The sequence below is a fragment of the Bradyrhizobium sp. AZCC 2176 genome (genome assembly GCF_036924645.1).
Taxonomy (GTDB): domain Bacteria; phylum Pseudomonadota; class Alphaproteobacteria; order Rhizobiales; family Xanthobacteraceae; genus Bradyrhizobium.
The window spans coordinates 6,949,834-7,063,293 of sequence record NZ_JAZHRX010000001.1; the positions used below are offsets into that span (position 1 = coordinate 6,949,834).

At 63.0% G+C, this 113,460-nt stretch carries 110 protein-coding genes, 2 tRNA genes and 3 pseudogenes (2 of these 115 cut by a window edge); 56 read left to right on the top strand and 59 right to left on the bottom strand.

Annotated features, from left to right (window positions below):
* On the bottom strand, nt 1-352 hold the start of the coding sequence (locus V1288_RS33070) for a dienelactone hydrolase family protein (protein ID WP_334360980.1). It extends 368 nt beyond the left edge of the window; 352 of the gene's 720 nt are visible here — the first part of the coding sequence; the start codon lies at nt 350-352; its stop codon lies off the left edge, out of view.
* A 253-nt stretch (nt 353-605) separates the two neighbouring features.
* Between V1288_RS33070 and V1288_RS33075 the strand changes: the two genes are divergently transcribed.
* Nucleotides 606-680: transfer RNA gene (locus V1288_RS33075), tRNA-Thr, on the top strand.
* Between the two features lie 827 nt (nt 681-1,507).
* On the opposite strand, the gene V1288_RS33080 is transcribed toward V1288_RS33075, so the two are convergent.
* Nucleotides 1,508-2,194 carry an addiction module antidote protein gene (locus V1288_RS33080; RefSeq protein ID WP_334360981.1) on the bottom strand — a complete coding sequence of 229 codons (687 nt, stop codon included), beginning with the start codon at nt 2,192-2,194 and terminating at the stop codon, nt 1,508-1,510.
* 543 nt (nt 2,195-2,737) lie between these two features.
* The gene (locus V1288_RS33085) at nt 2,738-4,294 is read right to left on the bottom strand and encodes a porin (protein WP_334360982.1); all 1,557 of its coding nucleotides are present in this window, start codon (nt 4,292-4,294) and stop codon (nt 2,738-2,740) included.
* Between the two features lie 372 nt (nt 4,295-4,666).
* Between V1288_RS33085 and V1288_RS33090 the strand changes: the two genes are divergently transcribed.
* Nucleotides 4,667-5,218 (top strand): MarR family winged helix-turn-helix transcriptional regulator, encoded by a 552-nt coding sequence (locus V1288_RS33090; RefSeq protein WP_334360983.1) that lies wholly within the window; start codon nt 4,667-4,669, stop codon nt 5,216-5,218.
* 119 nt (nt 5,219-5,337) lie between these two features.
* On the opposite strand, the gene V1288_RS33095 is transcribed toward V1288_RS33090, so the two are convergent.
* Entirely contained in the window at nt 5,338-6,438 is a 1,101-nt protein-coding gene (locus tag V1288_RS33095) for an alpha/beta hydrolase family protein (protein ID WP_334360984.1), read from the bottom strand.
* 469 nt (nt 6,439-6,907) lie between these two features.
* Here V1288_RS33095 and V1288_RS33100 point away from each other — a divergent pair, with 469 nt between their 5' ends.
* The 3 genes from V1288_RS33100 to V1288_RS33115 all read left to right on the top strand — a co-directional run bounded on the left by V1288_RS33100 (nt 6,908) and on the right by V1288_RS33115 (nt 8,439).
* Nucleotides 6,908-7,132, top strand: a complete 225-nt coding sequence (locus tag V1288_RS33100) for a hypothetical protein (protein WP_334360985.1) — start codon at nt 6,908-6,910, stop codon at nt 7,130-7,132.
* A gap of 190 nt (nt 7,133-7,322) precedes the next feature.
* Nucleotides 7,323-7,814, top strand: a complete 492-nt coding sequence (locus tag V1288_RS33105) for a hypothetical protein (RefSeq protein WP_334360986.1) — start codon at nt 7,323-7,325, stop codon at nt 7,812-7,814.
* Between the two features lie 370 nt (nt 7,815-8,184).
* Complete coding sequence (locus V1288_RS33115; RefSeq protein WP_334360987.1) at nt 8,185-8,439, top strand: hypothetical protein; 255 nt, start codon at nt 8,185-8,187, stop codon at nt 8,437-8,439.
* 87 nt (nt 8,440-8,526) lie between these two features.
* Here the strand turns inward: V1288_RS33115 and V1288_RS33120 are convergent, their stop codons facing one another.
* From V1288_RS33120 to V1288_RS33140, 5 genes are all read right to left on the bottom strand, one after another.
* On the bottom strand, nt 8,527-8,766 hold the full coding sequence (locus tag V1288_RS33120; RefSeq protein WP_334360988.1) for a hypothetical protein: 240 nt from the start codon (nt 8,764-8,766) through the stop codon (nt 8,527-8,529).
* A 177-nt stretch (nt 8,767-8,943) separates the two neighbouring features.
* Complete coding sequence (locus V1288_RS33125; RefSeq protein ID WP_334360989.1) at nt 8,944-9,657, bottom strand: outer membrane protein; 714 nt, start codon at nt 9,655-9,657, stop codon at nt 8,944-8,946.
* Nucleotides 9,658-9,967: 310 nt separating this feature from the next.
* A complete protein-coding gene (locus tag V1288_RS33130) occupies nt 9,968-11,023 on the bottom strand; it encodes an alpha/beta fold hydrolase (RefSeq protein ID WP_334360990.1) in 1,056 nt (351 codons plus the stop codon).
* 170 nt (nt 11,024-11,193) lie between these two features.
* Nucleotides 11,194-11,586: a hypothetical protein gene (locus V1288_RS33135; RefSeq protein WP_442894001.1), complete on the bottom strand. Its 393-nt coding sequence runs from the start codon at nt 11,584-11,586 to the stop codon at nt 11,194-11,196.
* Between the two features lie 234 nt (nt 11,587-11,820).
* On the bottom strand, nt 11,821-12,108 hold the full coding sequence (locus tag V1288_RS33140) for a His-rich protein BRANT (RefSeq protein WP_334360992.1): 288 nt from the start codon (nt 12,106-12,108) through the stop codon (nt 11,821-11,823).
* Nucleotides 12,109-12,388: 280 nt separating this feature from the next.
* Between V1288_RS33140 and V1288_RS33145 the strand changes: the two genes are divergently transcribed.
* On the top strand, nt 12,389-12,922 hold the full coding sequence (locus V1288_RS33145) for a tetratricopeptide repeat protein (protein ID WP_334360993.1): 534 nt from the start codon (nt 12,389-12,391) through the stop codon (nt 12,920-12,922).
* A gap of 184 nt (nt 12,923-13,106) precedes the next feature.
* Here V1288_RS33145 and V1288_RS33150 read toward each other — a convergent pair whose 3' ends face one another.
* Nucleotides 13,107-14,699: a S10 family peptidase gene (locus tag V1288_RS33150; RefSeq protein WP_334360994.1), complete on the bottom strand. Its 1,593-nt coding sequence runs from the start codon at nt 14,697-14,699 to the stop codon at nt 13,107-13,109.
* Between the two features lie 293 nt (nt 14,700-14,992).
* Here V1288_RS33150 and V1288_RS33155 point away from each other — a divergent pair, with 293 nt between their 5' ends.
* The 5 genes and pseudogenes from V1288_RS33155 (at nt 14,993) to V1288_RS33175 (ending at nt 20,088) form a co-directional block, all read left to right on the top strand.
* Nucleotides 14,993-15,664: a hypothetical protein gene (locus tag V1288_RS33155; RefSeq protein WP_334360995.1), complete on the top strand. Its 672-nt coding sequence runs from the start codon at nt 14,993-14,995 to the stop codon at nt 15,662-15,664.
* A gap of 25 nt (nt 15,665-15,689) precedes the next feature.
* Nucleotides 15,690-17,844, top strand: a pseudogene (locus V1288_RS33160) (CHASE2 domain-containing protein).
* 140 nt (nt 17,845-17,984) lie between these two features.
* Nucleotides 17,985-18,764, top strand: a complete 780-nt coding sequence (locus V1288_RS33165) for an NAD kinase (RefSeq protein ID WP_334360996.1) — start codon at nt 17,985-17,987, stop codon at nt 18,762-18,764.
* Nucleotides 18,765-18,909: 145 nt separating this feature from the next.
* Nucleotides 18,910-19,455: a response regulator gene (locus V1288_RS33170; protein ID WP_334360997.1), complete on the top strand. Its 546-nt coding sequence runs from the start codon at nt 18,910-18,912 to the stop codon at nt 19,453-19,455.
* Nucleotides 19,456-19,509: 54 nt separating this feature from the next.
* The gene (locus V1288_RS33175) at nt 19,510-20,088 is read left to right on the top strand and encodes an Hpt domain-containing protein (protein ID WP_334360998.1); all 579 of its coding nucleotides are present in this window, start codon (nt 19,510-19,512) and stop codon (nt 20,086-20,088) included.
* Nucleotides 20,089-20,307: 219 nt separating this feature from the next.
* Here the strand turns inward: V1288_RS33175 and V1288_RS33180 are convergent, their stop codons facing one another.
* The 4 genes from V1288_RS33180 to folE form a co-directional block, all read right to left on the bottom strand.
* The gene (locus V1288_RS33180) at nt 20,308-21,483 is read right to left on the bottom strand and encodes a DUF2336 domain-containing protein (RefSeq protein WP_334360999.1); all 1,176 of its coding nucleotides are present in this window, start codon (nt 21,481-21,483) and stop codon (nt 20,308-20,310) included.
* A gap of 264 nt (nt 21,484-21,747) precedes the next feature.
* Nucleotides 21,748-22,734 carry a transglycosylase SLT domain-containing protein gene (locus V1288_RS33185; protein ID WP_334361000.1) on the bottom strand — a complete coding sequence of 329 codons (987 nt, stop codon included), beginning with the start codon at nt 22,732-22,734 and terminating at the stop codon, nt 21,748-21,750.
* A 205-nt stretch (nt 22,735-22,939) separates the two neighbouring features.
* Nucleotides 22,940-23,368, bottom strand: coding sequence for a phosphoribosyl-AMP cyclohydrolase (hisI, locus tag V1288_RS33190; protein WP_334361001.1), 429 nt, complete (start codon nt 23,366-23,368; stop codon nt 22,940-22,942).
* Nucleotides 23,369-23,396: 28 nt separating this feature from the next.
* Nucleotides 23,397-24,164 (bottom strand): GTP cyclohydrolase I FolE, encoded by a 768-nt coding sequence (folE, locus tag V1288_RS33195; protein WP_334361002.1) that lies wholly within the window; start codon nt 24,162-24,164, stop codon nt 23,397-23,399.
* Between the two features lie 232 nt (nt 24,165-24,396).
* Here folE and V1288_RS33200 point away from each other — a divergent pair, with 232 nt between their 5' ends.
* The gene (locus V1288_RS33200; RefSeq protein WP_334361003.1) at nt 24,397-24,846 is read left to right on the top strand and encodes an iron-sulfur cluster assembly scaffold protein; all 450 of its coding nucleotides are present in this window, start codon (nt 24,397-24,399) and stop codon (nt 24,844-24,846) included.
* A gap of 61 nt (nt 24,847-24,907) precedes the next feature.
* Here the strand turns inward: V1288_RS33200 and V1288_RS33205 are convergent, their stop codons facing one another.
* Nucleotides 24,908-25,837 carry a hypothetical protein gene (locus tag V1288_RS33205; RefSeq protein ID WP_334361004.1) on the bottom strand — a complete coding sequence of 310 codons (930 nt, stop codon included), beginning with the start codon at nt 25,835-25,837 and terminating at the stop codon, nt 24,908-24,910.
* A gap of 236 nt (nt 25,838-26,073) precedes the next feature.
* On the opposite strand from V1288_RS33205, the gene yidD reads away from it, so the two are divergent.
* Nucleotides 26,074-26,427, top strand: coding sequence for a membrane protein insertion efficiency factor YidD (gene yidD, locus V1288_RS33210; protein WP_334361005.1), 354 nt, complete (start codon nt 26,074-26,076; stop codon nt 26,425-26,427).
* A gap of 34 nt (nt 26,428-26,461) precedes the next feature.
* On the opposite strand, the gene V1288_RS33215 is transcribed toward yidD, so the two are convergent.
* Both V1288_RS33215 and V1288_RS33220 read right to left on the bottom strand, forming a co-directional pair.
* Nucleotides 26,462-27,682 carry a hypothetical protein gene (locus V1288_RS33215; protein ID WP_334361006.1) on the bottom strand — a complete coding sequence of 407 codons (1,221 nt, stop codon included), beginning with the start codon at nt 27,680-27,682 and terminating at the stop codon, nt 26,462-26,464.
* A gap of 2 nt (nt 27,683-27,684) precedes the next feature.
* Nucleotides 27,685-29,058 (bottom strand): APC family permease, encoded by a 1,374-nt coding sequence (locus tag V1288_RS33220; RefSeq protein ID WP_334361007.1) that lies wholly within the window; start codon nt 29,056-29,058, stop codon nt 27,685-27,687.
* A 294-nt stretch (nt 29,059-29,352) separates the two neighbouring features.
* On the opposite strand from V1288_RS33220, the gene V1288_RS33225 reads away from it, so the two are divergent.
* On the top strand, nt 29,353-30,675 hold the full coding sequence (locus V1288_RS33225) for an alpha/beta hydrolase (RefSeq protein WP_442893890.1): 1,323 nt from the start codon (nt 29,353-29,355) through the stop codon (nt 30,673-30,675).
* A gap of 59 nt (nt 30,676-30,734) precedes the next feature.
* Here V1288_RS33225 and V1288_RS33230 read toward each other — a convergent pair whose 3' ends face one another.
* Nucleotides 30,735-31,910 (bottom strand): MFS transporter, encoded by a 1,176-nt coding sequence (locus V1288_RS33230; RefSeq protein ID WP_442893891.1) that lies wholly within the window; start codon nt 31,908-31,910, stop codon nt 30,735-30,737.
* 298 nt (nt 31,911-32,208) lie between these two features.
* Between V1288_RS33230 and thrS the strand changes: the two are divergent.
* A pseudogene (thrS, locus tag V1288_RS33235) lies at nt 32,209-34,261 on the top strand (threonine--tRNA ligase).
* A gap of 82 nt (nt 34,262-34,343) precedes the next feature.
* On the top strand, nt 34,344-34,907 hold the full coding sequence (locus V1288_RS33240) for a nitroreductase family protein (protein ID WP_334361009.1): 564 nt from the start codon (nt 34,344-34,346) through the stop codon (nt 34,905-34,907).
* Nucleotides 34,908-35,139: 232 nt separating this feature from the next.
* Here V1288_RS33240 and V1288_RS33245 read toward each other — a convergent pair whose 3' ends face one another.
* The gene (locus V1288_RS33245; RefSeq protein ID WP_334361467.1) at nt 35,140-36,201 is read right to left on the bottom strand and encodes a hypothetical protein; all 1,062 of its coding nucleotides are present in this window, start codon (nt 36,199-36,201) and stop codon (nt 35,140-35,142) included.
* Between the two features lie 234 nt (nt 36,202-36,435).
* On the opposite strand from V1288_RS33245, the gene V1288_RS33250 reads away from it, so the two are divergent.
* A complete protein-coding gene (locus V1288_RS33250; protein WP_334361010.1) occupies nt 36,436-37,518 on the top strand; it encodes a patatin-like phospholipase family protein in 1,083 nt (360 codons plus the stop codon).
* A gap of 60 nt (nt 37,519-37,578) precedes the next feature.
* Here V1288_RS33250 and V1288_RS33255 read toward each other — a convergent pair whose 3' ends face one another.
* The 7 genes from V1288_RS33255 to V1288_RS33285 all read right to left on the bottom strand — a co-directional run bounded on the left by V1288_RS33255 (nt 37,579) and on the right by V1288_RS33285 (nt 45,514).
* Nucleotides 37,579-38,007 carry a CBS domain-containing protein gene (locus V1288_RS33255; RefSeq protein WP_334361011.1) on the bottom strand — a complete coding sequence of 143 codons (429 nt, stop codon included), beginning with the start codon at nt 38,005-38,007 and terminating at the stop codon, nt 37,579-37,581.
* A 189-nt stretch (nt 38,008-38,196) separates the two neighbouring features.
* Nucleotides 38,197-38,994, bottom strand: a complete 798-nt coding sequence (locus V1288_RS33260) for a rhomboid family intramembrane serine protease (protein WP_334361012.1) — start codon at nt 38,992-38,994, stop codon at nt 38,197-38,199.
* Between the two features lie 492 nt (nt 38,995-39,486).
* On the bottom strand, nt 39,487-41,397 hold the full coding sequence (locus V1288_RS33265) for an HlyD family type I secretion periplasmic adaptor subunit (protein ID WP_334361013.1): 1,911 nt from the start codon (nt 41,395-41,397) through the stop codon (nt 39,487-39,489).
* A gap of 2 nt (nt 41,398-41,399) precedes the next feature.
* A complete protein-coding gene (locus tag V1288_RS33270; RefSeq protein ID WP_442894002.1) occupies nt 41,400-43,112 on the bottom strand; it encodes a type I secretion system permease/ATPase in 1,713 nt (570 codons plus the stop codon).
* A gap of 473 nt (nt 43,113-43,585) precedes the next feature.
* Nucleotides 43,586-44,812: an endo alpha-1,4 polygalactosaminidase gene (locus V1288_RS33275; protein WP_334361015.1), complete on the bottom strand. Its 1,227-nt coding sequence runs from the start codon at nt 44,810-44,812 to the stop codon at nt 43,586-43,588.
* A 74-nt stretch (nt 44,813-44,886) separates the two neighbouring features.
* A complete protein-coding gene (locus V1288_RS33280) occupies nt 44,887-45,177 on the bottom strand; it encodes a hypothetical protein (RefSeq protein WP_334361016.1) in 291 nt (96 codons plus the stop codon).
* Nucleotides 45,178-45,289: 112 nt separating this feature from the next.
* Nucleotides 45,290-45,514, bottom strand: coding sequence for a hypothetical protein (locus V1288_RS33285; RefSeq protein WP_334361017.1), 225 nt, complete (start codon nt 45,512-45,514; stop codon nt 45,290-45,292).
* Between the two features lie 333 nt (nt 45,515-45,847).
* On the opposite strand from V1288_RS33285, the gene V1288_RS33290 reads away from it, so the two are divergent.
* The 5 genes from V1288_RS33290 (at nt 45,848) to V1288_RS33310 (ending at nt 49,465) form a co-directional block, all read left to right on the top strand.
* The gene (locus V1288_RS33290) at nt 45,848-46,402 is read left to right on the top strand and encodes a PAS domain-containing protein (protein ID WP_334361018.1); all 555 of its coding nucleotides are present in this window, start codon (nt 45,848-45,850) and stop codon (nt 46,400-46,402) included.
* A gap of 227 nt (nt 46,403-46,629) precedes the next feature.
* Nucleotides 46,630-47,406 carry a transporter substrate-binding domain-containing protein gene (locus tag V1288_RS33295; protein WP_334361019.1) on the top strand — a complete coding sequence of 259 codons (777 nt, stop codon included), beginning with the start codon at nt 46,630-46,632 and terminating at the stop codon, nt 47,404-47,406.
* Nucleotides 47,407-47,433: 27 nt separating this feature from the next.
* On the top strand, nt 47,434-48,096 hold the full coding sequence (locus tag V1288_RS33300; protein WP_334361020.1) for an amino acid ABC transporter permease: 663 nt from the start codon (nt 47,434-47,436) through the stop codon (nt 48,094-48,096).
* A gap of 3 nt (nt 48,097-48,099) precedes the next feature.
* A complete protein-coding gene (locus V1288_RS33305; RefSeq protein WP_334361021.1) occupies nt 48,100-48,750 on the top strand; it encodes an amino acid ABC transporter permease in 651 nt (216 codons plus the stop codon).
* Nucleotides 48,737-49,465: an amino acid ABC transporter ATP-binding protein gene (locus tag V1288_RS33310; protein WP_334361022.1), complete on the top strand. Its 729-nt coding sequence runs from the start codon at nt 48,737-48,739 to the stop codon at nt 49,463-49,465. The genes V1288_RS33305 and V1288_RS33310 overlap by 14 nt, the downstream gene beginning before the upstream one ends.
* A 2-nt stretch (nt 49,466-49,467) precedes the next feature.
* On the opposite strand, the gene V1288_RS33315 is transcribed toward V1288_RS33310, so the two are convergent.
* The 3 genes from V1288_RS33315 to V1288_RS33325 form a co-directional block, all read right to left on the bottom strand.
* Nucleotides 49,468-50,028: a hypothetical protein gene (locus tag V1288_RS33315; protein WP_334361023.1), complete on the bottom strand. Its 561-nt coding sequence runs from the start codon at nt 50,026-50,028 to the stop codon at nt 49,468-49,470.
* Between the two features lie 67 nt (nt 50,029-50,095).
* Nucleotides 50,096-51,832, bottom strand: coding sequence for a ubiquinone-dependent pyruvate dehydrogenase (poxB, locus tag V1288_RS33320; RefSeq protein ID WP_334361024.1), 1,737 nt, complete (start codon nt 51,830-51,832; stop codon nt 50,096-50,098).
* A 16-nt stretch (nt 51,833-51,848) separates the two neighbouring features.
* Nucleotides 51,849-52,622, bottom strand: coding sequence for an enoyl-CoA hydratase-related protein (locus tag V1288_RS33325; RefSeq protein WP_334361025.1), 774 nt, complete (start codon nt 52,620-52,622; stop codon nt 51,849-51,851).
* 126 nt (nt 52,623-52,748) lie between these two features.
* On the opposite strand from V1288_RS33325, the gene V1288_RS33330 reads away from it, so the two are divergent.
* From V1288_RS33330 to V1288_RS33345, 4 genes are all read left to right on the top strand, one after another.
* Complete coding sequence (locus V1288_RS33330; protein WP_334361026.1) at nt 52,749-52,958, top strand: hypothetical protein; 210 nt, start codon at nt 52,749-52,751, stop codon at nt 52,956-52,958.
* A gap of 36 nt (nt 52,959-52,994) precedes the next feature.
* A complete protein-coding gene (locus V1288_RS33335; protein WP_334361027.1) occupies nt 52,995-53,177 on the top strand; it encodes a hypothetical protein in 183 nt (60 codons plus the stop codon).
* A 142-nt stretch (nt 53,178-53,319) separates the two neighbouring features.
* Nucleotides 53,320-53,937, top strand: a complete 618-nt coding sequence (locus V1288_RS33340; protein ID WP_334361028.1) for a PilZ domain-containing protein — start codon at nt 53,320-53,322, stop codon at nt 53,935-53,937.
* 329 nt (nt 53,938-54,266) lie between these two features.
* Nucleotides 54,267-54,896, top strand: coding sequence for a transglutaminase-like cysteine peptidase (locus V1288_RS33345; protein WP_334361029.1), 630 nt, complete (start codon nt 54,267-54,269; stop codon nt 54,894-54,896).
* A 131-nt stretch (nt 54,897-55,027) separates the two neighbouring features.
* Here the strand turns inward: V1288_RS33345 and V1288_RS33350 are convergent.
* Nucleotides 55,028-55,346: pseudogene (locus V1288_RS33350) on the bottom strand (hypothetical protein).
* A gap of 253 nt (nt 55,347-55,599) precedes the next feature.
* Between V1288_RS33350 and V1288_RS33355 the strand changes: the two are divergent.
* The 3 genes from V1288_RS33355 (at nt 55,600) to V1288_RS33365 (ending at nt 58,522) form a co-directional block, all read left to right on the top strand.
* Nucleotides 55,600-56,487 carry an alpha/beta hydrolase gene (locus V1288_RS33355; RefSeq protein WP_334361030.1) on the top strand — a complete coding sequence of 296 codons (888 nt, stop codon included), beginning with the start codon at nt 55,600-55,602 and terminating at the stop codon, nt 56,485-56,487.
* Nucleotides 56,488-56,653: 166 nt separating this feature from the next.
* Nucleotides 56,654-57,160 (top strand): hypothetical protein, encoded by a 507-nt coding sequence (locus tag V1288_RS33360; protein WP_334361031.1) that lies wholly within the window; start codon nt 56,654-56,656, stop codon nt 57,158-57,160.
* A gap of 474 nt (nt 57,161-57,634) precedes the next feature.
* A complete protein-coding gene (locus V1288_RS33365; RefSeq protein ID WP_442893892.1) occupies nt 57,635-58,522 on the top strand; it encodes a dienelactone hydrolase family protein in 888 nt (295 codons plus the stop codon).
* A gap of 663 nt (nt 58,523-59,185) precedes the next feature.
* Here the strand turns inward: V1288_RS33365 and V1288_RS33370 are convergent.
* Nucleotides 59,186-59,623: a hypothetical protein gene (locus V1288_RS33370; RefSeq protein ID WP_334361032.1), complete on the bottom strand. Its 438-nt coding sequence runs from the start codon at nt 59,621-59,623 to the stop codon at nt 59,186-59,188.
* Between the two features lie 111 nt (nt 59,624-59,734).
* On the opposite strand from V1288_RS33370, the gene V1288_RS33375 reads away from it, so the two are divergent.
* Nucleotides 59,735-59,962 carry a hypothetical protein gene (locus tag V1288_RS33375; protein ID WP_334361033.1) on the top strand — a complete coding sequence of 76 codons (228 nt, stop codon included), beginning with the start codon at nt 59,735-59,737 and terminating at the stop codon, nt 59,960-59,962.
* Nucleotides 59,959-60,126 (top strand): hypothetical protein, encoded by a 168-nt coding sequence (locus V1288_RS33380; protein ID WP_334361034.1) that lies wholly within the window; start codon nt 59,959-59,961, stop codon nt 60,124-60,126. Before V1288_RS33375 ends, V1288_RS33380 begins: the two co-directional genes overlap by 4 nt.
* 15 nt (nt 60,127-60,141) lie before the next feature.
* On the opposite strand, the gene V1288_RS33385 is transcribed toward V1288_RS33380, so the two are convergent.
* Nucleotides 60,142-60,672: a gamma carbonic anhydrase family protein gene (locus V1288_RS33385; RefSeq protein WP_334361035.1), complete on the bottom strand. Its 531-nt coding sequence runs from the start codon at nt 60,670-60,672 to the stop codon at nt 60,142-60,144.
* Between the two features lie 72 nt (nt 60,673-60,744).
* The gene (locus V1288_RS33390; RefSeq protein ID WP_334361036.1) at nt 60,745-61,074 is read right to left on the bottom strand and encodes a DUF6949 family protein; all 330 of its coding nucleotides are present in this window, start codon (nt 61,072-61,074) and stop codon (nt 60,745-60,747) included.
* Between the two features lie 218 nt (nt 61,075-61,292).
* On the opposite strand from V1288_RS33390, the gene V1288_RS33395 reads away from it, so the two are divergent.
* The gene (locus V1288_RS33395) at nt 61,293-62,006 is read left to right on the top strand and encodes a hypothetical protein (RefSeq protein ID WP_334361037.1); all 714 of its coding nucleotides are present in this window, start codon (nt 61,293-61,295) and stop codon (nt 62,004-62,006) included.
* A gap of 141 nt (nt 62,007-62,147) precedes the next feature.
* Here the strand turns inward: V1288_RS33395 and V1288_RS33400 are convergent, their stop codons facing one another.
* Together V1288_RS33400 and cysE are read right to left on the bottom strand one after the other, a co-directional pair.
* Nucleotides 62,148-62,366: a DUF3126 family protein gene (locus tag V1288_RS33400; protein ID WP_025590201.1), complete on the bottom strand. Its 219-nt coding sequence runs from the start codon at nt 62,364-62,366 to the stop codon at nt 62,148-62,150.
* Between the two features lie 107 nt (nt 62,367-62,473).
* A complete protein-coding gene (gene cysE, locus V1288_RS33405) occupies nt 62,474-63,301 on the bottom strand; it encodes a serine O-acetyltransferase (protein WP_334361038.1) in 828 nt (275 codons plus the stop codon).
* A 205-nt stretch (nt 63,302-63,506) separates the two neighbouring features.
* On the opposite strand from cysE, the gene V1288_RS33410 reads away from it, so the two are divergent.
* The gene (locus tag V1288_RS33410) at nt 63,507-64,895 is read left to right on the top strand and encodes a hypothetical protein (protein ID WP_334361039.1); all 1,389 of its coding nucleotides are present in this window, start codon (nt 63,507-63,509) and stop codon (nt 64,893-64,895) included.
* Here the strand turns inward: V1288_RS33410 and V1288_RS33415 are convergent.
* Entirely contained in the window at nt 64,881-65,633 is a 753-nt protein-coding gene (locus V1288_RS33415; protein ID WP_334361040.1) for an alpha/beta fold hydrolase, read from the bottom strand. The two genes, V1288_RS33410 and V1288_RS33415, sit on opposite strands and share 15 nt — an antisense overlap.
* Before the next feature lie 56 nt (nt 65,634-65,689).
* Nucleotides 65,690-66,847: a hypothetical protein gene (locus tag V1288_RS33420; RefSeq protein WP_334361041.1), complete on the bottom strand. Its 1,158-nt coding sequence runs from the start codon at nt 66,845-66,847 to the stop codon at nt 65,690-65,692.
* Between the two features lie 249 nt (nt 66,848-67,096).
* On the opposite strand from V1288_RS33420, the gene V1288_RS33425 reads away from it, so the two are divergent.
* Both V1288_RS33425 and V1288_RS33430 read left to right on the top strand, forming a co-directional pair.
* Nucleotides 67,097-67,342 carry a zinc-finger domain-containing protein gene (locus tag V1288_RS33425; RefSeq protein ID WP_334361042.1) on the top strand — a complete coding sequence of 82 codons (246 nt, stop codon included), beginning with the start codon at nt 67,097-67,099 and terminating at the stop codon, nt 67,340-67,342.
* A 7-nt stretch (nt 67,343-67,349) separates the two neighbouring features.
* The gene (locus tag V1288_RS33430) at nt 67,350-68,552 is read left to right on the top strand and encodes an FAD-dependent monooxygenase (RefSeq protein ID WP_334361043.1); all 1,203 of its coding nucleotides are present in this window, start codon (nt 67,350-67,352) and stop codon (nt 68,550-68,552) included.
* 16 nt (nt 68,553-68,568) lie between these two features.
* Here V1288_RS33430 and V1288_RS33435 read toward each other — a convergent pair whose 3' ends face one another.
* Nucleotides 68,569-68,988 (bottom strand): twin-arginine translocation pathway signal, encoded by a 420-nt coding sequence (locus V1288_RS33435; protein ID WP_334361044.1) that lies wholly within the window; start codon nt 68,986-68,988, stop codon nt 68,569-68,571.
* A 174-nt stretch (nt 68,989-69,162) separates the two neighbouring features.
* Between V1288_RS33435 and V1288_RS33440 the strand changes: the two genes are divergently transcribed.
* Nucleotides 69,163-69,249, top strand: a tRNA-Leu gene (locus V1288_RS33440).
* Between the two features lie 201 nt (nt 69,250-69,450).
* Entirely contained in the window at nt 69,451-70,044 is a 594-nt protein-coding gene (locus V1288_RS33445; RefSeq protein ID WP_334361045.1) for a TMEM175 family protein, read from the top strand.
* A gap of 10 nt (nt 70,045-70,054) precedes the next feature.
* Here the strand turns inward: V1288_RS33445 and V1288_RS33450 are convergent, their stop codons facing one another.
* Complete coding sequence (locus tag V1288_RS33450) at nt 70,055-70,771, bottom strand: lysophospholipid acyltransferase family protein (protein ID WP_334361046.1); 717 nt, start codon at nt 70,769-70,771, stop codon at nt 70,055-70,057.
* Between the two features lie 162 nt (nt 70,772-70,933).
* On the opposite strand from V1288_RS33450, the gene V1288_RS33455 reads away from it, so the two are divergent.
* Entirely contained in the window at nt 70,934-71,791 is an 858-nt protein-coding gene (locus V1288_RS33455) for an alpha/beta fold hydrolase (RefSeq protein WP_334361047.1), read from the top strand.
* A gap of 316 nt (nt 71,792-72,107) precedes the next feature.
* Here V1288_RS33455 and V1288_RS33460 read toward each other — a convergent pair whose 3' ends face one another.
* Genes V1288_RS33460 through V1288_RS33475 form a run of 4 tightly spaced genes read right to left on the bottom strand, consistent with a single transcriptional unit; the run spans nt 72,108 to nt 77,227 of the window.
* Complete coding sequence (locus V1288_RS33460; RefSeq protein ID WP_334361048.1) at nt 72,108-73,724, bottom strand: ABC transporter ATP-binding protein; 1,617 nt, start codon at nt 73,722-73,724, stop codon at nt 72,108-72,110.
* A gap of 1 nt (nt 73,725) precedes the next feature.
* Nucleotides 73,726-74,649 (bottom strand): ABC transporter permease, encoded by a 924-nt coding sequence (locus V1288_RS33465; RefSeq protein ID WP_334361049.1) that lies wholly within the window; start codon nt 74,647-74,649, stop codon nt 73,726-73,728.
* Nucleotides 74,649-75,590, bottom strand: a complete 942-nt coding sequence (locus tag V1288_RS33470; protein WP_334361050.1) for an ABC transporter permease — start codon at nt 75,588-75,590, stop codon at nt 74,649-74,651. Before V1288_RS33470 ends, V1288_RS33465 begins: the two co-directional genes overlap by 1 nt.
* 53 nt (nt 75,591-75,643) lie before the next feature.
* Complete coding sequence (locus V1288_RS33475) at nt 75,644-77,227, bottom strand: ABC transporter substrate-binding protein (RefSeq protein ID WP_334361051.1); 1,584 nt, start codon at nt 77,225-77,227, stop codon at nt 75,644-75,646.
* Nucleotides 77,228-77,631: 404 nt separating this feature from the next.
* Between V1288_RS33475 and V1288_RS33480 the strand changes: the two genes are divergently transcribed.
* The 5 genes from V1288_RS33480 (at nt 77,632) to V1288_RS33500 (ending at nt 84,172) form a co-directional block, all read left to right on the top strand.
* Complete coding sequence (locus V1288_RS33480; protein WP_334361052.1) at nt 77,632-78,762, top strand: M20/M25/M40 family metallo-hydrolase; 1,131 nt, start codon at nt 77,632-77,634, stop codon at nt 78,760-78,762.
* Nucleotides 78,763-78,945: 183 nt separating this feature from the next.
* The gene (locus V1288_RS33485) at nt 78,946-80,475 is read left to right on the top strand and encodes a M81 family metallopeptidase (RefSeq protein WP_334361053.1); all 1,530 of its coding nucleotides are present in this window, start codon (nt 78,946-78,948) and stop codon (nt 80,473-80,475) included.
* A gap of 9 nt (nt 80,476-80,484) precedes the next feature.
* Nucleotides 80,485-81,657, top strand: a complete 1,173-nt coding sequence (locus V1288_RS33490; RefSeq protein WP_334361054.1) for a M20 aminoacylase family protein — start codon at nt 80,485-80,487, stop codon at nt 81,655-81,657.
* A complete protein-coding gene (locus V1288_RS33495) occupies nt 81,650-83,071 on the top strand; it encodes an amidase (protein WP_334361055.1) in 1,422 nt (473 codons plus the stop codon). Before V1288_RS33490 ends, V1288_RS33495 begins: the two co-directional genes overlap by 8 nt.
* Before the next feature lie 210 nt (nt 83,072-83,281).
* Nucleotides 83,282-84,172 carry a crotonase/enoyl-CoA hydratase family protein gene (locus V1288_RS33500; protein ID WP_334361056.1) on the top strand — a complete coding sequence of 297 codons (891 nt, stop codon included), beginning with the start codon at nt 83,282-83,284 and terminating at the stop codon, nt 84,170-84,172.
* A gap of 142 nt (nt 84,173-84,314) precedes the next feature.
* On the opposite strand, the gene V1288_RS33505 is transcribed toward V1288_RS33500, so the two are convergent.
* Nucleotides 84,315-85,289 carry an NADPH:quinone oxidoreductase family protein gene (locus V1288_RS33505; RefSeq protein WP_334361057.1) on the bottom strand — a complete coding sequence of 325 codons (975 nt, stop codon included), beginning with the start codon at nt 85,287-85,289 and terminating at the stop codon, nt 84,315-84,317.
* Complete coding sequence (locus tag V1288_RS33510; protein WP_334361058.1) at nt 85,289-85,897, bottom strand: 2-hydroxychromene-2-carboxylate isomerase; 609 nt, start codon at nt 85,895-85,897, stop codon at nt 85,289-85,291. Before V1288_RS33510 ends, V1288_RS33505 begins: the two co-directional genes overlap by 1 nt.
* Nucleotides 85,898-86,181: 284 nt before the next feature.
* Between V1288_RS33510 and V1288_RS33515 the strand changes: the two genes are divergently transcribed.
* Nucleotides 86,182-87,204, top strand: a complete 1,023-nt coding sequence (locus V1288_RS33515; protein WP_334361059.1) for a methionine synthase — start codon at nt 86,182-86,184, stop codon at nt 87,202-87,204.
* 127 nt (nt 87,205-87,331) lie between these two features.
* Here V1288_RS33515 and V1288_RS33520 read toward each other — a convergent pair whose 3' ends face one another.
* The 3 genes from V1288_RS33520 to V1288_RS33530 all read right to left on the bottom strand — a co-directional run bounded on the left by V1288_RS33520 (nt 87,332) and on the right by V1288_RS33530 (nt 89,384).
* Nucleotides 87,332-87,958 carry a hypothetical protein gene (locus V1288_RS33520; RefSeq protein WP_334361060.1) on the bottom strand — a complete coding sequence of 209 codons (627 nt, stop codon included), beginning with the start codon at nt 87,956-87,958 and terminating at the stop codon, nt 87,332-87,334.
* A 111-nt stretch (nt 87,959-88,069) separates the two neighbouring features.
* Nucleotides 88,070-88,579: a xanthine phosphoribosyltransferase gene (gene gpt, locus V1288_RS33525; protein WP_334361061.1), complete on the bottom strand. Its 510-nt coding sequence runs from the start codon at nt 88,577-88,579 to the stop codon at nt 88,070-88,072.
* A 73-nt stretch (nt 88,580-88,652) separates the two neighbouring features.
* Nucleotides 88,653-89,384 (bottom strand): competence/damage-inducible protein A, encoded by a 732-nt coding sequence (locus V1288_RS33530; protein WP_334361062.1) that lies wholly within the window; start codon nt 89,382-89,384, stop codon nt 88,653-88,655.
* Between the two features lie 220 nt (nt 89,385-89,604).
* On the opposite strand from V1288_RS33530, the gene V1288_RS33535 reads away from it, so the two are divergent.
* From V1288_RS33535 to V1288_RS33545, 3 genes are all read left to right on the top strand, one after another.
* Nucleotides 89,605-91,023, top strand: coding sequence for a circularly permuted type 2 ATP-grasp protein (locus V1288_RS33535; protein WP_334361063.1), 1,419 nt, complete (start codon nt 89,605-89,607; stop codon nt 91,021-91,023).
* Nucleotides 91,024-91,039: 16 nt separating this feature from the next.
* A complete protein-coding gene (locus V1288_RS33540; RefSeq protein WP_334361064.1) occupies nt 91,040-91,984 on the top strand; it encodes an alpha-E domain-containing protein in 945 nt (314 codons plus the stop codon).
* Between the two features lie 109 nt (nt 91,985-92,093).
* Nucleotides 92,094-92,936 carry a transglutaminase family protein gene (locus V1288_RS33545; protein WP_334361065.1) on the top strand — a complete coding sequence of 281 codons (843 nt, stop codon included), beginning with the start codon at nt 92,094-92,096 and terminating at the stop codon, nt 92,934-92,936.
* Between the two features lie 137 nt (nt 92,937-93,073).
* Here the strand turns inward: V1288_RS33545 and V1288_RS33550 are convergent, their stop codons facing one another.
* Together V1288_RS33550 and V1288_RS33555 are read right to left on the bottom strand one after the other, a co-directional pair.
* Complete coding sequence (locus V1288_RS33550; protein ID WP_334361066.1) at nt 93,074-94,687, bottom strand: ABC transporter substrate-binding protein; 1,614 nt, start codon at nt 94,685-94,687, stop codon at nt 93,074-93,076.
* Between the two features lie 64 nt (nt 94,688-94,751).
* Nucleotides 94,752-95,135 carry a tetratricopeptide repeat protein gene (locus V1288_RS33555; protein ID WP_334361067.1) on the bottom strand — a complete coding sequence of 128 codons (384 nt, stop codon included), beginning with the start codon at nt 95,133-95,135 and terminating at the stop codon, nt 94,752-94,754.
* Nucleotides 95,136-95,271: 136 nt separating this feature from the next.
* On the opposite strand from V1288_RS33555, the gene V1288_RS33560 reads away from it, so the two are divergent.
* Nucleotides 95,272-96,030 carry a proteasome-type protease gene (locus V1288_RS33560; RefSeq protein WP_334361068.1) on the top strand — a complete coding sequence of 253 codons (759 nt, stop codon included), beginning with the start codon at nt 95,272-95,274 and terminating at the stop codon, nt 96,028-96,030.
* 14 nt (nt 96,031-96,044) lie between these two features.
* Nucleotides 96,045-96,809, top strand: coding sequence for an SDR family oxidoreductase (locus V1288_RS33565; protein ID WP_334361069.1), 765 nt, complete (start codon nt 96,045-96,047; stop codon nt 96,807-96,809).
* A 173-nt stretch (nt 96,810-96,982) separates the two neighbouring features.
* Here V1288_RS33565 and V1288_RS33570 read toward each other — a convergent pair whose 3' ends face one another.
* Complete coding sequence (locus tag V1288_RS33570) at nt 96,983-98,209, bottom strand: MFS transporter (protein WP_334361070.1); 1,227 nt, start codon at nt 98,207-98,209, stop codon at nt 96,983-96,985.
* Between the two features lie 111 nt (nt 98,210-98,320).
* Here V1288_RS33570 and V1288_RS33575 point away from each other — a divergent pair, with 111 nt between their 5' ends.
* A complete protein-coding gene (locus tag V1288_RS33575; RefSeq protein WP_334361071.1) occupies nt 98,321-99,574 on the top strand; it encodes a NupC/NupG family nucleoside CNT transporter in 1,254 nt (417 codons plus the stop codon).
* 110 nt (nt 99,575-99,684) lie between these two features.
* Here the strand turns inward: V1288_RS33575 and V1288_RS33580 are convergent, their stop codons facing one another.
* Complete coding sequence (locus tag V1288_RS33580; protein ID WP_334361072.1) at nt 99,685-100,248, bottom strand: cupin domain-containing protein; 564 nt, start codon at nt 100,246-100,248, stop codon at nt 99,685-99,687.
* A 157-nt stretch (nt 100,249-100,405) separates the two neighbouring features.
* Nucleotides 100,406-100,693, bottom strand: coding sequence for an usg protein (locus V1288_RS33585; RefSeq protein ID WP_334361073.1), 288 nt, complete (start codon nt 100,691-100,693; stop codon nt 100,406-100,408).
* Nucleotides 100,694-101,073: 380 nt separating this feature from the next.
* Here V1288_RS33585 and V1288_RS33590 point away from each other — a divergent pair, with 380 nt between their 5' ends.
* The 4 genes from V1288_RS33590 (at nt 101,074) to V1288_RS33605 (ending at nt 104,052) form a co-directional block, all read left to right on the top strand.
* On the top strand, nt 101,074-101,388 hold the full coding sequence (locus V1288_RS33590; protein WP_334361074.1) for a co-chaperone GroES: 315 nt from the start codon (nt 101,074-101,076) through the stop codon (nt 101,386-101,388).
* Between the two features lie 91 nt (nt 101,389-101,479).
* Complete coding sequence (groL, locus tag V1288_RS33595) at nt 101,480-103,123, top strand: chaperonin GroEL (RefSeq protein WP_334361075.1); 1,644 nt, start codon at nt 101,480-101,482, stop codon at nt 103,121-103,123.
* A 27-nt stretch (nt 103,124-103,150) separates the two neighbouring features.
* Nucleotides 103,151-103,276, top strand: a complete 126-nt coding sequence (locus V1288_RS33600) for a hypothetical protein (RefSeq protein WP_334361076.1) — start codon at nt 103,151-103,153, stop codon at nt 103,274-103,276.
* A 563-nt stretch (nt 103,277-103,839) separates the two neighbouring features.
* Nucleotides 103,840-104,052 (top strand): hypothetical protein, encoded by a 213-nt coding sequence (locus tag V1288_RS33605; protein WP_334361077.1) that lies wholly within the window; start codon nt 103,840-103,842, stop codon nt 104,050-104,052.
* 334 nt (nt 104,053-104,386) lie between these two features.
* Here V1288_RS33605 and V1288_RS33610 read toward each other — a convergent pair whose 3' ends face one another.
* The 6 genes from V1288_RS33610 to V1288_RS33635 all read right to left on the bottom strand — a co-directional run bounded on the left by V1288_RS33610 (nt 104,387) and on the right by V1288_RS33635 (nt 111,094).
* A complete protein-coding gene (locus V1288_RS33610; RefSeq protein ID WP_334361078.1) occupies nt 104,387-105,166 on the bottom strand; it encodes a Crp/Fnr family transcriptional regulator in 780 nt (259 codons plus the stop codon).
* 383 nt (nt 105,167-105,549) lie between these two features.
* Nucleotides 105,550-105,798 carry a hypothetical protein gene (locus tag V1288_RS33615; protein WP_334361079.1) on the bottom strand — a complete coding sequence of 83 codons (249 nt, stop codon included), beginning with the start codon at nt 105,796-105,798 and terminating at the stop codon, nt 105,550-105,552.
* An 8-nt stretch (nt 105,799-105,806) separates the two neighbouring features.
* Nucleotides 105,807-107,303, bottom strand: a complete 1,497-nt coding sequence (locus tag V1288_RS33620) for an AMP nucleosidase (protein WP_442893893.1) — start codon at nt 107,301-107,303, stop codon at nt 105,807-105,809.
* A gap of 172 nt (nt 107,304-107,475) precedes the next feature.
* Entirely contained in the window at nt 107,476-108,648 is a 1,173-nt protein-coding gene (locus V1288_RS33625) for a DUF2778 domain-containing protein (RefSeq protein WP_334361080.1), read from the bottom strand.
* A 262-nt stretch (nt 108,649-108,910) separates the two neighbouring features.
* Entirely contained in the window at nt 108,911-110,251 is a 1,341-nt protein-coding gene (locus tag V1288_RS33630) for an RtcB family protein (RefSeq protein WP_334361081.1), read from the bottom strand.
* 147 nt (nt 110,252-110,398) lie between these two features.
* Nucleotides 110,399-111,094: a DUF899 family protein gene (locus V1288_RS33635; protein ID WP_334361082.1), complete on the bottom strand. Its 696-nt coding sequence runs from the start codon at nt 111,092-111,094 to the stop codon at nt 110,399-110,401.
* Between the two features lie 388 nt (nt 111,095-111,482).
* Here V1288_RS33635 and V1288_RS33640 point away from each other — a divergent pair, with 388 nt between their 5' ends.
* Both V1288_RS33640 and V1288_RS33645 read left to right on the top strand, forming a co-directional pair.
* Nucleotides 111,483-112,001 carry a FecR domain-containing protein gene (locus tag V1288_RS33640; protein ID WP_334361083.1) on the top strand — a complete coding sequence of 173 codons (519 nt, stop codon included), beginning with the start codon at nt 111,483-111,485 and terminating at the stop codon, nt 111,999-112,001.
* Nucleotides 112,002-112,012: 11 nt separating this feature from the next.
* A protein-coding gene (locus V1288_RS33645; RefSeq protein WP_334361084.1) for a CHASE2 domain-containing protein crosses the window boundary here: on the top strand, nt 112,013-113,460 show its 5' portion. Its footprint extends 448 nt past the window's final position; only the first 1,448 of its 1,896 coding nucleotides appear in the window; it begins with the start codon at nt 112,013-112,015; its stop codon lies beyond the right edge, outside the window.

Genomic DNA, 113,460 nt, shown 5'->3' on the forward strand with positions numbered 1-113,460 from the left:
ACCCGATCGCCGCCAGCCTGCCAGCGTCGACCTGCGGCAGCGCGGCGAGCGTTTCGAGCGCGGCGCGGCCCCGGGCGCGCAGCTTGTCCGGCTGGGTGCGAAGCCCGGCGACCAGCGTCGCGACTTCCTGCACGCTGGTCGCCTGCCGGCGGTCACCGAACATGTCGGCGGCGAACGCGACATAGCCGAGACCGGCGAGCCGGCGCGCGCGCTCCATCGCGAATTCGCCAAGCCCGAGCCCTTCGTGAAATATGGCGACGCCCGGCCGCGGCCCGTCAGCGTTCTCGTCAAGCGCCAGATAACCGCGCAAACTGGTTTCACCGCAGCGGTAATCGACGTCGCGCACCTGCATGAAATTCCGTGACCCTTCAAATGATAGGCACCCGGAACTTCACACCGGTTGGAGGCTTGCACAACCCTCGAATCGGAACATCCGATAACGCCCTTCGATTGGGCTCTGACCTGACTTCGGAGCAAATGTCCGGCTTTTTCATGCCGGGGCGGGTATCGGGGTTCTGGCCCTTTGCGGCCAAGTCTGGTATTCGAGCCGCCGAAGATCGGGACCAATGCGGGATATTTTCACCACTCACCGATCATTCGAATTCGCCGGTTTAGCTCAGCGGTAGAGCAGCGGTTTTGTAAACCGAAGGTCGGGAGTTCAATCCTCTCAACCGGCACCAGCCTTTTGGAAAATCAATGACTTGCGGGGTCCCTGAAGCCTTCTGACGCCCTTTCCCCCGCGTAGTCTTGAACTTTTTTCACTACCTCCGGCTGATCCTGCAGGTTGACGTGGTCATCGAAGTCGGCATTCCAATCCATCAGGCCAAACCGGTGTGACTTGCTGCACAGACCATCGTGCGCCTTCGATCTACTTCAGATGCCGCAGTGGTTCGTAGCGAACCACCAGAAAAAGGGACGCACATCATGCGCTATTGTGTCGTGGTCGCTCTCGCAGCGATCACTCTCACCAACGTCCTCACTTCGTCAGAAGCCGCAACCCAAATGCGCCACCATCGCCATTCCTCGGGTAACGTTCAGGTCAATGCAGTTAACCGTCCTGGCAAAGCAACCACTGACAAAAAAACAAAACTTCGTGACGCCTTGGGACGACCAAATTGGTCGAACGCTAAGAGATAGCGGCCGTAGACCAAGACATGGCGCCGACCGGGTCGCAACCGTTAGGGCGGTTTGCGGCCTTCGTCGTTTCGGAGTGCATGAGGTTACGCCGGCTCCGTCTGCGACGTGGACTGACGAAGGCCTTCGGCGGATACGCCGACGCGCGACATGAGGCTGCAAGCCCTCGCACGCATGTATGGGGATCGGATTTATCTGATCAAGTGGCAGTATCTTGCTGCTCGGTTTTGTAAACCGAAGGTCGGGAGTTCAATCCGGCACCATCTCAAAAGGGCGTCAATCGGATCAAAACCGTTCGCGTAACCGCCGTTCCTCCCGGAATTTCAGCCGGTCGAGAGCGGGCAATCGCCCGCGGAACCCAGCCGAGACCTATTCAGGCCTCCATCATCGCTGGGAATTCCACGGGACGTTGTTGGGGAAGCACCATCTCTGCCGATTCCGCCAGGCCCGGGCTCGAATAGCGATCGAGCGACGCTTTCGGTTTGCAGATCCGCTTTACCCGTAGCTGCAATCCGAACGCCCCGAGAATCGTCAGGACAGTCGTAAATTCGGGCGAACGATCGCCCATGAACGAGCGGTAGAGACGCGTGCGGCCAATCTGGATCCGTCGCGCGAACTCAGCAACATTCTCCTGGGCTCGGATGATCTCACCAAAGGCCGAGCAAATGGCACGGAGATCGGCCGTTTCAAGGGCAGGATTCAACAGCCCGGCGACTCCCGCCGGAGTGCTGTAACGCAAATGACCATGCACCGGATGTTGAGAACGGCATCTTTCCAGCGCGGATCTTGGCGATTGCTCTGCAACCAGCCTCATGCGGAGTGCCGCTATCACCTTTGTCACCGTAGAAAGCCGCGGCCCCCTCTCCGATGCAAAGGCCCCGTATAGATGCGCTCGCTCTATTCCAGATGCGATAGAGATTGCGGTGACACTCTGGGCTCGGACGGCTTCGCCGAGCGCCAGGCAAACCTGACGGCTATCGGTGGTTTGAAACGCCTGATTCAAGAATTTTTCAAGCTGAGCCGTGGTGGCGTATTGAGAGCGATGCGCCGTCTTGGCCATCTGGTGCGATCCGATTCCTCGCTCACGGGCGCGCGCGATCAGAAGTAGCCATCAACAGACCGAAAAACCCCTGGCCGGGCATGGCCAGAGGTTTCGGAGGTATTTCTGAAGATGCTGGTGCGCTTCTCCATGAGAGGCCGCCAACCGATTTGGCGGCTACGCCCTGGAATAATACATGAGTTACTCAAGTTATTACAACATATATTTTAATTACATACATCAACGGATCCGCCGTCGGAGAGGCTTTGCTCAGCCTTCGATGATGTGCGGGGGCGACAAGACTTCACTGAAGTCTCGTCGCTCGATGCAGGGGTCCAACGGCGCGACGGAGATCCCGCGAACACTCTGATGACGGGACGCACTTCCGAGTCGTTGAGCGCTTCAGCAAGCTTGCGCGCCACTTGTTCGCCCGCAGATGTCTTCTCAGGAATGTTTCGAGTATTTGGCTGAAGTTCGAGAGCGGTGTGCCGGCGTGGAGCGCTCCAAAAAAAGAAACCCCGGCAGTAGGACTGCCGGGGGTCATTGCGATAGTTCAGTTCAGGATCAGAAGTTGCGCTGAACGCGGACGTTCAAGCTGACCGCGTCCTGGTCCCTGAACTCGTACCGAGTAATCGGCTTCGGAGCCACCACGCCCACCGGGTTATTAATGGTGCCGGCCATCCTCTGGTCGAGGTGGAACCACATGGCTTCCGCCGAGAACGTCAGGTTTGCAACGGGGGTCCAACGGGTGACCAAACCGAGCTGCGAGACGTTGAAGTCGGGGTTGCAGCTGAAGTCTGCGCTTGGCGCCGTCTTGTTAGCGACGTAGTTGGCACACCACTGCCCCTTCGCCGTGGTGAGGTCGAGGGCGTTGCCGCCGTATCGAACCGCTGACCAGGAACCGAACAGGCTGGTCGACCAGTAGGGATCCCAGTTGTGGTTGAATGCGCCACGAATACCAAACGCATCAACCAGCTTGATGTCGCCGGTGCCGCCAAACGCAACGGGCAGGAAGACACCGTCGGCAGCCTGGCCGAAGCCGATGCTCTGGTAAGCGTCCGCACGGGTCGAGCCGCCAAACATCGCGAAGCCGGGCGCGCCGGACAGACCGAAGCCAGGTCCGGTGTTGAGCACGTTCTTCGTGTTGCCCTTGGCGTAGGAGACATCAAACTTGATGTCGTCGCCGGCGCCGGTCGGGATATTCTTGATCTGCAACGCAGCCATCACCGAACCGCCCCACTTGGCATCGGGGTGGCCGAAGGTTTCCGAGTTGTTGTTCGCAGCGCCGGCGGTCAGGAAGTTGTAGGAACCAGTGACTTCATGCGCGGCGGCCGAAATCTGGAACAGACCCCAGGCCTGGTCGACGCGGATGTTGCCGACGATGTCCGGAGAACGCGCACCGCTGTAGGCGTTCGAACCCGCCGTGATGAGGGTGGCCGGATTGTTCGTAGTGCCAGCGCCCACAAAACCCAAGTTCAGTAGCTGAGTGCGGCCGTAGTACGGGTCGTCCAGACCGATGGTGCCGGACACGCCGTTGCCGAACTGCGCGGTGTACTGGATGTTGTTCGTGCCGACGACGTCGTCATGGCCGCCAAGCAAGTACGAGGAGTTGTTGCCCGGATAACCCTGCCAAGGCGTCGCATAGGCCGAAGCGGACTTACCGAAGGTGAACCCGGCGAACTGGATGAACACCAAGTCCACGCCAAGCGTTTGCGTGCCAGCCGCAGCCGGACCTTCTCCGGTGGACGAGTTCAAATTGAAGTTGGCCTGACCGAAGGTACGAACGACGCCATATGCGGTGGCGGTGCGCGTATCTATGCTGAGCGCCAAACGCGAACGGGCAGCATAGTAATCGCGCAAGCGATTCTGCTGACCAAGATTGCCGTTCCACGCCGGCTGATCGAAGATGCCGCCGTTGAAGGTGGTGTCAACGCGCAGATAACCACCGATCTTCATGCAGGTGTCGGTGCCCGGGATATAGTAGAAACCGGCGCCGTAAAGCGAGCAGATCTTTACGTACTCGACCGCTTTGGCCTTGACGGGAAGATCGGCAGCCTGAGCTCCGCTCACGGCGATGAGACCCGCCGCTGAGCCGAGAATAAGGCTCTTGATCATAGACATGTTAAACCTCCAAGTTGCTCTGCTAGGACAAGGACCGGACCTGTGGCTGTTCCCCCAGGAAAAGGTCCGCCCTCGCCTTTTGAAAACCGCTCAGTCGTTTCGCGTCTTCGGACACACCCGCATGAACGCGAGGGACTTAAGCGAACCACCTAACGGAGCGATCCAGGATCCCCCGACCGCCTTTGGAACTATGCATGTGCCAATTACGTAATCAAAATACTTTATGAACTCAGCTATCTCTATCCTGCGCGACTGTGTCGTACTGGCAACACCGGCAAGCTCGCAAAATCGTGTTCAGAGGCACGGCTAAAAAGCCGCGCAATCAGATGATTTTGTTAGTAAATCGGGTAAGTTGATTCAGGATGAAATTGGATGAAACACGCCATGGCTCAAGAAGTCCGCAAAGGACCAGAATCGCTGGGACGCGCCAAACGCGGCGTGTCGAATGAGTCCGACGCGAAGAATCAGGACGTCGCCCGGCAACTTGCCTGGGAGATCGCCGCCATCAACGTGCACCTCGAGGAGATTCGCTATTTCTGGGCAAAGACCCTCGGCATCAGCGGCCCGCAATGGATGATCCTGATGGCTTTGGCCGATCTCGACCAGGGCGAAGGCGTCCCGGTGAAGGTCGTGTCCAAGATGCTCCACGTGGACCCTTCATTCGTAACGACTCAGTCGAAAATGCTCGAGAAGAAGGGCTTCATGCGCCGAAAAACCTCGGAGGAAGACGCCAGAATCGTGCAGATGTCTCTGACCGACAAGACCTATAAGCTCATCGCGGGCTTGGCTTCCGAGCAGGAAGCGCTCAACAACTTCATCTTTGCGGAATTCAGCGACCGCGAGCTCAGCGAACTCACAGGCAAGCTCAGGGCGCTCAAGAATCGTCTCGAGAAGGCGAGCCTTAAGGTGACGATGGGCATATGAGCTTGCGGCGGCGGGCTAGAGCGGGATGACTCTATTCTTCGAATCGTCATCCCGCTCTATCTCTTTGATTTGAGCATGATCTTTTCGGAAAACCGGTACCCACTTTTCCGGATCATGCTCTAGGCCGAGGTTGATTCGAGGCGATCGGCGACCCAGTCAAAGATGAACTCGTTGGCGAGTGTGGGGTTGTCGCGGTGCCCCTGCGCAGCAGCCGTTTCAGAGCTCTCGAAAATTTTCAGGGAAACGTCGGGATGCTCGGCCTTGAGCCGTTCGAACAGTTCGATCACGTAGTCGCTTTCGAGCCAGCCCTGCTCGCCCATGGTGATCAAAAGCGGGCAGTGGATTTTTCGCCCGAGCCAGCAGCTTTCACTGCCGGAATTACTCGGCGGAAGGCGATTCATCAAGAATGAGCGCTCGTGCATGTCCCAGATTCCGCCGTCACACACCGCGGCGGCGAAACGATTGTCGAGGGCGACGCCACGCGCCACAAAGGATGAATCTGAACCGTCGCCGAGAATCGCTATCCTGTCTTCGTCGACATCGTTCCTTGTCGTGAGATAGTCCATCACGTGGCCTATCGAGGTTTCGAGATCGGGACGGACAACGACTTCATCGAATTTGGCGCCGGTGCCGGATCCAAGCAGGTCTACGGCCAGCAGCGACATTCCCCGATCGCGGGCATAGCTTGCCGTCTTGAAAAGATATTCTTCCTTCCGATGTCCGGGGTCGCCCATGCACACGACGACGGGCGCTCGGCCGGAGGTGGCGGGAGCAGGCAAAAAATAGCCTTCAAGCGCATGGCTGTTCAGCCAGGGAATCTCGACGGCCTCGCCGGCGGGGGTCAAATGCGCGATGTAGCGGCGGGCGCAGGCTCGCATGGTTCGGAGCACATCCTGCTGTTTCTTGTCGGCGGCGTCGAATTCGAATGTTGATGCCAGATAGTAGCTGATGGCACGAAGCCAATTGCTCCGTGCCGTCTGCACATGACCGCGCGTGAAGGCGGCATTGGCCCGCTCATTGTTGAGATGGGCCATTCTCAGCCATTCCCGATACCAGGAAGCGCCGCCATCCTTCGGGTCTATCCGGCTTGCGGCAAGGAAGCATTCGGAGATCATCGAACCGCCTTCCTGCGCCGCGCCGAGCAGCCTCATGAATTCGATCGAAAACTCTTCACTGTCAGGCCATTGAACCCAGCCCCCCGGGCCAAAATGTACTTTCATAACGGCAACAATCCTGAGCGCCTCAATTGATCAAATTAATTATGGATTATAATCTAATCCGCCGGATAGATTTCAAGCAAGTTCCACGGTCGGGTCACTTGCAGATAGGGTTATTTCGATCCAATGGCGCGATCCGGTGGCCCTGCTAGTACGCCCTGGTATGCCACTGGGCACATATCGAGAAAAGAGCCCGTCAGCCTCTTCTAGTGTCCGGAGCGCTGTTTTTGCGAGCAATTCGCTTACTAGAAGTGCAAATATCCGTAGTTTTACGGCGCCAAACCGTCTTTATGCCGAAACTATGTGCTGCACGTCCTTGGCGCTTTGGGCCCCGAACGAGGGCCGTCATTTCACGGCGGACCTCTCCTGTTCGTCCAATCGGGCCGTGACGTCGGCATCCCCTGGTTGCGCTGGAACCACCTCTCTTCGCCCACGTTTTTCCCCTATGAGAATTCGCGAAGAAAACTGCAACATGGTTTTGTTGGGTGTGGTCACCTCTATCACCGTGGCCATTGCAGGCGGCGCAAGTCTGCTGGGCTTCGACGACAACAGGGCGGTGCAGTTCACGGATCGGACGACCGGTCGCGTCGAGCAGGCGCCGTCACCTGACAAGCGAATCATCCACATCAGCGACCAGCCGCCGGTGCGCACGATCGGCGCGCCGTTCGTCCCGAATACGAATCCCCGCGAACGCTAGCGCCCGTGTCGTGCGGCTGCACTTGCAGCCTCCGGCATCTTCGCCTGACGCCATGTGCACGTTGCCGATCACGAACTGTCACCGTTTTGTCACCTCGCGCGCAAAAGCGCGGCAGTTATCCCCCGCTACCACCGCACCCGCTTGATTCCGCAAAAGCCGTTTGATGGAGTGATTTCGGCCGAGGTGTTTCATGAAATGGATGAGGGAACGCGATCTCCTGATCGCGCAGACGATGGCGTTTGTTCAATCGGTGACCGGCAAGCCGCCGGAGGCCGAGAAGGCGCTCACCGCGCCAACGGTCACAGCGCCAACGGTCACCGCGTCGGTTGCCCTGCTCTCCGTCGCGACATCCGAGACCACCCGCATAGCCGCGGCTCGTCCCGAAACAGCCCTTGCCGACATTGCGTCCCTGCTGGCGGAAACGCCGACCGTCGCCCAGGCGCCGACAGACGCTTCAAGAGAACTATTGAGGGAAACACCGCGGGAGATATCGAGGCCGGCGCCTCTTGCGCGCCCCGACCTGCGGGAGGATTTCCAATCCGAGATCAGGGCGCGGGTCGCCAGTTTCCGCGCCCACCAGGAGCGGTTCAACCGCGAGCGCGAGGCCTTTTGCAGCGCGACCATGGCCAGGGTGCATGCTGCTCTCAAGGAGGGCGAGCAGTCGCCGCGTTCGGCGAAGTAAACCCAGGACACCGGACCGCCTTTCCCCGGCGTTCGCATGATACTCGGAGCCAAATTCACAGCCAGGCGTAGACGAGCACCATGTTGGCCGCGCAGGCGACCAGCAGGCAAACCGTCAGCGTGAGTTGGACACGCTCGCAGGAGGTCTGGAGGCTCGTTCTCATGGCCGGAAACATCCGGCGATTCTGGCGGTCGAGTCTCGGGGATTCTTTTTTCCGGGATTCACGACTCGTTAAAGACTCAGAGACTCCACGAAAATGGGCCGAAACGAGCCAATTTGCTCCCGAAACGGCCTGTGAAATGGCGGCATGGCAGCCACGCCTGAAACCCGGACACCGCTTCCGCGTTGACCGTTTTTACCGGAGCCGACAATGCCCTACGCGCTGTTCTCAAACGATGCCAAGCTGAGCAAGGCCTATCCCACCGCGGCCGATGTCTGGAGGATTGCCAAGAAGAGCGGCCTCGTGGTCGATGTCGTCTCCGAACCAGACAACGCCGCCCCCCGCCCGGTGCTGGACCATGATTACGAGATCAAGCCGTGCCAGCTCGAGCCGCATGAAGACCCTGCCCGAAACAAGGCCGACGCCGAGCGCGAAGCGCAGACGGAATTGCAGTTGGCATCGTAAAAGGGGCGGTGACCGGGCGGACAAACGACCGCTCTCGGCGTATGGGCCCCGTTCGCCGGGGACGACATCCGAGGCGGTAAAGCGGTTCTACGGCGTCGCCGAAACCAGCGATGCCTGCTCCGAAGCCAGAGTGACGCAGGCCTTGCGCCGCTGCAGTCCCCTGATCGCGCCGGTTACCTTGCGCACCTTGCCGGCCCCGCACGAGGGATCCTGCACGAAGGCGACTTCATAGGGAGCAAGGATAAGCGGTTCGGATTTCAGGACAGTTTGAGCAAGGCACGGAAACGCCGCTGCGGAAAAGATCAGCCCTAACGCAAAAGCACGCATGTTCGTTGTCCCACCAGCCGGCCGGAACCATAATATCGGATCGTGACGAAAAGTTGCATGCAGTGCGAATTTTTTTCGCGCCCGCCAAAAAGCTACCGAGGCACGCTCTCACCGAAATTCCCCAACAAAAAGGCCGGCGTGAAGCCGGCCTTTGTCGTGTCGATACGAAGCGCCGTATCAATATCTGGCGGCAGCAGGGCCACCCCAACCAAACCGGTAGTTCACGCCGACCTTGGCGCTGTGTTCGTCGTTGCGGAAGCTGCGGCCGGCAATATCGGCAGGACCCGTCGTGAAGGTGGTGTCGCCGAAATTGTAATACTGGTACTCGGCCTTGGCCGACCAATTCGGGGCGAACATGTATTCGAGGCCGCCACCGACGGTGTAGCCGTCCTTGTGGTTGCCGTTGGTGGTGAAGCCTTGTGGCACGCCGGCCACCGAGACACCGAGATTGTTGCCGTCGCGCCAGGCGTAACCGCCCTTGGCGTAGAGCAGCGCCGGCCCCCAGGTGTAGCCGAGCCGGCCGGTCACTGAGCCGAGCTGGTCGGTGTTGGAGGTTACGAGGGTGCCGCCCGGAAACAGGACGCCATTATTATTGGAATTGGGCAGCCAGCTATATTGGGCCTCAGCACCCAACACCCAGTTGGGCGCGAACTGATAGTCGAAGCCGCCCTGCACGCCGCCAAGGAAGCGGGCGTCGCTGCCCTGCAGGGAGTCGTTGCCTGCAAAGGCGCCGCCGACATGGCCGCCGATATAGAAGCCGGTCCAGTTATAGACGACCTGGGGCGCGGTATAGGCCGGCGCCTTGGTGTAGGGGCGCGGCGGTATGTCAGCCGCAAAGGCTGGAGCCGCCATGACGGCCAGCGCGGCTGCGCCGAGCAAAATCTTTTTCATCACCTAATCCCCGTTACAAACGTTGCGGATACCAATCCAAACAACGTGACTTCATTTAGGTTGCTTTGCGGCAAGTGCCGCGACCCGATGGCGCGCCCACTGTGATGGCACAGCAACAAACCCGTTTTAGTTCCCTCGCACGGAAGGCTTTTCCCTCCGTTAAGGAGGAGGTTTCCCCACTTAGTTGATGTCCGGGATGACTAAGGCAAGGTTCAACCCTCGCCGAAAAGTGATCCGAATTTGTTCACGGTTCCGTCCCGGAACGCCCCCGGCCGCCCTTGCGGCCGGGGGCGTTCAGGCCTTGCGAGGCTCAATACCGCGCCGCTTCGCTGACGGCGTCGGCAAAGGCCTGCGGCGCCTCCTGCGGCAGGTTATGTCCAATGCCACCGGTGATGAGGCGATGGGCGTACTTGCCGGAAAACTTCCTGGCGTAGACCTTGGGGTCGGGATGCGGGGCGCCGTTGGCGTCACCCTCGAGGGTGATGGCGGGCACGGCGATGACGGGGAATTCGGCCAGCCGCTTTTCCAGCTCGTCGTATTTCGCCTCGCCGGGAGCGAGACCAAGCCGCCAGCGGTAATTGTGGATCACGATGGCCACATGATCAGGATTGTCGAAGGACGCCGCGCTGCGTTCGAATGTGGCGTCGTCGAAATTCCATTTCGGCGAGGCGAGCTGCCAGATCAACTTTGAAAACTCGCGCCGGTATTTTTCGTAGCCCAGCCGGCCGCGCTTGGTCGCGAAGTAATACTGGTACCACCATTGCAGTTCGGCCGATGGCGGCAACGGCTTCGCGTTGGCCTCCTGGCTGCCGATTAGATAGCCGCTGACCGAGACCAGCGCCTTGACGCGCTGCGGCCAGATCGCCGCCACGATGTCGGCGGTCCGCGCGCCCCAGTCGAAGCCGGCGACCACCGCTTTATCGATCTTGAGCGCATCCATCAGGGCGATGACGTCGGTGGCGAGCGCGCCCTGCTGACCGTTTCGCGGCGTGTCGGTTGAGAGAAAGCGCGTCGTGCCGTAGCCGCGCAGCCAGGGCGCGATCACCCGGAAGCCCACTGAGGCCAGCAACGGTACGACATCGACGAAGGCGTAGATGTCGTAGGGCCAGCCGTGCAGCAGGATGACGACGGGACCATCGGCCGGCCCGGCTTCGGCATAACCGATCGTGAGGACGCCGGCCTCGATCTGTTTCAGCGCGGCAAACGAGGTGTGGGCGCCCGGCCCGATCGCGCCCCAGCCCGCGCCGGGCTTTGCGTCGCCGGACTGCGCAAAGAGGGATCCGCTCATGGCGAACGGTGCCGCCGCAAGCGTCACGCCGGCGACGCCGAGGAAGCGGCGGCGGTCAGGGGTAGTGTGCTGGGACATGGATCATTCCGGTTGTAATCTGATGCGATTAGATCGTACACGATATAAATGACGCAGCATCTCGGTGTCAATCCTTCCGATTTAATCGCGTGCGATATAGATGGCCACGAGACATCACAGTCTCGTGTGGGGTCGGATTAAAGCTGCCAACGCTCTGCACCCTCGAGAGATCAGCGCGTCATTTTCTCCAGTTCCGCGAATGGCGCGTACGCCACCCCCGCACAGGCCTCGACGGCGTTTTCGATGATGCGGTCGAGGCGGCCATCGACAAAGAGCATGGCGCGTTCACGCGGCTCGCGGTAGCCGCCGTCGGACTCGCGCGCGCTGAACCGGAGACAGACGACATAGCGCTGCCGCCCGCCGACTACGCGCTCGACCGGCTCGGCCATGACGGCGTCGCGCACGCCGACGGGATTGTTGAGATAGGTCCTCAGAAACGCCAGCACTTCAGTGCGGTAATTTTTGGGAAATGGCTGGCTGGAAACGCCGCGATCATCGGTAAAGGTGATCGGCTTGCCGTCATCGCTGGCGGCACAGGCCGACAATATGATCGGCAGCAACATCATCGCCGCGATTTTGGCCGAACGTCCCAAGCGAACTCTTCCCTGCCTCCGCCGTCTCTTAGACCGCTTGGCGCGAGAATGGAATTCGCAACTCGGTTATCAACTCACTTTCGCTCTCGAAAAGTTGAGCGCGCCAGCCCACGGCCATTAGCAAGGCAAATGGCGCGTGGGCTGGTCCGTCATTCGCAAGGCGCGCCGGGCAATGGGGGCGAAACGCGCGCCGGCGAATCAGGTTCAGCTACGTTTTGCGGCCGGCGTCACGTGCTTGACCGCGATGTGCGGCTTCGCGTGCATCTTGTGCAAGCCGATTTGCTTGTGGTGGCGATGATGCCGATAATGCTTGTGGTGGCGGCCCATCCTTGCATTGGCGTTCAGCGCCTTCGATTTGCCTTCGGCTTTGATGACAGGCGCCTGCGTGGTCTTGTTCACCGGCGCCTGCGCGGTCTTGCCCGGCGTGCCGGCAAGCGCAGGCGCGGCGAGAACGGAAACGGCAACGAGCGCTGCGGAAATGGTCTTGAGCATGGTTGTCTCCTTCTCCATGGGACCCGCGGGCATTTCCGGTCGAAGGGCCGGGCTCGCCGATCATGCAGGCGACGCTAGCGGCGGCGCACTGAACCACGCGTGAATCGGATCTTCGGATTCCGTTCATCTGAATGACATCTTCGTCATGTCCGTTGACGGCGACCGCCGATGAAAATTGGCGAAATCAAGGGTAGCGGCGCGGGAATGTTCTTGGGCGCCGGGGGTTCAACTCAACGGGCTTCGGTGTAGAATTTGCCGAACCGGCCATCAGGAGAGATGCATGAATAGAATTGCGATCAGGCTTTTGACCTTTGCAATGTTGTCGCTCACGCTCGCGGCGGCCCCAGTCGTCAGCGTCGTCTACGCCGCGCCCGACAACGATCCCCCGCCGCCGCCGAAGAAGAAGAAATCCAGCGAAGCCCGTCCCGGCATTGAGCAAACCGCGTTCGCCGACGGCTATCGCGCCGCCTACGCCGCGATCTACGAGCGCCACGACTATGCGTCGGCGATCGAGCAGTTGAAGGCGCTCGGCCGCGACGACCAGGCCGCCGTCGCCAACCTGATCGGCTACTCCTATCGCAAGCTCGGCGACTACAAGGTCTCGCAGATCTGGTACGAGCGCGCGCTCAAGGCCGATCCGAGCCACGTCAAGACCTGGCAATATTACGGTCTGTGGCAGGTCGAACAGGGCAACCGCGATCAGGCGCAATATCACCTGAACCGGATCGCTCAGCTCACCGGCACTTCAAGCGAGGAATATCGCTCGCTCGCCGCCGCGCTGGAAAAGCCGCCGGGCACCGGACTGGTTTACTGAGGCGTTAGTCTCTCCACGTCACAATTGCGAGGAGCGTAGCGACGAAGCAATCCATCTGTCCGTTATGCCGCGATATGGATTGCTTCGCGGAGCCTGTCATCCGGCGGCGCTTCGCGCCGACCGGGTGGCTCGCAATGACGTTGCGGCCGGCGCAGCTCATCACTGCGCCGGCTTTATTTGAGCGCTACTTCATCACCTTCTCGACCTCCGCGCGGAACGCCTGACGTGCGCCGTCACGCGAATAGAACATGTGGCCGCCGGGATAGACGACGAGCTTCACCCGGTCCGCACTCGCATACGCCGGCAACTGGTCGAGAAGGACCTTGGAAGCGAAATACGGCGTGGCGAGATCGAACAGCCCGTGGCCGACCAGCAGTTTCATTTTCGGATCGAGCGCGAGAATCTCGCGAAGCTGTGAAATCGACTCGGCCGGCCCGCGGCCGAAATCCCACGACTTGTTCACGCTGTCGCTGAGCAATTGGTACGAACCATCCGGCCGCCAATTGAGCTTGCGCGTTGCGAGGTCGACCGCTGCGCTCGTCAGCGGCGCCATCAGGGGATCGCCGGACGGATCGCCGAAATGCGCGTAGTTCGAATCCGGATAGGGATCGAAGCCCGATACCGAGGCGTCGTAGCGCCCGGTCACCCGGCCGTTGCGCCGGTCGAATTCGCGGCGAAATTCGCCAACCTCGAAACGCCCGGCAAGCCTGCGGCTCACCGTCTGATCAATCCCGGTGAGCGCAGCCACCTTGTCCGTGAGCCGCGCCGTTGCCTCCTTGTCGGCCTGCCCCTTGAGGAGATCGACGATGAATTCGCCTTGCGCGTAACGCTCGACGTCGGCGAGATCGGCGCGCGTCACCCGCCCCTTGGTCTCGCCCCTGGCTTCACGGGCCACCGCCGTCATGCTCGGCAGGCTGTACATATATTTCAGCAGGCTAGAGCCGGAAAAGTCGCGGAAGTCGAGCAACGGCGACACCAGGATCAGCCCGCGCACCCCGACACCCTGCTGGGTCTGCAGATTGCGGACGATTTTCGGCCCGCGAATGCCGCCATAGCTCTCGCCCGCGACGAACTTCGGCGACAGCAAACGGTCGTATTTTTCCAGCCAGCGCCGGATCACGAGCGCGATCGAATTGACGTCGCCATCGACCGAAAAGAACCGCTTGCGCACATCCTCGCCGGACGCAACGAAGCGGCTGTAGCCGGTGCCGACGGGATCGATGAAGACGAGATCGGTGAAGTCGAGCCAGGTCTCGGCGTTGGGCAGCAGATCAGGCGTCGCTGACGACACGGCGCCCTCACCGGTGATCGAGATGCGCCAAGGGCCGGCGTCGCCGAACTGCAGCCAGGCCGAGGACGCGCCCGGGCCGCCGTTAAACAGAAACGTCACCGGCCGGCTTGCGCGATCGGTGCCGTCGAGCTGATAGGAGGTGTAGGCGATATCGGCTTGCGGCTCGCCCTTGTCGTCGAATATTCGGATCGAGCCTGCGGTGGCTGTGAAGTTGAGCGTGCGGCCGGGCAGCGCCAGCGTCTGCGTGGTGGTGGAATCCGGCGGCAACCGGTGTTGTTCGGCGGCAGAGGGCGCTGGCGCGGCGGCGCCCCGCCCCGCTCCGCCCTTCTGGCCTGATGGCGTCGGTGACGGCGTGGCCGCGGCCGCGGCCGGCTGCTGCGAGGTTGGCGAACTGGCCTCCTCGGCGCGCGCACTGCTTGCCCAGCACACGACCAGAAGGGTAGCGGCAAGACGCACGGGCCGCGTCGCCGTGAAACGAAAAGCCATGCCGTTTGCTCCCTGCGCGCCCCGCGATCCAGCCGCGCGCCCTGCGGATTCTGCCGTAACACTGCGACAATGAGGCCCTGGTGCACAACAAGCACAAATCTTTCCGAAAATCACAATCCCGACAGCATCACGTGAGAAAGCGGTCAGTGCGTCCGCTGGTTGTCCTCGCCGGCCGATCGGTGATATCGGTCGGTTCCGCTGGCAGGACCGGCCAGCTATTTTTGATCCATCCATGAAACTATTCTGGCGCTGGCACGACCAATGAACCTGCGCTTTTCAATGGGGTTTTAAAAATGAAACATTCGATTGCTGTTTGCCTCGGCCTGCTGGCGCTGGCTTCTCCGGCGGCCGCAGATTCGCCGGTAGCGGTGGTCGAAGACATCAAGGGCAAGGTCACCGGTGCGGAATTCATGGACTATGTGACGCCCAAGGCGGTCATCAAGATCGGCGACGGCGGCTCCGTCATTCTCAGCTACCTGAAGTCATGCCGGCGCGAGACGATCAGCGGTGCGGGCACCGTCATCGTCGGCACTGAGGAAAGCGCCGTTCACCTTGCCGAGGTCAAGGCCGAGAAGACGAATTGCGATCCCAGCCAGGCCAACGCGACCACGCGCGAAACCAGCGGCGTCGCCGCCACCGTGCTGCGCAGCGTCGACAGCGGCAAAGCGGCTTCCTTGCCGCAGCCGCAGCTCACTCTTTACGGCGCATCGCCCCTGGTGGAAGCCAAAGGCCGCGGCAAGCTGGTCATCCGGCGCCTCGACGTGCCGGGCGAGCGTCAGGAGATTAGTCTGGGCGGTACCCAGCTCAAGGGACGCTTCCTCGATTTCGCCAGCGAGAACGTCGCCCTGGTCCCCGGCGGCCTCTACGCCGCCACGTTCAAATCATCGCAGATCGTGTTCCTGGTGGATGCGCAGGCCAAGCCCGGCGCGACGCCAATCGTCGGCCGGTTGCTGCGGCTCGAATAGGCGTGACGGGCCATCCCGCTTGAGAATCAGGCGCAGCACGCGCAACAGGATGGCGATCGCCGCCATCGCGCTGGTCTGCGCCGCGGCTTCGGTTTCTCCGGCGGCCAGACCAATCCGCGGGCTCTCCCTCGATATTCTCACCGCGCTGCGCTGGGAGGTGTTCGGCAGCAGGCAGGATCCGGCCGCTTCGCCGGCGGTCATCGTCGCGATCGACGAGGAAAGCCGGCGCACCGCCCCGTTGGAGGGCGCGCCGATGCTGACCTGGACCGGGGAGATCGGCCGCGTGCTGTCAGCGACACTCGAAGGCGGCGCCAAGGTGGCCGGCTTCGACATCGTGATCCAGAACTCGATCGAGCAGTCGGAGATTCCCTTTGGCGAGGGCATGCTCGGTGAGAAGGTCCGCGGATTCGACCGCGACTTCCTTCGTGCGCTCGCCGGAGCGGCCGCGAATGGCAAGGTGGTGCTGGGAGAAACCTTGGGCGGCAACCAGTCGGTCAGACCATCGCCGGGACAGCGCGTCGCGGTACGCCAGCAGCAGAACATCCGCCCGCTCAACGTTCATGTCGACAGCGACGATATCGTGCGGCGCCTGCCGCTGAGCTTCACCGTCAACGGCACGAAGGTACCCTCGATGGCGGTCGAGCTCGCCTCACGGGCGCTGGGTGCTGCACCCGAGTTCGACGAGCGCGGCAGGTTGACGCTTGCCGGCTACCGCGTCCCCGGCCGGGTACCGAACACGATGACACTGAATTTCGAGGGCGGCGCCGACGACATTCCGACTTTCTCATTTGCCGATCTGCGCGCGTGCGCCGTCAAGAACGACAAGGACTACTTTCGGCGCTGGTTCGCCGGAAAGGTCGTCATTTTCGGCAGCGTCCTCGATATCGAGGACCGCCGGCAGACCTCCAAGCGTTTTTCAACCGGTCTCGAAGGCGCCCGCGCACCGCGCTGCGCGGCCGAGAGCACGCCGGTCACGGCTGGCTTCAGGATCAGCACGATCGCGGGCGTCTATATCCATGCAACAGCGGTCAACAATCTGATCGCGCGCAACGCGGTGGTCGAACCCGGCCCGCTGGTGCGCTTCCTGATCTCTACCCTGTTTGCGGCGCTGGCTGCAGTCGCCGCGTGGCGGTTTCGGCCGCTCAGCGCAGCACTCGCATGGATGGCCGTGATCGCGGCCAGCATCGCCGGCGCCACGCTTGCCTTCAACCATGCGCTGGCGCTGCCGATTGCCGAGCCGTTCCTGGCGAGCCTGTTCGCGCTCGCCGCCACGATCGGCTTCCGATTCGTGGTCGCCGACAAGGACCGCCGCCTGCTGCAGAAGAGTTTTGCGCTCTATCTTGCCCCGCACGTCATCAACCGCATGCTGTCGTCGAACAAATTGCCGGAACTCGGCGGCGAAACCCGCGACGTGACGGTGTTCTTCTCCGACATCGAAGGATTTTCGCTGATCGCAGAGAAGATGTCACCCGACGGGCTGATGGAGCTGATGAACGAATATCTTTCGGCGATGACCGACGTCATCGAGCGCCACGGCGGATATGTCGACAAATATATCGGCGACTCCATCGTAGCGGTGTTCGGCGCGCCGGCCGACGATCCCGACCATGCCGCCAATGCGGCGCGCGCCGCACTGGATTGCTGCGCGCAACTGGCCGAACTCAACGCCTCCTCGGTCCTGTTCCATGAATACAAGCTGGCGCAGCGGATCGGCATCAATTCCGGCGAGGCGCTGGTCGGCAATTTCGGATCGCGGCGGCGCTTCAACTACTCGGTGATGAGCGACGCGGTTAACCTGGCGTCGCGGCTGGAGGGCGCCAACAAGTTCTACGGCACCACCGTCATCGCTTCCGAGACCACCGTAGCGCTAGCCGGCGAGGCCTTCGCTTGGCGCGAGCTCGACGCCATCCGGGTCAAGGGGCGGACCCAGGCGCTGAAAATCTACGAGTTGCTGGCGCTGTCGGCCGGGTTGACCTCCTCGCAGGCGACCTTGATCGCCAACTACCGCCGACGGGCTTGCGCAGTGGCGGGCGCGCCAATTCGAGCGCGCCGCGCAGTATTTCGGCCGTTCGGCTGCCATCGACCGGCCGGCGTCGTTGTTTGCCGCGCGGGCCCGCGAATTGGCCCAAAACCCGCCGGGCGAGGATTGGGACCCGATCCGGACGTTGCAGGAAAAATGACGCTCCGATGACCCGCGGTTTACGTTACCGGCGCGAAAGAGCGGCCTAGCCATCTCGACAAGCCCCGGTAAGGTGTATAGACGAGCGCGGCGCAATCCGGCGCCACCCAATCCTGGCGCTACCCAAGAGTTCGTCGTCCGATGGCCACCCCCAAGCGATACGACCGGATCGCCTTTGTCGCGAGCGCAGGCACCGAGGCGCAGGCCGCGCTGGCGCAGTTGACCAAACTCTACGGCAATCACGATGCCGACGATTCCGACGTGGTGGTGGCGCTCGGCGGCGACGGATTGATGCTGCAGACGCTGCACCGGCATATGCGCTCGGGCAAGCCGATCTACGGCATGCATCGCGGCACCGTCGGCTTCCTGATGAACGAATACTCCACGCACGACCTGCACACGCGGCTGGCGGCGGCGCGGGAATCCCTGATCAACCCGCTGCTGATGCGCGCCACCGACGTCCACGGCGCGGTGCATCTGCATCACGCCATCAATGAGGTCGCGCTGTTTCGCCAGACCAACCAGGCCGCGCATCTGCGCATCCTGATCGACGAACATGAGCGGATGGCGGAGTTGATCGCCGACGGCATTCTGGTGGCGACGCCGGCCGGCTCCACCGCCTATAATCTCTCGGCCCAGGGACCGATCCTGCCGATCAACGCCGCGCTATTGGCGCTGACCCCGATCAGCGCGTTCCGCCCACGCCGCTGGCGCGGCGCCCTGCTCCCGAATTCCGCTTTCGTGGTCATCGAGGTGCTCGAGGGTGAGAAGCGTCCGGTCGCGGCTGCCGCCGACCACGACGACGTGCGCGACGTCCGCCGCGTCGAGGTGCTGTCCGACAAGACGATCTCGATGCGGATGCTGTTCGACCCCGGTCACAGCCTCGAGGAACGCATCCTGCGGGAGCAGTTCGGGTTCTGACCGCCGTCGTCCCTGCGTTCGCAGGACGACGTTGAGAAAACATCGCTGTTCGGCCTCTATCAGGAGGCCCGTTTCGCAACCATTCCTTAACGGGCGCCGCGATATGGTTAACGCCAGTATACCGTTTTGCTTGGTCGGGCCGCCCATGTATCGCATTGACTTCAACAAGCTGCGATTTCTGATTTGCGACGACAATCCGCACATGCGCCGCATCCTGCGCACGCTGCTGCATTCGTTCGGCGCGCGCGAGGCCTATGAGGCCGAGGACGGCGCCACCGCGCTCGAAATGTACAGCCATTACGTGCCCGACATCGTCATCACCGACTGGGCGATGCCGATCTTCGACGGCCTCGAGCTGGCGCAGATGATCCGGCAGCCGGAATCCAAGGGCAACCCTTACGCGCCCATCATCATGCTGACCGGGCATTCGGAGAAGCGGCGCGTCACGGTCGCGCGCGACGCCGGCGTCACCGAGTTCCTGGCGAAACCAATTTCGGCTAAGGGGCTGTATCAGCGCATCCTCAACGTCGTCGCCAACCCGCGCCCCTTCATCAAGACCAAGACCTATTTCGGCCCGGACCGCCGGCGCAACACCAGCAACGCCTATATCGGCCCCGAGCGCCGGGTCGGTGGCGAGGTGGAAGTCATGCAACAGCCGTCACTGCTCGACAAGGCGCGGACGAACATCTAGCGCGGCAGTCATCTAAGCGCAGCCTTGGATAAGCGCAGTCTTGGAGAGATCATCATGGCGAAAGAAAAACCCGGCACGATACATGTCAAGTCGTTTACCGATCACCACGTGATCACGCAGCCCAATCCCTTGCGCAAGGTGTTGCTGCGCGTTCCCGAATCCGATCTCGACGATCCGGTCGGGCGCGCGGAAAAGGCGCTGGCCGGACTATCCGGGGAATTCAAGAACTGGATGACGATCGAGGCGGACCGGCTATCGGCCGCGCACGCAGTCATTCTGAGCAACGGATTCACCGTCGACAACCGCGAAGAGCTGTTTCGCGCCGCCCACGACATCAAGGGCGACGCCGCCACGTTCGGCTTCCCGTCCGCGGGCGCTGCCGCCGAAAGCCTCTGCCGCATCATCGAACATGCACCCGACCTCGATCAGGTCCCGGCAGACCTGATCACGCATCACATCAACGCCATTCAGGCGATCGTGCGCGAACGCACCAAGCTCGACACCGCCGTGATGGCGAGCAAGCTGAGCAAGCAGCTCCGCGGAGTCGCGGACGAATTCCTGCTCAAGGTCAACCGCGACCGCCCCGAGCATCTCGAAGCGATCCTGGCGCCGAGTATCGTTCCGGCGGAATAGTATCTAGCGCGGCTATTGCCACAGGTCGTCCCTGCGAACGCAGGGACCCATACGCCGCGGCCGGCGGAATGGGCACATTGCAAGACGGCTTCGGTTCAGCAATCCACAGCGCGTGTTAGACAACACAAAGCGTCTGCCACGGAGCTTCATCGATAGATCACGCGGTATGGGTCCCTGCGTTCGCAGGGACGACACCGAATGCGTTGTCGCAGGATCGGCCTACGCCGCGATCAGATCGCGGACGGGCGGCACGTGCGCTTCATCGGCGATCAGCTCCTCGCAGAACATGCGGGCTTCTTCGCGCGCGGACTCGGTCGCGAAGCGGCGGAGCAGGATCAACAATGGCTCGGCGGCCTTGCGGTCGGTTTCGCAATGGGTCAGCACGCGCTCGACCATGCGGCGGCGCAGTCTCGCCGCTCCGCCGATCGTATCGACATAGCCGGTTTCCTGGCTGACCTCGAGCGCGACACGAAACGCCGCGAAGGTCGATTCGGGAAGGCCCGCGCGGATCAGCAGCGCCTGCAGGCTGGCGCCGCCACGATCGTGCAGCAGCGCCGTGACGCGGGCCAGCGGCAGATCGGCCAATTCGGCCAGCGCGGAATCGAACAGCTCGATACTGCCCGACAACAGCGCGCGCAGGATCAGGCCCGCGGTCAATTGCCCGGTGGCGCGCAGGTGCCGCACCAGGCCCTGCATGTCCTCGCCGCGCGAACGCGCCGCGATGTTCACGGCCGAGCGTTCGCGCGCTTCGCTCGCAAGCCGCCCTGCCCGGTCGGCGCTCAGCCAGTTGCGCGCCACGACGAATTGCGCCAGCGTGTCGGAGAGTTTTGCGATCAGTGCCACGCGCGTGGCGGCGGGAAGGCCTTCGAGCACCAGCATCGATTCGCGGATCGCGGCGAGATGGCCGTGACGCTCGACGATGCGGTCCCAGGAAAACGGCGCCAGCTCGGCGTAGGCGTTCTCGATCAGTTCAAGGGCTGCGGCCGCCGAGCCGACTTCGGCAATCGCGGCGGAGACCGAAGGCGGCAGGTTGATGCGGCGGGCGATGGCGCATTGCATGTCGCTGTTGCCGGTTGCGACGATGTCGACGAGATCGGCATCGATCAGCAGCGGTGAATGTTCGAGCACCGGCAGCGCGATCGAGGGCTGGTCGAGCGAGAGCGCCTGCACGATCGCCGCCGGCGCGTCCGAGCTGCGCGAAAATACTTCCGCCATGGCCAGGCGGACCAGTGGCGAGGGATCATCGAGCAACATCAGCAGCGCGCCTTCGGCGGCGATGCGGTCGTCCTCGGTGAGATCTGAAATCAACCAGGCCCGCGCCAAAGCCCGCGTCGCCTCTGCCCGCTCGCCTGCCGGAGCGGTACGAATCCAACTGATGAACTGCCGAACGATCATGGTCCTGGCTTACGCAACGTGAGACGACACCGTGACGCGGTGCCACTATTAGAAAAAATAAACCATGACGCTTAACAAAGGGTTCACCATAAACGGCTGGTTTTATTGACGTTTTGTTAAGGGTGCGAGGCCGGACGCAGTGACGCCCGCTCCCCGGATGCAGCGCAACGCGCAGTGTTGCGCTGCTGATCCGGGGCCCACGCGCGTAGCATTATGATGGGTCCCGGTTCTGCGAAGCACTGCTTCGCGCTGCATCGCGTCGGCTCAACTACTGAACGTGCCGCTGCGGTCGCTGAAGAGGTCGAGCCGGCCGGGAGCGCGAACCTCAGGCGTTGCCGATGCGACCTTGCCCCACAATTCCTGCACCGCAGGCGAGATCGGCTGCGCGCGTTCGCCGGCCTGGAACAGTGAGCGAAAGATCGGCTCGGGTGACGCAGCGGCAGTCTGCGACGTTGCCGCCACCGGCGTCACCGCGCGCTGATCCGGGAAGCTCGATAGATAGGCCGCGTTGTCGATCGCCGTCATCGCCGGCGCGGCGCTCGCGACGGTGATGCGCCTTGGAAGATCGCCGCCGGCGGCCGCCATGGCCGTGCGCGTCACCGGCGAATTGGCGGCGGCTGCGTAGCGCGTGTTCAGCACCGAATACACTTGCGAGACGCTGCGTGCCTGTCCCGAGCGGTCGTAGAAGATCGACTGGTTGGCCGCAGCCGCGTTCGGAAACATCCGCGCGGCGGAAGCGTTCGGATTGTCCTCGGCGCTCTGGATCAGCTTGCCGGCGCCGCCGACGCCCATGAAATGCGCCATATAAAGTTCGGCGTCGGTCGGACGGCGGCCGATCTTGCCGGTCAGCTTGAAGCTGTTAGATTGCGTCAGCACCGCCGCCATCGACGAGGCGGCGTCCGGATCGTCGCGCAGCTTCATGATCGCGGCGCGCGCGGTGGGATCGTCGACCGAATAGCTGCCGGAGGGATTTTTGGTGATGGCGTCGGCATATTGGCTATAGCCGAGATGGACGCCCGCCTCTTTCACCGTGCCGAGCCAGGTCTGGTCGATGAACTGAAACAGCCCGCGCGCCGACGAGGTGGTGGCGGCAGCCTTCGGGTTGAAGTTGGATTCCATCTTCGCGGTGGCGAGCAGATATTCGAAGCTGGCGCCGGTGGTCGAGGCGGCCTGCCTGATCGAGCCAGCGATCCTCGCGCGCGTGGGATCGACACCTGCCGCAGCCGTGGCGCTTGATGTGTCGACCGCCATGTCTCAGGTGCCCCGCTCCTCGCGAAATCTCGCGCGGGCTCTCAAGGCACCAGCAATCAGTGCCTATACGCGGTCGAGACTGCCGCAATTATGGTTAATGGCGGGTTAAGGTCTATCTCGCGCCGTCATTCCGGGCGCGCCTTGCGCGAACCCGGAATCTCGAGATTCCGGGTTCAGCCCTGCGGGCTGCCCCGGAATGACGGCGTCATTTCTGATAGACCTGCGCCGGATCGAACTGCCTCTCAGCATCGACGAACGACAGGCGCGTGCCGCCATCGGCCGCCTCGACTTTGCGGTAGAAACACGAGCGCCGGCCGGTGTGACAGGCGGCGCCGGTCTGCTCGACCCTGATCCAGACCGCGTCCTGATCGCAATCCAGGCGCATCTCGACCACGCGCTGGGTCTGACCCGATGTCTCGCCTTTTCGCCATAACGCATTGCGCGACCGGCTGAAGTACCAGGCATCGCCGGTTGCGATCGTCTTGCGCAGCGCCTCGTCGTTCATGTGCGCGACCATCAACACGTCACCGGTCGCGGCATCGGTCGCGACACAGGTCACGAGCCCGGCCGCGTCGAATTTGGGCTGGAAGGCCAGCCCCTCTTCGCGCTCGTTAGCATCGACGGATGTGGACACGACAGGCCTCGCAAATATTCAAGCGAGGTTACCGGGTCGGTCCTCGCACCAGTGACAGGAAACGCTGCTGCTCCGCCGGATTGTCGCGGAACATGCCGGTGAACCGGCTGGTGAACGTCATCGCGCCATGCTTGGCGACGCCGCGCACCGACATGCAGGTATGCTCCGCCTCGATCAGCACGGCAACGCCACGGGGCTTCAGAACCTCGTCGATCGCGGCCGCGATCTGGGCGGTCAGGTGCTCCTGGGTCTGCAGGCGGCGCGCGAAGATGTCGGTCAGCCGCGCCAGCTTGGACAAGCCCACCACCCGCTCCACCGGCGTATAGGCGATATGCGCCCTGCCGTAGAACGGCATCATGTGGTGCTCGCATTGCGAGGTGAATTCGATATCGCGAACCAGGACGAAATCGTCATAGCCCGCGGTTTCGCCAAAGGTGCGGTCCAGCACCTCGGCCGGGCACTGGTGATAGCCCTGATAGAGCTCGTCGAAAGCTTCGACCACCCGGCGCGGCGTATCCAGCAGGCCCTCGCGGCCCGGGTTCTCGCCGATATAGCTGAGCAGCGTCTGCACCGCATGTTCGGCCTCCGCACGCGAGGGGCGCGGCAGGTCGGCGCGAACCGCAGCCGCCAGGAACTCGGCCGGATCGAGCTCGGTCGGGCGGGTTTCAGGGGCCACATCGGGCGATTTCAGTTCGGAAGGCTTGACGTCAGAAGGTTTGATTTCAGGAGCCTTGATTTCAGGAGCCTTGATTTCAGGCGCCTTGCCTGGGCGGAGGGATTTGATCAATGCGTCCATGTCTTCTCCGTTCGACCGGCCGCAAAGACCGGAGTGTCACCGGGCAGACGGGGCGGGCATTGCCGCCGGGCGCCTGAGTCCCATCCACAACAATTGGCAGCCGAACCGGTTTCCGTTTCGGCCAGCCTTCGGCAAACGGCTGGGCTGTTTTTCCGCCGTTCCTGTCCATATATAGGACGAGGAAACCCAGCCGCCAAGGGCGCTCGGACCGCCGCCCGGGACACCGATTCTCATGCTGAACGACATCTACAATAAGCGGATCATCGAACTGGCGGGCAATATCCCCCGCCTCGGCCGCCTCCCCGACCCCCACGCCAGCGCCACCGCCCACTCCAAGCTGTGCGGCTCGACCGTCAAGGTCGACCTCAAGATGGACGGGCCGGTGGTCACCGACTTCGCGCATGACGTGAAGGCCTGCGCGCTCGGCCAGGCCTCCTCCTCGATCATGGCAAGCCATGTGGTCGGCTCGACGGCTGGCGAGTTACGTGAATTGCGAGAAACCGTGCGCAAGATGTTGAAGGAAAACGGCGGTCCGCCGCAAGGCAAATGGGCCGACATCGCCCTGCTCGAACCGGTGCGCGACTACAAGGCCCGCCACGCCTCGACCATGCTGACCTTCGACGCCGTGGTCGACGCCATCGGCCAGATCGAGGCCAGGACGAAGCAGACGGCGCAGGCGTGAGGCTGGCTCGTCATTCCGGGTTCGATGCTTCGCATCGCCCCGGAATGACTCCACTTGAAACTTACTTCTGCGGCTGAGCCGGCTGCGGCGTCGTGGTCGTCGCAGAGCCGCCGGTCGGAGCCGCGGCTTCGGCGGTCTTGGTGGACTTGCCAACCTGTTGTTGCGGATCGCCCTCGACGGCGGAACTGGCGAAGCGGTCCTGCGGCTTGGCAGGCTTGGCCTCGGCCATCGGCACCGACGAATTGTCCTGCGGGAGCACATCGGCGACCGCATCGGTCGTGATCAGGTTAGCCAGACGCAATTCACTGCGCGACAATTCGTGCAGATCTTCCCACGGCGGCACGCTGAGCGCGAGCGACAGCAGATCGCCGGTGCCGCCCATGTCGAAGGTGTATTTGGTCAGGCGGCCGATATCACGCTGAACGATCATCAGATCCTGCGCGGTGTAGCTCGAGGCCTTGGCATCGTCGGCGCGATCGCCCATCCAGATCTGGTGCACCCGAACATGCGCGACCGGCGGCACGTAACGGGTCTTACCTCCAAGAAGCAGGAACACGCACATCGACTCGCAGTGGGCTTCCGGCGCCACACTGACGCGTTCGCCCTGCGGGGTCCTCGTGCGCACGGTAGTGCCGACCGTGGTCAGCGCGCCGAGGCTGCGGAACCGCCGGCCAAGCGCAATGGAATCGTTGACCGAGCCGCCGCTGGAATCCAGCACGATGGTCGCGCCGGCGAGCTGGCGACCTTTCGCAAATTCGTCGAACTCCCTCGGACTATCCGATGTGACGATGCCGACGGCCGAGACCCAGCCCCTGCAATCGGGCTGGCACGCATTCCACTTGAAATGCATCGGCTGCTTGCGCTCTTCGAGGGTCCCGCCGGCGTGCGCCGAGTTGTCCAGCGCCGTGATCGCGCCAGGCAATGCGAGACAAAAGGCGGTGGCGCCAAGGAGCGCCCAGCCGCGAAATTTCAGCGACCTCACTAACCTCAATTTGGTTCCTTCCCCCAAGCCCCTTCAGGGAGCGATGGCAACGGCCCCACTTCAACGCGACATGATTCTGTCATCGAAGCGTTGCTGAAACGGTAACCGTACTGTTCTGTGTCGTCCATAATACCTTGGCGTGCTCCGGTATACTGCGGTGCGATAGTTGCGAACTGTGGCGTAAATATCTGCACGCATTGAGTTCCTTGCTTGGGAACACCCGCAAAACTACGTACATAGTCGGCATGGCACCTGCAGATCATTCATCGTCACCTCGAAAACAAAGCACGGATTGTGCCAACACCGCCCGTCGTCTGCCGCGCAATGCGGGGCGCGCGCTGATCTGGATCTACCGGCATTCGCTGTCGCTGCTGGTCGGCTACAACTGCCGGCACCTGCCGACATGCTCGGTGTATGGCGACGAAGCGATCGAGCGCTTCGGCCTGTGGGGCGGCGGATGGATGACGCTGGCGCGGATTTTGCGATGCCACCCCTGGGGCACATCCGGCATCGATAACGTGCCGCTGACGACGCCTGCGGGGGCGCGATGGTATCTGCCGTGGCGCTACGGACGCTGGCGCGGAGTCAACGAATCGTGAAGACGGAACTTGCAACCAGCCTGTGTTCCGCCGCTCACCGCCAGAAGAAGAATCCGCCTCTCGGCTGCGGCCCGACATCGACAGGCGGTCTCAGCTTTCGCACGCGCGGCGGCGGCGGCGGTGGCGGGGTTTCGGTCAACGACGTCGCATCGGAACTCGCCGGGCCGTCGTCCGGCAACCGTACCGACAGCAGCAAATTCGATTCATTGGTGCGCCAGCGGTAGCCGATGCCGAAATCGATCGGCTGCGCGCGCCGGAACAGCGCGGCATAAGATTCCTGGTAGCGTCCCGCGAACTCGTCGATCGGTCCCAAATAGCGGCCGAACGGAAACAAGCGCCATTTCTTCGTGCCGTAATGGGCAAGCGGGATTCCGGAATCGTCTTGAATGACGGTGGCGCTGTTGGCGAGCAGGAAGTCGCGCACCGTGGTGAAGTTGCCGGAATGCAGCAGATAGGAGGCGCTCTTGATCAGGCTGTTGCCGGGCGCGAGCGTCGCGCAGAATTTCAGGAAGCCGCTCGCCTTCACGCCGGAGTTGGAAAGATCGGTCGAGAAGTAATACAGCGTCTTTTCCTGACCGTCGCTGCCGGCGAACATGATGCGCACGCCGCGCACGGCATTCGGTCCGGCATTCTCGCCGGCGAAATACGCCGCGCCCTGCTCGCCCAGCGCGATCGGAGTGACGCTCTTCACGGTCATGCCGGAGCGCGCCAGGAACACGTAGAGGATCGGCAACGTCCCGCTGATCTGGCCCGCCTGCAGGTCGGTCTTCATCTGCTTGGTGATGAAGAAACTGAAGCTCAGGATCGATCCGAGCGAGCGCTCGACATTGTAGAGCGCCGACGCAATGCCGCCGCGCGGCAATCTCGAAAGGTCGGGCACCGCGCCGACCGGCTCGAGCGCACTCAGCACATAGGTCGACGCCCTGGAATAGAACACGTTCGCATAGAGAAAATCAGGGCCTGAGAACATGTAGAACATGGTCGGTCGCGGCGCCGCCAGGTTGGTATCCGCCCAGGCGCGGATCCGCGACAACTGGCGCTGCTCGAGTTTCTCGAACGCGCTGTCGAAGAATTTGGCGTGACGTTGCCAGGCCGGCTCCTTGGTGAGCGGCACAAGCGGCGAATCCGCCGACGGCATCATGCCCGCCAGAAACTTCGCGGTATCGTCCACCGTTGCGGTTTGGGCGTGGACGCCAGCCACGGCCGCCAGCAGCATGACGGCCGCAAGCGTCGCCGTTCTCAGGGAGTGCAGCATGTTCATTCGCGACCCGAGGATACGGCCGCGGGGAGTTGACCTGCCCGCTTGCGGAAGACGGCGTAAATCAGCAGACCTGAAAGCATGATCAGAAGACCCAGCAGCGACTGCAACGGCCGTTCGGTCAAAAGGTAGTACATCATGAATCCGGTCACGAGCAGGAAAACCACAGGGGTCACGGGGTATCCCCAGGCGCGGTAGGGCCGCGGCAGGTCCGGCTGCGTGATGCGCAGCTTGATCACGCCGAGCACGGTGAAGAACGAGCAGAACAGCAGCGCGAACTGGATGAAGTCGAGCACGGCCTCGAAGCTGCGCGTAAACAGCATCAGGCTCGCGACCGTGAGCTGAAATAGAATGGCGTAAGCCGGCGCGCCGCCGGTCGACCTTCGGGAGAACGGCCGCAGCACCGGAAGGTCCTCGCCCATCGTCATCATGACGCGTGGCCCGATCCACATCATCGCGCTGATCGAGGAGATCAGCCCGAAGCAGATCATCGCGCCGACGATGCGGCCGCCTAATTCGCCGAAGATGTAGCTGCCGGAAATCCGGGCGACGTCGAGCTGCCCGGCCAGCTTGTCGATCGGCGCGGTGTGCAGGAACACCGCGTTGAGCGCGACATACAGCACCAGCACGATCAGCGTTCCGATCAGCATCGCCCGCGGCACATTGCGCTCCGGCAATCTCACCTCGCCGATGATGTAGGTCGCCGCGTTCCACCCCGAGAACGAATACATCACGAAGACGAGGCTGATCGCGAACGGCGCGCTGACGATATGGGTGAAGTCGGAAGCCGACGGCGTGAACGATACCGGCTGCCCGGAGCCGATCACGAAGCCGCTGACCAGGAAGGCCACGATCAGCACCACCTTCAGGAGGGTGGAGATCAGTTGAAAGGTGGAGGAATGGCGCACGCCGGTGAGTTGCACCAGCGACACCAGCCACACCACGCCGACCGCAAGCACGAGCGGCGGCGCATTGGGCAGGATCGACTTGCCGTACTCGCCGAACGCCATGGCGGCAAGCGCTACGGGTGCGGCAAAGCCGACGGTTGCCGACACCCAGCCCGCCACAAACCCGAAGGCCGGGTGATAGGCCCGGCCAAGCAGGTTGTACTCGCCGCTCGAGCGCGGAAACATCGCGCCGAGTTCACCGTAGGAAAACACCCCGCACAGCGCGACGATGCCGCCTATCGTCCACAGCAACAGGATCGAAAAGCCGGAGGGGATGTCCTTGACCTGGAAGCCGAGGCTGGTGAAGACGCCAACGCCGACCATGTCGGCAACGACGATGGCAACCGCCACCAGGACCGAAACGGTGGAGCCGCTGCCGGAGAGCGAGCCGGGCCACGCCGGGCTTCCCGTTTCTGATGCCGCCATCTCGGACCGTACCTTCAGCGCCGCAGCCAGGAGCTGCATCGTGCAGGCTGACGCTGCTCAATTCAAGCAATGTTAACAATGGTTTAAATCGAGAGACAAAATAGGTTCTATAATACCTCAATTGACACCGTGCCACTACTGGATTGCGAAAACATCGTGTCGGTCCCACAATCGCGACACGATTGCATGGTCTCCTCGGGCTTCCGGACGTGGGGAGTTTTTCCGGACGCTTAACGTCGCCTAACGCGTGCGAGCTAACGCCGGTTGACGGTGGATCTTGGGGCATTGGGGTGGATGGTCGGAGCAATTCCGAAATTCCTGACAGTTGATCGCGCCAGCCGGGCGACGTGCCCGGTCGTGCCGCGTCGCACCTTGCCGTTCCCTTTGCCATTGCGATGGCACTGGGTTGCGATGGCTGCGCTGTGCGTGCCGCTGTCCTTTGTCCTGGTTCAATGCGGCAAGGCGCCGAACGCCGGAATGCTGGCGGCGAACACGGAAGGCGCAAAATCCCGGGCTGCGACGTCCCGGACTTCGATCGATACGTTCGACGACCGTTTTCCCCAGCCGCAATTTGCCGACCGTTTCCCGACCGCCAGTGAAAGCCTGCCGCAGGTCCAGCGCCAGGCTGCGCTGGCGCCGCAACCGCGCGCCGTGCGGACCGAGCCCGTGCGGGTCGCGTCGCTGACGCCGACGCTGACACTTCCCCGCAGCGAGCGCGAGGAATCGACCGCGCTGGTCAGCATGAAGTCCTCGGCCTTCCCCTACTTCGGCACCAATCCGCGCTCCGAAGAGCCGTTCCTCAACATCTCCAAGGGCGACCGCAAGGGCCACCGCAGCTATGGCGGCCGGGTCTATTGGCAGGACGAGACCTACAACGACAGCCGCGTGCTGGTGCATGTCCCCGAGACGTTCGATGTCAGGAAGCCGGGCGTGATCGTGGTGTTCTTCCATGGCAACGGCGCGACGCTGGAGCGCGATGTCCGCGACCGGCAACTGGTGCCGCAGCAGATCTCGGATTCCGGCGTCAACGCCGTGCTGCTCGCGCCGCAAATGGCGGTTAATGCCGCCGACTCCAGCGCGGGCAAGTTCTGGCAGCCGGGCGGCTTCAAGCGCTTCATCGATGAGTCGGCGAGCCACCTCGCCCGCCTCTACGGCGACCCGAAGTCGGCACAGGCGTTCGCGAACCTGCCGATCGTGATCGTCGGCTATAGCGGCGGCTTCCTGCCGACCGCCTGGAGCCTCGAGGTCGGCGGGCTCCCCAACCGGGTCCGCGGCGTGTTCCTGCTCGACGCCGTCTATGGCGAACTCGACAAGTTCGCCTCCTGGATCGAGAAAAACCGGACCGGCTTCTTCGTCTCTTCGTATACCCGCTACACCAAACGGCACGACCAGGAACTGATGCAGATGCTCCGCGACAGGGGCATCACCGTCACCGAGAGCATGGACGGGCCGCTGCGGCCCGGCAGCGTGGTATTCGTGCAGACGCCTGATGGCGTCACCCATCGCGACTACGTCACGCAGGCCTGGACCGAGCATCCGGTCAAGGACGTGCTGGTCAAGATGGCGGCAACGCCCGCTTTGACCCGGGTCGCCAGCACGCCCTACGCAGGCCGGTAGCCGCCTCTTCGCCGCGCCATCGCGGCGTGCCAGCCATCACCTGCTTTGATCATGTTCGGCTAAAAACTCTTTTTCGGCCGGGTCACGATCACCGTCGCCAGTGCCAGCGCGACGAAGGCCGCCCCGACATAGCCCGCGGCGTAGAGGAGATCGTGCACGTATAGAAAACCGCCGATCGCCGATCCCACCGCCTGCCCGATGTAGAGGACCGATGTGTTGAGCGACACCGAGGCGGATGCGAGCGAAGGTGCCGCCCCGACCAGCCGCACCTGCTGCATCGAGTTAGTGGAAGCAAAACCGAGGCCCCAGATCGCGACCGACACGGCCATCAACGGATAAATCCCGGCGCTCAACGCCCAGCCGGCGAGGCCTGCCAGCAACACCAGGGTGAACAGAAGCGAGGTCTTCCAGGCGCCCCAGGAATCGACGATGCGGGTTCCGATCGCCGTGCCGATGACGCCGCACACGCCATAGACGGCAAATACCAGCCCGATCGCATCCGGCCCTGCCCCCGTCAGCCTCGCCAGCAGCGGCCCCATGAAGGTGAACACCACGAACTGGCCGGACATCTGCAGCGTGGTGATTAACAGCAACAACACGATCAGCCGGTTGCGGCCGATAGCGGCCCATGTCTTGAGGTCGACCGGCGCGCCCATCAGCCCGCGCGGCAGACGCGATGCCAGAAGCAGGAAGCTTACGCAGCCCATCAGGCCAATGCTGCCATAGGCCGCGCGCCAGCCATATCGGCTGGCGATGAAGGTGATCAGCGGCAGGCCGACCGCCGCCGCCAGCGACCAGCCGAGAAAGATGTAGGCGATGGTGCTGCCGCGCTTTTGCTCCGGTACGATCAGCCCGGCCGTTCCCGCCGCCTGCGGTGTGTAGAGCGCGCCGACCGCGAGCATGACCAGACGGATGAAGAGCAGGCTGGTGTAATCGGGCGCCAAGGCGGAGGCGAAGTTGGTAAGCGCAAGCACTGCGAGCGTCGCCGTAAGCAAGTTGCGGCGATCGATCCTGGAAGTCAGCCACGCCGTAACCGGCGAGCCGATGCAAAGCATGATCGCGCCGAAGGTGATCAGAAGACCCGCGGTCCGGATGCTGATATCGAGACCGGAGGACAATTCGCCGAGCATGCCTGCCGGCGCCAGCACCGAGCAGCCGGTGACAATGTTGCCGAGCATGAGTGCGGTCGGCGCGAAGCGGCGTTCGGTGTGGACGGGCACGGACACATGTTTCATGCACATGCATGTACGCAGCGAGCCCGCCAAGAAAAGGCCGCGATGCCGGATTATTTGTCATCGCTGTCATGAGATTTATTGATTTGATGCCGCTGATGCCTCGCGGGCTCTGCGCGCGCTATTTGGCTTTGAAGTAATCCGTTTCCGGGCAATGAGCCCCCGGCTGTAGCTCCCCGGGGCTGCTTCCATTCATGCCCTGTTTGGCAAATTGCCCGATTGCAGGCGCCGAATCCCCTGCTATACCGCTGCTTTCCGCTTACCTGCGCTCGTTCGCAGGAGTGAGCTTTAGGAGAATGATATGCCTGACCAAAATACGCCGGCATCGGGATTCCAGTTTGGCCTTGCCAATTTGAAACCGGCCGAACCCCTGGAAAAGATCACCCTCACCTTCCCCGACGGCGCCAAGCGCGAATATGCCAAGGACACCACCGGGCTCGATATCGCCAAGGGCATCTCGCCCTCGCTGGCCAAGCGCACGGTGGCGATGGCGCTCGACGGCGAGGTCTGCGACCTCAACGATCCGATTTCGGGCGATGCGAAGATCGAGCTCATCAACCGCGACGATGCGCGCGCGCTGGAATTGATCCGCCATGACTGCGCGCACGTGCTGGCGGAAGCCGTGCAGTCGCTATGGCCGGGCACGCAGGTGACGATCGGCCCGGTGATCGAGAACGGTTTCTACTACGACTTCTTCCGCAACGAGCCGTTCACGCCGGAAGACTTTGCTGCGATCGAAAAGCGGATGCGCGAAATCATCGCAGCGCGACAAGCCGTTCACCAAGGAAGTGTGGGACCGCGAGAAGACCAAGCAGGTGTTCCGCGACAAGGGCGAGGCCTTCAAGGTCGAGCTGGTCGACGCCATTCCCGGCGACGAGCCGATCAAGATCTATTTCCAGGGCGACTGGTTCGACCTCTGCCGCGGCCCGCATATGAGTTCGACCGGCAAGGTCGGCAATGCGTTCAAGCTGATGAAGGTGGCGGGTGCCTATTGGCGCGGCGACAGCAACAATCCGATGCTGACGCGCATCTACGGCACGGCGTTCGCGAAACAGGAAGAGCTCGACGCCTACCTCAAGCAGATCGAGGAAGCCGAGAAGCGCGACCACCGCAAGCTCGGCCGCGAGCTCGACCTGTTCCACTTCCAGGAGGAAGGCCCCGGCGTGGTGTTCTGGCACCCGAAGGGCTGGACGGTGTTCCAGGCGCTGATCGCCTATATGCGCCGCCGGCTGACCGGCGACTACAGCGAGGTCAACGCGCCGCAGATCCTCGACAAGGTGTTGTGGGAGACTTCCGGCCACTGGGACTGGTACCGCGAGAACATGTTCGCGGCGCAGTCGGCCGGCGACGAGGCCGAGGACAAGCGCTGGTTTGCGCTCAAGCCGATGAACTGTCCGGGCCATGTGCAGATCTTCAAGCACGGCCTGAAGAGCTACCGCGACCTGCCCTTGCGCCTTGCCGAATTCGGCGTGGTACATCGCTACGAGCCGTCGGGCGCCATGCACGGCCTGATGCGCGTGCGCGGCTTTACCCAGGACGACGCGCACGTGTTCTGCACCGAGGCCCAGCTTGCCGACGAGTGTCTCAAGATCAACGAGTTGATCCTGTCGACCTATGCCGATTTCGGCTTCGAGGGCGAACTCACGGTCAAGCTCTCGACCCGGCCGGAGAAGCGCGTCGGCACCGACGAGATGTGGGAGCATGCCGAGCGCGTGATGGCGACCGTGCTGGCGGAAATTCAGGCCAGCGGCAGCAATCGCATCAAGACTGCGATCAATCCCGGCGAAGGCGCGTTCTACGGGCCGAAGTTCGAGTACGTGCTGCGCGACGCCATCGGCCGCGACTGGCAATGCGGCACCACGCAGGTCGACTTCAACCTGCCGGAGCGTTTCGGCGCGTTCTATATCGACGCCGACGGCTCGAAGAAGGCGCCGGTGATGGTGCACCGTGCGATCTGCGGCTCGATGGAGCGCTTCATCGGCATCCTGATCGAGCACTTCGCCGGCAACTTCCCGCTCTGGCTGGCGCCGACCCAGGTCGTGGTCACGACGATCACCTCCGAAGGCGACGAATACGCCAAGGTGGTCGCCGCCGCCGCGCGGCGTGCCGGCTTGCGCGTCGAGATCGACCTGCGCAACGAGAAGATCAACTACAAGGTCCGCGAGCACTCGCTGGCAAAAATCCCGGCCCTTCTCGTCGTCGGCAAGAAGGAAGCCGAGACCCATTCGGTCTCGATCCGCCGGCTCGGCAGCGACGGCCAGAACGTGATGGTGATGCCGACCGAGGAGGCGCTGGCTGCGCTCGTCGAGGAAGCAACCCCGCCGGATGTGAAGCGGGTGCGGTCGGCGGTCTGATCATAATCGGTCTAAATCCGCTTCCGCTGGAGCGGCTGTGCCACTATCTCTGGCACAGCCATTTCCGACGAAAGAGACCCTTGTGCCCGACGCCATCGAACTCCTGAAGATCCGCCGCTCGGTCAAGCCACGTGAGATGAGCGGACCCGGCCCCACGGCTGCCGAACTCGAGACCATCCTGACCATCGGGGCGCGGGTGCCGGACCATGGCAAGCTGACGCCGTGGCGCTTCATCGTGTTCGAGGGCGACGCACGCGCCCGGGCCGGCGACGTCATTGCGCGGGTGTTCGCGAAGAAGAATCCCTCTGCCCCCACCGCCGACATCGAGATGGAAAAGCGCCGGCTGATGGACGCGCCGCTGGTGATCGCCGTGGTCAGCTTCACCCGGCCGCATCCGAAGGTGCCGGCCTGGGAGCAGGAATTGTCCGCCGGCGCCAGCGCCATGAACATCGTCAACGCCGCCACCGCGCTTGGTTACGGCGCGTGCTGGCTGACCGGCTGGTTCGCCTTCGACCGCGACGTGCTCGACGGGCTCGGACTGAAAGCGGACGAAAAACTCGCCGGCTTCATCCATATCGGCAAGCCGGCAAGGCCTGCCGAGGATCGCCCGCGCCCGGCGTTGTCCGATATCGTGACGCGGTTTTGAAGCCGACACGCCGCGGCCAGTCGCCGGGCAAGACGATGCCGTCTGGCGGCCGGAGCAGGATGCGATTGGGTTGGGCCGTGAAGGGCCAACTCGTGCCCCGGACACAAGCAGCATGAGCGCTGCGAGCCGGAGCCATCCTACTTTGCATGGGGTTGTTTTCGTAGTTTTTGTCCGGGCCCTGCGGCATACCGCCGACGGTATGCGCGCCGCGTCCGGGACACGAGGCGGCTAGCTAGCGCGCGACGACCTCGACCTCGCCGTCGACGCCGTTGACGACGTTGAAGGGACGCTCGAACACCTTGCCTTCGTTCTTGGCGATCGCGCGGTATTCGCCCTCGGACAGCACCACGCGCGGAAACGCGCCGATCGATTCCTTGATGACGTCGCCGCCCGGCGTGATCACCGACCATGCGGTGTTGGCGAGCGCCTCACCGCCGCGGTCGCTGACGAGCTTCAACGTAATGACCGCCGCGCGGTGGCTGACGGTCACGTCCGTCAGCTTGCCGGCCTGGACGCGGATGTCGGAGCGCACCACCGAATTGGCATCGCCATAGTTGGAGATGATGTAGTAGGTGCCCTCCGGCAGCAGCGCAACGTCGCCGGCGGCCACGTTGGGCACCAGCGACTGGCGTTCGGCACCGTCGAACTGGCTGCCCTTGTAGAGTGCGAACGAAATCTGGTTCGGTGGAATCTTGCTGCTGCCGACACGGCCCTCGATACGCAGTCCGCCGGCCGGAAGCACGAAGGCCACGCGATCGGTCTCCGCTTTCAGGCTCACCGCCCGTACCGCGCTGACCAGGCCGAGGGCGACGTGGACGACGTAATTGCCGGGCGGCAGCACGATGTTCGGGGTCGCGCCGCGCTCCTCGCGGATCAGCTTGAACGTGCCGGTGTCGTCGGGCTTGTCGGCGAATACCCGCCACACCAGCCCGCCATTGATGACCGGCAGATCCTTGCCGTAGCGCGCCGTCAGCGACAGCACCCCCTGATTTGGAGCTGCGGCCCCTGGTGGAGGCGCTGCCGGCGAGATCGTCGCGATCGACGGGGGCACAATGGTGGGCTGGTTCAGCGGCGCCGGAAGCGGTGGGATCGTTCCCGTCCCCGACGGCGGCGCCAGATTCATGGCAGGCCCGGTCTGGACATCCGGAACCGTGGCCGGCGGCACCGGTGGGGGGCGGTCCGAGAACATCTGGGCCGAAGCCGGGGCGGCGAGCAGCGCCAACGCGAGCATCAGCGTCGGGAAAGGCCATCCGCCCCGCCCGAATCCAACGATACCGTTATCGCCCGAGATCATGGCCATGCTTTTCACCGAAAACGCGGCAAATTCAAGCCTCCGTAGTGGAAGTTCGGCCGGACAGCGGTGGCGGAACCGGCTCCGGCACCCAATGTTAATCCTGCGGTCGCGGTCCAGTCACATTCCCCGCCTAGGCCGCTTTCGCCGAGCATAAACCATGCATACGGATCGAAATGAACGATTCTGGCGCGGCCGCGCCGCGGTGGCTATCGTTGAAGCCGCAGGAGAGTTTGCGTGTTGGATAGCTGGATGGGCCGCGGCCAAAAAGGCTCCGATGCCCGAGAAAAGGCCCAAGAAAAGGCCCAAGACAAGGTAGGGCTCGGCAGTATCCGCCGGCCGGTGATCGGGCTGGCGCTGGGCGGCGGCGCCGCGCGCGGCTTTGCCCATATCGGAATCGTCCGGACGCTGGTGGCCCACGGCATCATTCCCAACGTCGTGGTTGGAACGTCGATCGGCGCCGTAGTCGGCGGCGCCTATGCCGCGGGACATCTCGACACGCTGGAAGACTGGGCGCGAAGCCTGCAGCCGCGAAGCGTCCTCTCCTATCTCGACATCCGCCTGAACGGGTCGGGCCTGATCGGCGGCGCCAAGCTTGCGGCCCAACTGGAGGCCGCGCTGGGCCAGAGCCTGATCGAGGATCTGCCGGTGAAATTTGCCACCGTGGCGACCGAAGTGCGCACCGGCCACGAGATCTGGCTGACCCATGGCCCGATGGTGGATGCGATGCGCGCCTCCTATGCGCTGCCGGGAATATTCTCGCCGATAATGGTCGGCGACCGTTGGCTGGTCGATGGCGCCCTGGTCAATCCGGTCCCGGTGTCGGCGGCACGCGCGCTCGGTGCGGAAATCGTCATCGCAGCCAATCTTTCCAGCGACGTCTTCACGCACTCCACGACGATCTATTCCCACGGTCCGACGGCCGGCGTTTCGGTATCGGTGATGCCGGAAGCGCTGCCTGAAGCCGAACCGCGGAAACGCGGCATCGGAAAATTCTTCTCCGCCGAGCGCACCATGAAGCGTGAGTTCTTCGGCGGCGGCGGACGGCCGGGCATCTCCTCGGTCATGGTCGATGCCTTCAACATCATGCAGGACCGCATCACCCGTGCGCGGCTGGCCGGCGATCCGCCGGATCTGTTGATCTCGCCCCGCGTCGGCAAGATCGGCTGGTTCGATTTTCACCGCGCCGACGACCTGATCGCCCACGGTATGCGCGCAGCCGAGCGTGCGATCGACTCGATCCAGGAGGCGATCCACATTCTGGCGCCGCCGGTGGCGGGCGAAGCCGAGCAGGCGGTCGAAAAGGCCGACAAGGAATAGCGTAGCGTTTTCAAGCGAAGTGGTTACCGGTTCGCGCTAAGAAAACGCGTCAAAACAAGATCAGGCCGTCTTGATGTAGTCGCGCAGCGCTTCCTGCTCGGCTTCGTATTCCTGGACGCGGCGCTTGACGATGTCGCCGATCGAAATCAGGCCCACCACCTTGCCGTCCTCGACCACGGGCAAGTGGCGGAACTTGCCGATCGTCATCATTTCCATGATGCCGGAGACGGTGTCGGACTCCCGGCAGCTCACGACCTTGCGCGTCATGACCGCGCTGACGGGCTCCTCGAGCACCCTCGCGCCGCGCTCCCCCAACGCCCGGACAATATCGCGTTCCGACAAAATGCCTTCAAGACGTCCCTGGTTCATCACCAGCACGGCGCCGATTTTGCGTTCGCCAAGGATCTTGACCGCCGCCGAAAGCTTGGCTTCCGGCTCGATGCTCTCGATCTGATGACCCTTGGTGTCGAGAATTGAACGTACCGTCATTGTCGCCTCCCTGAATCCGTCCGCGCCCCCGAGAGCCCGACTTGTTCACGAGTCTTCAATCAACAGTTCCGCGCCGGCTTCGTTCGGGACACGGCCTACAAGTGCGGCTGTCCTGCACGGCAGCGGCACCGGCTTGCGTTACAACTTGTGTGGATGATGGATGAAATCGTCGCTCGCCGCAAGCGGCGATCAGACGCGGCCAGGTTCGTCCGGCGATGAAACGTCCGCCGCATGCGGCGTCGCACGCGGCACCGGATCGAACAGCGAAAACAACATCAGGCCGGCGAGGAATCCGCCGATATGCGCCTGCCAGGCCACGCTGGCGCCGTCCGTGCCGAGAGAAATCGACCCGAGGCCAAAGATGATGTTGACGCCGAACCACACCGCCAGAAATCCCAGCACGCGCGTGTTGCGCAACGCCCGGGCAAGCGACAGCGCTGGAACCTTCGCTGCGGCATCCGCATCACCCCGGGTGAACGAAAGAAAACTTCCCTGCACGAAGGCGAAGCGGATGGCGGCGGCCATGGCGCCGGATACCGAGGCCGAGGCACCGATCATCGGCGCGATCGCGTGCTCATGGGTGACGAGGTGCGCCAGCGCGCCCGCCACGGCCGTCACCGCCATGAATGCGAAGAACCTGACAGGACCGAACCGGCGGGCCAGCGCGCTGCCGAACGGCAGCAGCCATAGCACGTTGAAGCCGATATGGCTGAGATTGGCATGCAGCAGCGAATAGGTGACGAAGGTCCAGACCTTGGCGCCGGCCCCGCCGGGAAAGCGGATGTTGAGCAGTGTGGAATCGTAGCGCTTCGGAATGAAGCCGAAGACGTCGATGGTCCAGTTCTCCAACTCCGCCGGCAGCAGCAGGCGCAAATGAATCGCAGCGATCAGCGCGATATAGGCGGTCAGCGCGCCCGGAAGCGTCAGGATCGGCTCACGCGGGGTGTCCGGCGGCTCGACCAGGGATGGGTAAGGCTGGGATTCCAAGGGGCCAGGACCTTGCAAGGCGGCTTTGATGCGTATTGGCCCAGATAGGCGGCTTTACCCGCCTTGTGCAAGTGCACAATCGGAATTCCGGGCCGACCCGTATCGCGGGAGCGGTATGCTGGAACTGCTTCTGACAAACCCCTGGACCCGCACCGCCAGTGCGCCGCGTTCGGGACACGATGTCGCCGTCAAAACGAAAAAGGGAGGATGCTGAGAACATCCTCCCTTGTCTTGCTGATCTTCTCGCGCCCCGGGAGCCGGGATCACATCCCCGCCCTCCCCGCGCGATGACCAAACTGTTTGACGCCACCTGTGTACCAACTGCGCCGAGAACCTTCAGATAAGCCGGCGCCGTCTGATGCGTTCCACTCTACGCAGGCAACGCGCCGATCGCCAACATCATCGTTAATTTAGGGTTAACGACACGGCACTCGCCCCTATCCGCAAGCATCTGTCTTGACTCAGGTATTTGGTGAAGCGAGGTGCGAGCAACTACCGCTCGACAAACGCGCGATTCATCTGCTCGGTGATCGGCTTCAGCAAATAGTTCAGCATGGTCCGGCTGCCGGTCTGCATGAAGACCTCGGCCGGCATGCCCGGCACGAGTTGCAGGCCACCCAGCCGGCGGCGCTCATCATCGGGCAACACGACCCTCACCGTGAAATAGGATGCATTGGTCTGTGGATCATGGCTGGTATCGGCCGACACCAGGGACACCGCGCCGGCGAGCTGCGGCGTCACCCGCTGGTTAAAGGCTGAGAAGCGGACGAATGCCTTTTGGCCCGGACGAACCTGATCGATGTCCTGCGGCTGCAACCTTGCTTCGACAAGCAGGTCGTCCGTATCGGGCACGATTTCCATGATGACGTCGCCGGGGCGGATGACCCCGCCGATGGTATGCGCGGAAAGCTTGTGGATCACGCCCGACGTCGGCGCCCGCATTTCGATGCGGTCGAGCAGGTCCCGCGCGGCGACGCCGCGCTCGACGAGTTCGGCTTCCTTGCCCTGCGTCTCGCCGAGTTCCTTGACCACCTCGGTGCGAAAATCCTGATCGAGGCGCGCGATCTGAAGCTGTGTCTCGCCGACCTTTGATTTCGTCTCGGCGATCGAGGATATCAATTGCCCGCGCTCGCCTTCGATCCGCGCGGTCTCGCGCTGTAACGTCGTGAGACGCGTCAGCGGCACCAGTCGCTTGTCGTAGAGGTCCTGGACCCCCACGAGCTCGCCTGCAATCAGCTCAAGCTGCCTGGCCTTGGAATCCACCTGGGCCTCCAGCCCCGAAGTCTCCTGGCCGAGCTGCCCGATCTTGCTCTGCAAGACGTCCCTTTGGCTGTTGCGCCCTTCGGATCGGGCCTTGAACAGTGAAACCTCCGACGCCAGCAGACTTCGGATGCTGTCCTCGCCGGTGCGCGCCTTCAATGCGGCGGGGAATTCCGGCTGGCTCAGGCCGTCGCGCTCGGCGGTCAATCGCGCGATCCGCGCGCGCAACTCGTCGAGCTGCTTGCTCACGATCTGAAGGCTGGCCTGGGCCTGGGTGGCGTCGAGCCGCAACAGCAAATCGCCGGCGGCCACGTGCGCGCCGTTGGCGACCTTGATCTCCGCAACGACCCCGCCGGTGGGATGCTGGACGGTCTTGACATTGGATTGCACGACGAGATTTCCGGGCACCACGACGGCGCCTGCAAGCGGCACGAGCGCAAGCCAGCCGCCGCCCAACACGGTGGCTAGGAGCAGAATTCGAAGGCCGGTCCGCAACTCATTTTCAAACGACCATCCGGCGTGCTTCATTAAACCAGCATCGGCCGCATCATTCGCCGGGTCGTGAGCGTTGCGATTGATCAGGAAGGAACCCGCAGCGATCAGGCCGGCGCTGCCACTTCGAACCAGGCGCCCGACGGTCGTTGCCGGCGCGGGCGGACCCGAAAGCTTGAGCTGCGGATTCGGGAGAACCATCGATTGGTGCGCGGCATCCGGCGCCGGGATTGCCGGCCCGGGTTTTGTCAAATCCATCGGCAACGGACGGCACGGTACGAGGCTCGGACTCGGATGGCGCGGCGTGACGTGAGCCTCGTCCGGCGGCTCTATCCTGCGCTCGGCAGGCGCGGCCGACTTGAATCCGACCTGTTCAAGACAGAAGTCGATAACCCGCCCCATCCTGCTCTTTTTGCGGCGCTTGGGCCGGCGGGCTTGGGCACGAATGGGACGCGCCGAGGCATCAGGCGCCGTGCGCCGCGCCCGCTGTGCGTGCTGATGACCGCGAATCTCGCTGTCAAAGGCGCGGCTCAAACGTTGCAATTCGAGTATCAGGGCTGCGCCCTGCGATCCGAACGCGTCCGGGTTTGGATCGCGGGCCGCGCGCTGCACGGCGTCATTGGAATCTGGCGCGTTCTGCCTGGGCCGCATGTTCAAGCGCTCCCCGCAACTGCCGCGCGACGGACCCGAGGCGCGGTCCGTATGGCCGCCGCTTGTGCAGCAGTCGCTGCCCGGCCCGGCGCGTTTCGAACGCGCGCAAATACCTCTTCGCTTGGACCGAACGCGATCGCCCTGCCCTCGTAGAGCACCATCGCCATATTCAGTGAGGCAAGCGCGCTGGGGCGGTGCGACACGACGATGACGATGCTTCCGTTGCTGCGCAGGGTCTGAATGGCACGCCCGAGGGAATTCTCGCCGTCGGTGTCGAGGTTCGCATTCGGCTCATCGAGCACGACCAGAAACGGGTCGCCGAAGACGGCTCGCGCAAGGCCGATCCGCTGGCGCTGGCCTGCGGAGAGCGACATGCCGCCCTGGCCGATGCGCGTCGCGTATCCCTGCGGCAGGCGCAGGATGATGTCGTGCACGCCGGCAATCTGCGCGGCCTTCAGGATCGCATCCGATGTCGCCCCCGCGTCGAACCGGCAGATGTTTTCGGCCACCGTACCCTCGAGCAGTGCCACGTCCTGAGGCAGGTATCCGATATGGCGCCCCAAATCCTCGTTGCGCCATTGATCGATGGCCGCTCCGTCGAGCCGCACCACGCCATCCTTGGCCGGCCAGATTCCGACCAGCGCCCTCGACAGCGAGGTCTTGCCGGAAGCGCTGGCGCCGAGCAGCACGAGCCCCATGCCGGCCTTCAGCGAAAACGAAATGTTGGACACGATGGGCTTGTCCATGCCTGGCGCTGCGACGGAGAGATCCTCTACCGAGAGCTCGCGGCAAGGACGCGGCAACGCCACCGGCGGTGCAGCCGGCTTTGCCGTCACCTTGCAGATGTCGCGCAGGCGGACGAGCCCCTGGCGCGCGGTGACAAGCTGCTTCCAGTTGCCGAGCGCAATTTCAACCGGCGCCAACGCACGGCCCATCATGATCGACGAAGCGATCATGATGCCGCCCGAGGCCTTGTCGGCCACCACAAGATAGGCGCCAATCCCCAGCATGCCCGACTGCAGCACGTAGCGCAGGAGTTTGGCGCCCGATCCGAGGTTGGCATATAGATCGGTGGCCCGGATATTTTCGCGCAGATACCGCTCATTGGCCTGCGACCAGCGCGCCGTGAATCGATCAAGCATGCCAAGCGCCCGGATGACCTCGGCGTTGCGCTGGGTGGTATCCGCCAGCACCTGCCGGCGGGCGCTTGAGTCCATCGCGGCCTTGGCCGCGCCGCGCGACAGCCGTTCTGTCAGCAACGTCATCGCGATGATCGCAATCGTTCCGAGCAGCGCCGTGGCGCCGATTGCGGGATGAAACAGAAAGAGCGCGATCAGAAAAATGGGAATCCAGGGCATGTCCAGAAACGCCGTCGGTCCCATCCCCGACATGAAGGTACGAATCTGGTCGAGATCGCGCAGCGGCTGCTGCAGCAACACCGGGTTCGCGCCACGGAGTGGCAGCGTGGCAAGCGCGGTATGGATCGATTCCTGCATGCCGACATCGAACATGGTTGCCACCCGGCACAGCATGCGCGTGCGCAACGCCTCGAAATATGCCTGGATCAGGTAAGCGAGCAGCACCATCAGCGAGAGGCCGAGCAAGGTCGCGATGTTGCGGCTCGGAATCACCCGGTCATAAACCTGCAGCATGTAGAGAGAGCCTGCTAGCATCAGGATGTTCACCACACCGCTGAAGCCTGCGATGCCGACCATTCGTCGCGCGCTTTCGCGCAGGCCGACAGCCACAGGATCATCGCCCGCCACCGTGGGCAGCGGATTCCGCAAGCTGAAGGATGGCATTATTCGCATGCGATCTTGAGCAACACTCGGTTGCATCCCCCCTTGATCGATCAAAGTTCCATGAATTCCAAGAATGCAACTTCCAAGAATGCGACCGCTGAAAACTTACGCAGGCGATTCCGAAACCAGACGACCTTCCGGCGGTCAGGCCGCCGTTGATTTGGTCGTCACATGCGCGCGCTGGAATTTGCGCGTCTCAATCATGGCTCGGTGATGAGAGCCATCGGAAAACATCCTGTCTGAGGGGTTGGGCTCTGACACCTCAATCCTCTCAGACAGGAGGTGGCCGTCACCACCTCAACCGCCTTGCCTGCGGCTTCGTTCAATTCTCAATCCCGAAGGGCTGTCTTCTGACAAGTGTTGTCGGAAGACAGACCCTCCGACTCCTAGTGGTGCCAGAAGTTCGCGTAATAGTCGTGTTTGGTCGTGCTGTGCCAGTCGCAGCTCTGCTGGAAGCTGTCCGACACGGTCGTCGTTGATTGGGTAGCCGACTGGTACCAGTCCTGTTTGGTCATGTGGTGCCAGTCGTAGCTCGATCCGCCTGAAGTCGAGTCCGGCGCGGTCGTCGTCGATGTACCGCCCGTAGTCGTAGATGTACCACTCGTGGTCCCGGACGTACCGCTCGTGGTTGTGCTCGTCGTATCCGAGCCCGTGGCAGTCGTCGTGTCCGATCCAGTCGGGGTCGTCGTCGTACCGGTGGTTGTCGTCGTACCGGTGGTGGTCGTCCCAGCATCGGTGGTCGACGTCGTTGGTGTGGTGGTGGTGGTGGTGGTGGTGGTCGTCGATCCGCTTGTTTCGAGTGGATGCACCGTCTGCCCCGGTAGAACGCCGTCGAGGTCGATGCCGTTCAGATCGAGATGCCCGATATAGGACCCGACGCCGTCATGCGCGGCCTGCGCGTGAACGTCATCGATCTTGGTCGCACCATCCACATATTCGATGACCACGACAGGCTTGCCGGCGTCGGTGGCCTTGTGGAGATTTTCGAGCGTGTATTGCGTCTCGGCGATCGGCTGCTTTTTGCCGCTGTCCGTGTAGTACACCTCCTCTTTGAACATCCCGTCGATCGCACTGACATAGTCGGGATGATCGAGCAGTTCTTCGGCCCCGTTGACCCAGACCTTGAAGTCCGGATCCTTCGACGTCGCGTACTGCTTCAGCGACTCGATGAGATTGACCATGTCCTGTTCGGAATTCGAATCGTGGCTCGTCGCCCACGATGAGTAATATTCGTCAACCACGTCGAAATAGATGCCGTCGTAACCCGCAGTGATCATCTTATCGATGGCTTGTTGCGCGACAGCCTTCCATTCCGGCGTCCAAAAGGCGACCTGAAAATTGCCGGCCCAGTCCGGGTCCTCGGGACCGACGACCGACTTTGACAGCGAGCTGAAATAGTCCCTGTAATTCTCGGCCTCGCCGAGATTGAAATAGCCGAGCACCTCGCTGCCGCCGCTCTTCATGAGCTGGACCTGCGCAGCGGTGAACGCAACGCCGGAATCATTCTCGGTTTCGACCACCTGAACGTCGAACGGCGCGGTTGCGATTTGTTGCGGATTGACACCTTGCAGAACATAATCTGCCGTAATCGTCATGAGCTTCTCTCCATCCATCATTGTCCCCACGGTCTGGCTGAGCAAAAAACGCGGCTGAATGAAGGTCGCTTCAAGATGAGATGAAGGCCATGTCACGGCGGTGACGTTGAAATTGTTGCAGTATCAATCAGTGCTTGCGGAGCCCCGCCGCGGTTGTCGGCGATGCAGAGGGTCGTCACCGCGTTCGTCGACTCAAAACCAAGGACCATCAGATGGCCCTTCGTGTTGAGCGCTGGCAACGTCGTCACGCGTTGAGCAGGATCGATATCGGCCCATATCAAACGCGCGGTCTCCGTCTTGCGAGAGCCGGCAAAAAGCAGCCTGCGAAGCAAGTCACGCTGCACGCTACCCGGATCATCTCTGCTCATCTCTTGGAAGCGCACGCGCAGCTTCCCGCGGGCACGCGGCTCGTGCGGCGCTACTTTGCAAACCACTGCTCTTCGTATTGCGGCTGTTGAACGGGGACATGGTGGCAGAGTGACACCGCTCCTGGCGTTACAACCTTCGAGTTGACCAAGCCGATGTTGCCACCGTGTGTCTGCTTTTTCGCCCAACTTTGTTCGGGAGATCACGTCGCGCGATGGAATCATTGCCCCTGGTTTCGGCCAGGAACTGAACACCGAAGGCCTTGACGAGCGTGCCGAAGTTCGCCTTCTCGCCGCCACGCTGTGGCATCCGCAACTTGTCCACGAACGCTCGGATCAACTTCTCGACCGGCATGCCGTCGCCCTTGAGGGTGTAGCGGCGCCAACGCGGCAATCTCCGCCTGTGGGGCCGGCACACGGCGCTTCAGCCGATGCACTTTAATGGCTCGAAAGCGCTTCACGGCAAAAAAGCCACGAGATCAATAACCTGTCGCGTGAGGTTCAACGCCGAAGGGAGGCGCGGCTTGGTTAATTTAACGTTAACAACACAAAGCGGCGCCTGAAGCCGCCAAATCGCGTCCCCGGCATGGACGCTGCAAAGCCTGTCCTGCACAACGAACCAGGGAAGGCGCGTGCGCAAAAGCGGGACAGATGTGTCCCGCCAAGGCAAGCCGGGGAAAAGGTAAGCATGAAACACCCATCAAGCCGCGAGTTCTTCGCCTATTGGGATACGAAGCGCGGCGATGCGCGGGCGCCGGACCGCAGCGAGATCGAACCCGGTGCGGTGCGCGAACTGCTCGGCGACATTTTCGTGCTGTCCTACGACAACGAGGCCGGCTACCCGTTTCGCGTCGCCGGAACGCGGGTTTCTGCCCTGCTCGGCCGCGACCTGAAGGATTCGAGCTTCTCTGCGCTGTTCACGGCGGACAGCCGCCGCGAGATCGAGGAAATCATCAGCTACGTCGCGGAGGAAATGCTGGCGGCGATTGCCGGCATCACTGCAACGTCGGAAGACGGTACGACGGCGCATCTCGAGTTGCTGCTGCTGCCATTCAACAACCGCGCACATGCGCCGATCAGTCTGACCGGATCGCTGGCGCCGTTCGAAGGCGACCTCGGCACGATCAGGGATTTCAAGGTGACGTCGTGGCGTTATCTGCACCGGCCGCAAAAGCTCGTTCCGCGCGCCTTGCGCAAGCTCGCCATCGCGCGCGGCTTCATGGTCTATGAGGGCCTGCGGTAATCACCAACCGACAGGTTCAACGAGCGCCGCAGCACAATGCATGGTCGTATGACCATGCTCGAAAACGACCCACAAAAAGCCTCCAAAAAAAGCACCGCCAAGCATTGCCTAAATGCGAGGCGTCAGGCAGGGTCGAATCGCGACGTGGAGCCGGGCCACATCAGCGGAATACGCGCCGAGAGGAATCTCGGAGGCACTTGTTCGCCGTAACCTCGGAGATCTTAAGAATGCTGTTGAAGAGATTGATGCTTGCTGCCGCACTGGCCACTGCCGCGGTGGCGACGCAGGCCCATGCCGACGCGCTTGATTCCATCATGAAGTCGAAGGTGATCAAGATCGCGGTGCCGCAGGATTTTGCGCCGTTCGGCTCCGCCGGCCTCGATCTCAAGCCACAGGGCTACGACATCGACATGGCCAACCTGATCGGCAAGGAACTCGGGGTGAAGACCGAGATCATTCCGGTGACCAGCGCCAACCGCATTCCCTATTTGCAGACCAACAAGGCCGATCTCGTGATCTCCAGCCTCGGCAAGAACGAGGAGCGCGAAAAGGTCATCGACTTCTCGATCGCGTATGCGCCGTTCTTCTCGGGCGTGTTCGGCACCAAGGCGATCGCGGTGACGAGCGCCGCCGATCTCAAGGGCAAGACCATCGGCGCGACCCGCGGTGCGATCGAGGAACAGGCGCTGACCGCCTCGGCCCCGGACGCCACCGTCAAGCGCTTCGAGGACAACAACGCGACCATCGCCGCCTTCGTATCGGGCCAGGTCGACCTGATCGCCACCGGCAACACGGTGGCGGCCGCTATCGCCGAAAAGGTCCCTGCCCGCGCGCCGGCGCTGAAATTCGTGATCAAGGACAGCCCCTGCTATGTCGGGGTCAACAAGAACGAGCCGGCGCTGCTCGCCAAGGTCAATGAGATCATCACCAAGGCCAAGGCGTCGGGCGAGATCGGCAAACTGTCAGAGAAGTGGCTGAAGGCGCCGTTACCGCCCGGCTTCTAGCCTCGCGAAGCGCTGGGGGACGCCACGGTGACGTACAAACTGCAATTCGCCGAACTGCTGCCCTACTGGAACGTGCTTCTGTACGGACTGGTCTTCACGATCGTGCTGACGGTCGTGTCGACGGTTGCCGGCATCGCCGTCGGCACCGCGGGCGCCTCGGCGCGCACTTTCGGGCCGGCGTGGCTCGGCCGCATCGTTGCGCTCTATGTCGAATTGATCCGCAACACGCCGTTTATCGTGCAGTTGTTCTTCATCTTCTTCGGCCTGCCGGCGCTAGGGCTGAAGCTCAGCGAGACCACCGCTGCCTTCCTCGCCATGGTGATCAATCTCGGTGCCTACTCGACCGAGATCATCCGCGCCGGCATCGAGGCGGTGCCAAAGGGTCATATCGAGGCCGGCCTCAGCCTCGCGATGAACAAATGGGAGGTGCTGCGCCATATCGTGCTCAACCAGGCTTTTCGAAAAATCTATCCGGCGCTGTCGTCGCAGATCATCATCGTGATGCTTGGTTCGGCGGTGGTGTCGCAGATCTCCGCGGAAGACCTCACCTATGCCGCGAACTTCGTGGCGTCGCGGAACTTCCGCAACTTCGAAGTCTATCTCATGGTCGCGCTGGCCTACCTCCTGCTTGCGATGCTGACGCGTTCGCTGTTGCGCGCGCTCGGCCGCGTCATCTTCAAGGCGAGGTGAGCCATGCTGCAGTTCAGCTTCTGGGATATCCTCTCGAACCTCCTGATTGCCACGCAGTGGACGGTCGTGCTGTCGCTGATCGCGTTTTTCTGCGGCGGCATCGTCGGCCTGGTCCTGTTGTTCATGCGGACGTCGCAGATCGCGCCGCTGGAATGGTTCACCAAGGTCTATATCGAGTTCTTCCAGGGCACCCCGCTCCTGATGCAGCTCTTTCTGTTTTTCTTCGGCATCGCACTGTTCGGTGTCGAGGTCTCGCCGTGGATGGCGGCGACGCTGGCGCTGACGTTCTGGACCAGCGCATTCCTGACCGAGATCTGGCGCGGCTGCGTCGAATCGATCCCGAAGGGCCAGTGGGAGGCGTCCTCCAGCTTGGCGCTCAGCTACATCGAGCAAATGCGCCACGTCATCCTGCCGCAAGCCTCGCGCATCGCGGTCGCGCCGACCGTGGGTTTCTCCGTGCAGGTCATCAAGGGCACCGCGCTCGCTTCGATCATCGGCTTCGTCGAGCTGACCAAGGCCGGCACCATGCTCAACAACGCGACCTTCCGGCCGTTCCTGGTCTACTCGCTGGTCGCGCTGATCTATTTCTGCCTGTGTTTCCCGCTGTCCTGGTGGGCGAAGAAAATCGAAGGCCGCCTCAATGTCGCTCGTTAGCATCCGTGACGTCAGGAAGAGTTTTGGCCCGAACGAGGTGCTGAAGGGCGTCTCGCTGGATATCGCCAAGGGCGACGTGGTCGCGATCATCGGCCGCTCCGGCTCCGGCAAGAGCACCCTGCTGCGCTGTATCAACGGGCTGGAGACGTATCAGTCCGGTGCCATCGTCGCCGACGGGATCGAGGTCGGTAGCGCCAGCACCAATCTGCGCGAGCTGCGTCGCCATGTCGGCATGGTGTTCCAGCAGTTCAACCTGTTTCCGCACCTGACGGCGGCCGAGAACGTCATGCTGGCGCCGACCGTCGTCAACAAGGTGTCGAAGGCGGAAGCCCGCGCTACCGCCGCCGAAGTGCTGGCCAAGGTGGGATTGTCGGAAAAGATGGATGCCTATCCGAGCGAACTCTCCGGCGGACAGCAGCAGCGCGTCGCCATTGCCCGTTCGCTCGCGATGCGGCCGAAGGTGCTGCTATGCGACGAAATCACCTCGGCGCTCGATCCCGAGTTGGTCAATGAGGTGCTGCGCGTGGTCGAGCAGTTGGCGCGCGAAGGCATGACGCTGATCCTGGTCACGCATGAAATGCGCTTCGCGCGCGACGTCGGCACCAAGCTGGTCTTCATGCACCATGGCAAGGTACATGAGGAAGGCGTTCCGAAGGAGGTGTTCGCCGCGCCGCGGACGCCGGAACTGCAGCAATTCGTCGGCCAGGTCGGCTGAACTCAAGACCGCGCTACATTGTCGAGGAATGGCCTCCAGGAGAGCGCCTCACTGTCGGCCTTGTTAAATTGTCCGTCTTCTAAAAGCTTGCCGACACATCTTAAATATTCACAAAGGAACGACGCATCCGGCAATTGGTACACGTGCTCATCCGGGACCCACAGATGAAATTTCCTGGCAGAGCCAAATGCAGACATGATTGCAGGTTTGAGATCACGCACATTCTCCGGCCATCCCGACGACGCGCTCCGAATTTTGATGCTGTCTGAAAGGCTGCGAAATTTGGAGCCAAGGCTCCGGAGCTCGGAGGCTTTTTTGTCATCCGACTTCCGGTTCAACCATTCTATTGAGATGCCAAGCACCAATCCGGTCAAAAAGACCACCGCAAATTTGAACCAACGCTGTTGTCCCAGTGCGACAAGGTTATCAAAAGCGGTCGTGGCCACATCGTTAGGATCGGAGAAGACGTTTTCCTCGAACCATTTTTTGAGGACAGGCGTGATCAGTGGGATCAGCAGAAGGCCCCAAATTCCAAACAGAAACTGTTTAAGCCATTTGGACATGGAGCCTTATTGTTTTTCACACTGAACAACTATCCGGCCGAATCAAAGTTGCACCCAAGTGCACTTCCTAGCGCGACAGCAAATTGGTCTTGGCCACGTCGATCACCTCGTCGCCGCGGCCGCTCATCACTGCGCGAAGCACCCAGAGGCTAAAACCCTTGATCTGTTCTGCGGTGATCGTCGGCGGCATCGACAATTCCTGTGTCGCGGTGACGACATCGAGCACGGCGGGACCGTCATGGGCCAGCACGTCCCGGATTGCGTTTGCGAGTTCGCCCGGATCCTCCACCCGCACCGCATGAATCCCCATGGCACCCGCCATCGCCGCAAAATCTGGGTTGTTGAGATCGACGCCGGTTTCGATGAAGCCGGAGGCCTTCATCTCCATCGCCACGAAACCCAGCACGCCATTGTTGAAGATCACGACCTTCACCGGCAGCTTCATCTGCGTCAGCGTGATCAGATCGCCCATCAGCATGGCGAAGCCGCCATCGCCCGACATCGAGATCACCTGCCGCCCCTTCTGCGAGGCCTGCGCGCCAATGGCGTGCGCCATGGCGTTGGCCATCGAGCCGTGAACCCAGGAGCCGATGAGGCGCCGGCGGCCGTTCATCGCGAGATAGCGCGCTGCCCAGATCGTCGGCGTGCCGACATCGGCCGTGAACACCGCGTCTTGTGACGCCTGCTCGCTGAGGAGGCGCGCCAGATATTGCGGATGGATCGGCTTTTGGCCAGGTGTGCCCTGCGCGAGTTCGTCGAGGCCGGCGCGGGCCTTCTTGTAGTGAGCCAGGCTGTCGTCGAGATGCTTGCGATCCACCTTCGCCTTCAGTTTCGGCAGCAACGCGCCAATCGTGGCTCCGACATCACCGACAAGGCCGAGATCGAGCTTGCAGCGGCGGCCGAGATTCTCGGGGCGGATGTCCACTTGCACGATCTTCGCGTCTGTCGGCAAAAACTGCTTGTAGGGAAAGTCCGTGCCCAGCATCAGCAATACTTCACAGGCATGCATAGCCGCGTAGCCGGACGAGAAGCCGATGAAGCCGGTCATGCCGACATCGTAGGGATTCTCGAACTCGACATGCTCCTTGCCGCCGAGCGCATGCACGATCGGGCTCTTGAGCGTCTCGGCAAGCCGCATCAGCGCGTCATGGGCGCCGGCACAACCGCGGCCGCAGAACAGCGTGACGCGCTTGGCGCCATTAAGGAGTTTAGCCAGCGCCTCCAGTTCGGCTTCGGCCGGCCGAACGATCGGCGGAGCCGGCAGCAGCCCCGGATTCGGCGAGATGCCGCGCTTCGGCGCTGATCGCAGCGCGACGTCGCCGGGGATGACGATAACCGCGACGCCGCGCCGCCCCACGGCCGCGCGAATGGCGTTTTCCAGGACGTAAGGCAATTGCGCCGGATCGGAAACCAGTTCGCAATAGTGGCTGCATTCGCGGAACAGATCCTGCGGGCGCGTCTCCTGAAAATAGCCGCCGCCGATTTCGGCGGACGGAATCTGCGCGGCGATGGCGAGTACCGGCGTGCGGCTGCGGTGCGCATCGAACAGGCCGTTGATGAGATGCAGATTGCCGGGACCGCACGACCCCGCGCATACCGCGAGCTCGCCGGTAATCTGCGCTTCGCCCGCGGCGGCAAAGGCTGCGACCTCCTCATGCCGGACATGAATCCAGTCGATCGCCTTTCGCTTGCGCAGCGCGTCGGTGAGGCCATTCAGGCTGTCGCCGACCACGCCGAAGATGCGCTTGACGCCGGCTTGCGCGAGCGTCTCTGCGATGAGGTCCGCGACATTGTCGATCTTCATGCTGCATGATCCCTTCTCAGCGTCCGGAGAACACCGCCGTACGTTTCTCGAGGAAGGCGTTGCGCCCCTCCACCGCATCGGCACTCAGGCGAATCTCGGCCTGCGTTTCGATCTCGCGGCGGAACTGATCGGCATAGCTGGCGTGCTCGCTCTCGTCGATCAGGCGGCGCGTCGCGACCAGCGCGCGCGTCGGCCCGCTCGCGAGCTTGCGCGCCAGCGAAAGCGCGCCGTCACGAAGCGCCGCATCGTCGAACACTTCGCGGACCAGCCCCCACTCCTTGGCCTGATCGGCCGAAAGCGGCTCGTTGGTCATCATCAATTCCAGCGCGCGCTGCCGGCCGACGAGCCGCGGCAACAGCCAGGTCGAACCGAGATCGGGGACCAGCGCGATGCGACTGAACACCTGAATGAAGCGCGCCGAGCGCGCCGCAACGATCATGTCGCCCGCCATCGCAAGGCTGAACCCGCCGCCCGCCGCCACGCCGTTGACCGCCACCACAACCGGCACGCGGCACTCGCGCAACGCCTTGAAGGTCGGCCAGTAAAACTTCATCACGCCGGCGGCGATGTCGTCGCCGAGGATTTGCGCCGCCTTGAGGTTCTGGCCCGAGCAGAAGCCGCGCCCGGCGCCCGTCAGCACCAGCGCTCTCACCCGCGGATCATCGTTAATCTCGCCGACGGCTGTCGCGAGATCGCCCAGCAGATCGGGCGTCATCGCATTCAGCGTTTCAGGCTCGTCCAACGTCAGCACGCCGACGCTGTCGTCACGTTCCCGCTTAACTCCCGGCATTCGGTTCCTCCGTCCGCTCGCATTTTCGGCCGGCGCGAGAGTAACCCTAATGCCACCGCGCGCAACACTGCGTGACGTCACGACCGCTTTTACGCCTTCGTCGAACGAACGTGGATGTGGCAGCAATTGCCCTGGGCGATTCTGTTCCTCGTCGTCGGCGGATGGAGCTGGCTGGTCTGGGGCATCTTTGTCCGGGTCAGCGTCTGCGTGACTGGTCACTGGCTGATCGGTCACTTCTCTCATCGACGAGGCGGTCAAAGCTGGATCATCGATGGCGTGGCCGCCCAAGGCTACAATGTCGGACCAGCCGGGCTGATCAGCATGGGCGAAAGCTAGCACAACAACCATCACGCCTTCCCGGGGTCAGCCAGGATGGGCCTGTTTCCGGGGCAGATCGATCTCGGCTGGTGGCTGATCAAAACGTTCGAGACAGTCGGCCTCGCAACCAACGTCAAGACGCCGGACGACCTGCCGAGGCGGCCTGGCTTGGGGCGCTTGCGGGGTCCGGAGAACGCCGACGCGCCCGTTCTCGGCGAGTCCGGCGCACGACCGTGAGATCGGAAAACGTCCGGGATCGCCGCCGCGACCGCAGGCCGCGTGAGCGCCTGCACTTCATGCAACCGCCGCTAACACATCGTTAACCCTGTCGGCCTTAGGGTCTTTCCGACGCCGAAGGACCGGCTGTCTGGTGGCGAAGATGTCGTTTGCGCAAAAGAAAACAACCACTGTCCCGTCCGCCGAGGAGCGACGGCGCTTCCAGCGCGTCAAGGTCCACCTGCTCGGCCGCTATATGCTGCCGGACCGCCGCGAATTTCCTTGCCAGATTGTTAACATGTCGCCGGGCGGACTGGCGCTGCTGGCGCCCGGCATCGGCAATGTCGGCGACCGCGTGATCGCCTATCTCGACCATATCGGCCGGGTCGAGGGCAAAATCACCCGCATCATCGACAACGGCTTTGCCATGACGGTGGGCGCGACCGCGCGCAAGCGCGACAAGCTCGCCGCCCAGCTCACCTGGCTCGCCAACCGTGATATCCTCAATCTGCCGGAAGACCGCCGCCACGACCGTATCGTGCCGCGCAACCCGATTGCGCTGCTCACGCTCGAGGACGGCAGCAAGATGACCTGCCGCATCATCGACCTGTCGCTGTCGGGCGCCGCGATCGCCGCAGAGAACCGCCCGCCCCTGAAATCGCTGGTCATGCTCGGCAAAGTCCAGTCCCGCGTGGTGCGAAACGTCGAAGAAGGTTTTGCGCTCGAGTTCGTCCACGAGCAGATTGCCGAGACGCTCGAAGATGCAGTTACCGCGCGGTAAAGCGCCTCCAGCCAAAAATCCCTGATTTTTCAGCCTCAAAAGGCGGTATCCGCGTCACCGGATGCCGCCTTTTCCCTGTCCGGCACCGGCCAAAGTCGGTTAACGCGCAGCACTTTTCGGGCGCATCCGCTGCTAATGCAGCCTACAGGTGTTAATAGCTAAAATTTGAATCAATTGCAGTTGTTTCAAATTTTAGTCAAATTCGATTCAAGTATAGATCGAATTAGCCGCTAGCTTTACTAGTATTCACGTCAAATGTACTTGCCTGACTTAGCGGCGGCGCAAATCCTTTGTGCGAAAAATGGTCCCAACAAGAAACAGGGGCCACAATGTTGTTCAGGGGACAGGGGAAGGGACTGGCGGTCATCGCCGTCCTGTTGGGGTTAAACGCTTCGATGGGCGTCTCGGTGAAAGCCGGCGAGGCTCTCTATGCCAGCCTGGGCGAGACCGCACGTTCGCCGATCGGCTGGGTCGAATTCTGCGCCGAGAACGCCGGCGAATGCCGCGGCGGCGCGTCACAGCCGCGCGACATCGTGATGTCGCAGACGGCGTGGCGGGATCTGCTGCGGGTCAACAAGTGGGTCAACGAGACCATTAAGCCGATCACCGACATGGATCATTGGGGTGTGATCGAGAAATGGTCGTTGCCGACGGACGGATACGGTGACTGCGAGGACTATGTGCTTCTGAAGCGCAAGATGCTGATTGACGCCGGATGGCCGCGCGAGGCGCTGCTGATCACGGTGGTGCGCGACAAGAAGGGCGACGGCCACGCGGTGCTGACGGTGAAGACCGACAAGGGCGAGTTCGTTCTCGACAACCAGAACGAAAACGTCCTGGCCTGGACCGACACCGGCTACCGCTTCGTCAAGCGTCAGTCGCAGAGCGATCCCAATGTGTGGGTCTCGCTCGGTGACAGCCGTCCGGCGGTCGCTACCGCCTCGTCACGCGATAGATAACGAACAAAGGATCTTACGAACCCGCGACCCGGTCACATCCCCACCCCTCCCCGTCCCAGACCGGTTCGCGCGCGGCCACCCTTCCCCCAAAGGGTGGCCGCACCTTTTTTGGGATACCGGCAGCGCGACGCCTACGCCGCCAGCGCTACGCGCGATGTGGACTTCTGCCGCATCGGCTTGCCGCCGGGCGGTCCCGGCGGTTTGTGGTCGAGCATCGAAAGCGCTTCGAGGATCTCGTCGATCGTCACGATGCGTCTTGTGCCTGCCAGTTCGCGCAGCAGCGGGATTCGAAGCCACCGCCGCCGCATCGGAGGCCCAGGACGCCAGGATCGCGCGCTTTTCGCTAAGTGAAAGAGTCGGGTCGGCGACTACGTCGCGAGGGTGATCGAACTCGGTTGCCGGATGCAGCACCGCATTCAAATCAAAAACGTTGCCGGTCTGGTCGATCATCGGTTTGTCCTCCCCCCAAGAGTGGAAACGCTGCCCGCCCGCATCGGGCCGAGCCCTTCGGTCCCATTGCAAGGCGCGGCGGGCTTAAGCCGCCTTCGCCTCGAGCGGTGGCAGCGAAAAAATCGGAAAACCGCCATTTGGTTTCAAGAGCCTCGCAAAAATTTTCGGCTCCCTCCCGGCTCCTGTCGGCTACGTTTTTGTGCTGCACGAACGATGTGCCATGATGACCGGCCTCCACCGGGAGAACACAACCTTGGCACAGAGCGAGATCGACGCCATCCGCGCATTGCTGGGCTCGAAGCCGCGGCCGGTCGGCTGGTCGGAGCGGCGGCAACGTATCAATGAGGTCGGATCGACCTGGCCGGTGGCGTCCGACGTGACATGCGAGGCGGTCGATTGCGACGGCGTCGCCGGTGAATGGTCGATCGTTCCGGGCAGCGAGCCTTCGCGTGTGCTGCTGTATTTCCACGGTGGCGGATATTGCTCCGGCTCGATCGTAAGCCACCGCCGCCTGGTGACGGAGGCTGGGCGCGCGGCACGAATCCGGACGCTTGCGATCGACTATCGGCTTGCCCCCGAACATCCCTACCCCGCCGCCCATGAAGACGCGCTCACCGCGTGGCGCTTTCTGCGCCGGCAAGGCATTGCAGCGACGCGTATCGCAGTCGGCGGCGACAGCGCCGGCGGCAACCTGACGCTCGCCTTGATCAACCGGTTGCGCGCGGCCGGCGAGGCATTGCCGGCATGCGCGTGGTTGGTCTCGCCCTGGACCGACCTCACGATGTCAGGCAGCACGCTAGGGACCAAGGACGCCGTCGATCCGCTGATCCACAAGGCCTATCTCGACGAGCTCGCGGATGCCTACGCGCCGCCATCCGTCGATCGCAGGAATCCGCTGATCTCGCCGCTGCTTGCCGACCTCGCGGGCTTTCCGCCGGTCCTGATCCAGGTCGGATCGGCCGAGACGTTGCTGGCAGACGCAACGCGGCTTGCCGAGGCAGCGGGGGTGGCCGACGTCGATGTGACGCTGCAGATCTGGCCGCACATGATCCATGCGTGGCCGGTCTGGAATGCGAATCTCAAGGACGGCCGCCGCGCGCTGGCCGACGCCGGCCAATTCATGCGGGCGCATATCCGATAGCGGCATTGGTGCCGGGAATGTCCTGTAAGCCCACTTTGGCCGAGAAAATCACGATATTTTCGGCTGTTCTTCCCGAAATCCCCACGTGCCCGGCAAATCCCGGGTTTTAGCGCCGCCGCGCCCGTGGTATTCGGGAACATTGAATCACGTCCGGATTTGGAGTCGCATGATCGAACTCGCCCCCCGGAGTGCCAGCCCCATCGCGCGTTTCGGCGAACAGCCGATTGCGATCGCCGCTGCGGCCCTGGTCATCGTTGTGCTTGGCGTAAGTTCTATCGCGCTGTGGCGTGCCTATACCGGCAGCGCGCCTGAGAGCGATCGCGCGGTCGCGACCCGGCAATTGCAGGCGCGCGCCACGCAGGCGTCCGAACAACTGGTCGAGAAGACCAAGGGTCTGGAAGCGACGCAGCAGGAATCGATCGATCAGTTGCAGGTGGTGCAGGATCAGCTGCTGACCGTGCGCCGCCTGCTCGCCGCGCAGCAGGCTGACACCAGGAAGCTTTCCGAGCAGGTCGGAACGCTGACGGAAGCGATCGACGGCTTGCGGCAATCCTTTGCCAGCGCGCAGGCCTCCGAACCCTCCGCGGCTCCCGCGCCGCGCAAGCGATCAGCCAAGGCAAAGCCCCGCTCGAACAGGACGGCGAACCGCAGCCGGGCCAAGGCGCGCGGCTGACCGGTCCGGACGGCGCTTGGCGATAAAGTCCCGCGCAGCGGGCCGACGCCCGGCCAGCCGAAATTACACGTTGATCAGTACTTGCCTGTCCAGCCGCCTCACAAGGACCGCCATTGCATGTACTTTGTGAGGCGGCCCAATCGGGTCACTGCAACCATGCGGCCGGACGACGGGATATTTTCCACCGTTGCGGCACGCGTTGCCGCAACTTTTTTCCGCGTTTGTGAACTGGTTCACATATCGCCGCAGGAATCCGGGGCATCGTGAAATTCACCGGATGGCGTGAGCCGATTTTAATATCCGGGGCTGGCAAGGTCGTTGACGGTATACTGCGTCGACGGCCTTGTTTTTTGTGCCCGATTTTTGGGCTGGTGCGCTGCGCGCCTCCCAACCGGTCCACATCTCGCAAGCAGGTGATTTGCGTTCGCACCGGTTTGCAAGCTGAATGCGCCTCCCAAAAAAAGGAGGGCTGCCATGAGCGCCGAACCCCTGCCAACCTCCGACGTCATCGGGCTGACCAAGGTCGCGCCATTCTCGCGACGCGGCTTCATGACCGCGTCGGCCGCCGTGACGGCCGGCTACACGCTTGCGGCCGGACCGGTGCGCGCCGACGTGATCAAGACCGACACCAGTGGCCTGACTATCGGCGACGCAAGGATAAAGGTCACCGACGGCGAGATGCCCGGCTATTTCGCGCGGCCGGTCGGCGTCAGCAACCCGCCAGTGGTGCTGGTGGCGATGGAGATTTTCGGCCTGCACGAATACATCAAGGATGTGACGCGGCGCCTCGCCAAGCTCGGCGCGTTCGCGGTGGCGCCGGATTACTATTTTCGCAAGGGCGCCGACCTGACCAGGATCACGGATATCCCGCAGCTACTCCCGATCGTGAATTCGAAACCGGACGCCGAACTATTATCCGATCTCGACAGCACCGTTGCCTGGGCGAGGTCGGAGGGCGGCGACACGTCGAGACTGGGCATCATCGGGTTCTGCCGCGGCGGACGCACGGTCTGGGAATATGCCGCCCACAGCAGCACTCTCAAGGCAGGCGCCGCGTTCTACGGTCCGCTGGTCGATCCGCCGAACCCGGTTTGGCCGAAGAGCCCGACGCAGCTCGCACCCGAGCTGAAGGCGCCCGTCCTCGGCCTCTACGGCGAGGCCGACACCGGCATTCCCGTCGCAACGGTGGAAGCCTTCAAAGCGGCTCTGGCGGCCAACAAGAAGACTGCCGAGTTCAAGATCTATCCCGCTGCACCGCACGGCTTTCACGCCGACTATCGCCCGAGCTACCGCAAGGACGCGGCCGAGGACGCCTGGAGCCAGATGCAGACCTGGTTCAGGAAGTACGGGGTGTTGAGCTAGCCCGAAATCTGTGAGCTGAAACAGGGGCGCTCAATAGCTTACCGACGCCTGCAGCGATACGCGCCAAGATGGAGTCGCGCTGGGAAAACAGATCCCGCTCCACCCGACGTCAGCCAGCAGGAACGGCCCCAGCGTGCCCGGCATCCATGAGAGCATGCTGGGCATCGAGACGTAGAGCGTAGAGCGAGTTGCGCAGGATCATGGCCTGGCCGACCGCACTGTCTGCGGGAGACCGGCAGACTCCGGCTATCGCGAGGAACGTGAACTGTGCGCGGTGTCGGGCCTATCCGAGTCGATCGCCCCTGCGATGAGGTCTCGCCATCCGACGCGGCCTGGACTTCATCTGTTCGATCTCCCAGAACATCCAGATGAAAGCTGCACCCAGCGCAATCACGACAATCAAAAACATCAATGTCAACGCAGGCGTTGTGAGCATGTTCAACATCCCCCGATGTGACGCGAACGGCATTTCCTCCAAACAACGGTCTCGGTAACATCGCGGCGCGGCTTTCCTCCCGCCGTGGTCTTGGCCTCGACGAAGTCGACGCACTCGCCGCCGGACCCTCGCGGGTCCGCCGTCAAGCCTAGAACGATTTCTCGGAGATGGCTTGCGCTATTTTGGGCTGTTTTGCGCGCTTCCTTGAAGCGGGCCGGAAAGCGATATCAGCAGCCGCGGCAGATGCCCTTGATCTTGCGGTCGACTTGCTTGTTCTCCTCATTGATCTCGGCGTCGCCGCTCGTCTGCGCCGGTCTTCCCGAGCCCGTTGTGACACCGCTGCCAGGGCCTGACGACTGTGCGGTGCCGGCACTGTTGGTGCCCGGCGGAGGCGGCGACGCAAGCCCGGACGGGTTCGCCGTGCCACCTGGACTTTGACCGGCATTGGGAGCGGCGGGCCCGGGCACGCCGCTGATGCCTTGCGTGCCGGTCCCGGTCGTGCCGGCCCCGGTAGAGCCCGCACCCGGCGCGCCCGCGGCGCTGCCGCTGCTGCTACCGGACGATGACCCACCAGCGGATCCGCCCACGCTCTGAGCAAACGATACGATCGGGGATATCAGGATTGTGATCGCCGCAACTGCGGCGGCTGCAGATGCCAGCTTCATCGGAACTCTCCTTTTCTGGAGCAACGATGGCGTCCCGCCGTTGTTCCTGCCGGAACAATTCCGCCGCCGGATCATTCATTCACATCCGCTCGACGCCCGGAGGGGCAGCGCTTGCGCAAATTGATCGCCTTCGACGATGACACGCTCGACAAGCTCACCCAGCTTGCACGCGACCGGATGGCGACGTTTCAGGAACTGGCCGACGAAGCCTTTGCGGACCTGCTCAAGAAGCACGGCATTCCCATCGACCTCAAGGATGCGCTGCGAAAGAGTGCGGGGGTCTCGAAGACGGCGACGCCGAAGAATACAAGATGGAAAACCGGAAAGACGCCATCATGAATTCCGACCCGGACCCTTTCGAGCAGGGCCAGCGCGCCGCACGCCAGAACATTCCGGCGGAAGCCAATCCGTATCACGATGGCAGCGAGGAACATGCGCTCTGGGCCGCCGGCCATGAAAAGGTCGCCGGCGCCAGCAAGGCGAACGAGAGCGAAGGCACCTGAGCCGGGCCGCCACCTTCAGCCGATCTTCTTCAGCCCGTTTTTGAATCGCGGACCGTTGAGCGCATAGAATTTTGCCGCACTTCCCATCGCCGTCACCTGCTCCGGCGTCAGCGTGCGAACCACGCGCGCGGGCGAACCGATGATGAGGGAATATTCGGGATATTCCTTGCCTTCGGTGATGACCGATCCCGCGCCGACAATGCTGCCGCGGCGTATCCTGGCGCCGTTCATCACGATCGATCCCATGCCGACCAGCGCGTCGTCTTCGAGCGTACAGCCATGCAGGATGACATTGTGGCCGACGGTGCAGTTCTTGCCGATCGTGAGGGGAAAGTCGCGGTCGGTGTGGCAGGTGGAATTGTCCTGCACGTTGGATCCTTCGCCGATCTCGATCCACTCATTGTCGCCACGCAGCACCGCGCCGAACCACACGCTGGCCGAATTCAGAAGGCGCACCTTGCCGATCACGACGGCAGTATCTGCGATGAAATAGTTTCCGTCTCCGGGGAGTTCAGGCCCCTGTCCATCGAGTTCGTAGATCGCCATAACAAAAAGGTCTCCGTTGGCGGAGACCTTGGCACAGCCGCTGGCGCGGGATCAAGCGAGCAGACCCGGCCTTTAGGTCAGCACGCCGGCGGCACGCAGGGTCATCAGGAAGAACGTGCCGGACATCAAGCTCCAGAAGCCTGAAAGCACGGTCGCCATCATCACGAATTCGAAACGGCGGCGTTCGATCTTCGCGCCGCGCAGCGTGTTGCGCATGATGATGAAGGGTGCGGCGAAAACCAGAAACGGCACCGCCGCAAACGTCTTCGGCGCCACGCCTTCCCCAAGCAGCCCGAAGCCCGCCGGCCGCGCCGCCATCGCCTGATAGCCGCTGGCGAGCGCGCCTGCGAACGCAAAGCCGATGCACAGGGAGAACAGGGAATTCAACGCATCGGGCGACATGGCAACTTCCCTTAACTCGACAAACCGCGCCCTGCTTTCGCAAAATTGGGCGGCGGCCGCCACAGCATCCTTAAGGAAAGGTTAATAACCGGCCGCCGAGACTTCGTTTGCGCATGGCTGTCGGGGCCGGACCCTCGCGAAATCATGAGGAAATCACGCACCGCATGGCATATTCGCGGGATGATTCGCCTGCCTCTTCCTCGACCGATGCTTCGTTCATGACCCTGCTTTCGACGGCCCAGCACCTTGCCCGCGACACCCGCAGGGACCCGCGCTCGCACATGATCCTGATCATCGTCGCGATAACCATTGCTGCGGGCGCCGTTGCGCTGGTCGCCTATTTGCTGTGGCCGACCTGGGTGGCGCGGCCTTCCAGCGCGCCGGCACGGTTGCCGGTCAGCGTCGGCGCCACGCTTTTCAACGTGCCGACGGCCGCAATCCGCCGCAAGATCCAGCGCCACTCCGGGCCGCAGGAGCGAGTCGATCTCAGCTTCGTCTTCCCATCGCTGGAACCGCCGGATGCGCCGAAGCATGTCAGCGCCGATACGATCGAAGAGAAGGTGCAGCCGATCGACCGAATCTTCGTATCTATATCAGCCCATCACGACGCGCTGGCGCCCGACATGCGGGTCCGCACGATCTATCCGCGCTACCTTGAGCAGGCCGCGACACCGGTCGATGGCGGATTGACGATGCGCGCCTTTCGCGAAGGCTCGCCCTACGCCAACGAAGACCTGTTCTCCGCGAACGCGTCGAACCTCAACGCGCGCTGCACGCGCGATGGCCTGACGCCCGGCATGTGCCTGAGCGAGCGCCGCGTCGACGGCGCCGACCTGACGTTCCGCTTTCCGCGGAGCTGGCTGTCGCAATGGCGCGACGTCGCGAATGCGATGGATCGCTTGACGGCGCAGATGCGCGGGTCGAAAGGCTAGCGAGCCGCCGAGCATCGAATTCGCGGGGTGGGCAGAGGCGCGCTTGCGCCGTGCCCACCATCGCAATCACGAACTGCGAGAAAAAGTTGGTGGGCACGCTACGCTTTGCCCCCTACGGCACTTCTACGGCGGACAAGTCACTCACCCGACGTCGGCCAGGTCTTCCTCGAGGATCGCCATCTGAAACTGGAACGAGCGATCATCGTCCTCGTCATCGACGAACAGCACACCGATGAACTCCTCGCCGATATAGACTTCGGCGGAGTCGTCCTTTTTCGGCCGCGGCACGACGCGGATCTTGGGATTGCCGAATACGCGCTTGAGATAGGCGTCGAGCTTCCTGACTTCCTGAACGTCCACGGCGGTCTCCAATCGGATTCTTTGAATTTCCGGGAGGTTTTTAGGACGAGACGGCGCAGACTACCAGCCGTAACTTCACAAATACGGCTGCGAGAAAGTGTGGAAAATCAAAGCCCGATTGCGCCGAGCATCTGATCCATGGTGCGCGAAGGCTCCGCACAACCGGCCTCGCCGACGATCTTGGCGGGAACGCCGGCCACCGTGACGTTGTGAGGCACCGGCTTGACCACCACCGAGCCTGCGGCGATGCGCGCGCAATGGCCGATCTCGATATTGCCGAGAATTTTTGCGCCCGCCCCGATCAGCACGCCGCGGCGGATCTTCGGATGACGGTCCTCGTTCTCCTTGCCGGTGCCGCCGAGCGTAACGCCGTGCAGGATGGAAACGTCGTCGTCGATCACGGCGGTCTCGCCGCAGACGAAGCCGGTCGCGTGATCGAGGAAAATACCGCGGCCGATTTTGGCGGCGGGGTTGATGTCGGTCTGAAACACCGCCGACGACCGGCTCTGCAGATAATAGGCAAAATCCTTGCGGCCCTTTTGATAGAGCCAGTGCGCGAGGCGATGGGTCTGCAGCGCGTGAAAACCCTTGAAGTAGAGCAACGGATCGATGAAGCGCGAGGTTGCAGGATCGCGGTCGTAGACCGCAACCAGGTCGGCGCGAAACGCATTGCCCAGATCAGGCTCGTCGCGCAGTGCCTCGTCGTAGGTCTGGCGGATCAAATCGCCCGACAGCGCCGAATGATCGAGCCGCTCGGCGAGACGATGCACCACCGAATCTTCGAGGCGCTCATGATGCAGCACGGTCGAATAGATGAAGGAAGCGAGCTCAGGCTCGCGGCGGACGATGTCCTCCGCCTCGCCCCGGACGCGGTCCCAGATCGGATCGAGTGCGGCGAGCTTCGAGGATTGCGGATTGACCTGATGCACTGCCATGATTGCTCTCGCAAATTCTCTGATTTCGTTGCTACTATAGCACGGCGGGCGGACGGCTGTCCCCGGCAGGCTTCGGCAAAGGAAACCCCCGCCGAATGCCCCTGGGGTCAGTTCAAGGTGGTCAGCGATTTCGGGAAATCAAGCCGGCGGGCGTCCGACTATTGGTGAATTTCGGCGGACCCGCCATTCGGCAGATGCTGCCCTGATGGGGGAAAGCCAGATCAGCACGCAGGTATTGCGGGCGCGGACCGCTGCGGATTCGCGCTCCGCCTGGATCGCCGCCATCGCCATCCCATTGATGTTGCTGGCCCCCGCCCTGTGGAATGGCTATCCCCTGCTCCAGTGGGATACCGGCGGCTACCTGGCACGGTGGTATGAAGGCTACCTGGTGCCCAGCCGCTCCACCACGTTCGGCCTCTATCTGCATTTCGGCGAGGATTCGAGCTTCTGGATCAACCTCGGGATCAACGCGCTGGCGACACTGTGGATCCTGCAGTTGACGCTGCGCGTGCTCGGCATGCCCCAGCCATTGCGGCTCCTGGCCATGAGCCTCGTCTTGGTCCTGACCACGTCGCTGCCGTGGCTCGCCAGCATGCTGCTGACCGATATTTTCTCCGGGCTGTCCGTGCTTGCGCTCTTCATCCTGGTCGCGCTTGGCGAACGGACTTCGATCCCCGAGAAATGCCTGTTGTTCGGCCTCACCGCATTCGCCGCCGCAACGCACAGCGCAACGCTCGCCGTGCTGCTCGGACTGTGCTGTGTGGGCTGGATCGCGCGTCCCTTTCTGCGCGGGCGGATTTCCGTTTCCGGACTGACGCAGGGCAGCCTCACCATCGTCGCCGGAGCTGCGCTATTACTGTCGACCAATTTCGCATTGTCCGGAAAACTGGCGTGGACGCCCGGCGGTTATGGCGTAGCCTTCGGGCGGATGCTGCAGGATGGGATCGTCGCAAAGTATTTGCGCGATCATTGTCCGAAGCAGAATTTCAAGCTCTGCCCCCACCGCGATCAACTGCCCGCCACCGCCGACCAGTTCCTGTGGGGCAACAGCATGTTCAACACGCTCGGCCGCTTTCAGGGACTGGGCGACGAGATGGGCTTTATCGTGCTGCATTCGCTGGCCGAATATCCGGCCTGGCAGGCCAAGGCGGCGCTGACGGCAACTGTGCAGCAACTCGGCCAGGTCGCCACCGGTGAAGGCGTCGGTGTCTGGGTCGGCCATACCTACGGCATCATCGAGCGTTTCCTTCCGGCACAGGTGAAGCCGATGCGCGCGGCGCAGCAGCAGCGCTGGCATTTCGACTTCACCGCGATCAACCGAATTCACGTTCCAGTCGCACTGGCGTCGATGCTGCTGGCCGCGATCCTGTTCGGTCACGGCGTGCTGCGCCGGTCGTTCGACGATCTCACTTTGCTCGCCGGCACGGTTTCGTTCGCCCTGCTCGGCAACGCCTTCATCTGTGCCGTGATATCCGGCCCGCACGATCGCTACGGCGCGCGGATGGCGTGGCTTGCGACCACGGTGGTGCTGATCGCGGCGATCCGGCATTTCACCGGCGAAGAGCCATCGCGCGATCGCTCATTGCCGGCGTGACAGGAAGTCGGTGACTCCCGTCTTGTAGACTTTGTCACCGACCGCGCGCATGTGATCGCGGTTCGGAATGTCGAGCACCTCGGCGCCCGGAATGATTTTCCCGAGCGCAGTTGCGGAGCCCGCGATTTCGTCCCTGGTGCCGACTGCGATCAGGACCGGCACGCCGATGCCGGAGGCCTCTTCCGATGTCATCAGCCGCCGCGAACCGCGCAGGCAGGCGGCAAGCGCCCGGCGGTCGGAGCGGGTCTGGTCGGCGAAAGCGCGAAACGTCCGCCCGACCGGATCGGTGACGTCCTCCAGAGACGGCGCTTCAAGCGCGATGGCCACGTTCTCGCCGGGACCGCCGCCCTCGATCAGCCCGATACCGATGCCACCGAGAATCGCCGAACGCAACCGCTGCGGCTGCTCGCGCGCCAATATCGCCGTCATTCGCGATCCCAGCGAATAGCCCATGATGTCGGCGCGCTCGATTCCCAGATGATCCAGCAGCGCGATGACGTCGCTTGCCATGATCGCAATTTCGTAAGCAGCGGAATCGTACAGCTTTTCGGAATCGCCGTGGCCACGATTGTCGAGCGCGATCACGCGACGGCCGTCCTTCCTTAAGTCGGAGACCCAGGTCGGATAGACCCAGTTGACGTTCTTGCTGGAGGCAAAGCCGTGCACGAGAACGATCGGATCGCCCTCGCCTTCGTCGAGATAGGCAATTTCGACAGCGCCGTTGTGAAAACTCGGCATCATCAGTTCCATTTATTGGGGGGATTGGAATGAACGATCTTGCAATGGCTGCACGTCTAGCCCTGCGCGACTGCACCTGCCAGAGCCGGGCCGGATGGCGCACCTGCCACGACCTGCCGTCTCAATCGCCGCGCCTTGCTGCGACGCAGCCACGCTTCGGTGGCCCGCTCAGTGGTCGCCTTGATCGACGACAGAAAACCGAACAGCGCCAGCAGCGCACCGAACACCCACATCGTCAGATTGAAGGCGCCGGCAGCCAACAGCAGCGCGCCGCGGCCGAGCACCTTCAGAATCGCGCGGGTCTGACCACCCTTGGATTCGGCAAGCCGTGCGGCGCGAGCAATATCCTTCGGCCCTTGCGCGATCCGCAGCGTATCAAGCGCCCCGCGCGTGCCGGCCTTTTCGCCGACGCGTCCGACGTCCTTCGCCAGCCGCACCAGCGCGCCGGCCTTCTCGGCGCGGAACGCCGCCTTGATCGCGCTGATGGTCTCGCCGGGCCGCAACACCGAGCCCTTCGCGACCGCCTGCTGCAGGACGGGCGCATCGACGACTTCGCGTACCGAGCGGCCGGCCCATTGCGTCAGCCCCTCGCCCAGCCGCCCGACCTTGCGGGCATCCTTGACCATGGAAAGACCGGCGCGCAGCGGCCCGACGCCGCCGACGGATACGTAGGTCGCGGCGGTCACCGCGAGGCCCACCGTCGCAAGTCCCAGCACCAGGCGGTCCACCTCCTCGCCCGTCGCCAAATGCTTGCCTTCGCGCACGACGTCCCTGATGTCGCCGAACACGAACAGATCGCCGGCGACCGTGCCTGACAGGCTCGCGACGTCGTCGGCATTGCCGGTCACCAGCCCCGTGGCGAAGCGCTTGGCAAAATGCGACGCCGAGCCTGCGTCAGTAACGGCATCGCTGACGCGCTTCGACAGTTCGTCGCTGACGGCAATGCCCTTGTCACGGGCGAGTTCGACGAAGCTGTTGGCGAGATCGGAATCACCCTCCGCGAGCGCCGCCTCGATATGGCCGGCGACCAGCGCCTGATTGCTCCGCAGGGCGGAATGGATGTGGATGTCGGACAGCGCCGCGGGGTCGTCCTGCGCCGCCAGAATGGCTGTGGCCTCGCGGGCGTGCGGCCACAGCGCCGCGCATACCGCCACGCTGAGCGCCATGCAACCTAACGCCCCCGCCAGAGTTGATCCGAGCCTCAACCGCCTCATCCCAAAAAGCCCAATGTTTTAGTCTTTCTCAAGATGGTATGCCGTTTTTAAGACACAACTGCCCCGACGAAAGAAGGGCTTTTCTCCCACGACAAGATTGTGTCGAATTTGCATGAGCGAATGTGCGGCGGGGAGCTCCCGAATCGGCTCTAGGAATCATCGGCACCCCCCACTATGGTGCGCGGCATTTCGAAATTGCCGCGTCGCATTGATTGCGTACGCCCATCGTTGCTATCCAAGGTGAAACTGATGTCCGACCATGTCGTCCCGCATTTCCATAACGACGCCGGAGTCTCGGTAATCGAGATCGGCTCGCAGGAATTCATGTGCGTGGGCGCCAATCCGCCGTTCGACCATCCGCACGTCTTTCTCGACCTTGGCAACGACAACGAGATCATCTGCCCTTATTGTTCGACGCTGTTCCGATTTGCCGCCGACCTCGCCGCCGGTGAGGCCCGCCCGCCGGAATGCGTCCTGAAGGACAAGGTCGCCTGACCTTTCGGTGGCTGCCGCGCGCACCATCATCGTTGCTGGTGCCGGGATCGGGGGACTGACGGCAGCGCTATCGCTCGCAGCGAAGGGCTTTCGCGTCATCATCCTGGAGAAGGCCGAGCGGCTGGAGGAAGCCGGCGCCGGCCTGCAGCTTTCGCCCAATGCCAGCCGAATCCTGGTCGACCTCGGCCTGCGGCCACGGCTCGCGACCCGCGCCGTGACTCCCGAAGCCGTTAACATCATGAGCGCGCGGGCGGGCGGCCAGATCACCCGCCTGCCGCTCGGCGAAGCCGCCGGCCTTCGCGCCGGCGCGCCCTATTGGGTGATGCACCGCGCCGATCTGCAAGGCGCTTTGCAGGCAGTGGTCAACGACCATCCGGACATCGATCTCAGGCTCGGCTGCCAGTTCGAGGACGTGACCTCGCACGCCAAGGGGCTGACCGTGGTCCAGCGCCGCGGCAACACACGGCAGCAGGAGCTTGCGGTGGCGCTGGTCGGCGCGGACGGCATCTGGTCGGCGGTGCGGAACCATTTGTTCCCGGGGGTGCAGCCGCAATTTTCCGGCTTGATCGCCTGGCGTGGAACCCTCGATGCGACGGCGCTGCCGCGCGAATACACCTCGCCGCGTGTGCAGCTCTGGATGGGGCCGGACGCGCATCTGGTTGCCTACCCGATTTCGGCGGCGCGGCAGATCAACGTGGTCGCGATCGTGCCGGGAACCTGGAACAGGCCGGGCTGGAGCGCGCCCGGCGATGCCAACGAACTCAAGAACGCGTTCGCCTCGCAACGCTGGCCTCCCACTGCGCGGATGCTGATCGGGGCCGTCGACGGCTGGCGGCGATGGGCGCTGTTCACGCTGCCCGACATCGGCGAATGGACGGACGGCGCGATCGCGCTGCTCGGCGACGCTGCACATGCGATGCTGCCCTTTGCTGCGCAAGGCGCAGGAATGGCGATCGAGGACGCCGCCGTGCTCGCCAAATGTTTGGGCGAAAGCCCGCGCGACAATATCGCGGGCATCCCGGCGGCGCTGAAGCATTATGGCCGGCTGCGGCGCGGCCGCGTGCTGCGGGTGGCACGCGCGGCGCGGCAACAGGGACTTATCTATCATCTCACCGGACCGCTGGCGCTGGCGCGCGACCTCGCCATCAAGGCGATGGGCCCCGAGCGCATGCTGGCGCGGCAGGATTGGATTTACAATTGGCGGGTGTGAGCAGGAAATCCTGTAATCAGTTCGCGCTACGGCTCGCCTTCGAGCGGCCACCCTTCGCGGATGCGGCCGGGGCTGCTGCTTCCGGCTTCGACTCCTGGCACCTGTTCTTCTGCCAGGCTTCATCGGCGAGCTTCGACTGGCCGCGCAGCGCAATGTACTCATTGCGATAGGCCATCTCCGCCACCAGGGGACCGGCGACGCCGGTTTCGGCCTTCGTCATCAGGCCCTGCAATTCCGCGGTACGGGCGGCAAGGCTCTTGCGCTCCGGCTCGAGCTGCTTGCAATCGTAGAGGTCGTATTTGGCGGGGTCGGCGAAGGCCGGGGAAATGGCATCGCTCACCCCGGCGCAGCCGGACAGGCCGGCCCCGAGCGCAACCAGCGCCAGCGCGGCAAGGCTGCGTTGAAATGACCGGCAGTGGGGCGGCGATATCGGCATCGGACCTTCGTTAGGCGGACAATGTTGAGATTGCCTAAAACAGGCCCAAGTGTCCGCATTGAGGCTTTGCTTTGGCAGACGCGCTCGCTTAAAGCAAAGGATGCGTTCGACCTGGGAACAAGCCAATTCCACTTCTCCGGTAAACGCGCTAAGTATCTGATCTCGTGAGACTAAGCGGACGTGGCGGAACTGGTAGACGCAAGGGACTTAAAATCCCTCGATGGCAACGTCGTGTGGGTTCGAGTCCCACCGCCCGCACCAGCCTTCGCTCGCGAAGCGAGGGAAGGCTGCCGCGTCGAAACCGATAGGCGAAGGCGGGCTTTGCGTCCGCGAGCTACGGCTTGGCAAGCCACCGCCCTGACGGGCTACGCGTGGCGTAGCCATGCGTAGCGGTCGGGACCAAGCGTGTCCGGTGTAGCTTGAGCGCAGCGAAAGCGTAGACGGACTGGTGAGGCAGTGGGGATGGGGGCAACATTGCCGCAAATCGGTCTTTTCGAAATGCGCCGGCTGGAGATGCTGAGCAACACCATATTCGGCGTTGCCATGACGCTGCTCGCCTATGATTTGCCAAAGGCTTCCAGCTTCACGCACGCGCCCGACTGGATCGACCTGGTTCGCGTCTATGCGCAACCGGTCATCGCACTGATGATCAGCTTCATCGTCGCCGGCATGTTCTGGTTCAGCCATCACCGCCGGCTTGCGGTTGCTCCGGAGGGCAGCCGGGGCGTGGTGTTCCTCAATCTGTTTTTTCTGCTTTCGATCATCATCCTGCCGGTGACGAACGGACTCTACGGCGCCTACCGGCTCGATGGCGTGCTGGCTGTCCTCTATGGGTTTCACCTGACCATCATCGCCGCGCTGAACGCGGCGCTATGGGTTCTTGCGCTGAGGGGCCGCAACGACGCGTATTTGCTGGTGACGGCGCTATTTCCGGTGCTCGTGTTCGTCCTCGGGACGGCCATGGCGTTGGTAGCCCCGCGAATTGCGCAGTTCATCTGGTGCCTGGCTTTTCTGGCGCCGCTGGCGGGCTGGATCGCCGGGCGTCGTGCCGGCTAGGCGGCATGTCTCATCGCGTCAGGGGCCGACGCGCAACCTTCGTCTTGGTCACCGTGAGCAGCCGGTTCGCCTCGTCGGCAATCATCCGCTCCATCTTTTCCTGAAATTCCTTGCGCGGCAGGCCCGGCCCGATCGGCGGGAGGAACGACAGCGTGATGGTGCCCGAGTGCATCAACAGGGTCTTCTTGCCCCAGAACAGGCCGGAATTGCACGCCGCGGGAACGACAGGGACGTCGAGGTTGGTGTAGAGCGCGGAGATCCCAGCCGACTGGAACTTCACAGGCTCGTCGATCGCCTGCCGCGTGCCTTGCGGAAACAAGAGCACCTTGCGCCCGTCGCCAGCCGCGCGCCTCGCCTCATCGACCATCTGGCGCAGTGCCTGGCGGCCCGCCGCGCGATCAACCAGGATCATCGGATAGCGCTCGAGAAACCAGCCGACGAGCGGCAGCTTCCTCAACTCCTTCTTGGCGACGATGCTGGCATCGGGAAAGATCACGCAGAGCGCGGCTGTTTCCCACAGCGATTGATGATTGCAGGCGATGATACAGGGTCCGTCGGGAACGTGCGCGCGCCCCTCGACGCGATAATCGAGCCCCACCACGTACTTCATCAGGAACATGATGCCGTTGGCCCAGACCTGGGAGACCGCGCGCACCGTCGCGCTGCTCGCATTGAACAGCGCCATGAACGGCACCGACAGCGACACGATGACCGTCAGGATCACCACGGCGGCATCGAATAAGATAGACCTCAGATAATGCAAACGTCCGTCCCTCGGGCCTCTATGCGGCTTCCAATACAGCAATTTTCCCGGGTTGCACAATTCCGGCACGCCCGCTGAAATATGACCCACCATGGATCGGCCCGATTGCCCATCCAGGGTCGCCCCATGCCCACCTTCGAAAAGATCACCATCGCGCCGCATCTCGTCTTCGATGCCATCACCGCCGGTCCACCCGGGGCGCCGCTGGTGTTGCTGCTGCACGGTTTTGCGGAATCAATGCATTGCTGGCGCGCGCAGGTGACTGCGCTCGGCGACATGGGCTATCGCGCCATCGCGCCAAGCCAGCGCGGCTATTCGCCGGGCGCCCGGCCGGATCCGCGCCAGTTTTCGCACTATCTGATCGACCGCCTGATGGACGACGCGATGGCGATCGCGGCGGCCGCGGGCTATGGCGAGGCGCGCTTTCATCTCGTTGGCCACGACTGGGGCGGCAGTATCGCCTGGGGCATCGCCGACCGCCACCACGAGCGGCTGGCCTCGCTTACCATTCTCTCGCGACCGCATCCGAATGCGTTCAACCGAGCGCTGGCAACCGACGGCGAGCAGGCGCAGCGCTCAAAGCACCACAAGGCGTTTCTGGAACCGGATGCCGCCGATATCGTGCTGGCGGACGACGCCAAATGGCTGCGTGATCGTCTCGCCGCCAACGGTGTTCCCGCAGAGGCAATCGAGGCGCATCTTGCCGTGCTCGGCAACGAGGATGCGATGGAAGCGGCGCTGGGCTGGTATCGCGCCCTCGGCGCGATCCGCGGGCCGCTCGGTCCGATCCGGGTGCCGACGCTTTATATCTGGGGCGACGCCGACGACACCGTCGGCCGCACCGCCGCAGAAGGCACGGTTGATTTCATTGCCGCACCCTATCATTTCGAGGTGCTGCCCGGCGTCGGGCATTTTGCGGCGGATCAGGCGCCGGAAAAGGTCAGTGAGTTGATGCTGGAACATCTCGCCGCGCATCCGGTGTGAGGAACGCAACGTCCGCAAAAATGTTGTCGTGCACAAAAAGGAGTATGACGACATGGCCAGCGAACAACCCTCGGACAAGCCTGCCGCAACCGGGCGCAAATCGCCCCCGGATCGGCGGCCCTCCCAGCCGCAACAACCGCAAATCCCCTCGCCGCTGGCGAACGACGGCCCGGAACTGGTGCGGGATAGCCACTGCTGACGTTCACGGTCATTGCAAGCGAAGCAATCCAGCCGTCTTCACGGAAGAGAATGGATTGCTTCGCTCGGCGCTCGACAGCAATGACGAGAGGACCGCGTGGGGTCAACGCGACCGCCATTACGCGATAGCGGCAAATTGCTGATGCCGGCCGGGCGCGGCGTCGAACAGTGCCCTGGTGTATTCGTGCTGGGGCGCGGCAAAAACATCTGCCGTGGCACCCTGCTCGACAATCACCCCGCGCTGCATGACCGCGATCCTGTCGCAGACCTGGGCGGCCACCCGCAGATCGTGGGTGATGAACAGCACCGCCAGATTGAACTTGCGGCGCACTTCGTCCAGGAGCTTCAGCACCTGATCCTGCACAGACACGTCGAGCGCCGACACTGGCTCGTCGCCGATCAGCAACTCCGGCTCCATCGCCAGCGCCCGCGCGATGCATATCCTCTGACGCTGGCCGCCGGAGAACTGATGCGGGAAACGGTCGATCGCAGCCGGCGGCAGATGCACCACGGCCATCAGATCGCGCGCGCGCTGCAACGCCTCCTTGCGGCTGAGGCCAAAATTCATCGGCCCCTCGATGATCGCCTCGCCGACCGTGCGGCGCGGGTTGAGCGATCGGTACGGGTCCTGGAAGATGAACTGAATGCGCCGGCGCATCGGGCGGAATTTTGCTTCCCGCATCGCCGCGATATCGACCCCGTCGATCTTGATGCCGCCGGCTGACGTATCGACCAGCCGCGCGACGCAGCGCGCCACCGTCGATTTGCCGGAACCGGACTCGCCGACAATGCCCAGCGTTTCGCCGCGCCGGATCGTCAGCGAGACGTCCTTGACCGCGGCCACCACGCGCGCCTTCGGCTGGAACAGCGAGCGCTTGCCATAGGTCTTGAAAAGATTCTCGGTCTGCAGAACCACCGGTCCGGTCACCGGCGACCGCTTCGGCGGCGTCATGCTTGGCACCGCGCCCAAGAGCATTCTTGTATAGTCCTCGCGCGGATTCCGCAGTACCTCCTCGCAGGGGCCCTGCTCCACGATCCGGCCCATCTGCATCACCACGACGCGGTCGGCGATCTCGGAAACGACGCCGAAATCATGGGTGATGAACAGCACGCCGGTTTTGGTGCGGCCCTGCATTTCCCGCACGAGCTTGAGGATCTGCGCCTGCGTGGTGACGTCAAGCGCGGTGGTCGGCTCGTCGGCAATCAGCAGCGCGGGATCGAGCACCAGCGCCGCCGCGATCATGATCCGCTGGCGCTGGCCGCCGGAGAGCTGATGCGGATAGGCGTCGATCATCTGTTCGGGATCGGGCAGATGCACCGCGCGCATGATCTCGAGCACGCGCGCACGCTGTTCCTTCTGGTCGAGGCCGGTGTGGACCTCCAGCACTTCGCGGATCTGGTCGCCGACCCGCTCGACCGGATTGAGCGCGGTCATCGGCTCCTGGAACACCATGGCCATGCGGGTGCCGCGAATCGCGCGCAGCTCGGCGTCGGATCTGGTGAGCAGTTGATCGCCCTGCAGCCGGATCGAGCCGCTTTCGACCCGCATCGCTCCCTTCGGCAGCAGGCCCATGACAGCCTGCGCCGTCACCGATTTGCCGGACCCGGATTCCCCCACCACGCAAACGATCTCGTCGGCGCCGACGGTCAGGTTGATGCCCTGCACGGCATGCGTCCGGTCGCCTCCGTTGATGGCGACACTAAGATTCGAAATTTCGAGGACGGTATTGCTCACGTCACACCCGCTTCGCCATTCTGGGATCGAGCGTATCGCGCAAGCCGTCGCCGAGAACGTTGACGGCAAGGATGGTGAGCGCAAGGCATACGCCGGGATAGATGATGTTGTGCGGATACAGGCTGAAGACCTGCCGGCCCTCGGCCATGATGTTGCCCCAGGTCGGCACCTCCGGCGGCACGCCGATGCCAAGGAAGGACAGGATGGCTTCGATGAGGATGGCGGACGCGCAGATGAACGTGCCTTGCACGATCATGGGCGCGATCGTGTTGGGCAAAACATGCCGCCACAGCAGTTTCGGGGTCGAAGTGCCGAGCGTCACCGCCGCCTCGACATAGGGCTCCTCGCGCACGCTGAGCACGATGGAGCGCACGAGCCGGACCACACCGGGAATCTGCGGAACGGTGATGGCGATGATCACTGTCCACACGCTGGAGCGGAACAGCGACACCATGGCGATCGCCAGCAGGATGGCCGGAATCGCCATCAGGCCGTCCATGATCCGCATGATGATGGCGTCGAGAATGCGGAAGAAGCCGGCGAGCAGACCGATGAACAGGCCACAGGCGACGCTGATCAGCGCCACCGTGATGCCGACGAAGAGAGAGACGCGCGCGCCATAGACCACGCGGCTGTAGACGTCACGTCCCAGGCTGTCTGTGCCGAACTTGGCGATCATCTTGATGCGTTCGCCGGTGTCCGTCCGCATCGTGATTTCCGCACCTGGGACCTTGTTTCGTGCGATCGGGCTGATCGCCGTCGGATCGATGGTTCCGAGCCAGGGCGCCAATAGTCCCATCAGCAATACGATCGCAATGACGGCGGCGCCGAACATCACGCCCGGGTTACGCAGCAATTTGCGGTACGCGGCGGGCTTGCCCGGGCTCGCCGGCAGTACGGGTTCGAGGATCGTCGTGTCGGCCATCAGTAGCGGATCCTGGGATCGAGTACGGTGTAGATCATGTCGACCGACAGGTTGATCATGACGTAGACGAACGAAAACAGCAGAATGACGGCCTGGATCGTCGGATAGTCGCGCGCCAGCACCGCATCGACCGTGAGCCGGCCGAGGCCCGGAATCGTGAACACGCTTTCGGTGACGACGACGCCGCCGATCAGCAGCGCGACACCAAGGCCGATCACGGTGACGATCGGCACCGCCGCATTGCGCAGCGCATGGCGGAACAGCACCTTTCGCTCGGACTGTCCCTTGGCGCGTGCGGTGCGAATGTAATCCTCCGAGAGCACTTCCAGCACGCTGGTGCGGGTCATGCGCGCGATCAGCGCAATATAAATCACCGACAAGGTCACCGACGGCAGGATCAGCCGCTGCACCCAGCCGCCAACCCCCTCCGAGATTCGCTGATAGCCCTGCACCGGCAGCCAGTTCAAATAGACCGCGAACAGGTAGATCAGGAGGTAGCCGATCACGAACACGGGCACGGAAAAGCCGAGCACCGAAAAGCCCATTACGATGCGGTCAATCCACGAACCGTGCCGATGCGCCGCCAGCACGCCGAGCGGAACAGCGACAAACACCGCAATCAGGATCGTGAACAAGGCGAGCGACAGGGTCGGCTCGATGCGTTCGCCGATCAGCGCGGCCACGGTCTTCCTGAAGAAGAAACTTTCGCCGAAATCGCCGGTCAGCACCCGGGCGGACCAGATGAAGAATTGCTCGATCATCGGCCGGTCGAGGCCGAGTTGGCTGCGGATCTGCGCCACCTGTTCGGTGGTGGCATTATCGCCGGCGATGACTGCCGCCGGGTCGGACGGGGTCAGCCGCAGCATCAGAAAGATGAAGACCGCGACCACCAGCATCACGGGGACCGTGCCGAGCAATCGCCGGAAGAAGTAGCCATACATAGGTCGATCCCCGAAATGAAACGGGCGGCGGGAAGCCGCCCGCTTCCTTCACATCACTTCGTGACCTCGATGTTCCAATGCACCGGGACCGGCGCCATCAAAATCCCCTTGACGTTCTTGCGAATGGCAATCGGCTGGGCGTACTCGCCGACCGGGATCATGGCCGTGATCTCGATATTGCGCTTCTGGACCGCTTCCGCGATCTCCTTCTGCTTCGCCAGATCGGATGAACGGGCGAACTCGTCGCGCAGCTTCTCCATCTCTGGATCGCAGGGCCATCCGAACGAAGCCTTTTCGCACCCCGCATTCACATAGGCGGCAGAGACCGGGTTCATCACGTCGGCCGTGACCCAGGCCGTAAGGAAGGCATTCCAGCCACCGGCACTCGGTGCATCCTTCTTGGCGCGGCGCGCAACAAGGGTCTGCCAGTCCATCGACTGCATGTCGACCTTGAAGCCGGCTTTTTCCATCAGTGATTTCGCCACCGGCGCGAGGTTGGTCAGGGCTTTCAGGTCGGTGGAGTGCATCAGCAGCACGGGTGTGCCGTCATAGCCCGCTTCCTTCAGGAGTTCCTGCGCCTTCTTGGCGTTCGAGGTGAGAATTGCTTCGGTTCCCTTGGTCGTCCCGAATGGGGTGTCGCAAATGAACAGCGCCTTGCACGCTTTGATGTAGTTCTCGTCACCGATGGTCGCCATCAGGAAGTCTTCCTGATTGAAGGCGTACCAAAGCGCCTGGCGGACCTTCGGGTTGTCGAACGGCTTGTGCAGGTGGTTCGGACGGAAGACGTACTGCGCCTTGATTTGCGGCACGTCGACGATTGCGATGTTGGTATCCTTCTTCAAGCCGCCCAGGAGATCGTGGCTGGGCTGCTCGATATAGTCGATCTCGCCCTTTTGCAGCGCGTTGACGGCTTGCTGCGCGTCGGAAATCGCGCGCCACTCGACGCGATCCACCTTGACGACCTTGCCGCCGGCAAGACCCGAGGCCGGCTCGGCGCGCGGCTTGTACTTGTCGAACTTAACATAGACGGTCTTGTCGCCCGGCTTCCACTCATCCCTGACGAAGACGAAGGGGCCCGATCCCGTAAAATCCTCGATCTGCTTGTTGGGGTCCGTCTCGGCGACGCGCTTGGGCATCATGAACGGCACGTTGGATGAGGGCTTCGAGAGGCCCAGCAGCACGAGGCCTGTCGGTTCCTTGAGCTTGATGGTGAAAGTCTTGGCATCGACAGCGGTCATCGAGTCGACGAACGTCATCATCTTCTGGCCGAGGGAGTCCTTCGCGGCCCAGCGCTTGATCGAGGCAATGCAATCTTCCGACGTTACCGGTTGCCCGTCATGCCATAGCAGTCCGTCGCGCAGCGTGAAGGTGTAGCCCTTACCGTCCGCCGCAGCCTCATACTTCTCCACCATCTGCGGCTTGATCTCGCCTTTTTCATCCTGCGCGAGCAGCGTGTCGTAGATCATGTAGCCGTGGTTGCGGACGATGTAGGCCGTGGTCCAGATCGGATCCAGGATCTTCAGATCCGAGTGCATGACGGCGCGCAACGTGGTCTGCGCAAGCGCAGGCACTGCCGCAACAACCATCAGGCTGCCGACGCAAGTCGCAGCAAGAATTGCTTTTCTGAACGCGTTCATTCCTTCACCTCCATTGTCGTCTCGACGCCCGAATGCCTATTGTTCGGGCCCCTGCCCGGTTTCTCACCGGACTATAGGGGCGATATTCAGCTTCACAACACCCTTTTGACCCGACGACACTGGTGACGCCGGCGCTCAGGCAGAAATCAGGACAGCCCTCCGGACAGGTCCCTCCGCGGCCGGCTTCTGCCTGCCATTGGATGGAGCGCCGCCCTGTTCAGCTCCGCCAATACGCCTCTCGCAAACTTACAATCAAGAATGATGCCAGAATTCCCGATCTCCCGACCGGATGCCGGGAAGCGTCAACCGTGCCATGTTTTTCCCTTTACAAATTCGCTGCCGATCCTTCTCGTAAAGAGCCCACACCGAAACCAAACATTCCGGCCCAACCGGGAGGACCCAATATGAATCCTGCCAACCTTCCCTTCGATTCCGAGACCATGCTGCAGGGTTTGCGGGCCTGGGTCGAATGCGAAAGCCCAACCTGGGACGCGCGTGCAGTCGATCGTATGCTCGACCTTGCGGCGCGCGAAATGGCCATCATGGGTGCGACCATCGAACGCATCGCCGGGCGGCAGGGCTTTGCCGGCTGCGTCCGCGCGCGCTTCCCGCATCCGAAGCAGGGCGAGCCTGGTATTCTGATCGCGGGTCATTTCGATACCGTCCATCCCGTCGGCACGCTGGAAAAGCTGGCGTGGCGGTGCGAAGGCAACAAATGCTACGGCCCGGGCATCTTCGACATGAAGGGCGGTAACTACCTCACTCTCGAAGCGATCCGGCAACTGGGCCGCGCCGCGTTCACGACGCCGCTGCCGATCACCGTGTTGTTCACGCCGGACGAAGAGGTCGGCACACCGTCGACCCGCGACATCATCGAGGCCGAAGCCGCCCGCAACAAATATGTGCTGGTTCCGGAGCCGGGCCGCGCCAACAACGGCGTGGTGACCGGGCGATATGCCATTGCCCGCTTCAATCTCGAAGCCATCGGCAAGCCGAGCCATGCCGGCGCCACGCTCTCCGCCGGCCGTTCCGCGATCCGCGAAATGGCACGCCAGATTATCACTATCGACGGCATGACGACCGAAGATTGCACCTTTTCGGTCGGCGTCGTGCATGGCGGCCAATGGGTCAATTGCGTCGCCACCACCTGCACCGGCGAGGCGCTCAGCATGGCCAAGCGACAGGCCGACCTCGATCGCGGCGTCGAACGGATGCTGGCGCTTTCCGGGAGCAGCAATGATGTCACGTTCAAGGTCACCCGTGGTGTGACCCGGCCGGTATGGGAACCCGATGCCGGCACGATGGCGCTCTACGAACACGCGCGTAGCGTGGCCAGGCAAATGGGCGTCGAGCTTCCGCATGGCAGCGCCGGCGGCGGCTCCGACGGCAATTTCACGGGCGCGATGGGCATCCCTACCCTTGATGGCTTGGGTGTTCGTGGCGCCGACGCTCATACGCTCAACGAACATATCGAGGTCGACAGTCTCGCCGAGCGCGGCCGTTTGATGGCGGGCTTGCTGGCGACGCTGACGTGATCTACGCACCGCAAGACGCAGCATGGATTGCTTCCGCCTTCGCTCGTTGAGCTACGGCGGACGAGTCGCTTCGCTCGCAATGACGGTGGGGCGGCATGCAAAACGGAATTGCTCCCCGGCTTGCGCTTGCCGCGATGTCGCGCTTAACGTCCCTCCAACGAAAACCATTGGCCGAGACACTGAATGACCCGCATCGCCGTTGGCGCCTTTCTGCACGAGACCAACACGTTCGCGCTAACGAAGGCGACCTATGACGATTTCGTCCATGGCGGGGGCTGGCCGTCGATGGCACATGGCGCCGATGTGCTCATGCGCAACATCAATGTCGGCCTTGCCGGCTTCGTCGAGGCAGCTGAAGCCAACGGTTGGGAGCTGGTCCCGACGATCTCGGCGGCCGCCAGCCCATCGGCGCATGTCACCAGGGACGCCTTCGAACGCGTCATGAAGGAGATGGTCGACGGCATCGCTGCGGGCGGACCGATCGATGCCGTCTATCTCGATCTGCACGGCGCCATGGTGACCGAACATTACGACGATGGCGAAGGCGAAACCCTTGCGCGCGTGCGCCAAGTGATCGGCAAGGACCTGCCACTGGTCGCAAGCCTCGACCTCCATGCCAACGTCTCGCCCGAGATGATGGAGCATGCAGATGCCCTCATTGCCTACCGCACCTACCCTCACGTCGACATGGCCGACACCGGCCGCGCCTGTGCAAGACACCTCGCGCTGATGCTGAAGACGAAGGCGCGCTTCGCAAAGGCGTTCCGGCAATTGCCGTTCCTGATCCCGATCTCCTGGCAATGCACCAACGACCAGCCGAGCAGGAGCATTTACGAAAAGCTGGCAGCGCTCGAAAGCGACGCGGTGCCAACACTGTCGTTTGCGCCGGGTTTTCCGGCAGCGGATTTCAGGGATTGCGGGCCGAGCGTCTTTGCCTATGGCCGGACGCAGGCCGACGCCGACGCTGCGGCCGACAGGATTGTCGCCCTCGTCGAGAGCCACGAGGACGATTTCGACGGCCGCATCTATTCGCCCGATGACGGCGTGCGCCTCGCGATCGAGCTGGCGAAATCGGCGACCAGGCCGATCGTCATCGCCGACACCCAAGACAATCCCGGCGCCGGCGGCGATTCCGATACCACGGGCATGCTGCGCGCGCTGGTGCGCAACAAAGCGTCCGGTGCCGCGACCGGCGTGATCTACGATCCGCAATCGGCTATCGCTGCGCATGCGGTCGGCGTCGGCGCCACGGTTACGCTGGATCTCGGCGGCAAGTCCGGCATTCCCGGCGACGCGCCCTACAGGGAAACCTTTGTCGTCGAGAAGCTGTCCGATGGCAAATTCGTAGCTACCGGCCCCTATTACGGCGGACGCGACATGGATATGGGGCTATCGGCCTGCCTGCGCATCGGCGATGTCCGTGTGGTCGTCGGCTCCTACAAGGCGCAACTCGCCGACCAGTCGATGTACCGCTATGTCGGCATCGAGCCGACCGAACAGAAAATCCTGGTCAACAAGAGCTCGGTGCATTTTCGCGCCGATTTCGAGCCGATCGCCGAAAAGCTCCTGATCTGCGCCGCGCCCGGCGCGATGCCGGCCGATACGGCGGCATTGCCCTGGACCCGGCTCCGTCCGGGCATCCGCATCAAGCCGAACGGCGCCGCCTTCACACCATCCGCCCCATCACTCTCGAAATCTTCAGTCACGGGATAACAGACATACATGCCCACCATCGACCGCATCGACGGCTATGCCGAAGAACTCACCGCGATCAGACGCGATCTGCATGCTCATCCCGAGATCGGCTTCGAAGAAGTGCGCACCTCCGGTATCGTCGCGGAGAAGCTGAAGGGATGGGGCATCGAGGTGCATCGCGGGCTCGGCGGCACCGGCGTGATCGGCGTGCTCAAGGGCAAGGGCAGTGGCGGCAAGCGCATCGGGCTGCGCGCCGACATGGACGCGCTGCCGATGGAAGAGAATACCAACCTGAAATGGCGCTCGACGATTCCCGGCCGCTTCCACGGCTGCGGCCATGACGGCCACACCACCATGCTGCTCGGCACCGCGCGCTATCTGGCGGAGACGAAAAACTTCGACGGCACCGTCCATTTCATCTTCCAGCCCGCCGAGGAAGGCCTCGGCGGCGCGCGCGCCATGATCAAGGACGGCCTGTTCGAGAAATTCCCCTGCGACGAGGTTTATGGGCTGCATAACGCGCCCGACCTGAACCACGGCGAGATCGCGATCCTGCCGGGACCGGCGATGGCAGGCGCCGATTTCTTCGACATCAACATCCAGGGCTATGGCGCGCATGGCGCGATGCCGGAACGGTCCAAGGACGCAGTCGTGATTGCAACCACGCTTGCCCAGGCACTGCAGACCATCGTCAGCCGCAACGTCGACCCCTTGAAGTCTGCGGTGCTGTCGATCACCCAGATTCATTCCGGCTCCGCGTACAACGTGATCCCCGGCGATGCAAAACTCTGCGGCACGGTGCGCGCGTTCGACGACGGCGTCCGCGCGTTGATCCGCGAGCGGATGCGGACGATCTGCGCCGGCATCGCTGCGACCTACCAGTGCGAGATCACGGCCGATATCCGCGACACGTTCAGCGTGCTCGTCAACAAGGAGGAACAATCGAGGGTGGTCGAGGCCGTGGCGAAGACCGTGATCGATCCCGCCAATGTGTTCACGCGCGCGACGCCGAAGATGGGCAGCGAGGATTTCGCCGACATGATGCAGGTGGTGCCTGGCGCCTATTTCTGGATCGGCCACGACGGCTCGGTGCCGGTGCACAATCCCGGCTACGTGCTCGACGACAAGATCCTGCCGATCGGCGCCAGCATGTTTGCCCGCATCATCGAAACCAGGCTCCAGGTAGGTTCGCATGCATAAATCAACCGCCGAAGAAGAGATCACCTCGCTGCATGACCTGTCCGCCGTCGACCTGATCGCGGGCTATCGCGCCAAGCAGTTCTCGCCATCGGAAGTGCTGGAGGAAGTGATTGAGCATGTCGCGGCGTGGGAGCCGCACATCAAGGCGCTCTATCTGTTCGATCCCGAGAGCGCGCGCGCTGCCGCGAAGGCCTCGACCGACCGCTGGCAGAAAGGCGAGCCCGTGGGCACGCTCGACGGCGTGCCCGTCACCATCAAGGACAATATCGCCACCAAGGGTCAGCCGATCCCGCTGGGCGCCGCCAGTGTCAAGCTGGTGCCGGCAGAGAAAGATGCGCCGCCCGCCGCGCGCTTGCGTGAATCCGGCGCGATCATCTTCTCCAAGACGACGATGCCGGATTACGGCATGCTGTCGTCGGGGCTCTCCAGTTTCCACCCCCTCACCCGCAATCCCTGGGACCTCAGCAAAAATCCCGGCGGCTCGTCCTCCGGCGCGGGCGCGGCAGGCGCGGCCGGCTACGGCCCGCTGCATCTCGGCACCGACATCGGCGGCTCGGTGCGGCTGCCGGCCTCGTGGTGCGGCCTCGTCGCGTTGAAGCCGAGTTTTGGGCGCGTTCCGGTCGATCCGCCCTATGTCGGTCGCGTCGCCGGGCCAATGACCCGCACTGTCGATGACGCCGCGCTGATGATGTGCGTATTGTCGAAACCGGATCGTCGCGACGGCATGAGTCTGCCGGCGGACAGCAGCATTCACTGGAAGACACTGGATAAGTCACCGCGCAAGATGCGTATCGGCCTGATGCTCGATGCCGGCACCGGCCAGGCGCTGGAAAGCGACGTGCGAAGCGTTGCCGTCAAGGCGGCCAAGGCGTTTGAGTCCGCCGGCGCCGTGGTGACCGAGGTCGACGGCATCCTGACACGCGAGATGCTCGATGGGATCGACAATTTCTTTCGGGCGCGGATGTGGGACGACCTCTCAAAACTTTCGCCTGAGGAACGCGGCAAGGCGCTGCCTTACATCCATACATGGGCGCAAGCCGGCGCAAGACTTTCCGGCGTCGACGTCGTCAGGGGCTTTAACGCCACGATGGCGATCCGCGCGGCGGCGGCAAAACTGTTCTGCGATCTGGACTACGTGATTTCGCCGGTATCGCCGGTGGTGAACTTCCCCGCCGAGTTTGCCGCCCCGATCAACGATCCGGACAAGCCGTTCGAGCACATTGCCTTTACCGTGCCGTGGAACATGTCTGAAAATCCCGCGATCTCGATCAATGGCGGCTATGACGAAAAGGGTTTCCCGATCGGCGTGCAGATCGTCGGCCGCCGCTTCGACGACCTCGGCGTGCTCGGCATGGCCAAGGCGTTCGAAGGCCTGCGCGGCCCGCAGCGGCCGTGGCCCTCGCCGCCGAAGTAGTAGATTCTGGTACCTCCGTCATGGCCGGGCATAGCCGTCCGGAAGGACGGCGTCGCGGCCGCTCGCCTATGCCCAGCCATCCACGTCTTTACGCTGTCGGCGGAGTAAGACGTGGATGCCCGGCACATCTAGCGCGAAGACGCACTTCTGGCCGGGCATGACGATGTGTTGGGTAATCAAACAAGAACACACAGGAAGGAACCACACCCCATGGCGTATGAAACCATCAAGTACGAGGTCGACGATCAGATTCTCACCATCACGCTGAACCGGCCCGACAAGCTCAACGCCTTCAACGGGACCATGCAGCAGGAACTGATCGCCGCATTCGACGCGGCCGACAGCGACGACGATGTTCGCGCCATCATCGTGACCGGCGCAGGCCGCGGCTTCTGCGCCGGCGCCGATCTTTCTTCCGGCGCCAATACGTTCGACCGCGACGCCCGGCGCGGACCGGTGAAGCGGCTCGCCAGCGGCGCCGTCGACTATAGCGATCCCCAGGTGCGCGACGGCGGCGGGCAAGTGACGCTACGGATCTTCAAGTGCCTCAAGCCCGTGATCGCGGCGGTGAACGGACCGGCGGTCGGCATCGGCGTCACCATGCAGCTAGCCATGGACATCCGCATTGCGTCCGAAGCAGCGCGCTTCGGTTTCGTGTTCTCCCAGCGCGGCATCGTGCCCGAGGCCGCCTCGAGCTGGTTCCTGCCCCGCATCGTCGGCATCTCGCAGGCGCTCGAATGGTGCTATTCGGGGCGCGTCTTCCCGGCGCAGGAAGCGCTGGCCGGCCGCCTCGTCAGCAAGGTGGTACCGCCGGACGATTTGCTGCCGACCGCACGCGCGCTCGCCAAGGAATTCGCCGCCAAGACCGCTCCGGTGTCGGTGGCGCTGATCCGGCAGATGATGTGGCGCATGATGGGGGCCGACGATCCGATGGAAGCCCACAAGGTCGACAGCCGCGGCATCTACGCCCGCGGCCGTTCGGAGGACGTGAAAGAAGGTGTGGTCTCGTTCCTTGAAAAGCGCCCGGCGCAATTCAAGAACAAGGTCTCCAGCGACATGCCCGACTATTTCCCGTGGTGGCACGAGCGCGAGTATAGGTGACTGCGCAGCAGTCATTCCGGGGCGATGCGAAGCATCGAGCTGTGGTGCGCAATTGCGTGCCTGAGAAGCTCGAGGTTCCCCGATGCGCAATTGCGCATCCGAGGTCTGGTGCTATGCACCATCCCGGAACGACGGCAGCAAATCATTGCACCATGAGCGCCACGCGCCCGATCGCCTTGCGGTCGATCAACAGCCGCATCGCCTTGGCATAATCTTCCAGCGGCAGCCGGTGCGAGACGTTGGGTCGGATCTTTCCGGCTTCCGCCCATTCCGTCAGCGCCTTGATCCTGACCTCACCCAGAGCTGGATTTCTCCGCACGGCTTCGCCTGCGCGGACGCCGAGCACGCTCGCGCCCTTGATCATCAGAAGATTGGTCTTCGCAAGCCCGATGCCGCCGGTGAATCCGATGATCAAAAGCCTTGCGCCCCAGTTGATACATCGCATCGAATTCTCGAATACCTCGCCGCCGACCGGATCGAACACCACGTCGGCGCCCTGCCCGCCGGTGATGCGCTTGACGGCATCGCGGAACGGCTCCTGGTCGTAACGGATGAGATGATCGGCGCCCCTCGCTTTCGCGATCGCGAGCTTCTCATCGCTCGAGGCAGTGGCGATCACGGTCGCTCCCAACATCTTGCCGATTTCGACGGCGGCGAGCCCGACGCCGCCGCCCGCGCCGTGCACCAGCAATACCTCGCCGGGCTCAAGCCGGCCGCGGTCGATCAGCGCGTGATAGGCCGTGCCGTGACCGGCCAGAAACGTCGCGCCCTCGGCATAATCGAATGTCGACGGCAGTTTTACGAGTTGCGACGGCGTGGCGACGGCTTCATCGGAATAGGCGCCGTGCCGCATCTTGACCATGACCCTGTCACCTAGCGCAACGCCGTGCGCCTCATTGACTTCGACCACGTCGCCGGCGGCTTCGACACCCGACGTGAACGGCAACGGCGGCTTGAGCTGATACTCACCCGCTGCCATCAGGATATCAGGAAAATTGATGCCGGCGGCGCGGATGGCGACGCGTACCTGCCCCGGCACCAAGGCTGCTGCCTCAAACGTTTCCAGGCGCAGGCTCTCGGGCGGGCCAAGCTCGCGGCAGACGACGGCTTTCGGCATCAGGCGGCCCGTGCTTTGAGGCGCTCAAGCGCTTCGCGGATAAGCGGCATCCGGTCGTTGCCGAAATACATGTCGGTCTTGTCGACGAAGATGGTCGGCGAACCAAAACCGCCGCGCGCCATCACCTCATCCGTATTGGCCTTGAGCTGATCCTTGATCGCCTGCTGGCCGATGCCTTCGAAGAACTTGACGTGATCGACGCCCGCCTTCTTGCAGATTTCGGTCAGCACTGAATCCTGCGAGATGTCCTTGTCGGCGCCCCAATAGGTCTCGAATACCGCGGTCGCGAACGGCACCATCTCCTGACCAAGCCAGATGCAGCCGCGCATCGCTTTCACGCTGTTCACCGGAAACACCGTCGGCGGCATCTTGATCGCACGCCCCGCCGAACGCGCCCAGTCGGCGAGGTCCTTCTTCATGTAACGCGCCTTCAACGGCACCGGCGTCTCGCGCTGGGCATAGACGCTCGGATTGACGGTATTGAAAATGCCGCCGACGAGGATCGGCCGCCAATTGATCTCGACGCCAAGCTCCTTGGCGAGCGGCTGGATGTTGTGGAAGGCAAGATAAGTCCAGGGACTGGAGCAGTCGAAGAAGAATTCGAGCATGGGATTTTCCTAAGTGTTTGTTCTTCGCTCATCCTCGTCGTTCCGGGGTGCGCCGCAAGACACAGGCCCGGAATCCATGTTTCCGCGCGGGCTTGGATTCCGGGCTCGCTGCTTCGCGGCGCCCCGGAATGACGGCTAGTTATGGCGCGTAGTGCAGGTCGATCATGGCTCCCCTAGCTGCCGATGTGGGAAATATTCCCCGCGATGGCGACTTTCGTTGTTCTGTACCTCGATCATAAGACGTGGCAGACAGGCGCTCAATCAGAACCGACCGGGAGGTCCCCATGCTGTTTCCAACCACGATCGCAGGCTCTCTGCCGAAGCCGGAATGGCTGGCCGAGCCCAACACGCTCTGGGCGCCCTGGAAATCGAAAGGCGACGAACTCGCCCGCGCCAAGCGCGACGCCACCATGCTGGCAGTGAAACTGCAGGAGGATGCCGGCGTCGACATCGTCACCGAGGGCGAGCAGGCTCGCCAGCATTTCGTCCACGGTTTTCTGGAGAAGGTCGAGGGCATCGATTTCGCCCACAAGGTCGAAATGGGCATCCGCAAAGACCGCTACAAGGCGATGGTGCCGCAGGTGACAGCACCACTGACGCTGAAGGGCCGCGTCCATGCCGATGAAGCCCGCGTCGCCCGCGCCCACACCACCCGCAAGCTGAAATTCACCCTGCCCGGCCCGATGACCATCGCCGACACCGTCGCGGACAAATATTACGGCGACAAGGTCAAGATGGCGTTCGCTTTTGCCGAACTACTCAACAACGAGGCCAAGGCGCTGCAGGCCGACGGCGTCGATGTGATCCAGTTCGACGAGCCCGCCTTCAACGTCTTCATGGATGAAGTCTCCGACTGGGGCATCGAGGCACTGGAGCGCGCCGCCGAAGGCCTGACCTGCACCACCGCCGTGCACATCTGCTACGGCTACGGCATCAAGGCCAACACCGACTGGAAGCAGACGCTGGGCAACGAGTGGCGACAGTACGAGGATATTTTCCCGGCGATCGCCAAAAGCCCGATCCAGCAGGTGGCGATCGAGTGCCGCAATTCGAAAGTGCCGCTGGATCTGCTGGCGCTGCTTCCCGGCAAGGTCGTCCAGGCCGGCGTGATCGATGTTGCCAGCGACACGGTGGAGACCGCCGAGGATGTCGTGAAGGTGATCGAGGCGGTTTCGAAATTCGTGCCGCCAAGCAACATCGTCGCGACCACCAATTGCGGCATGGCACCAATGCGGCGGGACATCGCGGAAGCAAAGCTGGCGGCGCTCGGCGCGGGGGCGAAGCTGGCCAGGCGGAAGTTGGGGTGAGCGTTGCGCAATTCCTACCGCCGTCATGGCCGGGCTTGTCCCGGCCATCCAGGTCTTGGCTTCAGCGGGGCAAGAAAGACGTGGATGCCCGGGACAAGCCCGGGCATGACGAAGAATAGAGCCTGGCTCAAGCCTTCAGTTCCATCGCGCTCGGGTGCAGCACGGGTCGATACCCTGCACCCAGCGCGCGTAGCGTCGATGGCGGTGTCAGCAGCATCGCGTCCCTGATCGCGCCGTCCTCTTTGCTGAAGCCTGCCATCGACCATCGCAACGCCCTGCCCTGCACGATCAAGAAGCTCTCATCACCCTGCTGCACCATCGCGCCATCGGGCAACTGCTTCGCCGGCACCGGTAACGCATGCAACCGCTTCCTGCCGCGCTCCAACCGCTCGCGATGCAACACGCTGTCCATCTCCCGCGCGCGAACATCTGTGACGCCATTGCCCTTCTCCCACGCCGCGCGAAAGCGGTTGGCGTCGTCGCGGCGGCAGAAGAAGCATGGACGATGGCCGGCCGCAAACGCTGTTGCCTCGTCGAGAAAGAACAGTTCGGTCCAGCTCCGCCTGCCCATCACCGGCCGCCGCCAGCCCCTGAACTCGCAGAGGCAGGTGATCCACGCCGGGCTTGACCAGCGCTTTTTCAGCAATGTCCTTGTCGCGGGATCGTGGATGATGCCGCGATTGCCGGTGAACAGGCCACGATGCGGGGTGGCGACGATGTCGCCTGTCGGCGTGACGCGGTTTTGGAGGGGCATGGGCAAGCCTGATCATCGGTCACCGTCATTCCGGGGCGATGCGTAGCATCGAACCCGGAATCTCGAGATTCCGGGTTTGCCTCTTCGAGGCGCCCCGGAATGACGAGCATCTCACGGACGGATCGGCGGCTGGAACGACAACGCGGTGTCCCAGGGAAAATGGATCCAGGTGTCCTGCGACACTTCTGTAATAAACGTATCGACCAGCGGCTTGCCCTGCGGCTTGGCATAGACGGCCGCGAAATGCGCGTCCGGCATCATCGAACGCACCAGCCGCCCGGTCTTGCCGGTGTCGACGAGGTCGTCGACGATCAGCAGCCCCTTGCCGGTGTCGCCGCCGAGCTTTGCCACCTCAGTCGAAACGCCCTTGAGCACGTTGAGGTCGCCCTGCCTGGTGTGGTCGTAGCTCGCGATGCAGACGGTATCGATGATGCGAATGCCGAGTTCGCGCGCCACGATGGCCGCCGGCACCAGCCCGCCGCGGGTAATCGCGATGATGGCATGAAACGGTCCGACCTCGTTGAGCCGCCAGGTTAGCGCCCGGCAATCCCGGTGAAACTGGTCCCAGGAGACCGGAAAGGCTTTCTCCGGCGGCTGAGTGGCTTTGTCGCGCTCCGTCACGAGCGCGCTCCAGAACAATCGGTCACTTTTGTTCTCCTGTATTGCGAACTTCGAAGATCACGCGCAATCGCCGTTATCTCGGGATGCCCGCCAGCATCTCCTTCACCGCGGCCATCGCGGCGTTGAGCTTGTCGGGATCGCGGGAGCGGACGACGAGGTTGGTATTCGGTTTCTTGTCCTCGTCCATGAACGGATAGCTGCCGATGATGGTGTCGGGGTGGGCATTGGCGATCTCGCGCAGCGGGCCGCCTATGTCGCCTTCCCGAGCATTGGCGCGGACCGAATCCGAAAGCATCCGCACCCCCGATTTCAGCTTGGGCGCGACGATATCCATCATCGCCTGCATGATCGATGGGATGCCGGCCATCACGATGACATTGCCGAGCTTGAAGCCCGGCGCCAGGATGGTAGCGCTCTGGATCAACTCGGCGCCGTCGGGCACGCGGGCCATGCGCAGCCGCGCCTCGTTCAGGTCCTGCTCGCTCCAGCGCTCGCGGAACCGCGCCACCACCTCCGGGTGATGGTCGATCCCGACGCCGAACGCTTTCGCGACGCTGTCGGCGGTGATGTCGTCATGGGTCGGCCCGATGCCGCCAGTCGTAAAGACGTAGGTGTAGCGATTCCGCAGCGCATTAAGGGCGTCGATAATGTCGATCTCCTCGTCGGCAACGATGCGAACCTCCTTGAGGTCGATCCCGATATTCGTCAGGTATTCGGCGATGAAGCCGATGTTCTTGTCCTTGGTTCGGCCGGACAGGATCTCGTCGCCAATGACCAGAATACCCGCCGTGACGATCTCGCTCATGACTTCTCCCCACCTGTACCCCTAACTTTGCGCGGCAACGCATTGAAGTCACGGGGGTTTGCTGCCGAAATAAGCACCCGGCAGCCTTTTTTTAGGGCAGCGCGGCAGGCTACCCACACGAAATGCCGCTGGCCAATGCATATCGCGCTGGCCCGAGCCTTGCTACCATCCCGTGAAGTCATGCACTGTGCCGCATGGCTTCGAGAGATAGTCAGGATTTATGGCAGTTGCCTTCGATGAAATGAACGGGCCCGGCGGCGACCTCCGCCCGGCCTATCGGGAGCTCTCCCGCTGGCTGAAGGAGACCCCTCCGGACGCCCTCGAATATCGCCGCCAGGAAGCGGAACTGCTGTTCCGCCGGATCGGCATCACCTTCGCCGTCTATGGCGACGCCGAAGCCCAGGAGCGGCTGATCCCCTTCGACGTGATCCCGCGGATCATGTCGGCCAAGGAATGGACACTGCTGGAAAAGGGCCTGAAGCAGCGGGTCCGCGCGCTCAACATGTTCCTGCGCGACATCTATCACGGCCGCGACATCCTGCGCGCCAATGTCATTCCCGACGACCTGATCTTCCAGAACCCGGTGTTTCGCCCGGAGATGAACGGCCAAAGCGTGCCGCACGACGTCTACGTCCACATCGCCGGCATCGATATCGTCCGGGTCGACGCCGACAATTTCATCGTGCTGGAGGACAACGCGCGGACGCCCTCGGGTGTGTCCTACATGCTGGAAAACCGCGAAATCATGATGCGGCTATTTCCGGACCTGTTCGCCCGCCACCGCGTCGCACCTGTCGAACGCTATCCCGACGAACTGCTCTCGGCGTTGCGCTCGGTGGCGCCGCTCTCCGCTTCGGCGGAGCCCACCGTCGCCCTGATGACACCCGGCGTCTACAATTCCGCCTATTACGAGCACTCCTTCCTCGCCGACAAACTGGGAATCGAGCTGGTCGAGGGCCGCGACCTCATCGTCAAGAACGATGAGGTGTTCATGCGCACCACCGAGGGCCTGAAACGCGTCGACGTGATCTACCGCCGCGTCGACGACGATTTCCTCGACCCCCTGACCTTCCGGCCGGATTCCGCACTCGGCGTCCCCGGCCTGATGTCGGCCTATGCAGCCGGCAACATCACGCTGGCGAATGCCGTCGGCACCGGGATCGCCGACGACAAGGCGATCTATTCCTACATGCCCGAGGTCGTGAAATTCTATCTCGGCGAGGAGCCGATCCTGAAGAATGTGCCGACCTGGCGCTGCCGCGAGCCGAAGGATCTGGCCTATGTGCTCGACAATTTGAGCGAGCTCGTCGTGAAGGAAGTCCACGGCTCCGGCGGCTACGGCATGCTGATCGGTCCCGCCGCGACCAAAGCGACGATCGAAGCGTTCCGCGACAAGCTCAAGCGCGAGCCCGAGGGCTTTATCGCCCAGCCGACACTGGCGCTGTCGACCTGCCCGACCTGCACCGCATCCGGCCTCGCGCCGCGCCATGTCGATCTCAGGCCCTTCGTACTGACGGGCAGCAAGCACGTCACCATCGTGCCGGGCGGACTGACGCGGGTGGCGTTGAAGGAAGGCTCGCTGGTGGTCAATTCAAGCCAGGGCGGCGGCACCAAGGACACCTGGATACTGGACGAATAGAGGGCGAAATTTTCGTATGCTGTCGCGCACTGCCGAAAACCTGTACTGGCTGGCTCGCTATGTCGAGCGCGCCGAATATATCGCGCGCACCATCGACGCGACGTTGCGCGTCACCGCCTTGCCCGCCGCCTATATCGGTAAGACCAACGAGTGGGAATCGGCGCTGCTGACCGCCGGGGTCAGTGCGAGCTTCTACGAGACCTATCAGGAAGCCACCGAGCAGAACGTCGTCGAGTACCTGGCGTTTTCGCCGGCCAATCCCTCCTCGATCAAGAACTGCATCGAGGCAGCCCGGCTCAATTCGCGTTCGGTGCGAACCGCGCTGACATCAGAGATGTGGGACACCATCAACTCCGCCTGGATCGAACTGCAGGAGGTCTGGGGCAAAGGCACTTCCAGCCGCGAGGAACTGGCGCGGTTTCTCCGTTTCGTGCAGGAGACTTCGCTGCGGTTCGACGGCTCGGCCTACCGGACCATGCTGCGCAACGACGCCTACTGGTTCTCCCGCCTCGGCCTGCATCTGGAGCGCGCCGACAACACCGCGCGCATTCTCGACGTGAAGTATCACGTGCTGCTGCCCGAGGAAGAACATGTCGGCGGTCCCCTCGATTACTACCAGTGGACCTCGATCCTGCGGTCGGTGTCGGCGCTGACCGCCTATCACTGGGTCTATCGCGAGACGCTGAAACCGTGGCTGATCGCCGACCTGCTGATCCTCAACGACACGCTGCCGCGGTCGCTCGCAAGCTGCTACAGCAATCTGGTGCGCAACCTCGACCAGATCGGCGTCGCCTATGGCCGCCAGGGCGCCTCCCAGCGCCACGCCCGCGGGGTACGAAACCGGCTTGAACACAGCCATATGGACGATATCTTCCAGCACGGCGTCCATGAATTCATCCAGGAATTCATCGCCGATAATTCGCGGCTCGGTGAGATCATCACCAGGCAGTATTTGATTTGACGTCGTCATTCCGGGATGGTCCGAAGGACCAGACCCGGAATCTCGAGATTCCGGGTTCGATGCTTCGCATCGCCCCGGAATGACGATGCAGAAGAAATAACGGTCAGCCATGCGCCTGCGAATTGCCCATTCCACCAGCTATCGCTACGAGCCGCCGGCCACGGGCGTGATCCAGATCTTGCGCATGACGCCCGGCAGCCATGACGGGCAATATGTCGCCGAATGGCAGATCGACGTCTCCACCGACTCCCGGCTCGACATGCACCAGGACGCGTTCGGCAACGTGACCCATGTGCTCACCCACGGGCCAATCGTTGACCTCACCATCGATGTCGAAGGCCTGATCGAAACCCACGACACGGGCGGCGTGCTGCGCGGTACCGACGAGCGGTTCCCGGCCGGCCTGTTCCTGCGCTCGACGGGGCTTACCGAAGTCAATCCGGCGATGGCGACCTTTGCGCGCGAGCTGCGTTCGGAGTCCGATGGCGACGTGCTCGGCTTCCTGCACGCGCTGATGGTGCAAATCAACGAGCACATGACGTTCGACGAGGACCCGACCAACTCAGGCACGTCGGCGGCGGAGGCTTTTGCGCTCAAGCGCGGCGTCTGCCAGGACTACGCCCACATCTTCATCGCCTGCGCCCGCTCCGGCGGCGTGCCGGCGCGCTTTGTCTCCGGGCACTTCCTGCGCTCCGACGGCACCGTGCACCAGCAGGCCGGCCACGCCTGGGCGGAAGCCTTCGTGCCTGACCTGGGCTGGGTCGGCTTCGATGCCGCCAACGGCCTCTGCACCACCGACGCCCATGCCCGTGTCGCGATCGGGCTCGACTACCTCGGCGCCGCGCCCGTGCGCGGCACCCGCTATGGCGGCGGGGCAGAGACGCTTACGGTCGCAGTCAAGGTCGAACAGGCCGGGCGCCCGGGTCAGTGGCAGAGCCAGTCGCAGTCTTAGCCATAACGCACCTCGCTCCACATCGTCATTCCGGGGCTCGCGACGCGAGAGCCCGGAATCCATCGCAACACAGACACTGCGGTTAGATGATTCCGGGCCTGCGCTTTGCGACGCATCCCGGAATGACGGCGGATATATTATTTATCCAACCATACGTCCTCGAAGCGCAGATTGTTGTACTGGCTGTTGTCGTGCGGCCGAAAGTTCTTCACGTAGGGCTGCCAGCAATTGCCGGCCGATGAGTGCAGGATAATCGGCCGCGCGGCGTCCTCGACCAGCAGCCGCTCGATCTCCCAGACCATTTTCCTGCGCTTTTCCTTGTCGAGCTCGCTCGATTGCGCGGCCAGCAGCCGGTCGACCTCCGCGTTGCAATACTGGGTGTAGTTGCGTTCCGACTTGCAGGAATAGTTCTCGACGATGTTGCCGTCGGGATCGTCGACGCTGACGCCGGTCAAGTTCAGTCCGATCGTGTAATCCTTCTTGGCCAGCCGCGCGTACCAGCGCGGCGTATCGAGAATATCGAGTTCGCTCGTGATGTAGATCTTCTTGAGCTGGTCGGTCAGGATCACGGCGGGATCGCGATAGGTCGGCAGGTTCCGGGTCTGGATCTTGATCTGCAGCGGTTTTACGTCGCTGTAGCCGAGCTTTTGCATGATGGCCTGCGCTTCGGCGATGTTCTTCTCGCTCTCCGGACCATACCCCGTCAGCGACGACACCATGTCAGGCGGCATGCCCCACTCGCCCCCGGGCTTGGCCAGCATCGCCCCGCCCATGCGCGCCATCCCTTCCATCAGGATGGTATTGAATGGCTTGCGGTCCAGCGCCAGCGACATCGCTTTCCGGATATCCGGATTGTCGAACGGCGGGTTGACGCGGTTGACCATCAGATTGATCTGCACTCCCGTCGTCGTCATCTCGCAGATCGCATGCGGCGCGCGCGCCTTCATGTCCTTCATCAGGGGAACGCTGACGTCGGAGGGAAAGGTGATGTCGTAGTCGCCGGTGGCGAACGCCAGCATGCGCGTGGCGCGGCTGTCGATCATCCGGAACGTGATCTCGTCGAGATAGGGCCGGTCCTTCTTCCAGTAATCCGGATTGCGCACCAGGCGCACCGACTCGCCGCGTTTGAATTCGACGAATCTGAACGGCCCGGTGCCAACAGGCTTGGTGCGCATGACCTGCTGCGGCACATGACAGGGATAGACCGGCGAAAACGCGCTCGCGAGCAATACCGGCAGGCTGGGTTGCGGCTCGCTCAGCTCAAACGTTGCCTCATGATCGCCGTTGACGCTGACGTCCTGCAGCTTGGTGTACCAGACTTTTCGCGGATTGCGCTTGAAGTCCTGGGTCTCGGTCTTGCCGATCAGCATCCGCCAGGTGCACTGCACGTCCTTGGCCGTGAACGGCTGGCCATCGTGCCATTTCACCCCCTGCCGCAGCTTGAACGTCAGTTTGGTGTTGGTGGAATCCCATGACCAGCTTTCGGCTAGATCAGGAATGACGGTATCGATGCTCTCGTGGACTTTTGCAGGATCGAACACCACGAGGTTGTTGAAGATCGCCGCGAACGGCGTCACCGAGGCAATCGTCGCTTCCTCATGCAGCGAGGTCGAGGGCGGATTGTCGTTGTGATAGAGCCGGAGCGTGCCGCCCTTCTTCTGCGCCGAGGCGGGGCTTGCAGCAAGCAGTCCGATGCAAAACAGTACGGCCATCGACGCGATTGATCTGCCTGACAAGGTGCTGGCGCGCATGGTGGCCTCCCCCGGGATTCTTGTTCTTATGGGAGAGGCAGCGTGCCGGAGACGGCCGGCCCAATCAATACTCGCAATTGCGATAGTTCGACGCCTCGCAGGCGCCGGCCATTGCCCGAGCCTGCGAGATTTCGGCAGGCGTCATGGTTCCCGAAACCGCACGCAATTCCGCCTTGGCCTTGGCATCGCCGCGCTTGGCGGCAAGGCTGAACCACATGAACGCGCGGGCCGGGCTCTGCGCCGTCCCCTCGCCCTTGCGGTACATCAGCCCGATCTGGGCTTGCGCCTTCGAATTGCCCGCTTCCGCCAGCGGACGGAACAGGCGGATCGCCGGCACATAGTCGCCGCGGTTATAGGCCACCATGCCGTCCTCCCATGGCCCGGCCGGCGCAGGCGCGCTGCCCAGCAACAACGCCACGATCGAGCCGATCAGAGCTGATTTCCGCATGCCTTTCCCCGCCTTCGGTCCGGACAGATTTTACCCGCCGAACACATGCCGCGCCACGGGAATTGGGGTTGGATGCCCCCCTGAAATTGGCTACTAGTTTGGCCGCCCAAAGATCGGACACGTTCGGGGACTTGGAATGACCTATTGTTGCGGAATTCTGGTGCGGGACGGTCTCGTGATGATCGCGGATACCCGTACCAATGCCGGCCTCGACAACGTCTCGACCTTTCGCAAGCTCCATATTTTCTCCAAACCCGGCGAGCGCATCATGGCGATCGCCAGCGCCGGCAATCTGGCGATCAGCCAGTCGGTGCTGTCGACACTGACCGAGGGCGTCGAAGATCCCAACACCGGCGAGGTCGAGACGCTGATGAACGCGCCGACCATGTTCCAGGCGGCGCAGCGCATCGGGCGGGCGATCCGCCTGGTCCATGCCACCGAAGGCCCTGCGCTGCGATCCGAAGACGTCAGCTTCGACGTCTCCTTCCTGTTCGGCGGACAGATCAAGGGCTCGCGGATGCGGCTGTTCATGGTCTACACCGCCGGCAATTTCATCGAATGCACCACGGACACTCCCTATTTGCAGATCGGCGAGCACAAATACGGCAAGCCGGTGCTCGACCGCGCGATGCATTACGACGTCGAACTGTATGAGGCACTGAAGACCGGCCTGATCTCGATGGATTCGACCATGCGCTCCAATCTCGGCGTCGGCCTGCCGATCGACGTTCTGGTGGTGCGTACGGATGCCTGCGAGGCCGATCTCAACCACCGCATCGAGGCGGGCGAGCCCTATTTCCACGATCTGCGCTCGCGCTGGTCGGCAGCGCTACGCGCGGCGCACCAGAATATTCCGAGACCACCCTACAAATCCGAAACAGAAGCAAAAAACTGAAGGCGAGGAAACAAATGGCCGACGCAACAAACAAGATCGCGATCGTCACCGGTGCGGGCACCGGCGTCGGACGCGCGGCATCGCTGGCACTGATGAATGCCGGCTTCACCGTGGTGCTCGCCGGACGCCGCATGGAGATGCTGGAAGAAACCAAGAAGCTCGGCGACAATGTCGGCAAGAGCCTGTGCGTTTCCGCCGACATGACCAACCCCGGCTCGATCGCAGCCCTGTTCGCCAAGGTGATGGACACCTACGGCCGGCTCGACGTTCTCTTCAACAATGCCGGCATGGGCGCGCCCCCGGTGAATTTCGAGGATCTCAGCCTCGAGCAGTGGCAGGCGGTGGTGAACACCAACCTCACTGGGCCGTTCCTGTGCACGCAGCACGCCTTCCGCATCATGAAGGACCAGAACCCGCGCGGCGGCCGCATCATCAACAACGGCTCGATCTCGGCGCACGCGCCGCGGCCGTTCTCGGCGGCCTACACCTCGACCAAGCACGCGATCACGGGTCTCACCAAGGCCTCTAATCTCGACGGCCGCATGTACGACATCGCGGTCGGCCAGGTCGACATCGGCAATGCGGCGACGCCCATGACGGACCGCATGGTCGCCGGCCCCGGTGTGATGCAGCCCGATGGCACGATGAAACACGAACCGCGCATGGATGCGAAGGCGGTCGGCGATGCCGTGGCCTACATGGCCGGCCTGCCGTTAGATGCCAACGTGCTGTTCATGACGGTCATGGCGACGAAGATGCCGTTCGTCGGACGGGGGTAGCAAACCCACTCTCGTCGTCCCTGCGAACGCATGCGAACGCAGGGACCCATACGCCGCGGCGGTTATCGGTAACGAGACGTCTACCGTTCGCGTTCACAAGAGGAATCACGCGGTATGGGGCCCCGCGTTCGCAGCGACGACGTGCCGAAACATCCGTCCCTGACGCGCTCGCCCTACTCCAGCTTCTCCACCTTGCGCAGCGACGGGAACAGCTTCATCCAGAGCAGCGCAATGGCGATCGTGCCGACGCCGCCGAGCACGGCGGCCGGCACGGCGCCGAACAGCGCCGCCGTGACGCCGCTTTCGAACTGGCCGAGCTGATTGGAAGCGTTGATGAACAGGAAATTGACCGCGCCGACCCGGCCGCGCATCTCGTCGGGCGTCGAAAGCTGCACCAGCGAGAAGCGGATCACCACACTGATCGTATCGGCCGCGCCCAGCATCGCCAGCGCCAGCACCGACAGCCAGATCCACTGCGAGAGAGCGAAAATCACCGTCGCCGCGCCGAACACGATCACGGCCTGAAACATCCGCAAACCGATATGGCGGTTGATGGTGTGATGCGCGAGATAGGCGGTCATCAACAGCGCGCCGACCGCGGGTGCAGCGCGCAGCATGCCAAGACCGAGCGGCCCGGCCTGCAGGATGTCGCGCGCATAGATCGGCAGCAGCGCGGTGACACCGCCGAGCAGCACGGCGAACAGGTCGAGCGAGATGGTGCCGAGGATCGCCGGATTGTTGCGGATGAAACGAACGCCGGCAAAGATATCGTCTGCAACTGCATCCTCCGCTTTCGACGGCTCCTGCTTCTTTGTGTGAATGAAGCCGGTCAGAACCGCACCGGCCAACCAGAACACGACAATGACGAGATACGGCAGGCTCGGTGCCAGCACGTAAGCCAGCCCGCCGAGCGCCGGCCCGGCGATGGTCGCGACCTGGGCTGCGCCGGAGGAGATCGCGGTCGCCCGCTGCACCGAGCCTTTGGGCGCGATCAGCGGCAGCAGCGCGGCTGTGGCCGGGCTCTCGAAAGCGCCGGCGATCCCGATCACGAACGTGCCGATGAAGATCTGCACCTCGGTGAGCCAGCCGGCAAAGGTGGAGACCGCCAGGAACAGCGCAGCCATAGCTTCTGCGAGCTGGCAAAGCTGCACCACGCGCTTGCGCTCGAACCGGTCGGCGGCGTGGCCGGCCACGAAAACCAGGAGCGCCGTGGGCAGGAATTGCACCAATCCGACCATGCCGAGATCGAAGGCGCTGCCGGTGATGTCATAGATCTGCCAGCCGATCGCGACCGCCGCGATCTGGCTGGAAAACCGCGACAGGCTGCGCGACAACAGGAAGAACAGGAACGGGGCGTGCCTGAGCAAATCGCGGGCGCCCACCGGCATCGTCAACGACATGGCAAGAGCGGTGGCCGAGCGCGGTGCAGATGTCAACGGAGGGACCCGCAACACGGCATTGCGCGGGGGCGTGGCGCTGGCATAATCGCTCCCGGGGTTGGCGGGGGATTCATGCTGCAATTGCAATCGGCGTTTGGCGTGCTGGCGTTGCTGGCGATCGCATGGGCGCTTGGCGAGAACCGCCGCGCCGTTTCGTTGCGGCAAATCGCGGTTGGCCTGGCCGCCACCGTCGTTACCGCGCTGGTGCTGCTCAAGCTGCCGCCGGTGGCAAGGGCGTTCGGCGCCATCAACGACGCCGTCAACACGATCTCGGCGGCGACGCGCGCCGGCACTTCCTTCGTATTCGGCTATCTCGGCGGCGGCGCCCTGCCGTTCGACCTCAAGGCGCCGGGCGCGGAATTCATCCTGGCGTTTCAGGCGCTGCCGATCGTGCTGGTCATGAGCGTTCTGACCACGCTGCTGTTCTACTGGCGCATCCTGCCGCCGATCGTGCGCGGCATGGCGTGGCTGCTGGAACGCACGCTCGGCGTCGGCGGCGCGGTGGGCCTGTCGACCGCGGCCAATATCTTTCTCGGCATGGTCGAGGCGCCGCTGTTCATCCGCCCCTATCTGGCGCAGCTCACGCGCAGCGAATTGTTTCTGGTGATGACCGGCGGCATGGCCGGCATCGCCGGCACCGTGCTGGTGCTCTACGCCACCTTCCTCGCCCCCCTGATCCCGGATGCGGCGGCGCATTTTGTCATTGCCTCCGTGCTGGGCGCGCCGGCGGCCATCCTGGTCAGCCTGATCATGGTGCCGGAGACCTCGGACAAGCGCACCGGCGGCGCACTGGCCGGTGATCCTGACATGCATGCATCCTCCACCATGGACGCGATCGCCAAGGGTACCGCAGCCGGGCTCGAACTGCTGCTCAACATCGTCGCGATGTTGCTGGTACTGGTCGCGCTGGTTTATCTCGTCAATGCGATCCTCGGGTTGTTGCCCGAGATCGGCGGCGCCAAAATTTCGCTGCAGCGGCTGCTCGGGCTTCTGATGGCGCCGGTGTGCTGGCTGATGGGCCTGCCCTGGCCGCAGGCGATCACGGCCGGCAGCCTGATGGGCACCAAGACCGTGCTCAACGAACTGATTGCCTATCTCGAGCTTTCGAAACTCGGCACGGATGCGCTCGACCCGCGCTCGCGGCTGATCATGCTCTATGCGATGTGCGGCTTTGCCAATTTTGCCAGCCTCGGCATCATGATCGGCGGCCTCGGCACGATGGCGCCGGAGCGGCGCGACGAGATCAATGCGCTGGGGCTGAAGTCGATCGCCTCGGGCACGCTAACGACGTGCCTGATGGGCGCGATCGTGGGAGTGATGACGTAGCGGTCATTCCGGGGCGTCCGAAGGACGAGCCCGGAATCTATCGGGCCGCAGGCAAATGGCGAGATGGATTCCGGGCTCGCGCTACGCGCGCCCCGGAATGACGGCGAGAGTTAACTCGCCAATTCCACCGTCTTGAACTCTGCCGGCAAAATCACTTCGAGCAATTCGACATCGTCGGAATAATCCATGATCAGATGCCTGATGCGCGGCGGCTGGGTCCAGGCGCTGCCTTCCTTCATCAGCGTCTCGCCCTGCCCTTCCATGTAGGTCTTCACCCAGCCCTTGAGCACGTAGACCATCTGGAATTCGACGTCGTGGTAATGCAGCTTTGAAACTTCCGCCGGATTGCAGGGACCTTGCAGGCGGATCACATGCGCCTGCGCCAAACCGTGCGTCGCGTCCGCGATTCCGAGATCGCGATACTTCGCGTAGGTGCGCAGGCCGTCGGCTTTGAAATCCTCTTCGCGGTGATGGCTGATGGCGATTCGCTGCTTCGGCCGCGCCTTGTTGGCCGGTTTCGACTTGGCCGCCGGCGCGACCCTCGCCTTCGACTTGACGGCCTTGCGGGCTGAAGTCTTGCGGGCTGAAGATTTCGCCGCCGTCTTGTGACCCGACCATTTCTTCTTCACGGCGGGCTGCGCCGCGGGGCGTGATGCCGCCTTCTGCTTGGCCATTGGTGCCTCCCTTTTGTTGATGACGGGAGGCTAACACAGAATTTTTTTGTAGGGTGCGCAAAGGCGCGCATGCGCCGTGCCCACCATCAGGAGCGAGATCTACGTTGGCATGGTGGGCACGCTTCGCTCTGCCCACCCTACAGCGCCGGCGCAAGCCTCAATGCAGCCTGAACACGCCGTCGACCGCGCGCAGCTCGGCCGGCTTGATCAGCTTGGAGTGCGCGACCGTCACGGAAAACAGCGGGCCATCAAGCTTTTCCTGCCAGAAAACGAGGAAATCCTTCAGCGCCGGGAATTTCGGAAACATATCGTAATTCTGCCAGATATAGGTCTGCAGCAATGAGGGATGATCCGGCATCCGATACAGGATTTGCGCCGTCGTCAGCCCGTAACCCAGCACCTGCTTCCGGAAGTCGTCGGAAGCGACTCCAACCCGCGAGACCATGCCAATACCTCCAATTAAGGAGCGCATTGTCGTGGTGGCCACACACCGAGCCACCCCGGCGGAGATGCGCTCACATGAGAGAAATGTGACGCACGATACCAACCCATCACAAGCCTAAATGTTTAATGAACTGTTGAAAATTCGCGCGTTAGCAGCAGCTTACCGCACGTGCTAATACGGGGTCGGACGCCCGGCCCGCCGGATTAATCATGATTAACGAAATTGGCAGGCGTCATATTTGAGTGCCAATTTTTCTGCTAGAAGGCCTTGTCCCCCGAACAAGTCTGGCCTAAATCAGCCGCAGCCGAGCTGGCACTCGCTGGCCCGGACTGCCAAAATTTCCAATTCTGATAACATCTTCAGAAACTTAGGAGGACTGCATGAACTTCCGTCCGCTTCACGACCGCGTCGTGGTCAAGCGCATCGACGCCGAAGAGAAGACCGCTGGCGGCATCATCATTCCGGACAGTGCCAAGGAAAAGCCCTCCCAGGGCGAAATCGTCGCCGTGGGCCCGGGGGGCCGCGACGAAGCCGGCAAGCTGATCCCGATCGACCTCAAGGTCGGCGACCGCGTCCTGTTCGGCAAATGGTCGGGCACCGAGGTCAAGATCGACGGCCAGGAACTCCTGATCATGAAGGAGTCCGACATCATGGGCGTGCTCGACGTTACCTCCGCCAAGAAGAAGGCCGCCTAAGCGCTTCGCCTGCAACGCTCACCCTGAGGAGCGCCCGCAAGGCGCCTCCCCGACAGGGTGAGAGACAAGCATCAACTCAGGGAAATCCAATATGTCAGCCAAAGAAGTCAAATTCGGCGTCGACGCCCGCGACCGCATGCTGCGCGGCGTCGACATCCTCAACAACGCCGTCAAGGTGACGCTCGGTCCGAAGGGCCGCAACGTCGTGCTCGACAAGTCGTTCGGCGCTCCCCGCATCACCAAGGACGGCGTCACCGTCGCCAAGGAGATCGAGCTCGACGACAAGTTCGAGAACATGGGCGCGCAGATGGTGCGCGAAGTCGCCTCCAAGTCGGCAGACGCTGCCGGCGACGGCACCACGACTGCGACCGTTCTCGCCGCTGCGATCGTTCGTGAAGGCGCCAAGTCGGTTGCCGCCGGCATGAACCCGATGGATCTGAAGCGCGGTATCGACCTGGCGGTGGAAGCCGTGGTCGCCGACCTCGTCAAGAACTCCAAGAAGGTCACCTCGAACGAGGAAATCGCCCAGGTCGGCACCATCTCCGCCAACGGCGACGCCGAGATCGGCAAGTTCCTCGCCGATGCCATGAAGAAGGTCGGCAACGAGGGCGTCATCACGGTTGAAGAAGCCAAGTCGCTCGAGACCGAACTCGACGTCGTCGAGGGCATGCAGTTCGACCGTGGCTACATCTCGCCCTACTTCGTCACCAACGCCGACAAGATGCGCGTTGAGATGGACGACGCCTACATCCTGATCAACGAGAAGAAGCTCTCGTCGCTGAACGAGCTGCTGCCGCTGCTCGAAGCCGTCGTGCAGACCGGCAAGCCGCTGGTCATCGTCGCGGAAGACGTCGAAGGCGAAGCGCTCGCCACCCTCGTCGTCAACCGTCTGCGTGGTGGTCTGAAGGTCGCAGCCGTCAAAGCGCCGGGCTTCGGCGATCGCCGCAAGGCCATGCTGCAGGACATCGCCGTTCTGACCGGAGGTCAGGCGATCTCGGAAGATCTCGGCATCAAGCTCGAGAACGTCACCCTGCAGATGCTCGGCCGCGCCAAGAAGGTGATGATCGACAAGGAAAACACCACCATCGTCAACGGCGCCGGCAAGAAGGCCGACATCGAGGCGCGCGTGCAGCAAATCAAGGCGCAGATCGAGGAAACCACCTCGGACTACGACCGTGAGAAGCTGCAGGAGCGTCTGGCCAAGCTCGCGGGCGGCGTTGCCGTGATCCGCGTCGGCGGCGCGACCGAAGTCGAGGTGAAGGAGCGCAAGGATCGCGTGGATGACGCGATGCATGCGACCCGTGCGGCGGTTGAGGAAGGCATAGTGCCGGGCGGCGGCGTCGCCCTGCTCCGCGCCTCCGAGCAGCTCAAGCGCATCAAGACCCAGAACGACGACCAGAAGACCGGTGTCGAGATCGTGCGCAAGGCGCTGTCCGCGCCGGCCCGCCAGATCGCGATCAACGCAGGCGAAGACGGCTCCGTCATCGTCGGCAAGATCCTCGAGAAGGAGCAGTACAATTACGGCTTCGACTCGCAGACCGGCGAATACGGCAATCTGGTCTCCAAGGGCATCATCGACCCGACCAAGGTTGTTCGTGCGGCGATCCAGAACGCGGCCTCGGTCGCGGCTCTCCTGATCACCACCGAAGCCATGATCGCCGAACTGCCGAAGAAGAACGCCGGCGCCGGCGCCGGCATGCCTCCGGGCGGCGGCATGGGCGGCATGGACTTCTGATCCAGCCATTCTGGCGATATTTAAGGAATGCAGAACCCCGGCAGCGATGCCGGGGTTTTGTTTGAGCAGGCGGTGCGGGACGACCGCTACTGCGCAGTGAACGCCAGCGCCCGTCGCACCGTCACGCTGAAAAAATTCGCAACGTCACGCTGACGAAAAGATTTCACGCTCGCTGGGATATCCTTGTTATGCACACCACTCCGCAAATATACGATGGTGTATGTTGACATTCTCAAAAAATAATTTGCGCGAGAGTCGCAAACCGAACCGACAGCCCGAGTTTTCGTGGGGCACAGTAACGTCGGGGCTGGATCAAGGCTCATCCAAAATCTGATCGAACACGGAGCGCGAGCTCTCGTGACGCGGGCGAGCGTTGCGGGGAATGCTTTCGCCTGGGAGGAGAATTGTGCCGTGAGTGAAAGTGAAGCGAAAGTCACGCTGAACGCGACGGAAGCGGGTGAGCCGACCAGGAAGCATTTCAGCAACGTTCTTCATCGAGCCGGCTAACAAAGCCGCGCTCAACGTCCAAGGTTCATTTGAGGAGGGATCCGGCCGGTAGGAATAAGCCCAGTAGCGAGCATGAGCCCCACTGCCCGATGCTCGGTCACACAAGGTGCGCGATGCCCCCCAAGTAACCCGCACCGACACGAGGCGAACTCCAACCGGCCGGTGCTTTTCCGCAAGAGACAACAAAAACAATTTCCAGGGAGGGCGACATGGGTATGGTCATGGTCAAGTGTCCGCAAACCGGGCACGCGATTCCCACCGGCATCAAGACTGATCGTGAGAGCTTTGGGCGCAGCGCGGTGTTTTTCTCGCGCACCCGTTGTCCGATTTGCCGCGCCGATCACGCCTGGTTCGCGCGGGAAGCCTGGGTCGACGAGCCGAGCATCCGGGTCCGGCGCCGCAGCGCGAACTCGCTAGCTTAAGCTTCGATACAGATCAGGCTGTCATCGCGATGGGGGGATACCATGGCGCGAATGCAAATCTCGACTGAAACCTCCACCTGGTTGCTGCAGGCCAGGGATTTTCTTTACGAAGCGCGACGGCTGAAGCCGGGTCCTGAGCGCAATGATCTGCGCCAGACGGCGAAGGTGCTGCGAGAGATTGCGAGGCTCGAGGCGGCATCCGAGCAAGCATCCGGCCGAGATTGGCGGCAGAGAACCGGATCGGGCGGAGAAGCCGCTGTTTGATGCGGCTCTCCGGGAATGCCGCAGCGGCAAGTCCCGATGCGAAAGGTCGAGCGGTTGCGCGGACAGGCGCTCACATGGCACCGCCCGATTTGATCCCTGGAATGCGCCGGTCTTCGGACAGAGCCGCCGCGCGAGATCGGGCCAAATTCGCCGCGAACATCTCCTCGACTTCGAGATGCATGACGTTGTGACATTCGCACGCTGCCGCCGCGAGCCGCGCCGGATCGATCTCGATCAGGCCTCGTCGATCGGACCTGATCGCTCCGCGCGCGCGCAGATTGCGCATCAGGAGCGTCACGGTCGTACGTCGCACACCGAGTATTTGCGAGAGCGCCTGCTGTGTGAGCGGGAGCACATCATGGTCGACGCGGTCGCGAAGCTGAAGCAGCCAGCGGGCCATGCGCGCTTCGACCGGGTGAAGCGCGTTGCAGGCCGAGCCGAGCTGAAGCTGCTTCAGCATCGCCTTGACGTGAATCTGGACCGCGTGCCGTATCGCAGGGCTCCGGTTGAAAGCGGTGTGAAATCGCGATGCGGGTATCCGGGCGGCGGTGCCGGCCGCACGAACGACCGCGGTATTGTCTGCAGACGACGGCCCGAGCACCGAAAGAATACCTACCGCCCCTTCGCGCCCGACTGCGGCGATGGCAACCGTATGCCCGTCCGCCATCTCGATCATCAGCGAGATGGCGCCGCTATAAGGGAAGAAGACGTACTCGATCGCGTCGCCCGCCCGCGAAATAACCGCGTCCTGATCGAGCTCGATCACCTCGAGCTCAGGCTTCAGCAGGTCGAGATCCGATGCCGGCAATGCTGCAAGAAGGCGATTCCCTATTCCCGCAGAAGGCTTCACTGCGGGGAACACCCGGTGAAGCGTCCGCGACCATCGCCATTTGGAGCGTCCCGGAACGGCGGCCTAAACATGAGCTTAAATCTGCCTTCTCTATACACGCTCACTCAAACAAACTCGCACTCTAACAACAAACTCCAAACGCTTGGGCGAGCCAGGCTGCTCGCCTAGCCCTAAGAGTTAGATGCAAATGAGCTTTCGGACGCAACCATAAAATATGCATGGGTAACACCGTAAGCTTACGGGATTGTGCGGTTCCATTCCGGCGCACGGCAGACCAGCTAGCGCTTGAAATAGCGACTTTTGCTTCTCAATGAGCGGCGCAGCCATGAGATCCGCGTCGAGCGTTGCGGCGCCGGCGTTGTAATGCAGCCACTGGTGTCACGCTATTGCACCACCGTGCCGATCCGCCCGTGGCGAATGGCAGGCTGCGCGCCGTTGCTACCGGCATCGATGGAAAAGAACATCATGCCCAGGCGACCGATGACATTCTCCTCGCTCCCTTCGAAATCCCCGATGCGCTCGCGCCTGACAGCCGTACCGGTCGTCGGGTAGGCAAAGGCGCAATAGCGCCGCGCCCACCATCCATCGCCAATCGTCCATCTTGATCGTGGGCACGCTGTCGCCTTGCCCACCGTACGGCCTACTGAAATGCGACTTCGGCAAAGCTTCTGAGCTTGCGCGAATGCAGGCGCTCGGATTCCTGGTGCTTGACCCGTTCGAGCGCCTTCAGGCTGATCTCCAGATGCTGACCGACGCGTCGCCGGTAGAATTCGCTGGCCATGCCGGCGAGTTTGATTTCGCCGTGCAGCGGCTTGTCGGAGACGCACAGCAAAGTGCCGTAGGGGACGCGGAAGCGATAGCCGTTGGCGGCAATCGCCGCGGACTCCATGTCGAGCGCGACAGCGCGGGATTGCGACAGCCGTCGAATGACCGACGGCCCGCTGATTTCCCAATTGCGATTGTCGACACTTGCAACTGTTCCGGTGCGCATCACCCGTTTGAGCTCAAAGCCGGTCAGCCCGGTAACCTCGCCGACCGCTTCCTCGAGCGCGACCTGCATCTCGGCAAGCGCTGGGATCGGGACCCAGAGCGGCAGCTCATTGTCGAGCACGTGATCCTCGCGGACATAGCCATGCGCGAGTACGTAGTCGCCGAGCCGCTGCGTATTCCTGAGGCCCGCGCAATGCCCCACCATCAGCCAGGCGTGCGGCCGCAGCACCGCGACGTGGTCGGTGACGTTCCGCGCATTGGACGGACCGGTACCGATGTTGATCAGGGTAATGCCGCGATAGCCGGGCTCGACGAGATGAAAAGCAGGCATCTGTGGCGCGCGTTCGGGGGTAATCCCGGTCGTGCCGCCGCCAAGCCGCGCATTGCGCGTGATCGCATTCCCGGGCGCAACAAAGGCATCGGGGCCTGTCTCGCCCGATGCGAGGCGGTGCTGGCACAGTTGCACGAAGGCATCGACATAAAACTGGTAGTTCGTGAAGATCACGAAATTCTGGAAATGCTCAGGATCGGTGCCGGTGTAGTGATAGAGCCGGCGCAGCGAGTAATCGACCCGCGCCGCACGGAACAGGGACAGGGGCTCGGGTGCCCCGGGGGGCATCTCGAATGTGCCGTCGGCGATCGCATCGTCCATGGCAGCAAGATCGGGCGTATCGAACACGTCGCGCAGCGTTCGCGTAAAGGCCGAGCTGTCGGCAATCGTCAGCGCCGCCTCGATGTTGATGTCCCGCCGATAGGCGAAATGAATCGGAATGGGCTCGTTCGACTCGCCGATTTCAACCGGCACGCCGTGGTTCTTGACCAACAGCTCGATTTGCTCGGTGAGATAGGTGCGGAAGATATCCGGCCGCGTCACGCTGGTCTCATGCACGCCCGGCCCCGCGACAAAGCCGTAAGCGAGACGCGAATCGAGCCGTGCATGGGTCGAGGTCGTCATCCGCACAAACGGATAACAGGCTCGAACGCGCGTCGTGAACGCCCCGCCATTGACATAGGCTTCAAAGCGATCGCGAAGGAACCGGGTATTGCGCTCGTAGATCTCTTCGATACGGGCAACGGCCGCACCGGCATCGACGAATGCTTCGGTCGCGAACGGCGGTGGAGTTTCGACGAGCATTGCGGAACACATGTCGTTTCGCGCCAGATTGGTTGTCGAGCGGGGACTCACTCTGGATCAGCAAATATAACCACAATCGAGTCTCGTTCCAGACTCGTCGTCTGGGGTTGTGCTCAGAAGTACCCGGTCGTCCCGGGCTTGACCTGGAACCCATAACCACAAATGCCAATTGTTGCGCGACGCGCTACTGGATCTTCGCCAGCACCGCGAGGCGGCGGATGCCCTTGTTCTTGTAGGCGTCGAGGAAGGCGTAGTAGTCCTTGAAGGATACGCAGCCGTTGGACTGGCCGCTCGGTCCGAGCATGTAGGTGTGCGCAAGCAGGCCGTCACGGCCGTGGATCTTGTCCTCGCCGCCGATCGGTGTCAGCCGCAGCGCCGGCACGCCGTGAAACAGCGCCTCGCGCGGCGTCAGTTCGTAGATGTGCGGGGGCGTCACGCCCTGCATCCGCACATGCGAATAGCGCACGTCATCCATCTTGGAGCCGAGCCCCGAATGCGCCTCCAGCCTGGTACCGTCTGGCAGATACACCGTCTTGGCGGCGATATCGTAGACCGCGGTCTGGCGATCATAGGGCGGCGCGCCGCCCATCATCGGGTTCTGGCTTCGCGTATCGATGATACTGCCGGTGACGTTGGCGTCGGCGGATGCGAAAGCGAGCAGCGAGTTCTGTGGCTGCTTGCCCCACAGCTTTTCGACCATTGACTGCTTGTCGTTGGAAGCGATCGACATCACCGCGGCCTTGGCGCGCTGCGCCATGTCGCGAACGGAAGTGCCGGAGGAGACCTTCGCGGTCTTGTCCTCCGCAGTCCTAGCTTCGGCCTCCTTCGGCGCCGCGGCCGGAACGTTCAAGGCGAGCTTGGTAGCCGGTGCGGAAACTTTCGGCTTGGCCGCTTCGGCAGGCTTTGGCGCACCGACAGCCTTTGGCGTTTCGGCCGGCGGGGAAGCAGCCGCCAGCTTCGTTGCCTCGACGGGTTGCGGCTCAACAGACCTGGACGGCTCGCCCTGCGGCGCTGCCGCGGCAAACCGTTCGCTGAACATCAGCGAGCTCGCTACGTTCTCCGGCGCGGGCATCACCAGTGGGCGTTGCTCCAGCGAAGCGAATATTTCGTTGAAGGCCGGCCGCATCGAACCGGCGGCGACCATGGTCGAGCTTTTGACGAGGGGCGCCTCGAAGGCGGCGCTGTTCACGCTCGGATAGATGCTGGCGCCGATCACGTTGGTGTAAACGGTCCAAGCGCAGCCCAGCACGAGGCCCGCGACCGCGACACCGCCGAGAAAATGTTGGGGAATACCCTTGCGAGAGGATTTCCTGCGGTTGTGGGCCGCAGGGCCGAACGCACGCGTACGCTTACTCATTCACACAACGCCCAGAACAATTCCACCAAGTCCCCCATTGATGCTGCGTCCGGAGACGTTGCCTGCAGCATCTCGCAGAGGCACAGAGCGTCATTAAGGCGACTTTTAGTTAAATCCGGCTTAAACGCGGGCGGATCTAAGGCAGGCTCAAATACATGGAACTATTGGGGAAATTATCTCCGTAGTGACGCAGGGATTAGTCCCAATCAGGGACACCCGGTGTATGGCTCGCCAAGTGTCCCACATCGGGCCAGGTTTGGCCTCAATCCTTGAACGGATCGAACTCGTTCTCCCCCGCCATCGCAACCGCGAACGGACGCAGCGTATGCTGCACCTTGATCGAGCCAGCGTGCTCGGCCAGCACGTCCGGCAGCCGGCGATAGGCCATCGGACTTTCATCGAGGTCGGCGCCTACGAGCGTGACGCCACACGATTGCAGCCAGGCGTCCATCTCCGCCCGCGTGAACCGCCGCTTGGCTTCCTTGCGGCCGAACAGGCGGCCCGCGCCGTGCACCGTCGAGTAGAGCGAGGCCCTCGCCTCCTCGCTGTCGACGCCCTCAACGATCACCGCGTCGTCGCCCATCGATCCGCCGATGAAGCCACGCTGGCCGGGAAATGCCGGGGTTGCTCCCTTCCGAACCACCCACAAATCCCTGCCGCCATGGTTCTCCCGCCACGCGTAATTGTGGTGGTTGTGAACCATGTCGGTGACTTCGCCGCCGATGATCCGGCGCACGCGCTCGACCACCCATTCGCGGCCGGCATAGGCGTAGCGCCCGGCGAGTTGCATCGCCGCGATGTAGCGCCGTCCGATCTCGCTGCCCTCATCGATGACGGCGGGCGGCACGTTCATGCCGTCCTTGCCGCCCGCGGCCTTGAGGTAGCGGGTCGCGCTGGTGTGTCCGAGGCCGCGGCTGCCGAAGTGCACGCCGATCCAGACGAAGCCCTCCTCGTCGCGCAACAGGTCGACATAGTGGTTGCCCGACCCGACGGTCCCGAGTTGCGTGACCGCCTTCTGTCGGTAGGCACCCATGTCGGACTCGCGCCATGCATCGGCGTCGTCGAACAGTTCATGCTCGACCCGCTCGTCATTGGTACGCCCGAGGCCGAACGAGATCACGCTGTGCACGTCCTTGATGATGGTGCCGACATTGCCTTCGATCTGGCTGAACGGCGTATCGAGACGCACGGCCATGTTGCCGCAACCGATGTCGAAGCCGACACCGGAGATGCTGACCTGCTTCTCATACGCGATCACGCCGCCGACCGGCTGGGCATAACCCAGATGACCGTCAGCACAAAGGACACCGGCGACCGCGTTACCGACCGACATGCAATTGCGCATCTGCGCGATCGTCGCGTCGTCGTGCTTGCCGAAGACCTTGAGCGGGCTGTTCTGGTATTGCGCCGCCTGCGGCTTGGGCGCGATATCGGATGCAACGGCCTTCGCGTCTCGCGCAAGCTTCTCCTTGCGCGCGGCGTCGCGAAACAGGCACCAGGTCGGCATCGGCCGCTGGCCGGGCCGATCGATCTTGGCATCGGGATCAAGCCCGGCTTCAACGGCCAAAGCCCTGGCCCGCTCCTGGTAGGGATCGGATCGCATTTGATCCTCCTACACTGCAACGCCTCATGCCGAAAGCCGATCAAGGCTTCGGAGGATCCCATGTCGACCGCAACAGAGGTCCGTTCGGTTCGCAGTGAACTATCACAACGTCGAGCTTGCCAGGAATGGCTTTGCGCGCCGCGCGTACTAATAACTCAGGCGCGGATACCAGTCCTTGCCCCGCCCTTCCGGCGTAGTGTCCAGGATGGTCCACAGCGGATCGAAGTCAGGTGCACCACGCGGGTCCTGTCCGGGATCGGCAATCGATGGTCCCATTTCGCCGGACCAGAAATGGCGGATGCTGCCGTCGCGGCGCGTGAACACGTTGTAGCCGGGAACGTCCGCGTCCGCCGCGCTGACGTAATCGCGCGTGAATTCGCCAGACGGGTCCGAATAGACCCGGTGCCGTGTCCAGCCGCGCGCCTTCTTCGCTGCGATCAGCCGCGCGATCGGCGAGCGCGCCACGAACACAAACGCGATGCGCTGCTCGACGTCGGGCAGCTTTGCTTCCCAGGTGCTCATGAAGGACGTGCACATCGGGCACGGCTGCTCGCGCTGCGGTCCGAACATGTAGCTGTAGATCACGAGCGTCTGCTTGTCGCCGAACAGGTCCGACAAGGTCGCCTTGCCGCCCTCGCCTTCGAATTCATAGTTTTTCGTCACTGCGCCTCCCGGCGGCAGCGCGCGGCGCAATTCGGCGACGCGCTCGATGTGGCGGCGCAGTTCGATCTCCTCCGCCAGTAATTGCTCGCGGGCGCGGCGATACTCGGCACTCTCATTGGGAAAGCGCACGCTATTTCCACGTGCGAGTTCAGCGGCGGGTTTCAGGGCGGAACCGGACATGGAATGACCTCCATTTTGGTTGACCTGGATACAAGACGTTCTTGCGACACGTCGTTCCGACACCGCGGCACCAAAATACGCCTCGGAAATCGCCGTTTCGGCCACACACGCGACACTCTGCATACCGGCCTTGCGTTCCTGCCGAGCCCGGCCTGCCCGCAACCGGAACGGGTCCCTTCAACTCCTTCCAATTTTTGCCTTTTCAGCGTTGTAACCGGCCATTTACGACGCTTTTTGAGCCGAATTATACGACCGGAGTTTTGCCGAACCTTATGGGCCGCCGGCAGACACATTATTGGAGCCCTTTATTCGCTTTGCGTGTTGGGGCGCCATTGTGATACGGTGCCGTATCAATCCAATTTCTCCCATGCCCGGAAGGGAAGCTGCCATGACGATGCTGGCACGCGCCGGATGGATCGTTTTTTCAAGTCTGCTGCTGACCGCTGACGTGGCAGCCCAGCCGGCAACGTTAGGCTGCACGACCGCGCCGACGGCGCAAGGGACGCAGACCCTGCATTGCCCGACAGCGATCACGATCGTGGCCGAAAGCGGCGCGAAGTTCGAGCTCGGGGACCGCAACCGCGACGGCCATGTCGATTCCGTCGAACTCAGCAACAAGGCGCTACTGCTCGAGGTGCCGAAGAAGCCGGGCCGCACCCGGTTCAACGTGGTGACGCCGCAAGCGATTGCCGCGGTGCGCGGCACCAAATGGGCGGTGGACGCCGAAGGTGCAAAGACGTCGGTATTCGTCGTCAACGGCCGCGTGAGCGTCGCGCGATCCGCCGGTCGCGGCAGCGTCGTACTCGGGCCCGGCGACGGCGTCGATGTCGAGGGATCTGGCGAGTTGATCGTGAAACGCTGGCCGCCCGCGCGCGTGACAGCCCTGATGGCAAGATTGGGACAATAGAAGACACGCGGATGAGCCATCGACGTCTTCATATTCTGGTTGCGTTGCTCAGCACGGGATTGTGGGCAGGCGCGATATGGCTCGGCCATACGAGCGGCCATTTGCGGTTTCTCGACCGCATCGAGTCGGCATTGACCGATATGCGAACGCTGGTGCGCGGCGTAAAGGTACCGCCGGACATCGTTACGATCGTTGCGATCGACGACACCATCGTCAAGCTCGGCGGCACCTATCCGCTGCCGCGCGCAGAGATCGCCAGGATCGTCGAGGCGATCGCGCGGCTGGAGCCGAAGGTCATCGCGATCGATCTCCTCTTGGTCGACAAAGGGCCCGCCGACGGCGACGCGGCGCTCGCGAAGTCGCTGGCGGCGAGTCCGACCGTGCTTGCGGCGGCGGCGGTATTTTCCAATACCGTTCAGGCTTCGGCGGAGGACGATGGGCCGCTGGCACGCCTGCCGAAGGCCGACCGCTTCCTGCTGCCGCTGCCGGCTTTTGCCGACCGCGCGGAAGTCGGTATCGCCAACGTGGCGACGCGCCAAACCGGCACGCCGCTCTCGGTCCCGATGCTGTTCCGGACACGCGACAGAATCGAATTGTCGTTTCCGCTTCGCGCCGCCTCCGTCGCGATCGGCCAGAAGCTGACGATCGAGCCCGAGCGCCTGCTGTTCGGCGACCGGCCGATCGCAACCGCTTCCGACTATTCGCTGCCGATCTCCTATTACGGCCCGCGCCAGACCATTCGCACCGTCAGCGCCGCCAATCTGATCGACGGCCAGATCGACAAGGAAGCCATCCAGGGCCGGATCGTCGTCCTCGGCGCGACCGCGACCGGCGCCGGCGACTTCTTTCCGACGCCGTTCGATTCACTGATGCCGGGCGTGGAAATCATTTCCACCGCGATTACGCATCTGGTCGCAGGAGACAGCGTCGTGCGCGACCGGCCGGTTCGCATCGTCGAGGCCATCACGACGATCCTGCTCCCGGTGCTGCTGGTCGGCTTGCTGGCCTGGCGGCGAAACGCGATCGGTCTCTTGACGGTCAGCGCGGTGGTGCTGGCATGGTTGGCTGCGAATGCGATTGCTTTCGCGCACGGCATATGGCTCGACGCCGCGACGACCATCGCCGCCGCTGCGCCGCCGGTCATTCTGTTCGGCACGTTGCAATTGTGGTCGGGCCGGCGCAGCGCCCAGCATCTCGCCACGCAAAACAGGCTGCTCGAGCAATTCCAGACGCCGGGCCTCCAGGAATGGCTGACGCGCGATCCCGACTTCCTGCTGGCGCCGGTCAGGCAGAATGCCGCCGTCGTGTTCGTCGATCTCTCCGGATTTACCTCGCTCAGCGAAACGCTCGATCCAGATGCCACACGGGGACTCCTGAAGGAGTTTCACGCTCTGGTCGACAAGGAAGTGACCCAGTGCGGCGGCATGATCACGAGCTTTCTCGGCGATGGCGCCATGAT

Coding starts and splice junctions, on each gene's coding strand:
- V1288_RS33530 (WP_334361062.1), bottom strand. CDS start 89,384: ATGAGCGAGATCGTCACGGCGGGTATTCTGGTCATTGGCGACGAGATC.
- V1288_RS33385 (WP_334361035.1), bottom strand. CDS start 60,672: ATGGCGATCTACGAACTCGATGGACAGGGGCCTGAACTCCCCGGAGAC.
- V1288_RS33345 (WP_334361029.1), top strand. CDS start 54,267: ATGTTGTTCAGGGGACAGGGGAAGGGACTGGCGGTCATCGCCGTCCTG.
- V1288_RS33510 (WP_334361058.1), bottom strand. CDS start 85,897: ATGCTCGAATTCTTCTTCGACTGCTCCAGTCCCTGGACTTATCTTGCC.
- V1288_RS33455 (WP_334361047.1), top strand. CDS start 70,934: ATGCCCACCTTCGAAAAGATCACCATCGCGCCGCATCTCGTCTTCGAT.
- V1288_RS33445 (WP_334361045.1), top strand. CDS start 69,451: ATGGGGGCAACATTGCCGCAAATCGGTCTTTTCGAAATGCGCCGGCTG.
- V1288_RS33620 (WP_442893893.1), bottom strand. CDS start 107,303: ATGTGTTCCGCAATGCTCGTCGAAACTCCACCGCCGTTCGCGACCGAA.
- V1288_RS33520 (WP_334361060.1), bottom strand. CDS start 87,958: ATGCCCCTCCAAAACCGCGTCACGCCGACAGGCGACATCGTCGCCACC.
- V1288_RS33505 (WP_334361057.1), bottom strand. CDS start 85,289: ATGCCGAAAGCCGTCGTCTGCCGCGAGCTTGGCCCGCCCGAGAGCCTG.
- V1288_RS33485 (WP_334361053.1), top strand. CDS start 78,946: ATGACCCGCATCGCCGTTGGCGCCTTTCTGCACGAGACCAACACGTTC.
- V1288_RS33155 (WP_334360995.1), top strand. CDS start 14,993: ATGAAACATTCGATTGCTGTTTGCCTCGGCCTGCTGGCGCTGGCTTCT.
- V1288_RS33490 (WP_334361054.1), top strand. CDS start 80,485: ATGCCCACCATCGACCGCATCGACGGCTATGCCGAAGAACTCACCGCG.
- V1288_RS33420 (WP_334361041.1), bottom strand. CDS start 66,847: ATGAGGCGGTTGAGGCTCGGATCAACTCTGGCGGGGGCGTTAGGTTGC.
- V1288_RS33335 (WP_334361027.1), top strand. CDS start 52,995: ATGGGCCTGTTTCCGGGGCAGATCGATCTCGGCTGGTGGCTGATCAAA.
- V1288_RS33185 (WP_334361000.1), bottom strand. CDS start 22,734: ATGGCGGTCGACACATCAAGCGCCACGGCTGCGGCAGGTGTCGATCCC.
- V1288_RS33285 (WP_334361017.1), bottom strand. CDS start 45,514: ATGCCGGTCGAGAAGTTGATCCGAGCGTTCGTGGACAAGTTGCGGATG.
- V1288_RS33095 (WP_334360984.1), bottom strand. CDS start 6,438: ATGAAAGTACATTTTGGCCCGGGGGGCTGGGTTCAATGGCCTGACAGT.
- V1288_RS33080 (WP_334360981.1), bottom strand. CDS start 2,194: ATGGCCAAGACGGCGCATCGCTCTCAATACGCCACCACGGCTCAGCTT.
- V1288_RS33140 (WP_334360992.1), bottom strand. CDS start 12,108: ATGCTCAAGACCATTTCCGCAGCGCTCGTTGCCGTTTCCGTTCTCGCC.
- V1288_RS33130 (WP_334360990.1), bottom strand. CDS start 11,023: ATGTCCCAGCACACTACCCCTGACCGCCGCCGCTTCCTCGGCGTCGCC.
- V1288_RS33200 (WP_334361003.1), top strand. CDS start 24,397: ATGCTGAACGACATCTACAATAAGCGGATCATCGAACTGGCGGGCAAT.
- V1288_RS33410 (WP_334361039.1), top strand. CDS start 63,507: ATGGGGGAAAGCCAGATCAGCACGCAGGTATTGCGGGCGCGGACCGCT.
- V1288_RS33295 (WP_334361019.1), top strand. CDS start 46,630: ATGCTGTTGAAGAGATTGATGCTTGCTGCCGCACTGGCCACTGCCGCG.
- groL (WP_334361075.1), top strand. CDS start 101,480: ATGTCAGCCAAAGAAGTCAAATTCGGCGTCGACGCCCGCGACCGCATG.
- V1288_RS33535 (WP_334361063.1), top strand. CDS start 89,605: ATGGCAGTTGCCTTCGATGAAATGAACGGGCCCGGCGGCGACCTCCGC.
- V1288_RS33090 (WP_334360983.1), top strand. CDS start 4,667: ATGAAACACGCCATGGCTCAAGAAGTCCGCAAAGGACCAGAATCGCTG.
- V1288_RS33540 (WP_334361064.1), top strand. CDS start 91,040: ATGCTGTCGCGCACTGCCGAAAACCTGTACTGGCTGGCTCGCTATGTC.
- V1288_RS33360 (WP_334361031.1), top strand. CDS start 56,654: ATGATCGAACTCGCCCCCCGGAGTGCCAGCCCCATCGCGCGTTTCGGC.
- V1288_RS33435 (WP_334361044.1), bottom strand. CDS start 68,988: ATGCCGATATCGCCGCCCCACTGCCGGTCATTTCAACGCAGCCTTGCC.
- V1288_RS33175 (WP_334360998.1), top strand. CDS start 19,510: ATGGCGAAAGAAAAACCCGGCACGATACATGTCAAGTCGTTTACCGAT.
- V1288_RS33290 (WP_334361018.1), top strand. CDS start 45,848: ATGAAACACCCATCAAGCCGCGAGTTCTTCGCCTATTGGGATACGAAG.
- V1288_RS33480 (WP_334361052.1), top strand. CDS start 77,632: ATGAATCCTGCCAACCTTCCCTTCGATTCCGAGACCATGCTGCAGGGT.
- V1288_RS33245 (WP_334361467.1), bottom strand. CDS start 36,201: ATGATCTCGGGCGATAACGGTATCGTTGGATTCGGGCGGGGCGGATGG.
- V1288_RS33425 (WP_334361042.1), top strand. CDS start 67,097: ATGTCCGACCATGTCGTCCCGCATTTCCATAACGACGCCGGAGTCTCG.
- V1288_RS33465 (WP_334361049.1), bottom strand. CDS start 74,649: ATGGCCGACACGACGATCCTCGAACCCGTACTGCCGGCGAGCCCGGGC.
- V1288_RS33640 (WP_334361083.1), top strand. CDS start 111,483: ATGACGATGCTGGCACGCGCCGGATGGATCGTTTTTTCAAGTCTGCTG.
- V1288_RS33230 (WP_442893891.1), bottom strand. CDS start 31,910: ATGAAACATGTGTCCGTGCCCGTCCACACCGAACGCCGCTTCGCGCCG.
- V1288_RS33515 (WP_334361059.1), top strand. CDS start 86,182: ATGCTGTTTCCAACCACGATCGCAGGCTCTCTGCCGAAGCCGGAATGG.
- V1288_RS33310 (WP_334361022.1), top strand. CDS start 48,737: ATGTCGCTCGTTAGCATCCGTGACGTCAGGAAGAGTTTTGGCCCGAAC.
- V1288_RS33365 (WP_442893892.1), top strand. CDS start 57,635: ATGAGCGCCGAACCCCTGCCAACCTCCGACGTCATCGGGCTGACCAAG.
- V1288_RS33305 (WP_334361021.1), top strand. CDS start 48,100: ATGCTGCAGTTCAGCTTCTGGGATATCCTCTCGAACCTCCTGATTGCC.
- V1288_RS33100 (WP_334360985.1), top strand. CDS start 6,908: ATGGTTTTGTTGGGTGTGGTCACCTCTATCACCGTGGCCATTGCAGGC.
- V1288_RS33580 (WP_334361072.1), bottom strand. CDS start 100,248: ATGGCCAAGCAGAAGGCGGCATCACGCCCCGCGGCGCAGCCCGCCGTG.
- V1288_RS33225 (WP_442893890.1), top strand. CDS start 29,353: ATGGTCGGAGCAATTCCGAAATTCCTGACAGTTGATCGCGCCAGCCGG.
- V1288_RS33265 (WP_334361013.1), bottom strand. CDS start 41,397: ATGCGGCCCAGGCAGAACGCGCCAGATTCCAATGACGCCGTGCAGCGC.
- V1288_RS33575 (WP_334361071.1), top strand. CDS start 98,321: ATGCTGCAATTGCAATCGGCGTTTGGCGTGCTGGCGTTGCTGGCGATC.
- V1288_RS33275 (WP_334361015.1), bottom strand. CDS start 44,812: ATGGATGGAGAGAAGCTCATGACGATTACGGCAGATTATGTTCTGCAA.
- V1288_RS33475 (WP_334361051.1), bottom strand. CDS start 77,227: ATGAACGCGTTCAGAAAAGCAATTCTTGCTGCGACTTGCGTCGGCAGC.
- poxB (WP_334361024.1), bottom strand. CDS start 51,832: ATGAAGATCGACAATGTCGCGGACCTCATCGCAGAGACGCTCGCGCAA.
- V1288_RS33550 (WP_334361066.1), bottom strand. CDS start 94,687: ATGCGCGCCAGCACCTTGTCAGGCAGATCAATCGCGTCGATGGCCGTA.
- V1288_RS33170 (WP_334360997.1), top strand. CDS start 18,910: ATGTATCGCATTGACTTCAACAAGCTGCGATTTCTGATTTGCGACGAC.
- V1288_RS33215 (WP_334361006.1), bottom strand. CDS start 27,682: ATGCTGCACTCCCTGAGAACGGCGACGCTTGCGGCCGTCATGCTGCTG.
- V1288_RS33545 (WP_334361065.1), top strand. CDS start 92,094: ATGCGCCTGCGAATTGCCCATTCCACCAGCTATCGCTACGAGCCGCCG.
- V1288_RS33565 (WP_334361069.1), top strand. CDS start 96,045: ATGGCCGACGCAACAAACAAGATCGCGATCGTCACCGGTGCGGGCACC.
- folE (WP_334361002.1), bottom strand. CDS start 24,164: ATGGACGCATTGATCAAATCCCTCCGCCCAGGCAAGGCGCCTGAAATC.
- V1288_RS33560 (WP_334361068.1), top strand. CDS start 95,272: ATGACCTATTGTTGCGGAATTCTGGTGCGGGACGGTCTCGTGATGATC.
- V1288_RS33390 (WP_334361036.1), bottom strand. CDS start 61,074: ATGTCGCCCGATGCGTTGAATTCCCTGTTCTCCCTGTGCATCGGCTTT.
- V1288_RS33165 (WP_334360996.1), top strand. CDS start 17,985: ATGGCCACCCCCAAGCGATACGACCGGATCGCCTTTGTCGCGAGCGCA.
- V1288_RS33270 (WP_442894002.1), bottom strand. CDS start 43,112: ATGGTCGGCATCGCAGGCTTCAGCGGTGTGGTGAACATCCTGATGCTA.
- V1288_RS33415 (WP_334361040.1), bottom strand. CDS start 65,633: ATGCCGAGTTTTCACAACGGCGCTGTCGAAATTGCCTATCTCGACGAA.
- V1288_RS33125 (WP_334360989.1), bottom strand. CDS start 9,657: ATGAAAAAGATTTTGCTCGGCGCAGCCGCGCTGGCCGTCATGGCGGCT.
- V1288_RS33635 (WP_334361082.1), bottom strand. CDS start 111,094: ATGTCCGGTTCCGCCCTGAAACCCGCCGCTGAACTCGCACGTGGAAAT.
- V1288_RS33500 (WP_334361056.1), top strand. CDS start 83,282: ATGGCGTATGAAACCATCAAGTACGAGGTCGACGATCAGATTCTCACC.
- V1288_RS33585 (WP_334361073.1), bottom strand. CDS start 100,693: ATGGTCTCGCGGGTTGGAGTCGCTTCCGACGACTTCCGGAAGCAGGTG.
- V1288_RS33625 (WP_334361080.1), bottom strand. CDS start 108,648: ATGAGTAAGCGTACGCGTGCGTTCGGCCCTGCGGCCCACAACCGCAGG.
- V1288_RS33105 (WP_334360986.1), top strand. CDS start 7,323: ATGAAATGGATGAGGGAACGCGATCTCCTGATCGCGCAGACGATGGCG.
- V1288_RS33135 (WP_442894001.1), bottom strand. CDS start 11,586: ATGTTGCTGCCGATCATATTGTCGGCCTGTGCCGCCAGCGATGACGGC.
- V1288_RS33340 (WP_334361028.1), top strand. CDS start 53,320: ATGTCGTTTGCGCAAAAGAAAACAACCACTGTCCCGTCCGCCGAGGAG.
- cysE (WP_334361038.1), bottom strand. CDS start 63,301: ATGGCAGTGCATCAGGTCAATCCGCAATCCTCGAAGCTCGCCGCACTC.
- V1288_RS33220 (WP_334361007.1), bottom strand. CDS start 29,058: ATGGCGGCATCAGAAACGGGAAGCCCGGCGTGGCCCGGCTCGCTCTCC.
- V1288_RS33370 (WP_334361032.1), bottom strand. CDS start 59,623: ATGAAGCTGGCATCTGCAGCCGCCGCAGTTGCGGCGATCACAATCCTG.
- V1288_RS33630 (WP_334361081.1), bottom strand. CDS start 110,251: ATGCGATCCGATCCCTACCAGGAGCGGGCCAGGGCTTTGGCCGTTGAA.
- V1288_RS33145 (WP_334360993.1), top strand. CDS start 12,389: ATGAATAGAATTGCGATCAGGCTTTTGACCTTTGCAATGTTGTCGCTC.
- yidD (WP_334361005.1), top strand. CDS start 26,074: ATGGCACCTGCAGATCATTCATCGTCACCTCGAAAACAAAGCACGGAT.
- V1288_RS33600 (WP_334361076.1), top strand. CDS start 103,151: ATGCAGAACCCCGGCAGCGATGCCGGGGTTTTGTTTGAGCAGGCGGTG.
- V1288_RS33150 (WP_334360994.1), bottom strand. CDS start 14,699: ATGGCTTTTCGTTTCACGGCGACGCGGCCCGTGCGTCTTGCCGCTACC.
- V1288_RS33380 (WP_334361034.1), top strand. CDS start 59,959: ATGAATTCCGACCCGGACCCTTTCGAGCAGGGCCAGCGCGCCGCACGC.
- V1288_RS33570 (WP_334361070.1), bottom strand. CDS start 98,209: ATGTCGTTGACGATGCCGGTGGGCGCCCGCGATTTGCTCAGGCACGCC.
- V1288_RS33470 (WP_334361050.1), bottom strand. CDS start 75,590: ATGTATGGCTACTTCTTCCGGCGATTGCTCGGCACGGTCCCCGTGATG.
- V1288_RS33605 (WP_334361077.1), top strand. CDS start 103,840: ATGGGTATGGTCATGGTCAAGTGTCCGCAAACCGGGCACGCGATTCCC.
- V1288_RS33115 (WP_334360987.1), top strand. CDS start 8,185: ATGCCCTACGCGCTGTTCTCAAACGATGCCAAGCTGAGCAAGGCCTAT.
- V1288_RS33120 (WP_334360988.1), bottom strand. CDS start 8,766: ATGCGTGCTTTTGCGTTAGGGCTGATCTTTTCCGCAGCGGCGTTTCCG.
- V1288_RS33255 (WP_334361011.1), bottom strand. CDS start 38,007: ATGACGGTACGTTCAATTCTCGACACCAAGGGTCATCAGATCGAGAGC.
- V1288_RS33495 (WP_334361055.1), top strand. CDS start 81,650: ATGCATAAATCAACCGCCGAAGAAGAGATCACCTCGCTGCATGACCTG.
- V1288_RS33590 (WP_334361074.1), top strand. CDS start 101,074: ATGAACTTCCGTCCGCTTCACGACCGCGTCGTGGTCAAGCGCATCGAC.
- V1288_RS33315 (WP_334361023.1), bottom strand. CDS start 50,028: ATGTCCAAATGGCTTAAACAGTTTCTGTTTGGAATTTGGGGCCTTCTG.
- V1288_RS33395 (WP_334361037.1), top strand. CDS start 61,293: ATGACCCTGCTTTCGACGGCCCAGCACCTTGCCCGCGACACCCGCAGG.
- V1288_RS33180 (WP_334360999.1), bottom strand. CDS start 21,483: ATGATCGTTCGGCAGTTCATCAGTTGGATTCGTACCGCTCCGGCAGGC.
- V1288_RS33325 (WP_334361025.1), bottom strand. CDS start 52,622: ATGCCGGGAGTTAAGCGGGAACGTGACGACAGCGTCGGCGTGCTGACG.
- V1288_RS33555 (WP_334361067.1), bottom strand. CDS start 95,135: ATGCGGAAATCAGCTCTGATCGGCTCGATCGTGGCGTTGTTGCTGGGC.
- V1288_RS33085 (WP_334360982.1), bottom strand. CDS start 4,294: ATGTCTATGATCAAGAGCCTTATTCTCGGCTCAGCGGCGGGTCTCATC.